The sequence below is a fragment of the Anaerofustis stercorihominis genome (assembly GCF_024623185.1).
In the GTDB taxonomy this organism is placed as follows: domain Bacteria; phylum Bacillota; class Clostridia; order Eubacteriales; family Anaerofustaceae; genus Anaerofustis.
Genome location: NZ_JANJZK010000006.1, coordinates 1 through 115,343, shown reverse-complemented (window position 1 = coordinate 115,343; position 115,343 = coordinate 1). Strand labels below are relative to the sequence as shown.

Sequence of the window (115,343 nt, the reverse complement as noted above, 5' to 3'; positions counted from 1 at the left end):
ATTATATTCATTATTGCCGGCGGCATTGTTGCAGAGAACAGTACTGTCTGTCTGGTGTCCGGTGCTGTTTTTAAAATCGTATCTATATCTTCTTTAAAGCCCATACTTAGCATTTCGTCGGCTTCGTCAAGTACGACCATTTTTATGTTTTGAAGTTTTAAAGTACGTCTTTTAAGATGATCTTTGATTCTGCCCGGAGTACCTATTACGATATGTGCTTTTTTTAGTTTGGAAATCTGTCTTTCCATTGATACTCCGCCGTAAATATCTACTACTTTTATATCGGGCATATATTTAATAAGTTTCTTTATTTCTGCATATCCCTGCTGAGCAAGTTCTCTTGTAGGACAAATTATCAACACCTGTGCCGTTGGTTTTTCCTGCTCTAGGTCTATTTTTTCGATTGCGGGAATTGCAAAAGCTATCGTTTTTCCCGTTCCTGTCTGTGATTTTCCTATAACATCAACGCCGCTTCTTATTGCGGGTATTGCTTTATTTTGGATATCTGTGGGATTTTCAAATCCCATTTCATCTAATACTCGATTTATATCTAAGTTTATTTCGAGATCAGAAAATTTAGTTTTGTTCATTTATTTCCTCCTGTACACTTACCTGCAAATAAAAAACGAGGTACACTCCTCGTTTAATTTTATATTATTATATAAATTGCAATACGCGTAAATGTTTATTCAGTATATCACAAAAGTAATAAAAAAGCAACTTACTTTTATTTTTATATTTTAATATTTAATTCAAATGTAACTTTTACATCTTTGTTGTTTCTCAATAAGTTTATCAGCTTATCTTTATCCTCTATATAACCAAGCCTCGTATATTTATAAAATGTCTCAAAATCTTCATAAAATATCACAATGCAGTCATTTCCATAAAGCATTATATCCCCGCTTTTTATATCGTTTATTTCTTCTTTATTTTGTGTAAGATGTGAAGACATATAATAATATTTTTCGTTGTCGTTCATATCCTTCATATTGATTGTTATAGGGAATTGTTTTATGAGTTCTAATGTTGTTTTATTTGTATACAGTTTTGCGGCAAAAGAGTCACTGCTTATAATGATATCAACAGGTATCAATTCTTCATTATAATCGGGAGTATTCTCTTTTGCTAAGTTTTTCGATAAAGAAGAAGATGTTTTTATTGTATTATCTTTGTTTAGATTGTAATCATAACTTCTGCAAGCTGTAAATGATAAAGATATTAATATTATAATCAATAAAGAGATTGATTTTTTAATTTTATCCATAATAATATGTACCATTAAACATTTTTACCCATATCATATGCGGCTTTTAGAATATCGGGTTGAGCCTTTATACTTGCGGCATCGTCTGACCCCGTACCTTTAATAACGCCTTTTAACTTAGCTTTATCAAAACAGTCTATCCAGCCTTTAAGTCCTTTTAATGCACCGTCCATTGAACTTTCATTTGTATCAGCCGAAGTAGCTAGAAGATATATATCTGTGAATGAATAATCTGACGGAAACATAGGATTGGTCCTGTCGAGCAGTACTTTCATTTGTCCTGCCATTTCATAAAAATATATCGGTGTTGCAAAAACAATTACATCTATATTTAGCATTTTATCTATTATTTCATTTACATCATCATTGAATATACATTTTTGAGTTTTCTGACATGATAAACAGCCTATACAAAAATTTATTTCTTTATCTTTTAAATTTATTATTTCAACTTCATTTCCTGCTTCAACAGCTCCTTTTTTAAATTTCTCTGCTAATATTTCTGAGTTACTGTTTTTTCTGAGGCTAGTTGAAATTATCAAAACTTTTTTATTCATATTTATTCTCCTTTTTACTTTCTATCTATACTTTTAATGACTTTTGCGGGAACTCCTCCCGCTATAACATTTGGAGGTACGTCTTTTGTGACTACCGCTCCTGCGGCTATTATCGAATTATCTCCTATTGTTACCCCCGGAACTACAGTAGCATTTGCTCCTATCCATACATTTTTCCCTATTACTACTTTAGACGGATGGGTGGTGCTTCTTTCTTTTGGGTCAAAATCGTGGTTCAGAGTTGCTATTACTACATTATGACCTATAAAAGCTCCGTCACCGATTGTGATACCTCCTTGATCCTGAAAACAGCACCCCGAGTTTATAAATACATTTTTACCTATAGTTATATTTTTACCGCAGTCGGTATAGAAGGGAGGGAACAAACCAAAACTATCGTGTATAGATTTTCCCGTCAGCTTTGAAAAAAGTTCGCATATTTCTTTAGGATTATTATAGGAATTGTTCAGCTTTGTTGTTATTTTCATGGCTTCGTTACTAAGCTTTACCATGTATTCATGTGTTTTAGAATTTTTGGGTATCGGCAGTCCGTCATTTACGTGTTTCAGAAATTGATTTATATTCATATTTTTATCTCCGATTAATTATCTAACGATATGATTTTCTGAAAATTTCTGCGCAGTCTTCATGAGTCATTTCGCATGGATTAGCAAGGAACAATCCTCCCATGGTTTCCCTCGCATTTTTAGCAAGCGTATCAGCTTCATCTATTGTAAATCCATATTTACTCATTTTAAGGTTTTCTACACCGCATTTCTTTTGCAGTTCATATAAAGCGGTAAGAAAATATTCGGGGTTATCGGCGTTTTTTATACCCATTGCTTTTGCCATTTTAATGAACTGATCATCGCAGGTATGCTTTTCAATAAAGAATTTATAAAATTCGTTTGAAATCATTATAAGTCCCGCACCATGAGGCAGATTACTGTGATAAGCACTCATTGCATGTTCCATTGAATGTTTTGCCGTAGTGCTTGTAAGCTGCATTGTGACTCCCGCCATTGTGCTTGCGTAAGCAACTCTTTCTCTCGCTTCGAGATTGCTTCCGTCTGTTACAGCCAAAGGAAGATACTTAGCTATATTTTCGATAGCGGATAATGCTATTGTTTCGCTTAGGATATTCACTCCTTTGCTTATCATTACTTCGGTATTGTGAAACAGTGCATCAAATCCCTGGTATGCGGTGTATTTTTTAGGCACTGTAAGCATCAATGTAGGGTCAACTATGGAAAGGACAGGATTTAATTCCGGTACTCCTCCGAAACCTATTTTCTCATTTGTTTCCTTATTGCTTATGACGCCCCAGCAGTTTATTTCAGAGCCTGTGCCGGATGTGGTTGCTATCGTTACGATTGGTAGAGGTTTATTTATAAGAGGTTTGGCTTTTCCCGTGCCTCCTACGACATAGTCCCATAGATCCCCGGGATTTGTAGCCATTGCCGCAACTGCTACGGAGGAGTCTAGTACCGCTCCTCCTCCGAGAGCTAATATAAAATCACAGTTATTTTCTTTTGCTGTTTTTGCCGCTTCCATAACTACTTCTTTGGATGGGTTTTCGTGGATATTCGCACATAATGTGTATTCCACACCTGCTTTATTCAGTTGTTTCTGAACCTTATCCAGCGTTCCGTTTTCTATTGTCGATTTTCCGTTTGATATAAGCAATAAAGCTTTTTTACCTGGTAAATTTTGTTTCCCGAGTTCGTTTAGCGTTCCCGCTCCGAATAATAAATTTGTTGATGTAAATAGATTAAAATTCATGTTCATAATAAAATCTCCTAAATGTTCTTTTTAATATTTTTGTTTCTTCATCTTATAAATCAAATAGTCTAGGCAATCGATCATATTGTAACTATCATGTATTTGATTTATCAGTGAAGTCCTGTGCAGAGAAAGAAGCTTAAGTTGTTCTTGTCGGTTATAACTTTTTTCAAGTCTTAAATACTTTGTTATGAAATCATCATCACAGCCTGCGTCTTTTAAATTTTGAATGATGTCAAGTTTTTTATTCATAATCATGCCTCCTTCTTAATTAAATTATATGCATGCGATTTAAAATAGCAAATACTTATATTGAATGGCTTATCATAGTTGACAAGCATGGTAATAGGCTATAAAATGTTAAAAAGGATAAGGAGATGATAATATGGAATTGAGAGTACTTCGTTATTTTTTGGCTGTTGCCAGAGAAGAGAATATCACTGCTGCGGCTGGGGTCTTACATATAACTCAGCCGACCCTTTCAAAGCAGCTTATGGATCTTGAAAATGAACTCGGTAAACAATTATTTATAAGAGGGAAGAGAAAAATCACTTTGACTGAAGAGGGAATGTTTCTTAGAAAACGGGCTCAGGAGATAGTTGAACTTGCGGATAAAACTCAGTCGGAGTTTTTGTCAAATGAAGAAATGATAAGCGGAGATATTTATATAGGCGGGGGAGAGACTGATGCTATGAGGATAGTAGCTAAGACCGCAAAAGAATTACAGAAAATTTATCCGGGTATCAAATATCATCTCTACAGCGGAAATGCACAGGACGTGACCGAGCGACTTGATAAAGGATTATTGGATTTCGGTATTTTAATAGGTTCTTCAAATTTAAACAAATATGATTATCTCAAGCTTCCCGTTACGGATACCTGGGGACTTTTGATGAAAAAAGATAGTCCGCTGGCAGAAAAAGATATAATAAGTTCAGAGGATTTAAAAGGTATTCCTTTGATAGTTTCCATACAAGCACTGAAAAACAATGAATTATCCGGCTGGAGCGGATATAATTTTGAGGATTTGAATATCGTTGCGACTTATAATTTAGTTTATAATGCTTCATTGATGGTGGATGAGGGACTTGGGTACGTTCTTACTTTGGATAAGCTTGTGAATACTGCAGGTAAAAGTAACTTTTGTTTTATTCCCCTAAAACCTAAGTTGGAAGCAAATCTTTATATCGTTTGGAAAAAGTATCAGGTCTTTTCAAAAGCTACCGAGAAATTTATTGACGTGTTGCAGAGTTTATTGTAATTAAACATTAATAAATTTAAAACCGATCTGTTTGATCGGTTTTTAGTTATTGTCTTTTATATCATGTTTCAAAAAAACTTCTGTTATATTTTCTAAATCAGTGCTTTTTATTTTTATCGGTTCATTGATGTTGATTTGTTTATTATTTTTGTCATGTAAATATACTATATTAAAATTATCCTCTGACATGGAAACAGAATAACAGCTTATCCATTTGTATTTTATGATTTGAGATTTTAAGATAATACCATTTTCATATAATCCTATGTTTAGATATCTATTTTGTAAGACTGAGCTTATATATATCCCGCTTACAATAGAACATAAAATAGAAAAAAGCCAGGAGGGGATAAGTGTATTATGATTATAGAAACTGATTATAAATACGCATGCGAGACCTCCGAAAAGAGCTAATAGAATAAGCCATAAATCTTTCTTTGTATTATTATTTAATTCCTTTATTTTAAACTCCAATTCTCCATAGGAATTTAAACTTTTATTTATAAGTTTTTGTCTTACATATATCGTTATAAAAGTCAATATAACGTATAGGATAATATCGGTTACCATTTTATTCTCCTAAATTTTATTTACAGCGAAGAGTATATTACATCTTCGCCGTAAGTTTATTTTTCGCATTCAAATATAATACCGCCGCGATTGTTAAACTCCTGTGAGTCGAATACTTTTGGATTATATAATCTGAGTTCCTTTGTTTCACCCTTTTTAAATTTATTAAAACTGTCCATTAAATACTCATATTGATGAGGAACTCTTTCCATTGAAATCCCTGCCATATGAGGAGTTAATAATAATTTATCCATAGGTATTTTATATGCTCTGCTGTCTTTATTCAAAGGTTCTGATGTAAATACATCCAAAGCCGCACCTTTAATTATATTGTTGTCCAAAGCATCAAAGATTGCTTCTTCATTCGCAAGTTTCGATCTTCCTGTGTTTATAAGATAAGCGGTAGGTTTCATCAATTCTATTTCTTTTTTACCTATCATACCTTCCGTCTCAGGCGTTACTCTCGCAAGTAATGTGACATAATCTCCCGCTTTCATTGCGTCTTTAAGAGACATCATCGTAACATTTAATTCATCTGCTTGTTTTTTTGTCACATATGGGTCATAAGCAACTACATTCATACCTATACCGTTAGCAAGTTTTGCAAGCTCTCTTCCGTTTCTTCCAAGTCCGATAATTGAAAGTGTTTTTCTGTATAGCTCTGTTTGTGAAAATAAGTCTTCTGTCATATTGGTAGAGGTCCAGCCTTCATTTCTCATTCGGTTGGTGAGTCTTACAAAATTGCATGCAAGATTAAACATTAAAGTCATGTTTAATTCCGCAACACTATGTACACATCTTCCTCCCGCAAACAAAACCGGTATTCCGTATTTTGTACATACATCTATATCAATATTTTCTTCCGGACCGTCTCTTACGCTTAAAATCATTTTTAGGTCGGGACAGTTCTTTATTATCTCTTCATCGACAGGATCGTATCCATTGATGAAAATGTCTTTATCCTTTAAAACTTCTATTAGATTTATACCTCTGAGTAATCCGTCGGGGTATACCGCACCTGTATTTAAACTGGCTCTTTCGAGTTTGAAATTTTGTGAGAATATTTCTTCCCATTTTTCATCATATTCACCTGTCCATAAGGCTTTTAACATTATTCTTTAACCTCCGTTGTTATTTTTACTGCTATAAGAAAATGTTATTTGAATTTCAGGTATTTACTTATTATATATTGATTTACTATAATATTTCCGATTATCATACCTGATATATAATAAATAATGCCTATTGTAGGATTTAAATATAATATTATAAATGGAGCTGTTACCGATAAGATTATGTTCATCACTCCGTAGACCATATTGATAAATGAAATATTTATTACCTTTATTTTATAAAGTTTATATTTGCTGTTTAATACATGAACCATGGCTTTATCGGATTTCTTATTATTACTGTAATAAGTTTTTCTATAAATAGCTATTATATTTAAAATAGTGATTATTGAAAATACTATCAAAATCAGAGTTTTATCACTTATTGAATTTAACATTTTCTTATACCTTCTTTTTATAATTTTTATGCTTTATTTGTACTGCCGAACAAATCTATATAATATTCAAGCATATCCGAATAACCTGCGTAATATGCAGGCAGAGGATACATGAGTTTTGTGAGCATATCATCAGAATCTTTTAGATATCCTTTACTTATATATTCACGCCCTTTTTTAAGTAAGTCACTGCATATATTTACTTTGCATATACCTTCTTTGCATGCACGAGCCAGATTATCATCTCCGGAACCGCTTCCTCCGTGTATTACTAGGGGGACGTTAACGGTTCTTCTAAGTTCCTTTAACAATTCAAAGTCAATGCCAGGTTCAAAACCTTTGGGGTATAGCCCATGTACTGTACCGATAGCTACAGCCAGACAGTCTACGTTTGTCCTTTCAACGTATTCTACCGCTTCGTCGACCTTTGTAAATGTAGCTTTTTTATCTTCTTCGGTGATGATTGTATTACTTCCGAGCATTCCTTCTGAATCCGAACCTATATTGGTTCCCACATGCCCTAGTTCGGCTTCTACAGAACATCCCAATGTATGAGCGATTTTAACTATTTCCGATACTTCTTTTATATTATCTTCGAACTTAAGCATTGAGCGGTCGACCATAACGGAAGTAAAATCCATCTTTAACGATTTTATTATTTGTTCATATTCTCCTCCGTGATCGAGATTTATCGCTACAGGGACTTCTGATTGTTTTGCTTTTTTGTTTGCGTAACCTACAAATGTTGTTAAATCATCATTAGTCTCAAAAGTAACGTTTAATATGATTGGCGAGTTTTTCTTTTCTGCGGTTCTGATTGCAATATCAATAGTCTTGTAATCCAGTACATTCGGTGCAGCGACTGCGTAATGCTCTTCTCTGGCTCTATCCAAAATTGGTTTCATTGTGTATAACATATCCTATATCCTTTCTGCTTTGGTAAATCCTTTTCTTTCTTTTTCTAAAGATTGTTTTAGTGTTTCCATTCGGCTTTCTTTTGTCTTCATTTTTTCTTTGTATTCTAGAATTTCTTTTGCCAAAGCACCTGACAGAAAAGTTTTTAGAGACTCTTCTATATTCTTTTGACTCTCGCTTTTGTTCTTTACCGAGTGAAGAAGGGTATATACTTTGCCGAAATAATATATTGTATAGTCAAGACCTTTTTTATCAAGTACATAATGTATCCCTGACTGAGCCCCGCTTTCTTCGGCGCATTCGAATTGTTCCTGTAATATCATAACAAGAGTATCTGCATATTCTTTATCCCATTTTCTTTTTAACTTTGTACTTATTAACATGCAAAGCGAAAAACCTGCTATTAAGCTTATAAGAGTAAGTATTATATATTTTCCCATTTTAAATCATCGACCTTTCTGTCATTTCTTTGTTTATTTTTTATCCGAATAATCCTAAAACACCGAGAATTATGCAAATAACTATAATTCCTATCATTATTTTTGCAATATGTATTTTCTTTTTCTTAAAAAGATAATATATTATAAATACGGGGGCTAAACCTGAAATGCCCGGAAGAAGTGAATCGACTAATTCGTGAAGGGATTGTTTTCCAATGGTGACTGCAGTTACAAAATTGACATTTCCTGCAGTCAATGCTCCCATTATGCACATTGCAACCACAGCCGATACGGTGAGTACTTTTTGTGCCAGCTTGGATGATGTGAGTTTTGATACCGCTTCTCTACCGGAATAATATCCCGAGAAACAAGTAAGCCAAGATAATAAATATCTGGAAAATCCTATCCCGAGCCAAGATATCGGTACGGCAAGGAAGTTTCCCGCCATTGCAAGAGGCTGTGCATATCCTATGGTTATTACCCAAAATACAGTTTGAACTATAGTATCTCCAAATCCAGCAAGCGGTCCCATCAAGCCTGTTTTGACTGCCCTAATCAGGTCTGGAGAAATAGTTGAGTCGCCGTTTTCATAAAGGTCATTTGCCCTTTGTTCTTCCATTGAAATTATAAGTCCGTTTATACATCCGCCCCATGCATAATCCGTCATGTAAAAATCCATATGTCTGGTCAAGGCTTCTGCCAAATCATCTTTATTTTTATAAAACTTATGTAGTATATATCCCATTGCGGAAGAGAATGATAATCCGCCTTTTCTTGTATTTCCCTGTGTGTGGGCGATACCGTCCATAAATATGAGCTGCTCCATAAATAAGTCAAATTTAGTTATTTTATCCGGAGCTTTTCTTTCAATATTATTATTTTCTGACATATTTAATTACCTCCTATCAAAGTTTCGGAATCGTTCATGCCTTCTCTGTTAAGCATGTATATAAATCCTAAAATAAGTCCTATGATACCTATGACAATAGTCGATAGCCCTGCGAATTTTACGAGATAAAATCCTACGAAGAAATATGGTAAGAATTTCATTTTACCTATTAATGCAAGGAACATAGCAAATCCTACCGCAGGCATCAATCCGGCTGCTGCACCGAATCCCAGCATGACGCTTTCGGGGATTTTGTTTATTATCAAACTTGTGGCAGCTGTTCCCGCGTAAACTCCCATGAATGCGACTACGAATTTAAAAGCTGTATTCAGTACTGCGGGCAGCACATGACTTACATATAACAGTTTCTTCCAATTCCCTTCTGCTGCTGCTTTGTCTCCCAAAGGTACATATACGAGATCAAATAAACCGATTATATTGATTTGTCCCAGGAAGTTTGCGATTACCGCTACCGGAGCTGCAATTGCTACCGCTGCAGTGATATCAAGTCCGTAGCTTATAACTAACGGGATTACCAGTGTAGCGGAATACCATAGATCTACTGTTGTAATACCTCCAATAATGACAGGAGTCATATTTATCGTTTGTATAGTTGCACCTATTATGAGTCCCTGTTTCCAATCACCCAGCACGGCTCCGATAAGCCATGAGAAAGTAAACGGAGTGACCATTGTTGTAATCATGCCAATAGGAGGAAGTCCGCCGTTACCATGAAACAATGCGTAAATCAGAGATATCAAAACTACTTGTATTAATGTGATTTCCATTTTATGTTTTCCTTTCTATTAAAATTTTCCTTTTATTCCATCTTCAAATGAAACGGGTTCAAATTGCGGTGAATACTGCATATTGACTTTTACGCTGTAATCTTTTTCCAGTTTTCTAACTAAATCCACATCTTCTTTGCTAAGGCAGAGAGACTGGTCTATCCTTTCTCTTCCTTTTTTGGGGTTTGTCCATCCAAGCTGAAGGGACGTATAATCAAGACCTTTTTCATAAGCTTTAAAAGCATCCTCAACGGATTTAAATATCAAGAGTATCCGTCCTTCCGCCAGACCTTTTTCTTTCCAAGATGATACCGCGTTATCTATAGTTAGTATATCTGCATTTAATCCCGATGCACCGGCTGCACTTGATTTCATAATGCTTTTTACAAAATCATCATTTGCGGTAATATCGTCGACTGCTATTATGGTATCCGCATTGACGTTTGGTGCCCATGTTACGCAGATAACTCCGTGTATCAATCTTTCATCGACCCTTACTAAAACTAGTTCTCCCATTTTAATTTCCTCCTTTTTGATTTTTGTTCATTGTTACAACGGTTTCTAAATTTTGAATACCTTTTACTGCCGATTCTATAGCATACTGTGCCGTACTGTTTAAATCCTGCCCCTGTGACCTTGCTTCTATTGCCGCAAATAACATCGGAAGGTTTAGTCCCGTGACTATTTTTACATTTTTTGAAGTCAGTAATTTTCCTGATTGATTACAGGGACTTCCTCCGAGTAAGTCTGCAAATATCAACACACCGTCTCCGTTATCCATTTCATCAACGGTTTTAGCTATTAAAGGAGCAAATGCATTTATATCATCGGTTACATTTAAAGACAGAGCTTTTACTTTATCCTGTTCTCCCATTATGCAGTTCATTGCATCTTTAACGCCTTTACTTAAGTTGCTGTGCGAAGCGAGTATAATTCCTATCATTATTACACCATCCTTTCTGTAAAATTTATGCTTCATATAATATATAAGCAAATGTCGTGCCAAGTTTATGTGTATAAAAATAAATAAAAAATAAGAGGCAAATCCTTTTATTTAGCCTCTTATTTTAAAGTTGTATGTTTTTTTATATGATTATACAGATGATGACTATTTTTTATACACATTAAGATTTTAATTGTTTTACCTGGTAATGTGTATAATTCTATATTTTTAAATTATAATGGACATCAAACATTTCTATTATCGCTTCATATTCACTCGGATACATAATAAATCCAAATTCCTGATAAACAGGTTTGAAATATTCTTCCAATTTATTTAGAGTTTCTTTTCTGTTATTATAATAATAGTTTAGATTTTTACCGGGCATTGGTTCCTTTTTTATCGCTCTTTCCACCATAAATGCACAGTGCATTATGAATTTATATTCAAACATTTTATCTTCACTAAGTCCTAAATCATTCCATATATTAAGTAGGACGGATTTTAAAGAATTATAAATTTTAGTTGGATTTATAAAAGTCAACATTTCATCAAGGACTTTAATGAATTTTTTTTCTTCACTGTTCATTAATGTATCATTATATTTATTGATATTTGTTTTGTTGTATATTACATCATCATCTATCAGTTCATTATAAAAATCAGCTAATTTTACATTGGAACTGTATGCTCTTCTCGTAATTTCCAATGCCATAAGAGTCGTTACGTTTGGGATTGCTATTGTAGGTATTCCGGTCTCTTCGGTGATCAATGTATCAAAGTCGCATAAAGAACCCATATCCGTAAGTAGTATCACTCCTTTTCCCTTATCTATTTCTCTTACTAAATCGATTGCTTTATTCAATATACTTTCCACCTTTTCATTAAGAGGAACATCCAAAGCATAAAGACCTTCTATATCTAAAAGGGTATTTACCACTTCTGCAATGGAACTTGCAACATTGCTTCCGTGAGCTACACACAAAACTCCTATTCTGTTTCCCATATCCATATCATTCATCGTATGAAGAAGCATCGTTACAAACATGATCTCATTTGAAGAAATTTCTATATCCAGTTCTTTTGAAAGTATTTCGATTATCTTTTGAGCTGCATAATAATCAATGGGGTAGAGCTGTTCTACAGACTTTATCAAATTATTGTTTACGGAGTATTTACCGCTTTTTATTCTTTCAATCAAATTATTTATATGTAAGGATAACGCACATACTATCCTTTTATTGTTTTCCTGGTTATTATATATGGTTTTAACGGAATCTATGGCGTCAATGACAGCTTCAATAATTCTTTCATCGACTATTCTTGCAAGCAGTTCTCCGTATTCGGGGAGCTGCTTGCTTCTGATTTTTTCCTGCATGGATAAAAAATAACTCTTTAAATCATCTTCGACTTTTTTTCTGACATGATCGTTTTCTTCATTTTTAAGTGATAATTCATAATAGTCTTCGATGATTTTGCTGTAGTATTTATTTTCATGTTCAAATTTATTCATTTGACTTAAAAGATACTTGCTTTCGTTGACTTCGCTGTAATCGAAAATAATCGTATCATCAAGGACAATTTCTGCATAGTTGTTGCTTTCGTGGTCTGTATTTATAAGCCCCAGCTTCATGTTGTTGGGGATATCGTTCCACTTTATTTTTATATCACTTTGTGAATTTGTGACGCAGGAGAAATAACCCTTTGCACAAATGAGCTGGATATCGCTTTTTAAACCACCTATATTTAACGGGCAGTCGTAATTTAAACAGCTTTTTAAAATCTTTTTACTGACTTTGATCTTTCTTTTTGTTTTTGCCGATTCGACATAAAAAAATTTAAATATCAATTCCAATCTTTCCTGCATATTGTATTTACTGATGTCCGGTAATTCTATGGTTATAGGAATACGCCTTATGAAAGTATTGAGAAGTTGAGAGTTTTTTCTTTCGGTAGTTGCTGCAATTATCATTAAATTTGCTTTTCTTGTAGTATCCGTTTCACCGACTCTTCTGTATATCCCTTTATCCATTAGGGTAAACAGCATTTCCTGTCCCTCTTTTGGAAGTCTGTGGACTTCGTCTAAGAACAATATCCCGCCGTTGGCTTTGTCAACTAATCCGGTACGTTCTGTATCTGCACCTGTATAGGCTCCTTTTATATTTCCGAACAGCTGAGAAACCAACAGCTGAGGATTGTCGGAGTAATCCGCACAGTTAAAAACAACGAATTTTGTGTCTTCGTAAAACATCCCTATCGCCATTCCATAGTTATACATAGCCTCCGCAAAAGTGCTTTTTCCGCAGCCTGTCGAACCTATGAGCATCGTATTAAGTCCCAGAGGAGGATAGGTAACAGCAGCTTTAGCCAATGAAACCTGATTTTTAAGCGTATCGTTAAATCCCACTATATTTTTAAAGACATCATACACTTTTTCATTTTTATTTTTTTCCTTTATTATATTAATATTATCATTTAAAGCACTTAATATTGACTCTTTATCATATACACATTCATTTAAACTCTTATTGAAAATTTCTTCCAGCTTTATTTTATGAAAAAATAATATAGGTTTACCTGTTACCTTAATTAATATTTCATCTTCGACCAAATCATTAAGGCACTTGCTGACATTGGTCCTTTGCATGTTCAAATCATTTGCGATGGAAATGGTAGTATGATAACTTTGATCAAAATCTTCACTGTTAAGAAAATCGTCCTTTGATAAACCGGATGTTCGTTTTTCTACTTCGTTTAATATGAGTTGGGCTTTATTATTTTTCATCTTTTTCTCCCTATTATCAGTTAATAAAAAGTGTATTATTTGTAATGTGTATAATCGCATTCTATGCTACCTTTATAGCATAAAAATAATTAATATTCAACTTTTGTTTGGATTGGGGAGAGTATAGATTTATGATGTTATGACGATGCAATAACTAGTACATATTAATTATACATAGTTTTGAATTCTAATATATTTTAATTTCTGCTGAGTTTTAATTAAATAAATTTATTTGAAATAAAATAATATTGATTAAATATTTGATATATAAATAATAAAGAGCCCATCATAATATTTAAAGATAGGCTCTTTTGTCGAACACGTTTTATTTAACTATTCTAATTATCATTTTTTATGTTATGTATTTGTTTTAAATCAAGCTGAGTACATTTTATTATGAATATAGTAAAATTTAATCCAATGTCCAAATATCGTCGTATATCCATTTTCCATTTTCATCTTTAGGGTCGGTATATACTCCGTTTACTTTAACCGGTGCTGTTCTAAAATAAATATTTTTAAAATATGTGCCATTATAGATATTGTTATGAAGCATATTTTCTTTATTTTCAGCTGTAATGTTGTTTGCTACCGGCTCCACTTTTAACTTGTCCGTACTTCCACTTTGATGATATGCATATCTAAAATGATATATTCTTGTACTTGCATTGTTTACATTAAAAGTGTTGTTGTATACATCCATTACATTTGCACTTCTACAGTATATTATTGTATTTTCAGGAGAGCAGTTAAATGTATTACCGGAAATGACAGTTTCTTTCCACCTCATTGGCTGTATAACTTTTGAATAAATATTTGTAAATGTATTTCCTGTTATTTCAACTTGTTTATGAGGATTATCATGAGTATATCCATGAGTACCAATTGCAATGTTCATATCGGAAAATTTATTATTTCTGATTTTTAAACGTATGTTACGTGTTCCGTCAGGTGCTAACCATTTACCTGAAAATCCTTTTTTAACATTATCAAATGTATCAATATTGATTGCTTCCGCATTTACTTTATTTCCGTTTTCATCTATAGCAGTTGTTCCTCCGATGAAAGTATTATTTTCGATAATACAATCTGCAGTTCCGTTGACTTCCATAAAGTGTCCGTAGGTCTTATTCATATTTTTAAATGTTATTCCGCTTACCTTACAATTTGTATTGTCTCCAAAAGCTATAGTTCCGCAATATGGTTGTCCTCCATTTTTATAAGATGTTGCACCACCTGCATCTATCGTTGCACTGCCTTCTCCTATAATGCTGGAATTTTCTGTAGCATTTCCGCTTCCTCTCTTAACAGCTCCTGAACTTCTTAAAGAAATTGGTACGAAAGAGAACATGTATGTAGAAGCACTTATTTTTTTGTTATCTTTACTTACTCCTGCATCGTACGTCTTTTTTACCGTTACTCCGTCCTTTATAACTATTTTTACATTAGAAGGAATACACATTTCATTTGAAAGAGTATAAACACCGTTACCAGAACCTTTGGTTAAATACAGTGTACCGCCTTTTTTATTGTCTTCGAAGGCTTTTAAATACGATTGTATTAAATATGAGTGTTTTCTTTGTTTGTTATAATTTTTGCTTGTAACTCCATAATCCTTATAGGGCTTACTTTCAGGTGTTATCGTTGCACCTTTTACACTGGTTAAATTAAAGTTAATCCCACTACTTCCAATATTGATTACCATAGCTAAACCAAATACCATAAAAAAACATCCCAAAAACGTCAACAACTTTTTCATAATTATATTTCTCCTTTCCTCAATTATGATATAGTTCTTTATAATTTTATCTTACTTTTAAAATAGCTAAATGTCAAATATATATTGATATAATTAGAGGTCAATGAATTCTAATGTTGAGCTTAATACAATTAAAATATTTCTCAAAATTGAGGATATTATTATAAAATAAAATTTATTAATGACTATTCTATTATTCTAAGACAAAAATAAAAAACCGACTATTTATATAGTCGGTTAAATATCTTATGGCGGGGGTAGCAGGATTCGAACCTGCGCGTCATAGAGCCAGAATCTATTGCCTTACCAGCTTGGCTATACCCCTCTGATTTAATTGTACTTTATTATTATAATACAAAAAAAATATATATCAAGAGTAAAAATAAGTTTTTATGTGATTTAATATATAAATAAAAAAGACGTTATTTAACGTCTTTTTTAAATTAAAGGAGAATTTCAAGCTATAAAAACATACAGACACTTTTTATGATTTTATAGTTTTATTTATTATTTTTCTTCCATTGAAGTCATACCTGTGCTGAGTCCTTTGGGTTTAACATCAAAGGCTTTATTTACGCTTCCGTATACTTCTATCATTTCCAACAGTACTTTTTTAGCCCCTTCTCTGGCAGCTCTGTATACATCATAAGCTCCGGAACCTTCAAGGTCTGCATTTTTTAATCCGTCTACGGCTCCCCTGCAAACGTCATTTGCAATATTTACTTTATTTATTCCCATACTGCAAACTTTCCTTAATGAGTCTAAATCCGTTCCCGATGAACCGTGAAGAACCAATGGCAAATCCGGTAAAGCCTTCTTTATTTCGGAAAGCCTTTTAAAATCAATTTCCGGTTTAAAACCTTTCGGATATGCACCGTGTGCCGTTCCTATTGCAACGGCAAGACAGTCAACATCGGTTCTTTCTACGAATTCTTTCGCTTCTTCCACACTTGTTAAAGCTGCATTTCTGTCATTTTCGTAATTATTTGCCTGACCTACATGCCCAAGTTCAGCTTCTACGCTTATTCCAATACTATGTGCAATATCCACTATTTCTTTTACTTCTCTTACATTATCTTCAAAAGGCAGGGAAGACCTATCTACCATAACGGAAGTAAATCCGGATTGGATTGCTTCCAATATATACTTTTTATCGGCTCCGTGATCAAAGTTTACTGCAATGGGAACACAGGACTGTTCAGCTAACATGGTACATATTTTCCCGAGAAAATGTATATCTGGATGCATACCGTAAGCAAAGTCTAGAATCAAAGGTGCGTTTAATTCTTCAGCTGCTTCTATAAATGCTCTTGTATCCAACTCTGTGACTACATTAGGCGCTGCAACGGCATAACTATTTTTGTTTGCATGTTCTAAAATTTCTTTCATTGATACTAACATCTGTAGGCTCCTATCTTACAACACATTTCATTTCCTCGTTTTTAAAGTAACGGTTTAAATCTTCTGATATTATCTCTACCGCATTTGCAATCGTATCGTTGGATACACCTGCGATGTGAGGTGTAAGCGTGATATTATCAAGTTTAGTATAAGGATTATCTTTAGGAAGCGGTTCTTCGTGGTACACATCAACGGCAGCTCCCAGTATTTTCTTGTTTTCAAGCGCTTCTATCATGGCTTCCTGATCCACAAGCCCTGCTCTTGCAGTGTTTATAAGAGTTGCTTTTTCGTTCATTTTGGCGAATTCTTTTTTTCCTATAAAGTTCTTTGTTTTTTCTGAATATCTTAGATGAAGAGAGATGATATCCGAGGTCGATAATAATTCATCCAGTGAAACAGGATTTCCTCCGAGTTGCTTAACCCTTTCGTCATCCATAAATGGGTCATGTACGATTACTTTGCTTCCAAATCCGCTTAAATTTTGCTGTACTCTTTGACCTATATATCCAAACCCGATCAATCCTATCGTACGATTTCTCATGTCTATGTAATTTATATCGTTAGGATATTCTTTTTCCCATTTTCCTTCCATTAATAGATGATGGCTTTTGGCAATGTTTTTTACTTCACTTATCATCATCCCCACAGTAAAGTCCGCAACCGCAAAAGCACTCCTCCATGGGGCATTTGTAACAATAATTCCTTTTTTATTCAAAAGGTTTACATTTACGCTGTCAACACCGCCTCTCATTACCGCAACGAGTTTAAGTTTTTTTGCACTGTCGATTACTTTTTTGTTTACCGGAGTTAAATGTACGGCAAGGATATCCGCATCTTCGGCAAGTCTTACAAATTCATCTCCCGCTTCAACAGCTTCCGCTCCTTCAAGTTCTGTTTTTAGCATATATTCCGCAAAAGCTTCTTTTGTTTCCAGCAATTTGTTATCATATACCACTACTTCGTTGCCGTATTTCTCCAAATCTTTGATTTTATCTATCATTTCCGGAGTCACATAACAGTCACACGCAACTAATATTTTCATTTTTTCACTTCCTTATTTTTATTTAGGTTCATTTAAGTTATTTTCAAATAGGTATTTTATTGCATTATAAGCGTCTTTTTCATCTTCTCCGCTTATATCGATTTCCACATTTGTTCCCTTTGTGGCTCCGAGAGCAAGCACTGACATGATGCTTTTACAGTTTACGCTTATATCATTTGCTTTTATTTTTATATCCGATACGAATTTGCTTGCTTCCTGAACCAATACTTTTGCGGGTCTTGCATGTATACCCGTTTCGTTTTTTACTGTTGTTGAATATATCATAGATGTCTCCTTGGATCATGTTTAATTTATTTCGGTATTCTCTTCAAGTTGTTCTTCTTTAGGCAAGTCTTTTTTGAATAACCATACCCATAGAACGACTACCGCTGCCTGACCTAATATGCAAAGTGCAATTTTAGGAAGGGAGCTTGCCATTAAAGCTGTGAACATTCCTCCGTGCCATGCCGGGGTCGTTACTCCAAGTAGTCCGACTAAAAATCCGCCTGTGGCACCTGCCAGGATATATGCCGGAGTAAATGTTTTAAGGTCAGCCATAAAGAATGGTATTTGAAATTCCGTTATCTGACATATCCACCCCGCAAATAATCCGGGAACATTAGCTTTTTCATTTTGTGTAAATTTCTTTTTAAATAACATAACTGCTATTGCTGTGCCAAGACATCCTGATGTTGCGGAAACCATAGTTGCCGCTGCCGTTACATTGTCGCCTGCATTTATGTATATCAAAGCTAACGGTAACATTCCATAGCAGAAAGGACCTCCCATACCAAAACAGAAGCAGGCACCGAATACCGCAAGAAGCAATGGTTTATATCCTATACCTTCAACCCAAACACCGAAGTTATAGATGAGTTTCATTAAGAATGAGCATGCGGGATCAACTGCGAACTGCATTGCAATGAACATAATAAATGAAGTTATTATAGGTATGAATAATATAGATTTAGCTGAACTCATTACAGGAGGTAACTTCAAGTGTTTGATAGTATATTTTGTTACGTATCCGGCAATGATACCACCTACTACCGCTCCTAAAAATCCGCTTTCACCATTTGCTGCAAACAGCCCTACTACAAGGCCGCTTGTAAGCGCTGGTCTTCCCGCTAACCCAAAGGCTACGAACATAGCAAGTATGTAATACATCATTTTGAATAATTGATTGCCCCATGTATACATATAATAAGCCAGTCCTGTTTTTGCATCTGCCGCAGCACCTCCCGTCCAAAAGTTCGGCAGTGCCATTATTATAGCGCCTGCGATAACAACAGGGATCATATATGATATACCCGTCATCATTGCACCATACATTTCTTTTCCTAAAGTTCTTAGTTTATCTTTCATTTTACTATCCCCTTAAATAAATTATTTTTTCTTTATATCTTTATCTAAAAATCCTGCTTCAATTAAATCATCTATCATCATTTGAGGATGTTTTAAAATATTTGCATAATCGACATTTACTATTTTATCTTTATAATCATCAAACCTTTCCGCACCCATTGGAAGAACTCCGCAGCAAAGTACTATTGCGTCTGCTTCAGCAATTTCTTTTTCGCTTAATTCGTCTTCGGGACCAAGCTGACCTTGTAATTCGATATGTACATCAATCCCATATTTTTTTCCTTCTCTTTTCATGGCTTCGGCAGCCATGTATGTATGAGCTATCCCGCATGGGCATGAACTTATTCCTACAACTTTCATTTTCTTTCCTCCTAAATATTTTTATATCTGTCTTTAAATTCATTTAAAATTATATTTTTATCTTTTTCTGTCTTTAGCTTTACTAAAAACTCTTCATCTAGAAATAACCTTGTTATATTGGCAAGCATGCCTATATATTCTTTTTGTTCTGTAGACGATGGGATTGCAAGCATCAATGCAATTTCGGCTTCTTCATTATCCTCTTTATCATATATAAAAGGTTTGAATCTTATAAATGCTATCGACGGTTTTACCACGGTATCCGATTTGCCGTGAGGCACCGCCAGTCCGTTCCCCATATATGTGGAACCGGATTTTTCTCTTTTATATAACGCTTCGATGAAAGCTATTTCATTTTTTATACAACCTGCATCGTAAAACATTCCAGCCATTGTTTTAAATAAGTTGTCTTTATTTTCTATTTGTAAATCTCTTACATCTATAGTTTCAAGGCTTAAAATATTGTTGATATCCTTATCCATTGCGACCTCCTTTTTTAGTTCTGTTATTCGCTTATTATGTATTCGGTCTCAAATGCAGTTAAGACTTCCATGAATTCTTCATAAGATTTACTGCTTTTGAGTTTATCCAATATGTCTTGTTGGTCTATTAGCTTTATTAACTCAGATAATGCTTTAAAGTGTTTGTTTGATTTTGTAGCGGCAAGGGAAATCACTATGCTTACCGGGTCATAGTCTTTATTCCCGAATTCAACGGGGTTCTTTAAAGTTATAAAAGTCATGCAAGTTTTATATACATTTCCCGTTGATTTTGCATGGGGAAGAGCAAGCCCTTCAGAAATAACGACGTTGGAACCTAAGATCTCTTTTGCTTCCAGCATTTTTGCTCCGTAGTTTTTATCGACACATCCGCTTTTGTTCATTAACTCTCCGCTTAAAAGTATTGCTTCTTTAAAGTCCTTTACATCTGCATTTAACATAACATGTTCTTTCGTGGCAAATTCGCTTAATAAATGCTTATTATTATTTATGATCTTTTCTTCTTTGATAAAATATTTTTGAATTTGTCTTTCAAGTTTTTGATAGTCGTTTATAATGCAGTTTTCGGATATTATATCCATTAAATCTTCGACCACGAAGCTGTAGTTGTCCCTGTTTTTTATACCCATTTTGCTGATATGTTTTTTTATGTTTAGAATATCTTTTTCGCTTAGAAGGGGAGAGACGTATATGATAGATTCTTTGCTTCCGAATGATAAAGCAGTGGTCGAGATGACCAAGTCTATTCCTTCTTTGTTTGTATCGTTGAATTCTTCAACGGAACAAGTCTTTTCGACCATGATGTTCGGAAACTCGTTTATCAGTCTCATCTTAAGCATATTGCTTGTACCGATACCGCTTGAACATACGATTATGATTTTAAATAAATTTAACTTATTGTTTGCTCTTTTTATTTTTTCTAAAGAAGCTGCAATATGCATAGTTAGGAAACTTACTTCATCTTCGCTCAGCTTTTTACCCAAACGTTCTTCAAGATAATTACTTCCAATCTGACATGATTTAAATATCTCCGGATACATTTTTTTGATTTCGTTCTTGAGCGGATTTTTTACTTTTATATTAAAAAGTGTTCTGTGAATGGTAGAAGTTATATGCATAAGCAGGTTATCAAATAAAGTTTTATCTCCGATTAAGTCGGTACATAGGAATTCCTGGACTGTTTTTATAAATTCATCAACTAATTTCTTTTCGTCATATAAATTTATATATTTGTCTTTTTTGAGATATCTTTTGTTTTGAGAAAGCATATAGCAAAGTATATATTTCATTTCTGTACTGTTTAGATTTACTTCTGCACTTTGGTATAATAGTTTTGAGTTTTTGTCTATCCATTCTTCAACATTAAATGTTTCTTTTAATGTGATATCCTTAGAATCAAAGTTATTTAATATATAACCGTTTTTAACTCTTTTTACCGATATCAGTATATAAAAAAATATTTTTATAAAAGCATCTTCACTGAACTTTATTTGCTGCTCTGTTTCATATTTCTTTATAAAATTATTTATTATCCCGACATTTATATTTTTTGTAAAATAAGTTATAAGATTATTGTCGGATAAGTTGAATACGAGGAACTCTTTATTTTTGAATGTGTTATAAATCTTTTGAAAATCAAATTCTTTTAAGTAGGATTCTATGTATTCCAAAACTACATTTCTGTAAACAGTTTCTTCGTATTCTATCTTGGTTCCTTTTCTCGGCTTTTTTACAATCTTAATATCTCTGGCACCAAGCCAATTTTCACATTTTCTTAAATCTTTTATTACCGTCGTTTTGCTTGTGTTGGTTTTAGTCATTAAATAATCGTAAGTGATTTCTTCTTTTGCAGTTAAGAGTTCGTTTAATATAATGTTTACTCTTTCTTCTTCCGTGTAAAAATCTTCATCATTACCGAGTTTTTTTATGACTTTATAAATGTCATTGTCATTAGCATTGTCTTTGTTTATCAGCACTCCTTTATTTCTGTCTTGAATAAATTTCAGTCCGCTTGAATTAAGCGATTGTTTGATTGTTTTTAAATCTTCCCTTATTGTCCTGGTTGAAACCAGAAATTTTTTGGATAGATAGTCAATGGAAATAAATCCATTGTTTTGCAGTAAATACTTAAGTATTCCGACTTCTCTTTTCATAGCATTTCTCCGATTGTTGAATTTTAGCTATTATTTGTGTGTTTTGAATAAATATATTTATCTTCAATAACATTAAAGCACAAATGTTTATTTAATTAAATTTCAAGATATTTCAATACAAATTGCAAAAAGTATATTAATATATAATTTTATAAACCTCTTTATATACAAGGATTTTATTAACGCCAAAATAAAATATTATTAAAAATTCATTTTAAATTGAAATTTTATTTATAAATAAAATACATTCAAATAATCCTATTTGGTAGTTTGAAATAAGAAATTATCATATTAATTCTAGCATATATAATTTGAAGAATTTAACAGGAAAATAATGGATGGGATACCTTATTAGTATCTTGATATTTTAACTTTTAAATATAAAATATTAAAAATTATATTTTACAAATGTAATAAAAAAACCAAAGAAAGAAATAATAATTATTATTACAATGTCGTATTATATGTACTTAATAAACAAATACTAAAATTATATTTATAGTCGGTAATAAGATTAAAATAAAAAATTAATATTACTGATTTGATAAATAATAAAGTTGATATTGTAGGATTATTTAGTTTGGTATTAATAATATTTTTCTAAGTTATTAATATCTGTTTACGCTTATGCGTAAGAAAGGAGTTTTTTATGCCAAGTTTTGCAAACCCGTTTCAGGGAAATGTGGAAAAAAAGATGTCAAATGCGGAGTTAATGCAGGCTTTAAGGTTAGATATTGCAGCGGAATTGGAAGCTATTTTTTTATACGATGCACACTATCTTGCAACCGATGATACTGCAGCTAAAAAAGTACTGGGTGATATAAGAGACGAAGAAAAAGCCCATGTGGGAGAACTCATTACATTAATGCGTTATCTGGATCCTAAGGAAGCAGACTCATTTTTTCATGGTGAAAATGAAGTAAAGGAAATGCTGGAGGAATTGGGGATGTCCGATTCAGAAAGCGAAAAAACTATTAAACATACAGTTGGTAGTTTAAAAGAAGATTAAGAAAGGAGTGATGATTTAATGAAATATTTAGCAAGAGAAGATGCACCTTTTAGCAGTGAAGTATGGGATAAGATCGACAAAACCGTAGTGGATACCTTTAAAAGACATTTGGTTTGCAGACGTTTTTTAAGTTTGTTTGGTCCTCTCGGTGCCGGAGTAAGTTTTATTCCAATCGATTCGGTTGATAAAACAGAAGTATTATCAGAAGGTTTCGGAGAAATTGCCGGTCGTAAAATAGTTCAAATGCCTCAGTTATATGAAGATTTTTCTTTATTATGGAGAGATATGGAGCAGAGTGAAAAGAACGGATGGCCGCTCGATCTATCTGCTGCTGCTTCAGCAGCTCAAAAGGCAGCAAAAAAAGAAGATGATTTAATTCTTTTTGGAAACAAAGATTTAGGTATGGAAGGTCTTTTAAATGCAAAAGGGACTTTTGGGATAAAAAGAGGTAACTGGAAAGAAAATGAAGATGCATTCAAAGATGTTGCTCATGGTATAGCTTATCTTTCAAGCAATTGTTTTTTAGGCAGATATGCTTTGGTTCTTTCTCCCGATGTATACTTGGATCTGCAGAGGGTACAGCCGGGGATAAATATGCTGGAACTCGAACGTATATCAAAGCTTGTAGACGGAAGAGTTTATACTACAGGTGCATTTGGAACCAATAAAGCGGTATTATTATGCGTAGAACCCGAGTATATAGATTTAGCGGTTGGTGCTGATTTTGGAGTAGGGTATTTGGAACTTAAAGATTTTAATCATTATTTCAGGATTTTGGAAACTGTGACTTTAAGGATAAAAGATCCTCGTGCAATCGTTAATTTTGAATAGATTTTGAATAGATTTAATATGTTAAATTATAAAAAAGGATAAACATTTTTTAATGACTATCCTTTTTTATTTTTTTTAAGATAAATAATTTATATAATTATTTAATAGCCGATATTAACACTACCTATTATATATTATATACTTATACTTTTTATAAATTAAAAATTGATAATAAATGCTATTGATTTATTTATATATTTTAATATTTATAGAAAATAAAATATAACATTTTTTATGAAATTATTATACAAATTATTATAATCGAAAAGTGGTTTCAGACAAAAAAATAACTGTCATTATGACAGTTTGCTTTTTAATATGGCAGGGGTAGCAGGACTCGAACCTACGATCACGGAGTCAAAGTCCGTTGCCTTACCGACTTGGCTATACCCCTGTGTTTTGGGGTGAAAGATGGGATTCGAACCCACGGCCTCTGGAGCCACAATCCAGCGCTCTAACCAGCTGAGCTACAATCACCATCAAACATTCAAAGTATTTTTATGGCGCGCCTGAAGGGATTCGAACCCCTGACACACGGCTTAGAAGGCCGTTGCTCTATCCAACTGAGCTACAGGCGCATAGTGTTTAAAAATATAATGGAGCGGGTGAAGGGAATCGAACCCTCGCGACTGGCTTGGAAGGCCAGGGCTCTACCACTGAGCTACACCCGCACTTACAAATGCTAGAATAGTATACCCCAAATTTTGTAAGTTGTCAATACTTTTTAAATCTTTTTTATTTAATATTTGACTTATTTATTCCTTTATTTTATAAACATTTATGCACCATATCTGTATTTGGATAAAATGTTTTTTTCACCTTGTACATATATATTATTATATATAAATTTTTCTTTTTTATCCCTTTAAAATAAGTAATTTATAAGTATTTTTTATCTATGAATAAGTAAATTCTATGATATAATGTAAAAAGAGTATAGGGATTTAAGGAGAAATGACGTGAAAATAAATACAAAGCATTTATTTGAGAATTTTAAAAGCTATGAAAATAAAGAAATAACTATAAACGGATGGATAAAAACCATACGTTCATCCAATCAATTCGGGTTTATTGAAATAAATGACGGTACAAATTTTAAAAATGTACAAGTCGTTGTAGAAAAAGACAGCATAGATAATTATGAAGAAGTAACGAAATTTCACGCTTCCAGCGGTATAGAAGTAAACGGGGTCTTGGTTTTAACTCCGGATATGAAACAGGATTTTGAAATCAAGGCTACAAAAGTAAGGCTTTTATCAGGCAGCGACGGTTCGTATCCGCTTCAAAAGAAAAGACATTCCTTTGAATATTTAAGAGAAATCGCACATTTAAGACCAAGGGGAAATAGTTTCAATGCTGTTTTCAGGCTTCGTTCTTTGATTTCTTTTGCAATCCATGAATTTTTTCAAACTAGAGATTTTGTTTATGTTAATACTCCTCTTATAACCGCAAGTGACTGCGAAGGTGCGGGAGAGATGTTTAGGGTTACAACTCTGGACATGAAAAATCCGCCTTTAAATGAAGAAGATAATATTGATTATACAAAAGACTTTTTCGGTGCGGAGACTTATCTTACCGTTTCAGGTCAGCTTCAGGCGGAAGCTTATGCGCTTGCCTTTAAAAATGTTTATACATTCGGACCTACTTTCAGAGCGGAAAATTCAAATACACCCCGTCATGCGGCGGAATTTTGGATGGTGGAGCCGGAAATTGCTTTTGCCGATTTGAGCGACGATATGGATCTTGCGGAAGATTTAATGAAATACGTGATAAATTATGCTCTTGAAAAAGCGGGAAATGAAATAGAATTCTTTAATAAATTTGTGGATAAAGGGCTTGTTGAAAGACTTAAGGGGATATTAAATTCCACATTTAAAAGGATCACTTATACCGAAGCCATAGAAATACTAAAAAAAGCCGATGCAGAGTTTGAATATCCCGTAGAGTGGGGACTTGACCTTCAAACGGAACATGAAAGATATTTGACGGAGAAACATTTTGGTGCGCCTGTTTTTGTAACGGATTATCCAAAGGAAATAAAAGCTTTTTATATGAGGATGAATGAGGATAATAAGACTGTTGCCGCAGTGGATTTACTTGTTCCCGGTGTGGGAGAAATAATAGGCGGAAGTCAAAGAGAAGAAAGATATGATGTTTTGGTTTCCAGAATGGAAGAGCTTGGTATGAACAGTGACAGCATGGACTGGTATTTAGATCTTAGAAAGTACGGAGGAGTAAAACACGCAGGGTTTGGGCTTGGTTTTGAAAGACTTATCATGTACTTATCGGGTATGAAGAATATAAGAGACGTCATACCTTTCCCAAGAACGGTAAATAATGCAAAATTTTAGTTTAAAATAAAATAGGGGTAACAGATCATGTATAAAATTTTGGCAACGGATATAGACGGTACTTTATTTACAGATGATAAAAAAATCACGGAAAAGACCAGGAGAGCCATAAAGAAATGTGCGGATATGGGAGTATATGTAATACTTTCCAGCGGAAGATATTATAAAGGCGTTCTTCCTATTGCAGAGTCCTTGGGACTTAGTGAAAGTTATCATGTTGCGGATAACGGGATATGTTATTTCAATACTAAGGGTGAAGCTGAATTTATCAAAGTATTCGATAAGGATGAATACAAAGTACTTATAGAACATTTAAGAAAGACTTGCAAGTCTTTTGTCGTCACAAATGAAACGGGAATGTGGTATGAAACGGATGACAGAAGATGTGTAGAAACTATGCTCCCAAATAACGGAGAAGCACATTATATAAAGATGAAGGATATTTTAGATGTACCAAATCCTTTTAAGATTTGTGCTTATTATGAAACAGATGAAGAGAGAGATAATATATTAAATAGAGAATATGAAAAGATAAGCGGATGTGTATCATTTAAAGTGCTTATTGATTTTTATCCAAAAGGGGTGGATAAATATGAGACTCTGCTGGAAGTGGCAAAGAAATTAAATGTAAAAGAAGAGGAAATACTTGCCGTTGGCGACAGCGATAACGACCTTCCTATGATTGAAAATGCCAGACTTGGAGTCAGCGTGAAAAATGCAAGTGAGAATTTAAAAAATGCTAGCGATATCGTTTTGACTCAAAGTAATAACGAAGATCCTCTTTGTTATGTAATAGAAAATATAATAGAAAGAACGTTATATACGGGAATGTTCTAATTTAAAATGGGGGAATTGTTAATGAAAAAAAGATTGATTTCGTTGTTTATCGTCATGGTGATGGTTTTAAGCTTCATGCCTGTGGGGGTATTTGCTTCAAATGATGTATCTGATACAGACGGTAGTAAAATAGCTGTAAGCAGTATGAGCTTTGAAAAGAAAAGTCTTACGTATAAAGCGGGGAGTAAAGATACTTTAAAGGTAAATATATTACCTGACGGGTCAAGTCTTAGTGATGTGGAATTTATCTCCAGTAATCCAAATGTAGTAAGCGTGGATAATAATGGAAATATTGCCGCAAAGTCAAAAGGCAGTGCGGTCATTACATGTAAGGCAAAAGATGCGGATATTAGTGATACCTGCAGTATCACCGTCAGCCAGCCGGTTACTTCCGTAAAACTGAACAGAACCGGCATAAGTCTATTCCCTAAAAAGAGTTTTGTTTTAAAGGCAAGTATTTATCCTTCCAATGCAAATGACAGAAAATATAAATATACTACAAGCAATTCAAAAGTTGCTACTGTAACAAGTTCAGGCAAAGTTACTGCGAAAAGTTACGGAAGCGCATATATTTATGCCACTGCTCTTGACGGTAGCGGAAAGAAAGCTTCATGTAAAGTGAAAGTTGTTAGAGCGGTCACTAAGATAAAACTAAATAAGACTTCAGTAAAGAAAAAAATAGGAAGTAAATATCAGTTAAAAGCTAAATTATATCCAAGTAATGCTTACAATAAAAAGGTCAAGTATTATACAAGTAATAAAAATGTGGTGAAAGTTAATTCCAAAACCGGTAAACTTCATTTTGTCGGTCCTGGCAAAGCAACCATTACCTGTAAGGCTCTTGACGGGAGCGGTAAAAAAGTTAAATGTAAGGTCGTATCATTGTGTAAGAAGCCGGGTTGGTATAAAAAAAGCGGCAAGAAATATTATGCAAAGAAAAACGGAACTCTGGTTTACGGCGTAGCAAGCATAAAGGGTACGAGATATTATTTCCATCCAAAGACGGGGGTAATGCAGAAAAAGGTTTGGAAATATGTTAAGATCGGCGGAAAAAGATATAAGCTTTACTTTAATTCAAAGGGTAAACAAGCTCAGAATGTCGATAAATTAATAGGAAAACAAAAGAAATATTTGGTAACTGTAAATACTAAGACAAATACAGTCATAGTATATGCTAAAGATAAGAAGTACGGATATATAATCCCCGTAAAGGCAATGGTTTGTTCTACGGGTGTTGCTTCTTCACCTACTATAAGGGGGACTTTTAAACTTAGAAGGATAGGTAAATGGCATGAACTTATGAACAGCGTTTACGGTCAGTACTGTACACAGATTTCCGGTAATTATTTGTTCCATTCTGCATGGTACTATCAAAGGGGAAATAAAAAATCTATAAGCGTTTCTGAATATAAGAAGCTTGGAAGAAATGCTTCTCACGGATGTGTCAGACTTACCGTTGCGGATGCAAAATGGATATATGACAGATGTGCGGGTTCTACCGTAAAGGTATTTTCCACTACGAGAAAAGCACCTCTTAAGAAACCGAAAAGACCTAATCCGAGAAGAGTTTCGGGAGATAGGGGATACTGTCCTACAGACCCTGCATTTAATAAAAAGAAATAGTTAATAGGTATCTAAATATAATTTAATAAGTAAAATAAAAAAGACCTTTTATGCTAAGGTCTTTTTTTGTATTAATGGATAAGTAAGGGGCGCGGAATCTGCGCAAGCAGGCGTAGTTCCCCGTGAAGAGACGATGATAAAATGATATGTGTTTTTAATAATTTACTTTTTTAAATTTACCTTCTTTGTCTTTTGACACTTTAGTCCACTTTTTAAATGATTTGATATATTTTCCTTTGTAGTAATATTTTGATTTAGAAGCCTTTCCCTTGCTGTAATAAATATTTTTATTAAATTTCAAATTATCGCTATATTTTTTATTAAAAGGGATATAAACAATAGGAGAGTTGGAATATTTATTTGAAAATATATTATTTTTTACATTTATACCCTTTGCTTTTGATATTGTGAGTATAGCTTCCTTTTTTCCGCTGTTGATGCATTTATTTTTATACAAAGTTACATTATAAACCGTCCCCAAACTTTTTTTATATCCTCCCACTGTAATTCCATTTTCACTGCAGTCGTATACCTTATTGTTATATACTTTTATATTTTTTGTGCTGTACTTCTTTATTGGTTTTCTTTCCGAGCCGATTTCGATCCCTCCGCCGGAGTTTGTTATTTTATTGCTTTGTAGTCTGATATCTTGTCCTCCGTCTACGTAAAGACCGTAGCTTGTCGCATATTTTGACTTCTCGTTTTTTATAATATTTTTATACACAAAACATTTTCTTGGGAAATCTGCTTTTTTTGTTTTGCAGTATCCGTAATTTCCTGTTAGGTCAATACCGATATTCCCTGTTTTATTAAAATTATTTTTTATGATATTTATATTTTCATTGTTTGCGGATACTGAAATACATTCTCCCCATCCGGTATCCATATCATATAATTTATTATTATTTATAAGTATATTATTTATCTTATGTTTTCCGCTTTCTCCAAGGAGCAAAATCCCGTTTGTATATTCTTCTTTCTTTGGATTTTTAACTCTTATATTCGTAATTCTATTATTTGTTAAAATGATATGGTTTGCTCCGCTTGATAGATTGATACCTGCTATATCATTTCCTTTTGCATTTTTAATAGTAAGTCCTATTATTTTTATGTATGAAGAATTATTTAAATCTATTATTGAGCTATGTTTTTTTATGTTGGAACCGTCTATGACTACTTTTTCTTTGTTGTAATTTCTTATTGTAATATATTTGTTTCTATTCCCTTTTTTCTTTATATCAATTTTTTCTTTGTAATTACCGCTTCTTAAAACAAGGGTGTATCCTGCCTTTGTTTTGGATAATCCTTTTTTTATGGTCTTATACGGTGATGATTTTGTACCTTTATTGTTATCATCTCCATTTTTAGAAGAAACGTATATTACATTTTTTTTAGATATATCAGCTTCGCTTTTTTTATTTTCTATTACATTTATACATTTAGTTTTAAAATACTTATCTCCTCTTATCAAATCGTATAGATTTGTTTTGGCACTTACCGGAGATAAAATACTTATGCAAATCATAAATGTAAAAATAAATAATATATTTTTATTTTTCATACCTTTCCCTCTTTTCATTGATATAATTATATACCTTTATATTTGTTTTGTTATGATTTTAATAAAAAAACACCCTAAAATGATATTAAAGGTGTTTTGGTAAATTTGATTTATATATTTTTATTTAAAGTGATTTTAAAATATAAGAATTAAAACTCACTTGCAAAACAAATAAAAATCCCAATAATATAAAATGTTATTGGGATTAAACTTCAGCTTTTAAAGCATATTTGATATCATAATAAAATAATATTGATTTATTATAATATACTTGTATTAAATTATTTTTTACATAATCATATGATTAATTATATTTTAATCTTCAATAATAGTGATTTCTTTTATTTTTCTTTCTTCTTTTGGTTTGTCCATATAATCTGTCGGAGTCTCCGCTATTTTATCTAAAACGTCATATCCTTCGATAAGTTTTCCGAATGCCGCATAGTCTCCGTCTAAATGGGGAGCATTTTCGTGCATGATAAAGAACTGGCTTCCCGCGGAATTTTTATCCATACTTCTTGCCATGGATAAAACGCCTCTTTCGTGTTTTAAGTCGTTTTTAATCCCGTTGGAAGAGAACTCTCCTTTTATTGTATGTCCGGGACCACCCATTCCGTTCCCGTCGGGACATCCGCCCTGTATCATAAATCCTTTTATTACTCTATGGAATATAAGTCCGTTATAAAATCCTTTTTTAGCAAGTTTAATGAAATTGTCACATGTTATTGGTGCTATATCCTCGTAAAGCTTAGCGAGCATAATATCGCCGTCTTCCATTTCTATCTTTACTTTTGTCATTTTTTTCATTCCTTTCTTTCTATATTACAAATATTTTACCATACATAAATAAATAAAAGGAATAAATTTAAATTTTTTATGTACTTTTTCTCACTTCTTTATTATAATGTTAGCTGGTAGGTGAAAATTATGGAGAAAAGAAACGAATACGTATCGGCGTTAATCCTTGCTGGAGGGCTTGGTACGAGAATGAAATCCGATAAACCCAAAGTACTTCATGAAATATGCGGAGAAACACTTCTAAAACATGTTATTTTAAATGTGGAAGAAGCGGGTATTGAAGATATCGGAGTTGTAGTCGGATATAAAGCCGAAATGGTCAAGGAAATGACGGGAGATAAGTATAGTTACTTCCTTCAAAGTGAGCAACTCGGGACCGGACATGCAGTTATGATGGCAAGGGAATTCCTTAAAGGAAAAAAAGGAAAGATACTTGTTTTATGCGGTGACGCTCCTTTGATAAATAAAGATATCATAAATGATTTCGTTAAATATTCTTATGATAACGAACTGGATTTAGGTGTTCTTACCGCTATTTTAGACGATGCGAAGAGTTACGGCAGAATAGTTAGAAAAAACGGAAGGCTGGAAAAAATAGTCGAACTCAAAGACGCTGATAAAAATGAAGCTGAAATAAAAGAAGTAAATTCGGGGACTTACATATTTGATATAGAAAAACTTTTAAAACATTTGGATGAGCTTTCCACAAATAATGCTCAAAACGAATACTACATTACTGATATGATTGAAATATTTAAAGATAATGATTATAATGTAGATGCATTTGCCGCAAGTGAAGGTAATATTATCGAAGCTGCAAACAACAGGTATGAATTATCCAAATGTGAAGAATTGTTCAGAGAAAAAATAAATAAAGAATTGATGTTAGACGGGGTGACGATTATCGACCCTAAATCTACATATATAGACAGAAACGTTAAAGTCGGAACAGACACTGTTATTTATCCCAATACGATAATCAAAAAAGGCAGTGTTATAGGAAAAGAGAATATTATTTATTCTTCGAGAATTGAAAATAGTATAATCGGAAATAACAACAAGATAGATAACTGCGTTATTGTTGACGCAAAAGTAAATGACAACAATCAAATAGGTCCTTATGTTCATTTAAGACCGAATGCGGATATAAAAGACAATACCAGACTGGGTAATTTCGTGGAAGTCAAAAACTCTTCTATCGGAAACGGCACTAAGGTAAGTCATCTTACATATATCGGAGACGGCGATATAGGAGAGAATACCAATGTTGGGTGCGGAGTAGTATTCGTAAACTATGACGGTAAAAAGAAATATCGTACAAAAGTTGGGGATAACTGTTTTGTAGGGTGTAATGTAAACCTTGTTGCACCTATAAATATAGATGATAATGTTTATATTGCAGCAGGCTCCACACTTACTGATGACGTTGAAAAAGACTCTCTTGCAATTGCAAGGAGCAGACAGACAGTAAAAAAAGGATACAAAAAAAAATAAAAAGTTATTACATTACAATTTAAAAACAAATCAAATTTTGCTATAATAAGTTTATAAATAGTTTAGTCACTATTTTAATAAAATATAAAATATAATGGGGAGTAGAAAATGATAGAATCTTTTTCAGACATTTGTTTACTTGCAGGTAATTCAAATAAGGCTTTGGCACAAGAAATAGCAGACAATTTAGCATTACCTCTATGTTCGGCAAAAATCGGTAAATTCTCTGACGGAGAAATCAATGTAACAATCAATGAATCAGTTAGAGGAAGAGACGTTTTTGTCATTCAATCTTTATGTTATCCGGTCAATGATAATTTAATGGAATTATTAATAATAATAGATGCGCTTAAGAGAGCTTCTGCCGGAAGGATTAACGTTGTTATGCCTTACTACGGCTATGCAAGACAAGATAGAAAGGAAAAGGGAAGAGTTCCTATCACAGCCAGATTGGTTGCTGATATGCTGACTACTGCCGGTGCTGACAGAGTTATTTCTATCGACCTGCATGCAGACCAAATTCAAGGGTTCTTTAACATACCATTTGACAGATTATACGGTAGACCAATTATCGCCGATTACATCCTTTCCGAAAATGAAAGTATGGATAATGTGGTCGTTGTGTCTCCTGACGCAGGAAGCGTTAAACGTTCAAGAAAGTTAGCGGAATATTTAAATGTTCCTTTAGCAATAATAGATAAGAGAAGACCAAAGGATAATGTTGCGGAAGTAATGAACGTTATCGGGGAAGTAAGAGGAAAGAAAGTCATTATGATCGACGATATGATAGATACCGGAGGTACTATCGTAGGTGCGGCCAATGCTTTGGAACAGCTCGGTGCAAGTAAGATAATTTGTGCTTGTACTCACCCTGTATTATCGGGTCCGGCGGTAGAAAGAATTGAAAACTCGGCTATTGACAGATTGATAGCTACAAATACTATCCCATTAACAGCTGATAAGAAAATTGACAAGATTACGGTGTTATCTGTTGCGCCTTTACTTGCTAAGGCAGTAAAGATAATCCATACCGGTAAATCTATTAGCTCAATTTTTTCATAAAAAATATTATATTTTGAAAGGAAATGAAGAATTATGGATTTAAAAACAATTGCTAATAATGTCAGAGTCGGCATTATTACAGAAGTAGCTGCTGCACAAAGCGGACATCCAGGCGGATCTTTATCAAGTGCCGATATCGTTACATATCTTTACTTTGAAGCTATGAATATCGATAAAGACAATCTTGACGATCCAAACAGAGATAAATTTATTTTAAGTAAAGGACATGCATCACCTGTTTTATATGCTGCTCTTGCTGAAAAAGGAATTATTGAAAGAGATGAACTTAAGACATTCAGAAAAATCAATACTAGACTTCAAGGTCACCCTGCAATCAATAAATGCCCGGGCGTTGATATGACAGCGGGTTCATTGGGACTTGGTTTCCCTGTAGCTGCCGGTCTTGCTTTAGGTAACAAATTAGACGGTAAAGATTCTACTGTTTATACCTTGGTTGGAGACGGTGAAATCCAAGAAGGTACTATCTGGGAAGCTGCAATGGCTGCAAGTCATTACAAACTTGATAACTTAATCGTATATGTAGATAACAATAATCTACAAATCGACGGACCTATAACAGACGTTATGTCTCCATACCCAATCGATGAAAAATTCGCTGCATTCGGTTTCAATGTAATCAATGTAGATGACGGACATGACTTTGACAAATTAAGAAAAGCTAACGAAGAAGCTAAAGCTTGTAAAGGAAAACCTAGTGTAATTATTTGTAAGACAGTAAAAGGTAAAGGTGTTTCATTCATGGAAAACCAAGTTGGTTGGCATGGAAAAGCTCCTAGTGAAGAACAAGCTAAAGAAGCTATTGAAGAATTAGGAGGTTGGAAATAATGAGTAATATTGCTACTAGAGAATCTTACGGAAACGCCGTAACAGAACTTGGTAAAGAAAATTCTAACATCGTTGTATTAGATGCCGATCTAGCCGGAGCTACAAAATCAGGCGTATTTAAAAAAGCATTCCCTGAAAGACATTTTAATGCTGGTATTGCTGAAATGGACATGGTATGTTTAGCTGCCGGTTTATCCCTTGCAGGTAAAATCCCATTCGTATCTACTTTTGCTGTATTTGGTACAGGAAGAGCTTACGATGCAGTAAGAAACGCTGTATGTTATCCAAAATTAAATGTTAAACTTGCTTTGACACATGCCGGACTTACAGTAGGTGAAGACGGTGCTACTCACCAAATGTTAGAAGATATCGCTCTTATGAACGCTCTTCCTAACATGACAGTTATCGTTCCTGCCGATGATACAGAAGCTAAACAAGTAGTTAAAGCTGCTGCGGAAATCGACGGTCCTGTATTTATGAGATTTGCAAGAGCTGCTACACCTGTAGTTTTCGGTGATGATTATAAATTTGAAGTTGGTAAAGCTGCAACAATCAAAGAAGGCGACGATGTAACATTGATTGCTTGCGGTATCATGGTTCAAAAAGCTATCGAAGCAGCTGAAGAACTTAAAAAAGACGGTATCAATGCGAGAGTTATCAACATGGCTACAATCAAGCCTCTTGACAAAGCTGCTGTTGTTAAAGCTGCAAAAGAAACAGGTGCTATCGTTACTTGTGAAGAACATTCTGTTTATGGTGGTCTCGGAAGCGTTGTATCTCAGGCACTTAGTGAAGAATGTCCTGTTCCGATGGAATATGTAGCTGTTCAGGATACATTCGGTGAAAGCGGTACTCCCGATGCATTATTAGCTAAATACCATATTGATACTCCGGATATCATTGAAGCTGCTAAAAAAGCTGTTGGAAGAAAATAATGAATAAAAAACGAATTGCGGGAATAACTCTCTTAGTAATAAGTATAGGATTATTGATTGCATTCGTTATTAACAAGGTGGGGTTTGATTTTTTTACAAACCCCACAAGATTAAAGGCGTTCATTTCCGGTTTTGGTGTATGGGCTCCTTTAGTTTTTTTTAGTTTGCAGTTTTTACAGGTTATTATTGCTCCGATACCGGGTAACGTTCTTGGTGTTGTCGGAGGAGGGCTGTTTGGTTTTGTAAACAGTCTTATACTCAACGGACTTGCGATATATCTCGGAAGTATGGTCATGTTTGCCCTTGGTAAACATTTCAGTGAGAAGGTCGCTCTTAAGTTTGTTGAAAAGGAAACTTATGACCATTATTTAAAAATAGTGTCCGGTAAAAAAGGTAAACTGAGTTTATTTTTAGCATTTTTACTTCCGTTTTTTCCCGATGATGCCTTATGTTTGATAGCGGGAAGCAGTAATCTTTCATATAAGGAATTTATTGTTTTTTTATTGCTTGCGAGAACACCCGGGATACTATACCCCGGTCTTTTAGGTGCGGGGCTTATCGGTAAGGATTTTAAAATGTTAGTTGCAATAAGTTTACTTTATGGTATCATATTATTTGTAGTATACCTATTTAGAAATAAATTAATAAAAGATGATGTAATCGATGAGTAAGGAGTTAATTATGCAACCATATTATATTTTCGTAACAGGCGGAGTAGTTTCATCACTTGGTAAAGGAATAACTGCGGCAAGTTTAGGAAGATTACTTAAAGCAAGAGGGGTTAATGTATTCATTCAAAAATTAGACCCATATTTAAATTTTGACCCGGGAACGATGTCTCCATTCCAGCATGGGGAAGTTTTTGTGACCGAAGATGGTGCAGAGACTGACTTGGACCTTGGTCATTATGAAAGATTTATAGATATAAATTGTTCGAATAAAAGTAATATAACGACAGGTAAGATTTACTGGTCTATCATATCTAAGGAAAGAAAAGGTGATTTCCTCGGAGGGACTGTTCAGGTAATACCTCATATCACCAATGAAATAAAAGATTTCATTAAAGCCGCAGGAGAAGAATCCGGGGCGGATGTTGTAATAAGTGAGATAGGCGGGACCGTTGGGGATATAGAAAGCCAGCCTTTCCTTGAAGCTATAAGACAGATGAAAGGTGACTGTCCGGGCAGAGTATTATACATACATGTTACACTGCTTCCTTACCTTGGAAAAGCAATGGAACTTAAAACAAAACCTACACAGCATTCGGTCAAAGAACTTAGAAGTATCGGTATCCAGCCTAATATCATAGTTCCGAGAAGTGAACTGCCTGTATCGGAATCTATCAAAGAAAAGATAGCGTTATTCTGTGACGTTCCTAAGGAAGCCGTAATCCCTAACTATGATGCTGAAACTTTATATGAAGTACCGATGTCTCTTGAAGATGAAGGTCTTGCCGATTATGTCATCAAATGTTTAAATATACCAGCAAAAGAACTTGATCTTTCCGAATGGGAGCAAGTCGTTGATAAGGTTAAATCTATAAACAAGAAAGTTAAGATTGCCCTTGTAGGTAAATATGTTTCTTTAAGAGACGCTTATTTATCCGTTGCGGAAGCATTGTATCACGGCGGTATAGAAAATGAAGCCGAAGTTGAGATAGACTGGATCGATTCCGAAGAAATAACTAAAGATAACGTTGAAGATAAATTAAAAGACGTAAACGGTATTATCGTTCCCGGCGGGTTCGGAACAAGAGGTGTCGAAGGAAAACTTCTTGCCGCTAAATATGCAAGAGAAAATAAAGTTCCTTACTTGGGACTTTGTCTTGGAATGCAGGTTGCCGTAATAGAATTTGCAAGAAATGTTCTTGGAATAAAAGACGCAACCAGTTCTGAATTTGATGAAAACACAAAAAATCCTGTTATAGACTTAATGCCGGAACAAAAAGATATAGATAATAAAGGCGGAACGATGAGACTTGGTGCTTATCCTTGTGATTTAAAAGAAGGGACAAAAGCATACGAAGCATACGGGGAAGAACATATTTCCGAAAGACATCGTCATAGATATGAAGTAAACAACGAATACAGAGATAAGCTTGAAGAAGCGGGAATGATCATCTCCGGTATATCACCAAGCAGAGTATTGGTTGAAATGGTTGAAATCAAAGATCATCCTTGGTATGTTGCTACTCAGGCACATCCTGAATTTAAAAGCAGACCTAACAGAGCACATCCTTTGTTCAGAGAATTTGTAAAACATGCTTTGGAAAACAATGAAAAATAAAAAGAGCATTTTAATGCTCTTTTTTTGTGTAATAAAATATTGTTATTATGGAATAAGAATACCTTCAGCCTCTTTTATATTATTTATTTCTATCATATATTTACGAACAGCTTTTAAAATCAATCGGAAACAATCTTCCATTTCGAATGCGAAGCTGTCATAATCTTTCTTTTTTAAATAATAACAAGCTTGTAAACTTTTTTTATTTAGCTTGCATATACTTTGAGTTTTATTATTGTATAAAGATAAGTAGTATCCCCATTCGATTACTTTATTTGTTTGTATAAGTATTTCTTTAAGTGGTTTCAAATCAGTTTTATTGATTATTTCATTCAATATGTTATCAAATGATATGTTATCTACGTCTTTTGCTTTATCTGTCAGTATATTGATTTCTTCATCGGTGAACATTTTTGCAGCTCTTTTTGAGGAAACGCCAATTATCAATATCATTAACTGAAGTGCATATAAATATAATAATGAGTTTCTTTTTTCTACCGGGTTTTTATTTGCTTCTTAGATGTATAATTCATTAGGTGTTAATACTAAAGTTCCTTTTCCGTTTATGGTTTTAGTAAATTTTATTTTGTTTAGTACTAATAGAGCTTTACGTATCGTAGAAACAGAAGCATTATACTCTTTTGCCAAAATTGCTTCGGAAGGTAAAAAGGTATTATGAGGATATATGCCCCTTCCGATTTTATCTATTAAATCTTGTGTTATTTGTCTATATCTGAAATCCTTACCTCTTCTTATATCCCATGAAAAACTTCCTGTTTGTTCAGGCATATCATTTGTTGTCTGTTCTAATTTTTTTAAACTATATTTTATTATTGAATATACCTCATTATAAATTTGTTTGAAATCTTCATTTCGTTTATATGAATCTCTTAAATTCAATGCGGTAGCTAAATGTTTTATATCAGGGATATTATCTCTAATACATATCCCCGTATAAGTTTTTTGTTCTTCTGCAAAAAAGCTTAGGTAGCTGTGAAGTTCAAAGTTATTATATAAATCTGAAAATAAAGGATTACCGCTGTGTTTTAAAATATCCAGATAAATATTTGATATTATTCTCCATTCTTCAGGTGGAAGTGCTCTTTTTTTGATTTTTTCAATTTGAATATAATTTGGTAATAGATTTATTGAGTCCAATCCTTTTGCCGAAAATGTAAGAATAGCCGGTAAAATCAAAGACATTGTTTCATATATTTGTAATAGGATATCACGATGAGATAATATTTTTTTCGTTAATGTATTGTTTTTATTAGTATTATAAATAACTTTTGGAGTTTTTCTCGGTTCTATAACAATGAGTCCTTCTTCTTTTAGCTTACTGAGAACATTATTTATCGTATAAATACTCACTTGAAATTCATCACATAGTTTTCTTGAAGATGATAGATGATTGCCTTTTGGGATTACACCGCTTATTATTTTTTCTTTTAAATTTCTATATACATAATCAAACTTTGTTTCCATATTATAAATCCTTTTTTATTATATTATATCACAAATTTAATAAACCTATATGGTTACCTTTGCAAATAGGTATTGTTTTTTATCTTTTAAATTTTATAAAATATTTTGTGAAATCAATAATATTGGTAAGAAGTTTTGGTGAGGAGCGGGGTGAAGCCCCGAAGAGGTGGTAGTGCATAGCCCTGCAAAAAAGTTTTATTTAAAAAGCCTTCGGGCTTCACTTGAAATAATCTTAGCAAAAGGGACAGAGCAAGTTATTTTGTTACTATAAGTTTACTTTTAGTAACAAAAATGATATTTAAAAAGTGCAGGATAAAAACATATAAAATGAAATAAAAAAATAAATATTGACACAAATTAATTAAATTATGTATCAATATCTGAAATTTAAAGGTATTAAGATTAATAAACTAAAAGTAAACATTTTGTTTTAAAACGTAAATTTTTTTTATCTTTATCGATATTAATTTAGTTCAGTAATATAAAGGAGTGAATATTTTTGGATAAGAAATATTTAATTCAAAAAACAAATTTACATTCTTTCCATTCGGAAGAAATACCCCCAAACGGCAGGATTTTTATGTTAAAAATAAAAGATTTAAATAACGGATATCCAAAGGGGATTATACATAATTTATTTTTTATTGAACCTTATACTTTTTTGGGTTTTGACGATGCGATTTTAAAGATAAATCAAATGATGGACATACTTAATAATCCTCAGTCATTTACTAAGCTTAGGACTTTTTTTGATAAAGAATATAAGCATACTAAAAAATTTTATGATAAATGGTTAAGTGAAGGTAAAGAAAAAAACAATTATACTCAATATTGGGATCCTAAATCGTTAAAACCAAATAAAAAAGATATTATTGTTTTTTATATAAATGTTATTTACAGACGTAATAGCAGCTGGCAGGGGGAAGTTATTTGGAAAGGACATAGAAAAGTAGCTTTTAGAAGTGTACTGGAGCTTCTTAATTTAATTCGTTCGGCAATTTTAAATGATAAATACTTAGTGAAACTTAAGGAGCAGTATTGATATGAAGGAGAAAAGCTATTTGGGTTTATTGGAAAATCTATCATTTAAAGTCGGATGTATGTATTTATCCGATTTAAGATATAATGAAAATTTATATAATATACAACACGAGTTGAGAAGTATTGATCCTAATATTTATAGTTTAAAGGAATGGAACGATGCGGTAAATTATATTACCGGGGAGAGATATGAATTTGATAATGTTAATGAAGCATTGGATTTTTTAATAAGTATTTAAAATAAGATATATATTTTAAATGAATATTTAGATAATTGGTAATTTAAAAATGAATATTTATAAAACCTGTATTATCAAAAATTAATTATCTTTTGAATATAAAAAGCACCTTTTTAGGTGCTTTTTATATTTATTCTTTTTATTTAGCCGGAGCAAATTTCACAGGTCTATTTAAATTGTCTACAGTGTCAAAAGTATATCCTTGTTTTTTTAGCGTTTTTATTACATGGTCAAGACCTTTTGGCAAAGCTGTATTTCTATCAAATACGTGCATAAGTACAACTACTTCGTCATTCCATTTTGCCTGCTTTATAATCCTGTTATATTGTTTCTTAGGCATTTTTGCGTCGACATCATCGGGAAATGCGTTCCAATCTACATAATCGTATCCATGGGCTTTTGTTAATTTAATAGCTTTTTTTATTACTTTTTTACCTCCGTATGAGAAGGAAATAGTATTGTTTGTTCCTCCGGGGAAACGGAAGATCCTGCAATCATATCCGGTGGCTTTTAAAAAGTTGATCCTGTTTTTTTCTAAATCTTTAAGGAAAGCTTTTGGACTCTTATATACTTTTTTATAATCGTGGGAATAAGTATGAAGTGCAAGTAAATGCCCTTCTTTCACGATTTCTTTTATAACTTTTTTACCATCATTATCTTTGGCACCGTTAAAGAAGAATGTGGCTTTTATATTATTTTTCTTTAGAACCTTTAATACTTTATAAGTCATCTGTGTTGGTCCGTCATCAAAAGTGAGATATATTTTTTTCAGTTTTCTTGATTTAATATCGTTTTTGTTTACTTCTCCTATGGTAAACAAGTCGTTATTTATATTTGTCATAGAGGATAATAATTCTGAAACACTGAATTTATTGGTATTCGCATATGAGATAATATCTTTATTTCCCTTAGTTTTTATGATTTTGATTTTTTTGTTATCATCTATATATCCAGCTAGTTTACCTCTTGAATCATATACCTTGCAGACAGTTTTTGTTAAAGCATTATCCTCTTTATTTTTTGAATATTTAATAGGTTCTTTTGTATCGTCAGATGATACTAAAGTATTTTCATTTTTGTTTTGTATATTTTCATTAGCTTTGCTATAATTATTAACAGGTGATATATTTAAAGTTACAAGTAACATTAATATATATATTAAAGAAAATAGGATTGTTAAATTTTTATTCATTGATGTATTTATATCTTCATTCATAACTTTATTATTATACCAAAAGAATGACAAATTAAATATAATTTCACTAAATTTTTTATTAAGATTAGGAGTAAAAAATGGAAAATATCAAAGCTGCGATTTTTGATTTGGACGGAACTATAATCAATACTTTAACTGACCTTGCAAATGCGGGAAACTCTGTTTTAAAAAAGAACGGATTTCCTATTCATGATGTTGAAAAATATAGATTTTTTGTTGGGAGCGGTATAAGGAATTTATGCATTAGAATTCTTCCCGAAGATAAAAAAAATGATGAAGAATGGATTTTAAAAATTTTTAATGAGTTTAATGATTATTACGCAAAGCACTATATGGATAATACATGTGCTTATGACGGTATTGAAGAAATGCTTGATAATTTGATTGAAAAAGGTATAAAGGTCGCAGTTCTTACGAATAAAGGACATGAATTTACTGTTCCTATGTTAAAAAAAGTCTTTGGTGATTATCCTTTTAGCGTGATTTTAGGAAAAACCGATAAGTATCCGGTCAAGCCAAGCAGAGAATGTATCATGCATGTTATCAATGAACTTGATGTAAAAAGCAGTGAATGCATATACATAGGTGACAGCAACGTGGATATGAAAACTGCCATAAACGGGGATATAGAAAATATAATAGGTGTAAGCTGGGGGTTCAGACCCGTAGAAGAATTAAAAGAAGCCGGAGCAAAATATATAGTAAACTCTCCGAAGGAAATAATCGATATAGTAAATAATTTAAATGAACAATAAAATATATAAAATCAAAGGAGAAATATTATGATAAAAGCAGCCGTTTTTGATTTTGACGGGACATTAATGGACACTTTGGTTGATACAGCTCTTTGTATCAATCATGTACTAAAAAATCATGGGTTCGATGAGGTTCCCATAGACGAGTACAAGAATATTTTCGGAGGAAGCTGTTACGACATGATAAATCTTGTAACTCCGAAAACCATGAACGACCCTGTGCTTTTGCATGAAATGGACGTGGAAGTTCAATATCATTACTCAAAACATTATAATGAAAACTGCAAACCGTATAAAAATATCAGACATGCCATAAGGGCTCTCAGAAAAAATAATATAGATATATGTGTTATAACCAACAAGCCTTCAAGGTTATTGATACCTTTATTAAATGAATTTTTTTCTGATATCGAATTTAAACACATAATAGCAGCAGATTCCGGATTTCCTTTAAAACCAAATCCCGCTTCATGCAATCAGTTAATGCAGACTCTTGATATTCACCATGATGAAGTAGTGTTTATAGGGGACAGTGAAGTGGATATACAAATCGCTAAAAATGCAAGAGCCTTTTCTATCGGCTGCGGCTGGGGCTTCAGAGGCGGTGAATCTCTTATAAAGGCAGGCGCCGATTATGTTATCCACGAGCCTATGAATGTCGTTGAAGTTGTGAATATCCTCAATAAACGTTCACTTAAGGATATTATGGAAGAAGCTAAGCTGATACTTAAAATGCTTAAATAGGATTTAAAATGTTATCCATAGGTACAAGGTCAATCGAAACTGAAAGGCTTATACTTAGAAAGTTTAAGACCGAAGACTGTGAGAAAGTTTTTGATAATTGGGCAGGAGACAGTGAAGTTCAAAATTTATACTGCGAACCTGTTTATAAAAATTTAGGTGAAGTAAATGAGCTTCTTAATAGATACATAAATGGTTATAAGGATTTAAATTATTATAGGTGGGCTGTTATTCTAAAAGAAAACAATGAATGTATAGGACAAATCTCTTATTTTCTTGTAGATACCGATAATCACTTTGCGGAAGTAGAGTACTGTATAGGTAAGAAATATCAAAATAAAGGGTATGCATCGGAAGCCTGCATGTCGGTAATAAAATATGGGTTTGATGAAATCAAGTTAAATAAGGTACAGATATGTCATAAACCGAAAAACGAGGCTTCTAAAAAAGTGATATTAAAATGCGGACTTCATTATGACGGTAATTTAAGGCAGTATTTTTATAATAATGGAGAATACGAAGATAGGTTATATTATTCACTTCTTAAAAATGAATTTTATAATTAAACGATAATTATAAATTTTAAGGTTATTTTAAGGTTAAGGTCTATAATAAAAATAGTTTAAAAATAATATTTATTTTTAAACAAATCACTTGCTTATTTATATTTGCAGGTGCGATATTTTACAATTAAAAAAACTATTTTAATTAGTTTACAAGGGCGTAAATTGTGGTTTGATTTACGTCTTTTTTTAGTGATTATTTCTCTTTATATTTGAAACTATATTTTTGTTTTTTTGCTCATAAAAAGTAGGTAAAAAACGAAATAAGTGATATAATTAACAATATATTGTTTAAGGGAATTATCTATGGAAACTAAAATATACGATCTTACGAAAGAGGACAATTTAACAGAGATTTTCAGCGATGCTGCAAGTGTTATAAATGTGGGTGGTACGGTAGTGTTCCCGACGGAAACGGTATACGGTCTTGGTGCAAATGCTTATGATGATGAAGCGGTAAAGAAAATATTCAAGGCTAAAAACAGACCAAGCGATAATCCTTTGATAGTACATATAAGCGATTTAAGTATGATAGATGAGTTGGTTACATATGTAAGTGATGACGCAAGGAAATTGATGTCGGAATTTTTTCCCGGACCATTGACACTTATAATGAAAAAATCTTCCAAAGTTCCAAACAGCGTATCTAACGGACTTGATACTGTTGGTATAAGGATGCCAAGTGATAAGGAAGCCAATGCTTTTATAAGAGCATGCGGTGTTCCCATTGCGGCGCCAAGTGCAAATATTTCAAAAAGACCAAGTATTACAAACAAAAAATATCTTGTAGAGGAATTATCGGGTAAAGTCGATATGATACTTTGTTCAAAGAATTCTACGATAGGACTTGAGTCTACGGTTTTAGATGTTTCCGGTGATAAAATAAAACTTTTGAGACCGGGAAAAATAAGCGGGGAAGATATTGAAAAAGTCATAGGCAAGAAAGTTTACGGATATAACAGCGAAGACGCACTCTTACCTAAGTCTCCGGGAATGAAATATGAGCATTATAAACCTAAGACAAAAGTTATCGTGCTTAATGGGAATGATGATGATATAATAAGTTATTTGGACGATATAAAGGTAGATGATATAGGATTTATAGGGCTTAATTATATCATTCATAAGATTGACAATAAAAAAATCAAGGTCAAATCTTTCGGCAAAGATATAAGTGATGCAAGCAGAAATCTTTATTATTTGCTTAGGGAGATGGATAGTGAAAATTTGGATATCATCTATGTTCAGGCTATGGATAATAAGGGTATAGGTCTTGCATATATGAACAGGCTTTTAAAGGCTGCTTCGGGGGATATTATATACCTATAGGGCTTCGCCCTAAACCCCAGTCCTTTTTTAGAGATAAAAAAGAACGAAAAAATCTTCGCTCAAGCCGCGAAGGCTAAATTTCGACTGGATTTTCAAAATAAATTTTGAAACAGTCTCAATTACCCCCTCCCTTAATAAAGGAATTTAAATCCTGGGGTGGGCTTTATATAATTTATAAAGATAAGGTATTAAGACATATAGTTATTATGTTAAAAACTGCTATGCAGTTTATATAAATACACTAAAAAAAGGAGTAAATAAAATGAAAATAGTAATTGCTAGTGACCACGGTGGTTATGAATTAAAACAATTTTTAATCGAAACATTTAAAAAAGAAGGATATGATTTCGTAGACTACGGTACGAATTCCGAAGAAAGTGTTGATTATCCGGATTATGCTATAAAAACATGTGAAGATGTTGCGGCAGGTAAATTTGACAGAGGTATTTTGATTTGCGGTACAGGTATCGGTATAAGTATCGCGGCAAACAAAGTTAAAGGTATCAGAGCTGCACACTGTACAGATTGTTTCTCTGCAAAGATGTGTAAACAGCACAATGATGCAAATGTAATTGTTCTTGGCGGAAGGATAACAGGTCCCGAACTTGCTGCCGAAATCCTTAGAACATACCTAAATGAAAAAGAATTTTTAGGCGGAAGACACGAAAACAGAGTAAATAAAGTAAAAGCATACGAAGAAAAAGTATATAAATAGTAAGGAATAGAAATAATGAATAATGTAGATAGTAGACCTTCATGGGATGAATATTTCATGGAAATGCTGGAAGTCGTTAAAACTCGCTCTACTTGTATAAGAAGACATGTAGGTGCGATAATCGTAAAAGACCATAAGATAATCTCTACAGGTTACAACGGCGCTCCGAAAGGTCTTGCTCACTGCACAAAAGATACTTGTGTAAGACTTAAGTATAATATAAAAAGCGGAGAAAGACATGAACTTTGCAGGGCTACCCATGCCGAGCAAAATGCTATTATTTCGGCGGCAACCATGGGAGTTAGTGTCGAAGGAGCGGATATTTATATAACCGATTCTCCATGTATCCTCTGTTCAAAAATGCTTATCAATGCGGGTATCAAAAGAATTATTTATAAAGGAAGCTATCCCGATGAATTTAGTTTAGAATTATTGAATGAAGCGGGAATAGAAGTTATCAAATATGACACAGAGGGATAAAAATAATGAAATATCCGATATTGCAAAGGCGGTATCGATAATATTACAGCTGGGACTTACTATGGTAGTGACGATTTTGTTATGTCTGTTCTTCGGTAAGTTTCTGGATAATAAGTTTCATAAAGACAATTTATGGACTTTGATATTTTTATTTCTTGGTGTATGTGCGGCTCTTAGAAATATGTATTATATAGTTAAGAGCTTCATAAATGATAAATAAGAACAATAAGTATATCCCGCCTTTTTAGGCGGGAAGAAAATAAAAGGCAATATAAAAAATACATAAATGAGGTTTAAAAATGGTAAATAAGACAGATGACAATTTAACGGTCGAAGAGCTTTATAAAGAGCAGCTCGACATATGTAAATATACGTTTTTTTTAAATTTAGTTTTTGTTGTTTTAGTATTGCTTTTTAAATTTGATAGGAGTATAATCCTAGGAATAATGGCGGGATGTATAACTGCGATAGCCTTTCATTTATGGCTGTTTCAGGACCTTAAAACCGCTATAAAGCTGGATAAGGAGCAGGCAGTAAACTACGCCAACATTCACTCTTTAATAAGGAAATTGCTTCTTATTATAGTAATAGTTTTTCTTGTTGCTAACAAATGGATTAAAGTAAATGCGGTAGGGCTTATTATAGGTCTTTTATCACTTAGAGTGGTACTGTATTTATATAATCTTAGAACTGTAAAAAACAAGTAATTTAAAAACGGAGAAGAAAAAAATGGGTATAACTATAAGCACAGTTAATGAAGTTTTTAGAATCGGAAATATTCCCATATCCAATACCATAATCTGGACTGTTTTTGTTCTTGCTCTAACCTTTGCTATTTTAATGTTTTTAAAAAAGGATTTAGAGATAAGACCGACTACAAAAAGGCAGGTTATTGCGGAAACTCTAGTGACTTCTACGAGAGATTTTGTGAGCGGTACCATGGGTAAGAAAAATGTTGGTTTTGCACCATATTTCTTTTCGCTTGCGGCATTCTTATTGATATCCAATCTAAGCGGGTTCGTCTTTTTAAATATAGTAAGACCTCCTACTGCGGATGCGGCAACGACACTTACTCTGGGTTTCCTTACATTTATATTGACTCAGTTTTTTGCAATTAAATCCAAAGGTATAAAGAAGTATATAAAGTCGTTCTTTGAACCGATATTTATCCTTCTTCCTATAAATATTATAGGAGAAATCGCAAATCCTGTTTCACTTGGATTTCGTTTGTTCGGTAATATAACCGGGGGTATGATAATCTTGACATTGGCTTATTCGATCTTTTTAGGTTCGGCTACTGCTGCGATGTTTACATTCTTTACGACTTTGATACTTTGTATATATATAAAATTTGGTAAACCAAATAAATTTACGCAGAATAAATTTGTAAAAACCATTGCGATTTTATTACTGATACCATCGTTCTTCTTAGCATTCTGTCATGGATACTTTGACTTATTTGCGGGGATTTTACAGACATTCATATTCTGTATGCTATCAATGGTATTCATATCATCCGCAATGGATGAATAATCAGTCTTTACCCGACTTTCAGCCGGATAAAAATAAATAAAAAACAAAACACACACTTTATTCAAGGAGGAAATAATAATGAATATTTCAGGAAGTGATTTAATTTTAGCATTCTCAGCACTAGGTGCAGGTCTTGCGATGATAGGTGCATTAGGTACCGGTGTAGGACAAGGTAATGCTACAGGTAAGGCTTGTGAATCAGTAGCCAGACAACCTGAAGCTGAAGGAACAATTTTAAGAACATTACTTGTTGGTTGTGCGGTTGCGGAAACATCAGCTATTTACTGTTTGGTTATCGCTTTAATCTTATTATTTGTTAAACCTTTTAGCTAAGATACAGTAATGAACAATAATATTAAGGTGGTGATTTTATGTTAGCCGGATCATTGATAAACTTTTCAACGGAAATGCTTTACCAAATGTTAATTCAGGGCGCTATCTTTTTACTATTCTTTATCTTGGTTAAAAAATTCTTTTATGAAAAAGTCATTGAAATCGTCGATAAAAGACAGGAAATGATTACAGAGGAATTTGACAAGGCTGAAGGTGAAAAAGCTAAAGCTGATTCTCTTAGAGAAGAGTATGAAGAAAAAGTTAAGAGTATAAATGAAGAGGCTTTAACTATTACTAATAATGCTACTAAGGAAGCTAAAGAAATAAAAGAAAATATTATTTTGGAAGCTAACGAAGAAGCAAGAAGGATAAAAGCTAAGTCTAAGAAAGATATCGAAAATGCAAAAGAGACTGCAATGAAAGAAATGAAAGACAGCATTATCGATATATCTTTCGATATAACAAGCAAGGTCTTGGATACTAAACTTGATAAAAATGCAGACGAAGCTTTAGTCAAAAAGGCTATTGAAAGTTTGGATGAGGTAAGCTATGAGTAGTGCTTCTTACAGATATGCATATTCTTTGTCAGAATTATGCACAGAAGAAAACACGATGGAATGTGTATATAAAGAGTTCACGGATTTTTACGAACTGCTTAATAAAAGTGAAGAGTTATATACACTGTTATCTGACGAGACTTTCAAAAAAGAAGATAAAAAAAGAGTAATAGACAATGTCTTTGATAAAGACGATAATATAATGCTTAAGAACTTCCTGTTCTTGTTGGTTGATAAAAACAGGATAGACGAGATCAAGCTTATATATTTGGATTTTAAAAATTTATACTTAGAACATAGCGGCATATTAAACGTTGAAGTTAAGAGTGCCAATGAATTGAGTGAAGAACTGCTTGACAGTTTGAAAAATAAACTTTCGGATAAATTTAATAAGAAGATTATATTGTCTAGAAGCGTCGATAAAAATATTATAGGCGGGATAATACTATATATAAACGGAAAAATGATAGATTTATCCGTAAAGAATGAACTGGACATAATTAAAAGACAGTTGAAAGAAACAAAGATAGTTTAAAGAAGGGAAATAAAAATGAATTTAAAACCCGAAGAAATCAGTAGAATAATTAAAGAGCAGATTAAAAACTATGATAAAAAAATAGAAACTACATCTGTGGGAACTATTTTAAGCGTTGGTGACGGTATTGCCAGGGTTCATGGTTTAGACGGTGCAATGATGGGTGAGCTTATTTTGTTCCCGGGTGATGTTTATGGAATGGTTTTGAACTTGGAAGAAGATAACGTAGGTTGTGTTCTTTTGGGTGATGATACTGATATAGTTGAAGGCGATACTGTAAAATGTACAGGTAAGATAATGAGTGTTCCCGTTGGTGACGGAGTAATCGGAAGAGTAGTAAATGCTCTCGGTGAACCTATAGACGGAAAAGGAAGTATCGTAGCCGAAGAATACAGAAAAGCCGATGTAAAAGCAAGCGGTGTTATAGACAGAAAAAGCGTTACGGTTCCATTACAAACCGGATATAAGGCTATTGACTCTCTTATTCCTATTGGAAGAGGTCAAAGAGAGCTTATCATTGGAGACAGACAAACAGGTAAAACAGCTTTAGCGGTTGATACTATTTTAAATCAAAAAGGCGAAGATGTACTTTGCGTATATGTTGCAATAGGGCAAAAAGCAAGTACCGTTGCTCAGATAGTAGGTACTTTGGAAGAATACGGAGCCATGGATTATACTACGGTAGTATGTGCTACTGCGAGTGAAATGGCACCTCTTCAATATCTTGCACCTTATTCGGGATGTGCTATAGCAGAGTATTTTATGGATAAAGGAAAAGATGTACTTATAGTTTATGATGATTTAAGTAAACATGCGGTGGCTTATCGTTCAATGACTTTACTTCTTCGTAGACCACCGGGAAGAGAAGCTTATCCGGGAGATGTATTCTATTTGCATTCAAGACTTCTTGAAAGAGCTGCAAGGCTTGAAAAAGGCGGTTCTATAACCGCACTTCCTATAATCGAAACACAAGCGGGAGATATCTCCGCATATATCCCAACCAATGTAATTTCCATTACAGACGGACAGATCTTCCTTGAAACGGAACTTTTCAATGCAGGTGTTCGTCCTGCCGTTAACCCTGGTATTTCGGTGTCAAGAGTCGGCGGTTCCGCTCAGATAAGTACCATGAAAAAAGTAGGAGGGCCTCTCAGAATAGAATATGCACAGTACAGAGAACTTGCATCCTTTGCACAGTTCGGTTCTGACTTGGATAAATCCACAAAAGCGAGCCTTGAAAAAGGTAAGAGAATCGTGGAAATGTTAAAACAAGAGCAGTATTCTCCTATGAAAGTAGAAGAACAGGTTCTTGTAATATATGCGGTTACAAACAACTTCCTAAAAGAAATCGAAGTTGATGAAATGAAAGAATTTGAAAAGGGACTTATTGAACATGCACATTCAAATTCACCTTCCACTCTTGATAAAATCAAGACTGCCAAGGGCTTTGATGACGAGCTTGTCGAAGAAATCTCTAAACTAATAAACGACTACAAAAGTATATTTTTAAGTGGTCGAGAATAAGGAGCTAAGTTATGGCTGAAAATATGGCAGACATTAAAAGAAGAATGAAAAGTGTCTCGAGTACAAAGCAGATAACTAAAGCTATGGAACTGGTAGCGAGCTCTAAACTCAGAAAAGCAAAAGAAAGAGCGATTTGCAGAAGTCACTATACCGATGCGACTTATCAGCTGATGCTAAGAGTCGCAAAATATACTTCATATATAAATAACATTTACTTTAAAGACAGAGAAAATGCAAATAAGACAATATATGTAGTTTTAAGCGGTGACAAGGGACTTGCCGGCGGATTCAATACCAATGTTATAAAACAGGCGGTAAGCGAAATCGGAGATGAAAAAGAGAATGCCGTAATTTTTGCACTGGGTGCAAAAGGTGCGGATTACTTTAAGAAAAATGATTATGACGTAGTCGGAGAATACATCGGTATAAGCGATGAACCTAATTACGGAGTTGCCAAGAAAATTATCGGTACTGTTATAAATTTATATACCAGTGACGAAGATATAAGGAAAGTAAAAATCATTTATTCCAAATTCAACTCCGTAGTATCTCAGGGAATACTTAGTGCAACTGTCCTTCCTATTTCGAGAAAAGCAGATAACAGTGACGGGACTCCCGTTACGAGCGAACTTGTTATAGAGCCGGGCGGGGAAGAACTCCTTGAAGAATTGGTACCGCAGTATATAACAAGTCTTCTTTACGGAGCTATGATAGAAAACCATGCAGGTGAAGAAGCTTCGAGAAGGATGGCTATGAGTGCGGCTACGGACAATGCAAACGAGCTTTTGGAAGAACTTGAAATAAGATATAATTCTGCCAGACAATCAAGCATCACAAACGAACTTATCGAGATAGTATCGGGTGCGGAAGCTTTAAAATAGGAGGAGATATGATATGAATGATCAAAATTTACATTTAGAAATAGCGACTCCGACAAGGACTTTCTATAACGATGAAGTAGAAAAGTTTACTTTTAAAGCGACGAGCGGAGAGATGACGATACTGAAAAATCACGTTCCGATTATGACGCTTGCCGACCTTGGAATAATGCATATAACGGATTTAAAGGGCAATAAAAGAGAAGCTACTTTATTCGGAGGAAGCGTCCTTGTTGAAAACAATAAGATATTGGTCGTTACCGATGATGCATTATGGCCGGAAGAAATCGATATAAGAAGAGCGGAAGAAGCTAAGAGAAGAGCAGAAGAAAAACTTCACGCTACCAAATATAACAGGCGAGAATTCGTTCAAGCCGAACATAAGTTGAGAAAAGCTTTAGTAAGAATAGATTTAGCAAATACGTATGAAGGTATTTCTAGACATAAGAAATATTAGTCAGAACAAATAAAGGAGACAAAATCCTATGGAAAATAGAAAAGGAAAAATTGTCCAGGTCGTAGGTCCTGTCGTAGATGTTAAATTTACTGAAAATGATTTACCTAAACTGAATGAAGCTATTAAAATAGATAATCATGGAGAAGAGTTGATCATTGAAGTAAGTGAACATATCGGGGACAATACGGTCAGATGTATTGCGATGGATACGACCGACGGACTTGTAAGAGGGATGGAAGCTGTTTCTACGGGAAGTCCGATAATGGTTCCCGTAGGGGATAAAACACTTGGCAGGATGGTCAATGTTTTAGGTCAGCCTATAGACGGCAAAGAAATGGACTTAAGCGATGTCAAACTTTCTCCGATACACAGAGAAGCCCCATCTTTCGAAGAAATGCAGACTGTACCTGAAATATTTGAAACAGGTATAAAAGTCGTAGACCTAATTTGTCCTTACACCAAAGGCGGTAAGATCGGTCTGTTCGGCGGTGCCGGAGTAGGTAAAACTGTTTTGATACAGGAACTTATAAGCAATATCGCTACCGAACACGGCGGATTATCTGTTTTTGCCGGCGTCGGAGAAAGAACAAGAGAAGGTAACGATTTATACTATGAAATGAAAGAGTCTGGAGTTTTGGATAAGACTTCATTATGCTTCGGTCAGATGAATGAACCGCCGGGAGCGAGAATGAGAGTTGCTCTTACGGGACTTACAATGGCAGAGCATTTCAGAGATGAAGAAAATCAAGACGTACTTCTATTTATAGATAACATATTCAGATTTACGCAGGCCGGAAGTGAAGTTTCCGCACTTCTCGGAAGGATGCCGTCGGCGGTAGGTTATCAGCCTACACTTGCGACTGAAATGGGTGCGCTTCAGGAAAGGATCACTTCCACAAAGAGCGGTTCTATCACATCTGTTCAAGCGGTTTATGTGCCTGCCGATGACTTGACCGACCCTGCTCCCGCAACTACTTTTGCCCATTTGGATGCTACTACCGTACTCGACAGGTCAATAAGTGAAAAAGGTATTTATCCTGCCGTAGATCCTCTCGGTTCTACCAGTAGAATATTAGACCCTAAAGTCGTAGGGGAAGAACATTACCAAATTGCCAGAGGAGTTCAGGAAATATTACAAAGATATAAAGAACTTCAGGATATTATCGCAATCTTAGGTATGGAAGAATTGAGTGAAGAAGATAAACTTATCGTTGGAAGAGCAAGAAGGATAGAAAGATTTTTATCTCAGCCATTCCACGTTGCGGAACAGTTTACGGGACTAAAGGGTGCTTATGTTCCTATTTCCGAAACGCTAAGAGGCTTTAAGGAAATACTTCAAGGTAAACATGATGATTTACCTGAAGCGGCATTCCTACTTGTAGGCACAATAGATGACGCTGTAGAAAAAGCAAAACAGTTACAATCAGAAGAAGAAGAGTAATATAAAAATACATTTATGAATTTTCATAAATGTATTTTTTTGTTTTAGTTAATTAAATCATGAATAATAAATGCAGTTTAATTCGGTAAAATTAATGATTTGTTTATATTTTTGATGATGTTTTTAAGATATTATTTGCAACAATCATTTTATATAAAGTTTTATTTGATAATTTAATTTATTTTTTATTAACGAATTAAGAATTTTATGAGAATAAATCTATAATATATATTATTTTTATTTATGATATAAAAGTTATTATAAAATTTATTTTGGCAACTTTTTTAATTTAACTCATTTAAATATATAAATTTTGCTTATTATTGTTTTTAATATTATATTTAAAATATCTAGTTTACAAACGGTCTATTCGTAAAAAATACATTGATATTTTTACTCATATTAAATTATTCATTTCACTCATTTTTTATGCTAACTGCATAAAAAAACGTCTTTCTATTGAAAGACGTATAATTTCAAACATGGTGATCCGTCAGGGGATCGAACCCTGGACACCCTGATTAAGAGTCAGGTGCTCTACCAGCTGAGCTAACGGACCATTTATCGTGCTTTATTATTATAATTAAACATGATAAAAATGTCAATAATTTACTTAAGATTTAGTAAATAAACATTAAATATATTTATTAATCAAATATCTCATCCGTTATTATTTTAGAATATTCTTCAATCTTTCCTTTTTCCACCGCATATTCAAATATACTGTATCTGTTTCGCACCTTATATGCACCCAGAATGCTTTTGAGGAATAAGTCTTTATCCACTTCTATTTCACTCGGAAGTGTTGGTGCACCTACGGTTTTTAATAAATTTATTACATCTTCTTTATCGTATTTATATTTAAATACTTCTTTTGGTATTTCTTCTTTCATAAGTTCAAAAAGCTCCAATACTATAGGAGTGGCTATCCCGACTTTTATTCCATGAAGATATGGATATTTGTTTCTTTTTATAAAGTCCATTTCCCAGTAATGTGATATCATATGCTCCGCACCGGAAGCCGGTCTTGATACTCCAACCAGCCCCATTGCCACACCTGTGAACGTAAGAGCTTCAAGAAGATATTGAACGGATTTTTCATCTCTGTCCATTAGTTTGTCCGCGCTGTCTATTACTCTTTGTATCGCTCTCTCAGTGAGTGTAACGCAGGTTTCGCAAATATATTCTCCAGTTATCATATTTGACAGTTTCCAATCCATCAAAGCCGTTATTTTTCCGACTATATCTCCAAATCCCGCTCGTATCAGTTCATCCGGTGCATTCTTCATTATATTCACATCTCCTATTATTGCGTAAGGAAGTGTTGCATCAAATGAAATTTTAAAACCGTCACATATTAGGGGCGAACCGTCGGAAGCATAACCGTCCATTGAGGGCGCTGTGCATATTATGATGTAGGGTATATTTGTTTTTACGGATAAATATTTGCCGAGATCGTTAATAGTCCCGCTTCCTACGGCAATTATAAGTCCGGTATCATTTTCAAGTTCCATGAAAAGGCGTCCGAGGACTTTTTCGTTTGGTATAAGTATTTCTTTGCTGTTTGGTATCACAAAGTTTTTAAATGTGTGATTATTATCTTTTAATATCCGAGAGGTCTTTTCTCCCGCGGCTTTATAGGTATTTTCATCGCTGAACATAAATATTTTTTTATCTTTGAAAGGGGATAATACTCTTCTGAGTTCATCAAGTGCATTATTTTTAATACATATCTCCTTAATGGGGAGTTTATGTTTTCTCCCGCATTCACATTCAAAGTCCAAATTTGACATCTCGTTGATATTCATTTCTAATATACTTTTCATATTTCCTCCAAAGTTTAATTATTATAAACGACCATTTCGTATTCGGTTTTGTATGCTTCGGATTTGACTTCGACGTATTCTATGAGTTCATTTTCTTTTGTAAAAGTGGTAGATTTAAGTACACATATAGGTGTTTTTTCTTCTATCTTCAAGTATAGTGCTTCGTATTTATCGCTTGGTTTTATAAATACTTTTTGACAGGCTTTGTATGGTATTATACCCTTGCTTGAAAGTATGTCATATAGAGACTTCTGTGTAAAATCTTCATGCAATAAATACTCTGTATACTTTATTGGTATATATGACGTAGACAGAGAAAACAGACTTCCGTCTATATATCTGAGTCTTTTTAAAATAAATATCTCATCGGATATATTTATATTTAATTTTTCCGCTATCCTTTCATCCGCTTTTTCTATGTTTTGTGAGAGGATTTTATTTGTTACTTTCTTACCCTGCATTTTGGCATCATTGAAAAACCCGACTATAGAAGTAAGCTGATGGTCGGTATAAGGACTGTTTCCGAGGTAAAAGGCACCCTTTCTTTCTTTTCTGATAATAAGTCCCTCTTCCTCCAAAAGGTTCAAAGCAGATATGATCGTTGGTCTGCTGACGTCGTATTTTATACAAAGTTCTCTCTCTCCCGGAAGATTACTGTAGTAAGGAAGTTCTTTAAAGTCTTCTTTGATTTTTTCTTCTATCAATTTATATAGAGGTTTATGTTTGATTTTATTCATATATGACTCCTTATATCCACTGGATATATTATTTAATACTATAATATGCATTATTTGATAGATTGTCAATAGTATTTAATAAAATGTATTTCCAGTGGGTATAAAATATTCATTAGATTAGAAAAATTATGAACTTAAATGATATTATTTATAAACAGACTACATGAATTTTTATAATTTAGAAGTAAAAATATTTTGTATTGAAAGAGTATCCGAGTTATACTATAATTAAATAAAAGATAATACCTTAGGAGAACTACTGCGAACCTCAAGCTCACATTTTTTAATAATTTTTAAATCCTTTTAAATAGCGGGATTCAGTAAAGTAATTTAAAATATTATATTTTATCAAGTGTCTGTAATAGGCTATTTGAAGGGCTTTGTAGAGTCGCATCCCATGCGGGATGCGTGGATTGAAACTTACCGCATTGTCTAAAGAGCCTCCGCTTTTAAGTCGCATCCCATGCGGGATGCGTGGATTGAAACTTTCAAGGTAAGTAAGAGAACCGTTAAATACGTCGTCGCATCCCATGCGGGATGCGTGGATTGAAACTCTATCAAGGGCTAAGGTGTACGCAGAAAATGGGGTCGCATCCCATGCGGGATGCGTGGATTGAAACTTAAATATACATTACTTGAGGTGTTAAATCCCGAGTCGCATCCCATGCGGGATGCGTGGATTGAAACTACGCTTTTAAAGCGGTCGAACATTTAGAGGTAAGTCGCATCCCATACGGGATGCGTGGATTGAAACTGCGTGTAGCTATCATATCTATAAGTTCATCCCGGGTCGCACCTCGCAAGGGGTGCGTGGATTGAAAGGTAATGCTGTTCTTTTTTAAAGATAAAAAAGAACGAAAAAATCTCCGCTCAAGCCGCGGAGGCTAAAGCGGTTGCTAAAAGGGATGCAAAAGCTACGTTTGCATATCATCGCGGCGGCATTTTATTAAGTCATTATATAGTTACATATTTAATTGATTTAGAGTTACACTAAAATTCGCTAATTTACTTTTATATATGATTTTATCTGTAAGGCTAATAATTACATATATTATTAAAATGAAACATTTCAAATAATGATTATGTATAATAAAAAAGGAGACTTATTTTAAGTCTCCTTCCACTTTTTCAAATAAATATTTATATTTTTCACTTAAATAGCTTTCCAAAAATTTGTTTTCAAATTCATTTACGTCTCTGCATTGTTCGCCGAGCTTATAAATTCTTTCAAATAGATTTGCAGCAATCTTCATAAGTTTGTAATTATTGCAGTTTTTAAATATGATATTTTTCCTTACATCTATCGTTGCTTTAATATATGTATCCATAATATCACTACTCCTTGGTAATTTTTGTATTATCATAAAAACACTTGATACTGTAAAAAAATTGTAGTATATCTGATAATTAATAATTTTTACTGTGATGTATTTTTCAGATTTGAAAAATAAATGTAGTTATTACGATAAATTTTGATATAATACTTTTATAAAGTATTAAAGGAGCGAAAAATGCATAATTTTGTTGATTACTTTGAAGAAGATGAAGTATGTGATTTAACGTCGGTTAGTTTTGTCAGTCCCGAGTTTCGGGGGAATTTGGATTTTGGTGTTGCCGATGAAATAGAGATACTGGAAGCAAACAATAAGGAGCTTATCATAGATTTTACGAGAACGCTTGTATATGAAAATGACGATGATGTAGAACCGTTCTTGCAGGTGAGTGCAACGGCTAATTTCAGCGTTAAAGAGGATTTTAACGATACGATAGTTCTTATGTCAAAGACCAGTGATTTGGAAAATAAGATACTCGAAAATGAAGAGTTTTTTCTAAGTTCTACCATATCGGGGGTGTCTTTATTGATATCCCAAGTGCTGTCTTCATTCGGAAGGGTCCCGGTTATAACACCTCCTGTTTTTATGAGTGAAGAAGATGAGGAATAGAATTTCAGTTTTGATTGATTTTTCGAAATTTACGGAAAACTCTTGACATCAAAATAAAAAAAGTGTATTATTCTATACAACATTAATATAGAAAACCGTAGAGAAAGAGTAGTAGGCAAGATCAGAATGATTTAAAGAGAGCTATAGGCGGTGTGATTATAGCATGATTTCCTTGTTGAATGGACTTTTGAGGGTGACTTTGAACTGTAGTAGGGGTCATCGGGTTCCCGACCCGTTATCAGACCGGGCGCATATGATGGTATGTGTATGAGAGTGGACTTTTATGTCAATTTGAGTGGTACCGCGGATATTTTCGCCTCAAGCAAAGCAATTTGCTTGGGGCTTTTTCTATATTAAAAATAAAAAATTTTTAATAAAGTGAGGAAAAAAGAAATGAAAAGAACAAAAAAATTATTGATGGTCGGACTTAGTTTAGTATGTGCAGCAGGGTTATTTGCAGGCTGCGGAAACAGTGACAGCGGCAGCGGCGGAGATAAAACATACGAACTCGGTATCTTGCAGTTTGCAAATCACGGTTCACTTGATAATTGCAGAGAAGGATTTTTACAAGGTTTAAAAGAAGAAGGTATCGAAGAAGGCAAAAATTTAAATGTTACATATAAGAATTCAGGTTCTGATGCAGCAACGGACAATCAGATCGCAACAAGCTTCGCTTCAAAAGATATGGATATGATTTGTGCAATAGCTACACCTAGTGCACAAAGTGCATATAATGCGTCTAAAGATAAAAATATCCCTGTAATTTACACGGCTGTAACATCTCCTAAACTTGCGGGTTTTGTTGACGATAATGATAAAAACGTGGGAGAAATCACAGGAACATCCGATTTGGTACTTGCAGATGACCAATTAAAATTGATTACTGATATGATGCCAAAAGTAAAAAATGTAGGTATCCTTTACAGTACAAGCGAAGTAAATTCAAAAGCCGGTATCGAAGCTTACGAAAAAGCAGCAAGCAAATATGGAGTAAAAATAGTAACTCAGGGAACAAGCAGTGCGGCTGACATCCCTATGGCTACAGACAGCTTACTGAAAAAAGTAGACTGTATCACAAACTTAACGGATAATACCGTAGTAAGTAATCTTCCTACGATTTTGGATAAAGCAAACAAAGCTAAAAAACCTGTTTTCGGTTCAGAAATAGAACAAGTTAAAATAGGATGTATCGGATGTGTAGGTATCGATTTTGTAAAGCTTGGAAATCAAACGGGTAAAATGGCGGCTAAAGTTTTAAAAGGTGAAGCTAAGGCGCAAGATATGCCTTTTGAAACATTTGACTCGGGAGAAATCGTTATAAATACTAAAGTTGCAAATGACCTTGGTATCGAAATCAGTAACGGTGTCAAAGAACAGGCAAGCCAGACTTTCGATAAAATAGAACAGTCAAAAGAAAATAAATAATATAGTTTACAGCCCTTTGGGGTTTAAATAAAGTATTCAAACGTCAAAAAAGTTGAGCTCCCAAAATCATAAATTTCAAAAAGAAATTTATCTAACCCTTATTAAATTTATTATAAAACTTATAGTATTCTCGTAAAACTTAGCGGAGCTTGACTTTTGACGTATGGATTAAATAATTAAGTAATTAAATATATAGTTAAATCAAAGTTTGACTATATACTTATTTATTTAAATAAGAAAAGGAGATAAAAAGTTGGATTTGATAATCGGCGTTTTTGAACAAGGCTTTATATACGCTATCATGGCAATAGGCGTATATATTACATATAAAATATTGGACTTCCCGGATTTGTCCGTTGACGGGACATTTCCTCTGGGAGCTGCGGTGACCGCAATGCTCATCATAGCTGGGGTAAACCCTTATTTGACACTCGTTGCGGCAACATGTTTGGGGGCTTTATCGGGAGTACTTACGGGTATCATACACGTTAAGTTCAAAGTCAGAGATTTACTTTCAGGTATCATCATGATGACCGCTTTATATACGATAAATCTTCGTATAGCGGGGGGAATTGCAAATGTACCCATATTCAATTATAAGACTATATTCGATAATGATTTTATAAATGGGATCTTTCCTTCATTCCTTGCACCTTATAAGACTATGATAGTGATATTCATAGTTCTTATAATATCTAAGCTGCTTTTGGATTTATATCTTAAGACGAAGTCCGGATATTTACTAAGAGCTGTAGGAGACAATGAAAAAATCGTTACTTCTCTCGCAAAAGACAGCGGGATAACGAAGATAATAGGCTTAGCTATTGCAAACGGACTTGTTGCACTTGCGGGAAGCGTGATGTGTCAGCAGCAGAGGTTCTTTGAAATAACAATGGGAACGGGGACTATCGTTATAGGTCTTGCCAGTGTTATAATCGGTATGAATGTATTTAAGACGGATAAAATAAAGGCGACTACGGCTGTAGTATTCGGTTCCGTTATATATAAGGCGTGTGTAGCTATCGCTATCGAGTGCGGACTGGAAGCTTCTGATTTAAAACTCATTACGGCTTTATTATTCTTTATAATATTGGTGTTCAGCATGGACCGTAAAAAGAAGGTGAAAGAATGATAAGATTAGAACATATAGATAAATATTATAATATAGGTACGATAAACGAAGTTTGCCTTTTCAAAGATTTTAATTTGGATATAAACGACGGGGATTTTATTTCCGTAATAGGAAGTAACGGTTCCGGAAAGACTTCAATGCTCAATCTCATCTGCGGCAGTTTATCCCCTGAGAAGGGTAAGATAATCCTTGGGGGAGAAGATATAACAAAGCAGAAAGAATTTGTCAGGAGCAGAAAGATAGGCAGAGTGTATCAGGACCCTTCCATGGGTACATGCCCAAGTATGACTATTTTGGAAAATATGTCTTTAGCCGATAATAAAGGCAGTTCTTACGGACTTGGGCTAGGAACGAATAAAAAGAGGATAGGTCATTATAAAGAATTATTGTCGAGGCTTAATTTAGGGCTTGAAGATATGCTTGAAAGTAAGGTCGGTTCGTTATCGGGCGGGCAAAGACAGGCTATGGCTCTACTTATGACTACAATGGCGGATATAGAGTTTTTGATTTTAGATGAACATACCGCAGCTCTGGACCCTAAGACGGCTGAAATAATAATGGAACTTACCGATGAAATCGTAAGGGAGAAGAACATAACCACCGTTATGGTAACTCATAATCTTCGTTTTGCGGTCGAATACGGGAACAGGATAATTATGATGCATAACGGAGAGGCGATAATAGATAAGTCGGGAAAAGATAAAGATAATGTTGTGATAGACGATTTACTTGAAAGATTTAATGAAATAAGCATTGAAAGCGGTAACTCGCTTTAGAATAAATAATAACATTCCAACTAAAAAAAGACTGCTGTGTGCGGTCTTTTTTATTGTATTGTAGAGATGTGTAGGATAAGGGGCGCGGAATCTGCGTAGCAGGCGTAGTGCCCCGCATCTATGATAAAGGATTTTATTATATTTGAATTTACTTATTACTTGTAAGAAGAGGCGGTTTGTTTTCATCTTTTCTGTCCATAAGCCATTGTCCCATCAATATTTTAAGGACTGCAAATATAGGTATTCCTATTACCATTCCCACAACACCGAACAGGCTTCCGCAGAATATTATGGAAACAATGACCCAGAAACCGTTTAGTCCCACTACATCACCGAGTATTTTCGGTGCAAGTACATTTTGGTCGATTTGCTGAATGAATATTATTATGAGTACCATGATAATCCCCTGGATAGGTCCGCCCGAAATCATTGCGAATATAGAGCATGGGATAACGCTGAATATAGGTCCGAAGAGGGGTATCATATTTGTTATGGTTATGATGAATGCTATGAGCGAAGCATATTTGATTTTAAATATATATGCAAGAGCCATTCCCATTGCACCTACAATAAGTGAGCATATAGCCTTTCCTGATAAGAATTTAAAGAACATATAATTCATTAAGTCCAATACATAGGATACTCTTCCGTAAATCCTCTCCGAGAATACTGCTTCTGCAACTCTTGAAACTTGACTTAATAGTGTATCTTTATCTATGAGCATATAAAGTGCAAGGAATATTGCTATGAATACATTGTAGACGGTTTTACCTACACTCATTGTTGCATTAACAAGGTTTGTACCTATTCCTTCGACCCAAGTTTTTGCAAAACTCAGCATATTCACCAAAGTTGCATTCACTCCGCTTGATGTGGTTATATCTATATTAAAAAAGTTTAGGATATTGACGACCATAGGATGTTTTGTCAAGTCCGTAACAAAATTTTCTATTGCTCCCATATTATCCTGAATTGATGTTATAAGGGATGTTATACTCGTTATAGTACTCGGAAGGACGATATATACTATTAGTGTTATTATTAAAATAGCTATTATCATCACCGCCACTGAAGAGAGGACGCGGTTTGTTCCGTCCTTAAATTTGGAGTGTTTACTTATTCTATTATAAAGGTTATCTACGGGCTGATATAGGAAGAACGCTATTATAAAGCCAATGAGTACTGGCTTTAAAGGAACATAAAATGCATTCCATATGCCTACAAGTTTATTGCTGAAAGAAGATAAATTTTGAATGCCAAAGTAAAAGGCTATTATAAAGCATACCGCAAACGTTATTAAAACGAGGTATTCAATATACTTCCGTTCAATATTTTTGAATTGTTTCATTGTATCCCTCTCTTTTTTCATTTATTTTCAAATTATATCATACTAATAAGTTAAAATACTATAAAGAAAGTATATTTATGATATAATTAATTAAAATTTAATAATTATGAGGTTAATATGATATATTATTTGATTGTTATTATTAGTGTGGTTTTAGACCAGATAAGTAAAAAAATAGTTATTGATAATTTAAAGCCTGTCGGTACTATCCCTATTATAAAAGATGTGTTTCATTTTACTTACTGCGAGAATACCGGGGCTGCATTTAGCATTTTTTCTAAAAATACTGCTCTTCTTACTCTTGTAAGTCTTGTTTTTATATTGGTTGTTTTTTACTTTTTATTTAAAAATATAAAAAAGAGTAATCATAATAAAATGCTGCTGCTTGGATTATCTTTTATATTGGGCGGAGCAATAGGTAATTTTATTGACAGATTTTTTCATGGTTTCGTAACCGACTTCTTTGATTTTAGACTTATAAATTTTGCTATATTCAATATTGCCGATGTTTTTATAACAATAGGCGGGATTTTGTTTTGTATATGCATCTTATTTTCCAAGGATGATGAGAGTATATTTTAATAGGCGAGATATTCAAAGTTTACTTAAAGTTTTATTAATGACTTTATTTTAATTATTATAATGTTCAGTGAAAACATTAAGGACCTTGTATTTAAGGTTCTTTTGTTTTGTAATGAAATAAAAAATAATGAGTTATTATATTGTATATCTTTAAGTGTATGTATCATATAATAGTGTTAAATGTAATGTGTAATTCGTTTTATACGATTGATAGTCATATTTATATAAATTTGTTAAAAGTATTCTTTCTTTGTATTTTAATGTTTTATTTAATCAGAATATATAGGAATAATCGGTTAAAAAGATAATAGAGAAAATATTATAATCATAGTTTTAAACTTAGTAAAAAAATAAAGGCTAAGTGATAAGCCTTTATTTTTTATATTCCCTAACTATCTCAATTAATTTGCTTTTTTCATTTTTATTTTTGTCTTCTATTACCTCTCTTAAAAGATATTCTAAAATTTTTCCTACGTCTTTTCCCTTATATCCCAAAGAGGTAATGTCATCTCCGTTTATTTTTAAGTCGCTTATCCTGTAAGGTTCTTTGTTTTTTATTACTCTTTTTGCAAATTCTTCGGTATCCCTAAATCTTTTTAGATTATCCTTTACGAGTTTATGATTTTTTGATTCGTCATCGGCGATCCTAACTTTTATTAAATCAAAGAATAGTTCCTCACCAAATTCGTTAAGTTTTTCTTTTACATATTTATTTTTCGGAGCCATATATTTATCATGATTTTTAATAAGAGTTAAAATTTTATATTTTGTTTCATTGTCGAATTTAAAATCATCAAGTATATTTTTAGCCATTTCCCTGGAAATATCGGAGTGATTGTAGAAATGGTCTATATTTTCTGTATCCGTTGTCTTGGTTTTGACCTTACCTACATCATGTAACAGCATAGTTATTTTTAAATGGAATACATTTTCTATATTATTAAATGTTTTGTAAGTATGTTCTCCGACGTTTTGCATATGATATTTATTGTTTTGATAAGTATGAAAACATTCTTTTATAATAGGGAAGAGCGTGGTTATAAAATCCATTTTATTTATATCCATGCCGCTTTCAAAGATTTCTTTTATCTCGGGAAGTATCCTTTCTTTTGCTACATTGTTAAGTAAGTGCATATTTTGTTTGATTGCCGTTAAAGTATCTTCTTCTATTTTAAAATCGTACCTCCCCGCAAATCTGTAAGCCCTTAAAATCCTTATGGTGTCTTCTTTAAACCTTTCTTTACCGTCTCTCACAACTCTTATGATACCTTTTTCTAGGTCCTGTCTTCCCTCGAATAAGTCGATAAGTCCAACTTTTTTATTATAAGCCATTGCATTGATAGTAAAGTCTCTTCTTTTTAAATCTTCTTCAATATTTGATAAAAACTTTACACTTTCGGGTCTTCTGTTTTCTATATACTTTCCTTCTTTTCTGAATGTCGTGACTTCAATGGGAGTATTATTTATTATTACGGTTACGGTCCCGTATTTTATACCTGTAGGTATGGTTTTATATTCTTTGAATAACTCCATGGTTTCTTTCGGCGATGCACTCGTTGTTATATCGTAGTCTTTGGGATTTCTTTCTAAAATTAAATCTCGTACACATCCTCCGACTATATATGCTTCAAAGCCGTTATTATTAAATTTATCTAAAATGATTTTTGCTTCATTTAATATATCTAGTTTCATAATATCACCTACTTGATTTTAACACTTATCATAGATTTTTGCCAACTGTTTTTTTAGTATTCAGATTTTGTATAAAGTAATATAACAATATAATATAAAAAGAAACTTTTCTCTTTCAAAAACATCTCTTTTTTGATAAACTTTATAAGTACAAATAAAGAAAAGAGAATTTTTATGAATAATTTAACTATAGTTGCTACATGCACATTCGGACTTGAAAAAGTACTAAAGAGAGAAATAACCGATCTTGGATATGAAATAGGTAAGGTGGAAGACGGAAAAGTTTATTTTAAAGGAAACAAAAAAGATGTGATGAATGTCAATCTTCATCTTAGGACGGCGGGAAGAGTCCTTATATTTATAACGTCATTCGACGCTCACTCTTTCGATGAACTATTCGATAACGTTGAAAATTATACTTGGGAGGATATATTTGAAAAGAATGCGGGTTTTAACGCGACTAAAATAAGCAGTGTAAAGTCAAAATTATTTTCAAAAAGAGATATTCAAAAAATCGTTAAAAAAGCTATAGTTGAAAGACTTAAGAGAAAATATAAATTAAATAAGCTGAGTGAAAGCGGTTCATACTATGAACTTATAGTAAACATAAAAAAAGATAAGGTCAGCATTTTTATAAATACATCCGGTAAGGGGCTTCATAAAAGAGGGTATAGAGAAAATGCATTAAAAGCACCTTTAAAAGAAACCTTGGCAAGCGGGATTATCTTACTTTCCGGGTACAGAGGCGACAGACCTTTCAGCGATGTCATGTGCGGCAGCGGAACTATCGTTATCGAAGCTGCAATGAAAGCAAAGAATATCGCACCGGGACTTAACAGAGAATTTGCCTTTGAAAAATGGAAAGAGTATAGCATTAAAGACTTTGAGCTTTTAAAAGAAGAAGCAAGAGAGAATATCAAACCTGCCGAAGTGAGGCTTCTGGGAAACGATATAGATTATAGAGCCATAAAGCTGGCAAACGAAAATGCAAGAAAAGCAGGTGTCGAAGATGCGGTAGCTTTCCAGAAGATGGACATGAAAGAATTTCGCTCCAGAAAGAAAAACGGTCTTATGATAGTAAATCCGCCTTATGCGGAAAGGATAGGGAATGAAGCGGAAGTAATACAGCTATACAAAGATTTCGGAAAGATGTATGAAAATTTGGAGGACTGGAAACTGTTTGTTTTATGTGCTCATCCGATGTTTCAAAAATACTTTGGTGAAAAAGCGGATAGGAACAGAAAGCTGTTTAACGGGAATATGCTTTGTTATTTATATCAGTATTATCCCAAAAGAAAATAATTTAAAGAGAGGTTTTAATGACTGTAAAAGAAGCTCTTGAAACTGCAAGTAGAAAATTAAAAGAAAATAATATAGAAAATCCTATCAATGAAGCAAGATATCTTTTAAAATATCTGATTGATAAAGATGATGTTTTTTTTATCACTAATCTAGATTATGAATTGACAGGTGAAGAGATAAACGAATATGAAAAACTTATAAATAAAAGGTGTTCACATGTCCCTTTTGGTTATATAACGGGAATAAAAGAATTCATGGGACTTGATTTTTATGTAGATGAAGAAACACTTATACCTCGTCCGGAGACAGAAATCATAGTAGAATATATGATTGAGCATTTTAAGGCTATTCCTATGGATATATTGGAAATCGGTGTAGGCAGCGGGTGCATAAGTATATCCATAGCAAAGTACCTTGAAAATGTAAATATTTTAGGTGTGGATATAAACGAAAAGGCACTTGTTACGGCAAATAAAAATATAAAAGAACATAATGTAGATGACAGAGTAAAATTTATAAAAAGCGATATATATGAAAATGTAGAGGGTAAGTTTGATGTTATCATCTCCAATCCGCCGTATATAAGAAAAGATATTATTGATACTTTGGAAGATGATGTCAAAAAGTATGAACCTATTTTAGCTTTGGACGGCGGAGAAGACGGACTTTACTTTTACAGAGAAATAATAAACAATGCTTCAAAGTATTTAAATGAAGGCGGTCATATTATTTTTGAAATCGGTTATGACCAAGGTGAGGAAGTAAAGGATTTGCTTATTCAAAATAACTTTGCGGATATCGAAATCATAAAGGATTTAGCGGGATTTGACAGGACTGTTGCGGGGAGGTTAAATGTATAAGATTAAAAAATTTTTATATTATGACATACCAAATTTTGCTGTTAATAAAATCAAATATTGTAATAGGAGCAATTTATACTTAAATCCTTATTTTTTAATTATTCTTTTTTTGGGATTACTTTTCTCTCCAAATATAATTAAATGTGAACCTAATTACTTTTATGATATCTTAATGATTATTTTACCTATCTATATAATGTTTTGTATTTTTTATCAAAATATAGAAAAAATAATGTCCTTAAATAATTTAATTAGTTTTTATTTGATTTTATTTATTATAGGACTTATTAATTTATTAATAGTTTTCGTTCCTAATATTATTATAAGAAAAATGAGTATACACGTATCTAATTTTATTAGTAAGTATTCATTGACTATTTTTAATAATTTAGAAATTGCAATTAGTAAATTATTTATTTTTCTTATTCTATTTATAATAATTTTATTTATATTATGTTTATTTTTGGATTATGAAAAGTTAAAAATAAAATCAGCTAGAATGACTATTATAACCTCAACATTATTTTTTACTATAAATTATATAATTTCATTATTTCCTAATAATTATAATTTTGTTAAATTGAGTGTTGAAAATTCACAGGAATTAAATTTAATGGGGTATTCCATTAATCAATTATTAACAATCTCGATTAATGGTATATTGTTATTTATTAATATAATTTACCTAATAATGTATCTTTTTCTTAGTTATAAAGAAGAATTCCTATTGGAAAATAATTTGCAAGATCCGATAAAAGATTATTTAAATTCAAATAAAAAAGAGGATATCTAAATATCCTCTTTTTTTAAACTATATTTATTTAATCATTTTACACGCTTTAATCAAGTTTACCATTAAGCATGAAGTCGTGACACTTCCCACTCCTCCCGGTACGGGAGTAATAAGCCCTGCGGTTTCATAAGCACTCTCAAAATCCACATCTCCGCACATTTTTCCCTCTACAAAGTTTATACCTACGTCTATTACTAAGGCTCCCGGTTTGATATATTCTTTATTTACCATATTTCCCCTGCCGACAGCTGCAATCAGAACGTCTGCTTTTTTGCATACTTCTTTAAGGTTTTTCGTTCTCGAGTGACAAATGGTTACAGTGGCATTCCTGTCGAGTAACATCATGCTGAGCGGTTTTCCTACTACCAGGCTCCTTCCTATCAATACGACTTCTTTTCCTTCCAGCTCAATATTATAATAATCCAGCATTTCCATTACCCCGAGAGGTGTGCATGGATAAAATCCGCTCTTGTCGGAAATGAATACTTTTGCCAAATTGATAGGTGAAAAACAGTCAATGTCTTTGTTTGGGTTTATGATATATTTTATTTTGTCTTCATCGAGCTGTTTGGGAAGAGGTCTGAAAACCAATATGCCATGTATCTTATCATTATCGTTCAAAACCTTTAAGTTGTTATCAAAATCTTCCTGTGATATATCTTCTTTCAGCACAACGGATTTTACGGATATATCAGCCTTAGCCATTAACTTTATTATGCTTGTCTCATAGGAGATATCACTTTTGTTTTCTCCGACTCTTAAAACCGCAAGCTGAGGCTTGATACCTTTTGATTTTAATTCTTCACATTCTTTTCTGCATTTCAATATTATTTCGTTGGTAACGGTACTACCGAGTAATCTCTTTGTCATTTAAATACCCTCAATGTTTAGTTTTTTTAATACTTCTTCATATATTTCATCACATAATTTTATGCCGTCATCTACTTTTTTCTTATATGCATTTAAATTTTTATCTATAAAAGTCTTATCGGTGATAGTACCCATATTTATCATCATATTAAGATATCCGCCTTTTAGGGCGCACCTTAAACATTCTATACCTACACCTACATCGCTTATCAGTAAAACAGAGCCTTTTTTTACGAGTTCTTTGTGAAGTAATATCGCTTCATATGAAGTGTCTATGATATCAATGGGAGCTTTGCATGCAATAATGGAACATCTTGATATTTCTTCCTGTTTTTGTTTTTTTTCTTCTTCAGTATCTGCTTTTATGCCATAGGCTTTAGACAAGGGAAGGAAGTTTTCTTCATCTTCGTCTATCAAATCGAGAAATCTGTTTTGCAGTTTTTCTGATTTGTTTATTATTTCTTTTATGTCTTCTTCAAATTCCGCATACTTCTTTTTGCCTGTGGTAAAATTTGAAACCATTCCCGCAAGAGCAGTTCCGAGAGCTCCGCACAAAGAAGAGACCCCGCCTCCTCCGGGAGCAGGGTCCTTGCTGTAAGTTTTATTAATAAATTCTTCAACTTTATTATTTTTATAAGCCATAACTATACCTATCTTACTTTAAGTCCGCTTTCGATATCTTCTTCGGGAGATATGAATGTAAGTTTCTCGTCATTATCTTCAGCAAGTAAAATCATTCCCTGTGAAATTTCGCCTCTTAGTTTTGCCGGTTTTAAATTTGCAACGACTACGACGTTTTTACCGACAAGCTCTTCAGGCGTAAAGTATTTTGCTATGCCCGAAACGATTTGTCTTTTTTCACTTCCCACCATTACTTCGAATACAAGTAATTTATCAGCGTCGGGATGTTTTTTTGCACTTATTATTTTACCTATCCTAAGGTCTACTTTTGCAAAATCATCTATGCTTATTTCACCGATTTCTTCTGCTTCTTTTTTAGCTTTCTTATTTTTTTTCTTTTGTGTCTTTTGTTCTTTTTTATCGTCTTTATCTATTTTAGCCAAGACTTCTTTTGGGTCAAGCCTATTGAACAGAACGAAGGCTTTGTTTAATGTTATACCTTCTTCAAGTCCTCCGAATTTCAGGATACTTTCATAAGATGAATTTTTAGTATTTAACATCTTTATTATATTTTCTCCGGTTTCAGGTAGGAAAGGAGTTATAAGGACACCGATGACTCTTATGGATTCAAGAAGGTTATAAAGTACTGTTTTTAGTCTGTCTTGTTTGTCTTCTTCTTTTGCCAGAGCCCAAGGCATCGTTTCGTCGATGTATTTATTACTTCTTCTTGCAAGAGAAATAATCAAGTTTATTGCATCGGCAACTTTTAATTCGTTCATCTTTTCCTCTACCAAAAGAGGAGTTTTTTCTATTAAATCAATAAGTTCTTTATCTATATCTTCTTCGGCTTTGGGATTTGAGACCATGCTATCGAAATACTTCTTGCTCATTGCGATGGTCCTGTTTACAAGGTTACCTAAAATATTTACGAGTTCTCCGTTTATCCTGTCGATAAGCTGTTCATAAGTAAGGGTACCGTCCTGTGCAAAAGGCATTTCTCTTAAAAGATAATATCTTACGCTGTCTACTCCGAATAGATCCACAAGGTCGTCTGCATAAATGACATTTCCCTTTGATTTGCTCATTTTTCCTTCTCCGAGAAGCAGCCAAGGGTGTCCGAATATTTGCTTTGGAAGAGGTAAATCAAGAGCCATGAGCATGATTGGCCAGTACAGGGTATGAAATCTTAAGATATCTTTACCTATCAAATGCACATCTGCGGGCCAGTATTTATTATAGTTTTCTTCGTGGTTCCCCTCAGGGTCGTATCCAAGGAAAGTGATATAGTTTGAGAGTGCGTCTATCCAAACATAAACGACATGTCCAGGGTCAAAATCGACGGGGATACCCCATTTGAAGCTTGTTCTCGATACGCATAAGTCCTTTAGTCCCGGTTTTAAGAAGTTGTTTACCATTTCGTTCTTTCTTGATTCCGGCTGGATAAACTCCGGATGAGTGTCTATATATTCCATTAATCTGTCGGCATATTTGCTTAATTTAAAGAAATATGCTTCTTCTTTTTCATAAGTCACTTCTCTTCCGCAGTCGGGACATTTTCCATCTATTAGCTGACTTTCCGTAAAGAATGATTCGCAAGGTTCGCAGTACATTCCTTCGTATTCGTCTTTATAGATATCTCCTTGTTCATAGAGTTTCTTAAATATATTTTGTACCTTTTTTTCATGATATGGGTCTGTTGTCCTTACGAATTTATCGTAGCTGGTGTTCATGATATCCCAAATCCTATGGATTTCGGTGGAAACGTCGTCTACAAATTCCTGCGGAGTTACCCCTGCTTCCTTTGCAACGGTTTCTATCTTTTGTCCGTGTTCGTCGGTCCCTGTCTGGAAGTATACGTCGTATCCTGTAAGTCTTTTATATCTTGCTATACTGTCGGCCAATACTATTTCGTAAGTATTTCCTATATGAGGTTTTCCCGAAGTATAAGCTATTGCGGTTGAAATATAATATGGTTTTTTACTCATTTACTCATCTCTCCTTAATAAAAGCAATAATAACTTAATATTACCAAATATCACCTTTAAAATCAATTATATTAATATTTTATCCTAAAAAATCATAACAAAACCTTTGATTATTTTACTTATATAATAAATAATCACTTTCTTCTGTTCACTTGAACAAATCTGATTTAATTGTTATTATATATTTAAGAAGGATTACTAAGATTTTTATATCATGTAAATATTTGTTTTTATAAAATAAGGAGCTGTAAATGAAGAAGTTATATGTGGATATGTCGGAGATAAAAGGCGGTTTCGGGATAGCTGAGGAAGACGATACCGAGATACTTATGTCAGGTGTTATAATAGAATCCATGCCCATAGAAGAAAGAGATGAGAATAAAAAGTTTTATAGAAAATATAAAGAAGAATATGATATCCGTTTTATTTTTGATGATGATATCCCAAATATAGATTTCTTTACAATTCCTGAATTTTATATTATTGCATCGGACAGTGACGGGGGATATATAGGAGGTATAGGACTTGACTTTGACCTTTTAAGCAAAAATCCTATATATTATATTTCAAGTGAACTTAAATGTTATTTGATAAATAAAAGCAGTAAAAAATTTATGAAATCGCCGAAGGGCTGGAGAGGTTCCCTAATGCCTTGTGATAAAATAACGATTTATAAATCCAAAGCGGAAGCGGAAAAATATGTGGATTTTCTGGATATAAATGACGAGTTGAAGGATTTGCCGACCGCCGAAGACCTTTTTGCCGAAGATGTAATATTTTAATTTACTATAGCTATGGATTTCATTAATATCACAATTGTTGTAATCAATAATATTTTATCAAAAAGTTGAACGATTTAATGGTTTATGTTATTATAAAAGATAACAATTAAGGACTTATTATGTAATGTTTTTTTACTGAAAGGAGGGTAATCATGGAAATGCTAAAAAGACTTGAGGAAAGAATAAAAGAATATTCGAAGGATGCAAATCTGGAGATAATAGAACGTGCTTATCTTCTTGCAAAAGACGCTCATAAAAACCAGACGCGTTACTCAGGAGAGCCTTATATATCACACCCTCTGGAAGTAGCATTTATTTTGACGGACCTGCACATGGATACAGATACCATATGCGCTGCGATTTTACACGACGTTATCGAAGATACATCCGCAAGCTATGATATGATAAAAAGTAATTTTAACGAAAATATAGCAAATCTCGTAGACGGTGTCACTAAAATAGGTAAACTACAGTTTGTAACAAAAGAGCAGAGAGAAGCGGAAAATTTGAGAAAAATGGTTATAGCCATGGCAAATGACGTCAGAGTTATAATCATAAAATTAGCCGACAGACTTCATAATATGAGGACCCTTTCCGCAATGAGACCCGATAAACAAAGGCAGAAAGCAAGGGAGACCTTGGATATATACGCTCCAATCGCTCATAGGCTGGGGATTTCAAAAATAAAATGGGAACTTGAAGATTTGGCTTTATTATATCTTGACCCTGAAGCATATCACGATATAGCAAGAAAAGTAGCTCTTAAGAGGGAAGAAAGAGAAGCCTTTATAGACAATGTAAAATATATGCTGGGTAAAGTTTTGAAAGAGTCGGGGATAGAAGCAAAGATAGAAGGGCGTCCGAAACACTTTTATTCCATTTACAGAAAGATGAAAAAAGGCAAAGCCTTTGAAGAAATATATGATTTATTTGCAATAAGGGTCCTTGTGGATACCGTAAAGGATTGTTACGGTGTCCTCGGTATGGCACATACTCTTTGGAACCCCATGCCGGGAAGGTTTAAAGATTATATAGCAATGCCTAAACCTAATATGTATCAGTCTTTGCATACGACAGTATTTACAAAGGGTTCCGAACCTTTTGAGATACAGATAAGGACTTATGAAATGCACAGGACAGCCGAGTACGGTATCGCGGCACATTGGAAATATAAAGAAGGTTCCATAAATAAAAAAGATGATAATTTTGAGAAAAGGCTTATTTGGATAAGAGAACTTATGGAAATGGAAAATGAGCTTGAAAATGCAGATGAGTTCATGGAAGGAGTCAAATTCGATTTATTTACAGACGAAGTTTTCGTATTCACTCCGAATTCAAAAGTAATACAGCTTCCGAGCGGAGCTTGTCCGATTGATTTTGCTTATCGAATTCATTCTGACATCGGTAATCAGTGCGTAGGTGCAAAAGTAAACGGAAAAATGGCTCCTCTTACTTATAAACTCCAAAACGGGGATATCGTAAATATAATAACTTCTCCCAACTCAAAGGGTCCAAGCAGGGACTGGCTTGGTATCGTAAAGAGTTCTCATGCAAAGACAAAGATAAAGGCGTTCTTTAAAAAGGCAGACAGAGAAGAAAATATCATAAGAGGAAAAGAAGCCTTGGAAAAAGAAGTAAAAAAAGAGGGCTATTCCTTAAGTACCATTGCCACAAACGGACATCTTGAATTTGTCAAAAAGAGATTTAATGTAAATACATGGGACGACTTATATTCCGCAATAGGTTACGGAGGGCTTAAAAGCGGACTTATTTTTCAAAGGATAAAGGATAACTTTAAGGACGAATTTGAAAACGAAGAAAAAGAAAAAGAAGTCAAACTTGTTAAAAATAAGAAGAGTAAAAACAGCAATGCAATAAACGTTCAGGGGTATACCGACCTAGCTGTGTTCTTTTCAAACTGCTGTAATCCCGTACCGGGAGACAATATAGTAGGATACATTACAAAAAACAGGGGGGTATCTATCCATAGGGCAGACTGCATAAACGTAAGCAATACGATAAATCAGGAGAGACTTATAAACGTATCATGGAACAGTGATGTTTTAAACGAAAATAAGACTTTTGAAGCCGATGTAAGGATTACCGCAGCGGATAGGATAGGGCTTGCGGCAGAGATAACCACCATAGTCAGCAATGAAGGTTTCAGTATGTCTAATTTTTCCGCATGCTCGGATAATAAGCACGGTTCGACAGTAAATATAAGTTTAAACGTTCATAATACAAAAGAACTTGAAGATTTATTTAGAAAAATAAAAAATGTTCAGGGCGTTAAAGATGTTTACAGAGTGTAGTATCTTACTGTGATTTATAAGATACTACGAATTTAATCAATATAAAGGGAGGATATCATGACAGTACCAACACCTCATATAAATGCAAAAGAAGGGGATTTTTATAAGACGGTTTTAATGCCGGGGGATCCTTTAAGAGCAAAATATATTGCCGAAAACTTTTTAAGTGAAGCGGTGGAAGTAACCAACGTAAGAGGTATGCTTGGATACAGCGGAAAGTATAAGGGTAAAAGTATTTCCGTAATGGGTTCGGGAATGGGGATACCTTCAATAAGTATTTATTCTCATGAATTATACAGTTTTTACGGAGTCGAGAATATAGTAAGGATTGGAAGCTGCGGAGGGTACAGCGAAGACGTAAATGTAAATGATGTTATTATAGCACAGGGTGCATGTACGAATTCCAATTTTATGTCCCAGTTTCATTTGGAAGGGACTTATGCTCCCATAGCGGACTTTGAGTTGTTATTAAATACTTTTAATAAAGCAAAAGAGCTTGGTATCGATACTAAAGTAGGGAATGTTCTATCCAGCGATAACTTTTATGCACAGGGAAGTGAAGGCTGGAAAAAGTGGAAAGATATGGGAGTGCTTGCGGTGGAAATGGAAACCGCGGGACTTTATGCGGAAGCGGCAAGCCTGAATAAAAAGGCTCTCAGTATATTTACTGTAAGCGACCATTTCATATATACAGATACGATACTTTCAAGCAAGGAAAGAGAAACTAAGCTAAATGATATGATAACTTTGGCTCTTGAGACTTTTGCGGAGTAAGGAAGGACGCTTAAATATCCATAGAAATAATAAGACATTGCATAAAATGCGGTGTCTTTTTATTTTTAGGTAAGAATTAAATGATAAATTAATATAGTATAAAATTTTATAGTAAATAAAGTAAAAAGTCGTATACATTATCAATTAAGTACAAAGATAAAATTTTTATTGTGCAAAAGATTATTTGAGAATTATTTAATAGAAAATAAATGGTGTCATTTAAGATTTGATTATACAATAATATCTAAATTTAATTATTATATAAAACATTATTTTTAGTTTTAAAAAAACTGAAAATTTACAAGTACTTCTTTGTGTGTTTCAGTCATTTAATTCATTTTGATTGATAATTATTTAATAATATGATTTTAATTTATGATTGAAGAAATTTGTATATATTTTATTTAAATAATGGTTTTATAAAAATGATATGGGTTTTAGTACTATATCTCAGGTAAATAAACATTGATAAACGTATACATAAATATTATAATATATTTATAAACATTAAAGAGGTGGTCGTATGAAAAAATATATTTTAGCTATTGACTCGGGAACGACGAGCTGCAGGACGATTTTATTTGATGACGAAGCTAATATCGTGAGCGTTGAGCAGAGAGAATTCAAACAAATCTATCCTAAGGCGGGGTATGTGGAGCATGACGCTATGGAAATATGGATGACACAGCTGTTTACTTTGAAGCAGTGCGTACAAAAATCGGGAGTTGATGTAAAAGATATAAAAGGAGTAGGTATAACAAATCAAAGGGAAACTACCGTGGTTTGGGATAGAGATACCGGATATCCTATATATAATGCTATCGTATGGCAGTGCAGAAGGACTGCGGACATATGCGAAGACTTAAAGGATAGGGGTTTCGGCGAATACATAATGAACGCTACGGGGCTTGAAATAGACGCTTATTTTTCGGGGACGAAAATCAAATGGATACTTGATAATGTAGATGGTGCGAAAGAAAAAGCAGAAGAGGGAAAGTTATTGTTCGGAACGATAGATACCTGGCTTATATATAACCTCACAAAGGGTAAGTATCATGTAAGCGACTATACCAATGCTTCGAGAACAATGTTATACAATATAAAAGAATTGAAATGGGACGAAAATATACTTGAAGCTTTAGACATACCTAAATCAATGCTGCCTGAAGTAGTGGACAGCAGCGGAGTTATAGGAAATATGGATAAGGAAATCATCGGAGAAGAGATACCTATAGCCGGGGTTGCGGGAGACCAGCAGTCTGCACTTTTCGGTCAGGGGTGCTATGAAGTGGGAGAAGCAAAGAATACTTACGGAACAGGATTATTCCTTCTTATGAATACAGGAGAAGAACCTATAAAATCAAAAAATGGACTTCTAACTACTATAGCGTATGGTATAGACGGCAAAGTAAATTATGCGTTGGAAGGAAGCGTGTTTATCGGAGGTGCGGTGGTTCAGTGGTTAAGAGATGAGCTGGGACTTATTCAAACAGCAAAAGAAACCTATGACATAGCCATGAGCGTTGAAGATACAAACGGAGTATATATCGTTCCCGCATTCACGGGAATGGGGGCTCCTTACTGGGATATGTATGCAAAAGGGATAATGACCGGACTTACCAGAGGCGCTAAAAAAGCGCATATAGTAAGGGCGGCGCTTGAAAGTATCGCATATCAGACAAAAGATTTGCTGGATGCGATAACGGAAGACAGCAATGCACCTTTAAAAGAATTGATGGTAGACGGGGGAGCCTGCGAAAATGATTTTATAATGCAGTTTCAGGCAAATATGCTGAACTGTCCTGTAAATAAACCGAACTGTATTGAATCCACTGCTTTAGGTGCGGCATTCCTTGCGGGACTTGCCACGGGAGTATGGAAAGATAAAGCTGAGCTTAAAAAAGTAAGAACGACAAAGAAGATTTTTATTAGTGAGATAACAGATGAAAAGAGAGAAGAGTTATATTCAGGGTGGAAAAAATCCGTCAATATGTGCTTGACCAAAAAAGAAGAAGCTTATGTATGATATGAGGACCGCTTTGGGCGGTCTTTTTTATGTATTTTAATTTTTCAGCTTGTTTTTTCGGGGCATTACGCCTGCTACGCAGATTCCGCGCCCCTTAATATATTCAGTATTTCGTTTTTGTCACTAAAGGATATTTTATATTAAATCAAATTCCCCCATAAAAACAAGAACAAATGTTCATATTTCTATGTACATTTAAAATATTTTGTAGTAAAATTAAATTAAATCTTATAATAATGTGTTTAATGTGAAGTATAAAGTGTATAGGAATTATATTGGTTAGAAAAAATAAAATATGATTATTAAGGAGGTATTTACATGCCTGAATTTAAAGTGCATTCTCCCTATGAACCCTCGGGAGGACAGCCTGAAGTAATAGATAAGTTATCGAAGAGTATCCTTGCCGGAAACAGAGATCAGACGCTCTTAGGTGTAACAGGCTGCGGTAAGACGTATATAATGGCTAAAATAATAGAAAAAGTTCAAAGACCCGCTCTCATCATGGCTCATAACAAAACTTTGGCGGCTCAGCTGGCGAATGAGTTTCGAAGTTTCTTTCCCGATAATGCGGTGGAATATTTTGTGTCTTACTATGATTATTATCAGCCGGAAGCATATGTTCCGGGAAGAGACTTATATATAGCCAAGGACTCCAGCATAAACGATGATATAGATAAGCTTCGTCACTCTGCGACCTCGGCATTATTCGAGCGTAAAGACGTCATAATAATAGCGTCGGTAAGCTGTATTTACGGACTGGGTAGTCCTTTTCACTATAAAGAACAAGTCTTATCTCTTCGTCCGGGAATGATAAAAGAAAGAGATGATGTGATAAGGAAACTTATAGATATACAGTATACGAGAAACGATATAGATTTCCACAGAGGGACTTTCAGAGTAAGAGGCGACAGCGTAGAGGTATTTCCTGCCAACAGCAGTGAAGAAGCTATAAGGATAGAGTTTTTTGATGATGAAATAGACAGGATACTGGAAATAAACTCTTTGACCGGAGAGATAATCAGGAGTATAAAGCATACTTTTATTTATCCTGCCAGTCATTATGTTACCGATGAAGTCAGTATACAGAGATCACTGAAATCAATAAGCGAAGAGTTAAAAGTCACGGCAGAAGAGTTTGAAAAGAACGGGAAGCTTTTGGAAGCCCAGAGAATAAGAGAAAGAACTAATTATGATATAGAAATGCTTAGAGAAATAGGCAGCTGTAAGGGTATAGAAAATTATTCCAGACATCTCAATGACCTTCCTCCGGGAGCTCCTCCTTATACGCTGCTGGATTATTTTCCAAAAGATTTTGTTACTTTCATAGATGAATCTCATGTAAGCGTACCGCAGATAAGAGGTATGTATGCAGGGGACAGAGCCAGAAAGATGAACCTTGTAGATTACGGTTTCAGGCTTCCTTCGGCTCTCGATAACAGACCTCTTAATTTCGAAGAGTTTGAAGAGAGGATGAATCAGCTCGTATATGTATCCGCTACACCTAACGACTATGAAAAAGAACGTTCTGCCGAGATCGCAGAGTGTATAGTAAGACCTACGGGACTTATAGACCCTAAGATAACTGTAAAGGAAACAAAGGGACAGATAGAAGATTTGATAGGCAGGATCAAGGAAAAAACCGAGAAAAATGAAAAAGTCCTCGTTACCACTCTTACGAAGCGTATGGCAGAGGATTTAACAAATTATCTCAGTGAAGTAGGTATAAGGGTAGAATATCTTCATTCTGATGTGGATACCATAGAGAGAATGAAGCTTATAAAAGATTTAAGAGATGATGTATTCGACGTGCTCGTTGGTATAAATCTTTTAAGAGAAGGTCTTGATATACCTGAAGTATCTCTCGTAGCCATACTCGACGCCGACAAGGAAGGGTTCCTAAGAAGTGAAACTTCACTTATCCAGACGATAGGCAGGGCGGCGAGACATTTAGGCGGTGAAGTAGTTATGTATGCCGATAAGATGACTCCGTCGATGGAACGTGCTATAGGTGAAACCGACAGAAGAAGAAAGATACAGTCAGAGTACAACCAGGAGCATCATATCACTCCAAAGGGTATTGTCAAATCTACGGAAAATGCAATGTCAGCGCTTTCTATAGAAGATGTGGATGCAGAAGATGTAGTTAAGAAGATAACTTCAAACAAAGAAGAATTCGAGCATGATGTGGATAAGGAAATCGAATTACTAACTACGCAAATGAAAATATATGCAAAGAATTTGGAATTCGAACTTGCGGCAAAACTCAGAGATGAGATAGATAAACTAAAAAAACTAAAAACAAAACAATAAAGTTTTACCTCCCAAAAAGGAGGTTTTTTATTTTTATTGTTCTTTTTTATCTCCATATAAAATATATATTATTAAATATATTGTTAGGAGAAAAATTATGGACAACAAAAGTGTAACGGATCAAAGACTCGAACTATATAACAGAGGAAACCTTAAAATAAATGATTGTTTAGATGTGCATAACTTTAATGATGAAACGGTAGTTTTGGAAACTTCTCTTGGTATGCTTACGATAAACGGGGAAGACTTAAAAATAGAAAAACTTAATCTTGAAGACGGAGAAATCGCTCTTAACGGAAATATCTATGCTATTAATTATGATGACGATATAGACTTTATGGAAAAATCATCGGGATTCTTTTCTAAAATATTTAAATAATGAACAATAATTTATATTCGCAGTATTTAGTTCTGCTGGAGACCTTTTACGGCGGATGTATACTCGGGATATTATATCACACGATAACGATCATCATTTATGCTCTTACAAAAAGGGTGACTCTCTCGGATTTATGTTTTTGTTTGGTAGCGGGAGTCTTTACGGTCAATCTCTTTTTTAAGACTACATATTTTGATTTAAGATATTACAGTGTACTGAGTTTTGTATTGGGTTTCGTGGCGTACTATTTTCTGATATCACCTTTTTATAAAAGTCTTCTTTTGTTTATAACGAGGAAACTCGGTCTTATAAAGACAAATACGAAGAAGGGTATAGTAAAGAGGAAAAGAAAATTTGTTAAAAAACATCAAAAGTCTATCGGCAAAATTAAAAGTTTATTAAAAAGATTTTTGTCTATTCCATTAAAAATAAAAATGAGTTATAATAAATTTAAAGTATATCTTAAAAAAGAAGGAATAGATAATGAGAAGAGAGGACTTAGAACTTTTAAATCCCCGGGACAGCATAGAAGCGAGAAAAAGAAAGAAAAAAAGATTAAAAAAGAGAGCAGGTAAGAAAAAAAGGGTTATTCTCTTGATACTTACTGCTGTCTTTGCTTTGTTTGCGGTCAAGATGCTGACTATGGAATATAAATATTATTCTTTAAACAAACAAAAAAACGAACTTACTCAGCAGATAAGCGAAGAAAAGCTTAAATCAAAGGAACTTAACGAAGAGCTTAATAATTCCGACAGTAAGTCTTATATAGAATATCTTGCAAAAAAATATCTCGGACTTATATATCCAAACGAAAAAGTATATGTAACAAACGAAAAGGACAAAAAATAATTATGCTATTTGATACTCATGCTCATTTAAATGACGAAGAATTCAGTGAAGATTTGTATGATATAATAAAAGAGCTTAAAGAAAAGCATTTTGACGGAGTCGTAAATATAGGATATGATTATGAGTCTTCTCTAAGAGCTGTTGAATTAAGTAAAAAAGAAGATTTTTTCTATGCCGCGGTAGGACTTCATCCTCACGACAGTAAAGATTATAATAATATCCTTGAAAATGAATTTATCAAGCTGGTGAAAGAGAACGAAAAGGTAGTGGCTTACGGAGAAATAGGTCTTGATTATTACTACGACAATTCTCCCAGAGATATTCAAAAGGAAGTATTTATAAGACAGATGGAAGTTGCCAGTGAACTTAATAAACCTGTTATAATCCATTCCAGAGACGCCGCGGGCGATACCTATGACATATTAAAGGCACATTTAAATGGTAACACGGGAATAATACATTCATGTTCCGCGTCAGCTGAAATGGTCAGAGAATATGTTAAGCTTGGGATGTATATCTCTTTCTCGGGAAGCGTTACTTTTAAAAATGCAAATAATGTTAGAGAAGCGGCAAAGGCGGCACCTCTCGATAGACTTTTGATAGAAACTGACTGTCCTTATCTTACTCCCGTACCTTTCAGAGGAAAGAGGAACAAGCCCTCTTATGTGGAATACACCGCAAGGATGCTTGCTGAGGTAAAAGGGGTGAGTTATGAAGAAATCATAGAGATAACAAATAAGAATGCAAAAGAAATATTTGATATAAAATAAACGCCGTATGGCGTTTTTTGTTTAGGGGCGCGGAATCTGCGTAGCAGGCGTAGTGCCCCGAGGTAATTAGAATAAATAATATATTTTTTATTTCAACATAATATATCCTATTAAATATATTATTATTTCATATTAAATTATAAAAAAGCACCCTTTAGGGGTGCTTTTATTCGTTATCGCAAATAAGACATTTATATCTTATTTGTGATTTTATTAACATATAAACAAATTATTTTATTTAAAGGATTTTATATTCTATAGTTTTGGTAAGCTGTCAAAACCTTTTTGTAACATTTCGTCAGTGATTTCGGTATCGCTCATTTCCCCTGCGTTATACTGCATATAAGCAGTCATATCGAAGTAACCTGTTCCTGTTAGTCCGAATACGATATTCTTTGCTTCTCCCGTCTCTTTGCATTTAAGGGCTTCATCCATGGCTACTTTGATAGCATGAGATGATTCCGGAGCGGGAAGTATACCTTCCACTCTTGCGAATTCTTCTGCGGCTTTAAATACTTCCGTTTGTGAAACTGTTCTTGCTTCGTCTAAGATACCGTCATGATATAATTTAGACACTATAGGGCTCATACCATGATATCTCAGTCCGCCTGCATGATTTGGTGAAGGGATAAATCCCGCACCTAGTGTATACATCTTTGCAAGAGGTGTCGTTTTTCCCGTATCGCAGAAATCATAAGCATACTTTCCTCTTGTCATTGAAGGACATGACTGAGGTTCGACTGCGATAAAGTGAATATCGTTTTTGCCTTGGATTTTTTCTCCTGCGAATATTCCTATAAGTCCACCCAGGTTAGAGCCTCCTCCCGCACATCCTATCATGATGTCAGGTTTGATGTCGTATTTTTCAAGGGCTGCCTTTGTCTCTAAACCTATAATGCTTTGATGCATTACTACATGGTCAAGAACAGAACCCAGTACATACTTATAATTGTTTTTAACCGCTTCTTCTACAGCTTCCGAAATAGCACATCCAAGGCTTCCGCCTGTTCCCGGATTTTCAGCTAATATCTTTCTTCCGATTTCCGTAGTTTCTGATGGTGAAGGGATAACTTCTCCTCCGTAAGTTTGAATAACTGCTTTTCTGTATGGTTTTTGTTCACTGGATACTTTTACCATATAAACTTTTAAAGGTAAGTCAAAGTATGCACACGCCATTGACATCGCGGTACCCCATTGACCTGCTCCCGTTTCTGTGGTAAGACCTTTTACACCTTGTTTCTTTGCATAATATGTTTGAGCTATAGCTGTATTTAACTTATGTGAGCCAGATGTATTTGTTCCTTCGTATTTATAGTAAATATGTGCAGGTGTATCCAAATATTTTTCTAAAAAGTAAGCTCTTACCAATGGGGACGGTCTGTACATCTTATAAAAATCCCTGATTTCCTGAGGGATATCGAAGTATCTCGTAGTGGTATCAAGTTCCTGATCTACAAGTTCATCGCAAAAGATAGGTCTAAGTTCATCTCTTGTTATTGGCTGACCTGTTCCCGGATTTAGGAACGGTTCATGCTGTTCCTTCATGTCTGCTTTTATGTTATACCATTTTTTAGGCATCTCGTCTTCGCTTAAATAAATTTTGTAAGGTATTTCTTTGTTTTTCATTTTTACTTCTCCTTTTCTTTTTATAAAAAAAACTCCTATCCCTGTAAGGGACAAGAGTTATATTTCCTGCGGTACCACCCAAATTGCTTAAAATAAGCCGCTTTGTCATATACTATCATATATGCTTCCTTTATAACGGGCGAAGATCCCGTCAGCAAATACTCTCAAATTTTGATTTGTTCGCTGCCCGAAGTAAGTCCATTCGATAAATTTATATCTGCCGATTTCCACCACACATCGACTCTCTATGAAATATAATTATTTATTTACTACTCTTACTTATATGGTTTGTTCATAATTGATTTTTTTCATCATAATCCATTTTTTTGTAATTGTCAAGAAAATTTAGATATTTTTTTGTTTTAAATGCTCTTAGACCGATGATATAAATTTATAAAATCATTTATAAATAGTCTTTTTTGTATTATTAAATATAGTATTGGAAGTATTAATTTATTATTAAATGCAATATTTACGGTCTTCCAAATATTTTCGTCAGATATTTTCGTGCCTACTAATCAGTGTCTAATACATTATATTTTCATATATAAAATAAATATAAATTAATGCTAATTTATATTTATATCGGTTACTAAAAATATTTTATTAGATATGTTAAATCAATAGTGTTTTTATTCTGCTGTGTTTTTTATTGTTTCAACAGTTTTGTTTAAAAGTTTTTTTATATGGTTTAAATGGTAATAATATATTATTTCTATTGTTCGGTAATATTTATTAGTAAGCTTTTATTATCTAAAAAAATTATTTTTATATAATAATTAAGTTTTGCTTTTTTATTTATCTCATGTTAGCGATTGAAAATCAAAAAATGTATTTTTCCTGTTATTTTTTTCTTTATAATTTTGATTTATTATTAATTATATATGTATTTTTCTCGTATCTTGTTAAATAAGTTATGCTTATTATAACTTTTTCAAGTTGTTTTATAGAATTAAAATCGAAATTTCTTATATAGAAAATATTTAAAATTAATTAGGTCGTAAAAATTCAAAATCATAATATGGTTTTGGTTCATTGAGATATTCTCTATAAAGAATAATTTATGTTCTATAAATAAACTTATTTAGTTGGTTTAAATATTTTTATTAAATAGATATTTTTTGATGAAATATAAATACATATTCGTTTTTGATTTTAAATATTTGTATAATCAGTTTGTTTAAGTATTGAATATAAAACTGTCACTTAAATCAAATATGAACGTTTTTAAGAATTTAGAAATTTTTTTAATAGCTTAAATATATAAAAAGAATATGTATATGTAAAATATAATAAATTATAAAATCATTAAGTGTTTTCAATTATTGGGTTTAATGTATTTAATAAGGAAGTAAATAGGATTTTAAATACTATTTATTTTTTTTATAAATCTTTAAATATTTTTGTTAAAAGTGTTGACAATATATAATAAATGAATATAATAACATATGAACAGATATTCATATATAAAATAAGGAGAGATGAATATGGCAGCAAAAATTGAAACATGTGAACTTAAACATGTTCACAAAGATATAGTAAAACAAGTACACGATAAAATGCCCGATGAAGAAGAGCTATATGATTTGGCAGAGCTTTTTAAAGTGTTCGGAGACAGTACAAGGATAAAGATTTTAAATGCCTTACTTGTAAGCGAAATGTGTGTATGCGATATTGCAAATATACTAAGTATGACGCAGTCCGCAGTATCTCATCAGCTTAAAAATCTTAAGAATGCAAGGCTTATAAAGAACAGAAAAGACGGAAAGACGGTTTTTTATTCACTTGCCGATGAACATGTGATGACTATACTAAATCAAGGTATAGACCATATAGAAGAATAATTTAATTTTAAAGGAGACATAAAAATGAAAAAGAAATTAAAAATGGACAATATCGACTGTGCACACTGTGCAATGGAAATGGAAGAAGAAATAAGAAAGATTGACGGAGTAAACAGTGCAAACATCAACTTCATGCTTCAAAAACTTACTTTGGATGCGGACGATGAAAGATTTGATGAAATTTTAGAAAAGGCAAAAAAGGCTGTCAAAGGAGTAGATGAAGACGCAGTAATCTTATAGACATAAGAGGAAAAGGTGAAAACATGGATAAGCAGAAAAAACAACTTTACAAAATCATAGTGGCTTTAATACTTTTCTTTCTCGGTTTTTTTCTAAAAAATGAAACCGCACAGAGCGTATTGTATCTAGCAGCTTATGTACTTGCCGGGTATGATGTATTATTAAAAGCAGTTAAGAATATATCAAAAGGGAAGGTATTTGACGAAAACTTTCTTATGGCTATCGCGTCAATCGGCTCTATAGTATTAAGCGACTATGCCGAGGGTGCTGCGGTTATGCTATTCTACCAAGTAGGGGAATATTTCCAAAGCTATGCGGTAAATAAATCCAGAAAGTCCATAGGAGATTTGATGGATATATGCCCTGATTATGCAAATATAGAAAAAGACGGACAAATAATCCAAGTAGACCCTGATGATATAGAAATCGGTAATGAAATTATAGTAAAACCGGGAGAGAAAGTTCCGTTGGATGGTATTATCATAAATGGTAATTCAACTCTCGATACTTCGGCTTTGACCGGAGAATCCGTTCCGAGAGAAGTCTGTGAAGGAGACGAAATCTTAAGCGGCTGTATAAATCTAAATGGTATTTTAAGGATAAAAGTAACCAAAGAATTCGATGAATCCACTGCGGCTAAAATACTTGAACTTATTGAAAATGCGAGCAGTGAAAAATCCAAGGCTGAAAACTTTATAACGGTATTTGCGAGATATTATACACCTATAGTGGTTACATGTGCATTGCTTCTTGCAGTACTTCCTCCTTTGATACTCGGTGAAGCTTTCAGCTCATGGATATACAGGGCTCTTATATTCCTTGTTATATCTTGTCCTTGTGCTCTTGTTATATCTATACCTCTCGGTTTCTTCGGCGGTATAGGTGCTGCAAGCAGCAGCGGGGTTTTAGTCAAAGGTTCAAACTACTTGGAAGCACTCTCTAAAAGTGAAATAATGGTATTCGATAAAACAGGTACGCTTACAAAAGGCGTATTCAAAGTAGAAGAAATAAATAATGAAGACGGTGTCGATGTTGATGAACTGATAGAAATCACGGCTTACGGGGAAGCTTTTTCAAATCACCCAATAGCTTTATCCGTAAAGGAAAGATATGGTAAGGATATCGATAATAACAGAGTAAACGACGTAAAAGAGCTGGCTGGTTTCGGAGTCAAGGCTGTTGTCGATGAAAAAGAAGTTTTGGTCGGTAAATATGCTTTAATGAAAGAAAATAATATTGACGCATCGGAAGCAGATAGTATCGGGACCGTGCTGTATGTAAGTAAAGGCGGTAAATTCCTCGGCAGTCTTGTTTTAAGGGATGAAATAAAAGAAGACTCTAAGGATGCTGTAAAACTTCTTAAGGACGCAGGTATAAAAAAGACGGTCATGCTGACCGGCGATAAAAAGGAAATCGGTGAATATGTCGGCAAAGAGCTTGGGCTTGATGAAGTGTATACAGAGCTTCTCCCAATAGATAAAGTAAATAAAGTAAAAGAACTCATTGATAAAAGATCGGAAAACGGAAAACTTGTATTCGTCGGTGACGGACTTAATGATGCGCCCGTTTTGACTATGGCGGACATAGGTATAGCAATGGGAGGACTTGGAAGTGATGCGGCTATAGAAGCAAGTGACATTGTTATAATGACAGATGAACCAAGCAAGATAATGACGGGATATAAGATTTCCAAGAAGACCCTGACCATCGTTAAAGAAAATATATTCATTGCATTATTTGTGAAAATCGGAGTCATGGCTCTCGGTGCATTGGGACTTGCAAATATGTGGGAAGCGATTTTCGCGGACGTCGGGGTGGCAGTTATAGCGATACTTAATTCTATCAGAGTTTTAAGGTACAGAGGATAAAGGTATCACTTTAAAATATCAAAAAAAGAGCAGTTTCATCTGCTCTTTTTTTATATAAATGTTCATTATCGTCATAATATCCTTAAATGTTTATATTTAAAAGTATATAATCGTGAATATATATTTTCTTTTGAATAAATAATGGACAAATGGTATTAATAGTAGATATGAATTAGTTATTTTAAGGGCGCGGAATCTCGCAAAGCGAGGCGTAGTGCCCGAAAGAGAGCTGTCGATATAAAAATTAAAATAAGATTAAAATTTATAAAAGTTGCAATTTTTTTCTTAAATGGTATTGACAATAAATCTAAGTGTGCTAAAATACTATTAGCACTCAGGAAAGATGAGTGCTAATGAATAGAAGAGTAAGAAAATAATATAAATTATTAGGAGGAGTGAGTAAAAAATGAAATTACAACCACTTGGCGACAAAGTCGTAATTAAAGTAAAGGAAGAAGAAAAAACTACAGCAACAGGTATCATCTTACCTGATACAGCGAAGGAAAAACCTGTAATGGGTGAAATCGTTGCGGTTGGTTCCGGTGAAATCGTAGACGGTAAAAAAGTTGCATTAGACGTAAAAGAAGGCGACACTGTTATTTATTCCAAATATGCAGGTTCTGAAGTTAAATTGGAAGGCGAAGAATATCTTATTTTAAGACAAAGCGATATTTTAGCTATAGTAAAATAATTAGAGAGTAAGGAAAGGTGATATAAAATGGCAAAAGAAATTAAACATGGTATAGAAGCAAGAGAAGGTTTAAGAGCAGGTGTAGATAAATTAGCGGATACAGTTAAAGTAACACTCGGACCAAGAGGAAGAAACGTTGTTTTGGGTAAAAGTTTCGGTTCTCCGATAATCACTAACGACGGTGTAACTATCGCAAGAGAAATCGAACTTGAAGACCAATTTGAAAATATGGGAGCACAGCTTGTAAAAGAAGTTGCTACAAAGACAAATGATGTTGCCGGGGACGGTACAACAACCGCTACTATCCTTACACAGTCAATAATCAACGAAGGTCTTAAAAACGTAACTGCCGGTGCTAACCCAATGATACTTAAAAAAGGTATCGAAAAAGCAGTTGACACTTTCGTGGAAGAACTAAAGAAAATTTCAAAACCTGTAGAAGGCAAAAAAGCTATAGCACAAGTTGCTGCTATTTCTTCAGCTGATGAAACTGTAGGCGAACTTATTTCAGAAGCTATGGAAAAAGTAGGTAACGACGGTGTTATCACGATAGAAGAAGGTAAATCAATGAAAGTTGAACTTGAATTTACCGAAGGTATGCAGTTCGACAGAGGTTATTTATCTGCTTATATGGCAACAGATGTTGAAAAAATGGAATGTGTATACGACAAACCATACATCCTTTTAACTGATAAGAAAATCGGTAACATGCAGGAAATCTTACCTGTATTAACTGAATTACAGCAAGCAGGCGGTAACTTATTGATTATTGCCGATGATATTGAAGGTGAAGCACTTTCTACATTGATAGTCAATAAACTTAGAGGCGTAATCAACTGTGTTGCTGTAAAAGCTCCGGGCTTCGGTGACAGAAGAAAAGCTATGTTGGATGATTTAGCTATTTTAACAGGCGGTACGGTGATCAGTGAAGAACTTGGTATGGATCTTAAATCAACAACACTTGATATGTTAGGTAGAGCAAGTCAAGTAAGAGTTGACAAAGAAAATACAATTATCGTTGAAGGTAAAGGTGACCAAGATAAAATCGAAGACAGAAGAAGTCAAATCAAAGCACAAATCCCTGAAACTACTTCAGAATATGATAAAGAAAAATTACAGGAAAGACTTGCTAAACTTTCAGGCGGCGTAGCAGTTATCCAAGTCGGTGCTGCGACAGAAACCGAAATGAAAGAAAAGAAATACAGGATCGAAGATGCTCTTAACGCTACAAGAGCTGCGGTTGAAGAAGGTATAGTACCGGGAGGCGGCAGCGCAATGATAGCTACTATCCCTGCAATCGACAAATTGATTGCTTCTCTTGAAGGAGACGAAAAGACAGGTGCTTCTATCATCAGAAGAGCTGTTGAAGCTCCAATCAGACAAATTGCTTACAACGCAGGAGTTGAAGGAAGTGTAGTAGTTGATAAATTATTGAATGAAGAAAAAGGCAAAGGTTTCGACGCTTACAACTTTAAATATGAAGATATGTTTGAAGCAGGTATCGTAGACCCAACCAAAGTTTCAAGATCAGCTATGCAAAATGCAGCAAGTGTAAGTGCGATGTTCTTGACAACAGAAGCAAGTGTTGCTGATATCAAATCAGAAGAAAATGCTCCTCAAATGACACCTCCTATGATGTAATAATCTGAACTTTTTAGAGATAAAAAGTTCCAAAAATCTCCGCTGGGCGCGGTGCCTTCGTTCGATTGGATTTTTAATCTTCGATTAAAACAATCTCACGGAGTGATATATAGTTTGTGGAACATGGGAATTATAAAATAATTTAAAACTAAAAGCTCTCCAAATTATTGGAGAGCTTTTTATTATGAAAGGGTAAATTATTAATATAGTTTTGATTTATATTGTTTATTAATAATTATATAATATACTGTTTATATAATGTATAGTGATTTTTAATATAAAAAGATTATTATACTAAATATTTGTACTATTATAATTTAAAACAGCATTGTCAAAGTAGACTTTAAATTTACTTATAAAAAAGAAATTCTTTAGTTTTTGATATAATAAGTCTTTTTTTGTATCATTATATTTATTGTAAATAATATATAAAAAGATGTATTTGTAGAATATAAATCCCATATTTGAGATATTTATTTTTGTATCATCTTTATTTAATATATCAAGCACTTCTTCATATTCATTTAATATCATCAGCATTCTGCATTTTTCAAATAAACCTATATATGACTTTGGGTCATAATTTCTTATTATATTTAAATAATCTTCTTTTTCTTCGCTATTTAGTTTTATACTGTGATTATGATTATTTATGATGTTGAATTTCGTTTTTGCAAAAGATATTTCTTCCGATGTTTCATCAAGTTTATTGATATCCTTTATAGCTTTATTTAGGCTTATTTCTTTGAGTTCGTATTTTATGATGATTTCATTTAGATAATAGTTTTCGTTTTTATCAGTGTCTTTGATTTTATTTAAGCTATCCAGTTTCTTTTTCATCACCTTTTTATATAAGTCATCGGATATACCTAAATTTATCAAAAATAAAATTATATCCAAAGCGGCAGGTATAAGTATCAAAGGTAAGAAAATATAACTCTTAAAAAAGATACTGATAAGGATAAGTATTATAAATATAAATGTGTTTTTAATTAGCTTTAAATTAAGATTTTTAAAATTTAAATTCATTAAATAAAAATCTTTATCAAAATAATACATTTTTATTACTCCTATTGAAAAAAGTTTTTCATTTTGTTATAATTCATATATAACATAAATATTATATGATTGTCAATAAAAATTTTAGTTACGGAGAAACAATGATGAATAAAGTTGAAGAAAGACAAATAAAAATAATGGAGATAATAAAAAAACATAAGCATATTACCATAAACGAACTTGGAGAGATGCTTGGGGTATCACATCTTACTATCAGAAGAGATTTAAAAGTTTTGGAGGAGAGAGAAAATATTTCCATTGCTTACGGAGGGATAGTTTTTAGTAAAGAAGAGTTTGCTCATTTTTCCAAAAGAGAACTGGAAAATTTAAGCTTCAAGTCTGAAATATCCGTAAAGGCGGTGGATTATGTAGAGGATAATGATATCATTTATATAGGAGGAGGGAGCACGTGTATAGAATTTGCAAAAGTACTTCTTTCTAACAAATACGATTACAATCTGAATATAGTCACCAGCTGTGTAAATGTGGCAAGGACAGTATCTAAAATGCCTTCGGTAAATGTTACCCTGCTGGGGGGAAGCCTTATCAATGAGAATGAAAGCATGGTATCTTTGTTCTCTTTGGATATAATAAAAAATTTGAATTTTAATAAATCATTTATAGGCTGTTTGGGACTTACCAATGAAAAAGGGGCAATGTTTATAGATTTGACATTGGCACAAATAAAAAAGATAGTGGCTAAAAATTCTCAGGAAGTAATACTTATGTGTGACTATAATAAAATCGGGAAGCAGTCCATGGCAACGGGGCTTGAGATAGATGATATAGATGTAATAATCACAAATAAAGAGGCTTCTGATATAGATGAGCTTCAAAAAATTAAAAATCATAATGTAAAAATAGATTTGGTTTAAAAGAATGTACAATAACATATGTTTAGCATATGTTATTTTTTTATCATAATATCGGAATTATGATAAAATATTATCAAAAATAATGAAAAACTATTGACATAATAATACATGTATAATATAATTTTTACAAAACAGGGAGGAAAAACCATGTTAATCGATTTTATACCTGAAAACTTTATCAAAGTTATAGATAGTGTAGAAAATTTTGAAGAAGCAGTTAGGTCTGCGGGGGAAATATTACTGGATAACGGGATTATCAAAGAAAGCTACATAGAAAAAATGATAGAAGTAGCTAAGACGCAAAAGTATATTGTCATTGCTCCTCATATCGCAATGCCTCATGCAAGACCGGAAGACGGGGTCATAAAAAATGGGATGTCTATGCTTTATATAAAAGACGGCGTGGATTTTGGTCACAGTGAGCACGATCCCGTAAAAGTCGTATTTGCACTTGCCGGGAAAAGTCATGACAGCCATTTGGAGCTTTTGTCAAAATTATGTGAGGTTTTGGATGAAGAAGCTTTTGTCGAAGAGTTATTAAATGCAGAGAGTAAGGAGCAGATTATAGAACTTTTATCAAAATAAATCAAAGGAGGTGTTAAAAATGAAGTTACCTATCAGGATTTTATGCGTTTGCCAAATGGGGCTTGGGAGTTCTGTTATGCTGAAGCTTAATATTCAAAAGGCAGTTAAAGAACTTGGCGTTGATGCTACTGTGGACAGCTGTAATGCTTCTCTTGCCAAAGGGCTTATGGACGGTGTGGATCTAATAATAACAAATTCCGATGTGGCGCCTGTAGTAAGGGAATACGGGAAGCCTATCATCGAACTTGTCAATATGGTAAGCAAAAAAGAATTGGCAGAAAAGTTAGGAGAATATGTAAAAAATAATAGTTAAATAAAATTAAGGGGTACAATATGGATTTATTAATCAAAGTCGTTACACAGTTTTTCGGAAACGGAACGATAGTCCTCGGGCTTGTTGCTCTTATAGGATCTATCCTTCTTAAGAAAAAGGGAAGCGAAATACTGTTATCGACTATAAAATGTATGTTAGGATTCGCAATAATGGACGGAGGAAGTACTTTACTTCTAAATGCTATGGGTCCTTTGAAGGAATGTATATTCCAAGGACTTAACACTAAAGGTGTACTTCAGCAGATGTGGCCGGCTTATGTAGCCTGCTCCGAAAATTTTGCGGGAGAAATAGCAATAGTTTTCCTTCTTGCAATGTTAATAAACGGTATTCTGGTTAGATTTACCAAACATAAAGGTTTTGCTTTAACGGTTCATCTTCAGTTATTCGTTGCTGCAATGTTCGTTGCATTCCTTCATGTAACTACTCTTCCTACGATATGGATAATCATAATATCTACTATCGGAAGTGGTATTTACAACTGGATAGCAGTAGGTGTTTCTCATTATTATATGAAGAAGACGGATATGACCGATGAATTTGGTTTATTTGTTTTCTGTAACTGGGGTATGGCATTATCCGAACTTATTTCTAAAATCATCGGTAAAGGCAAAGATGCGGAAGATATCAATTTCCCTGAATCTTTGATGTGGTTAAAAGATACTTTCACTGCCATTACCATAACGATGTTTATAAATTACTTTATATTTGGTATGATTGCAGGCGTTGATTTTGTTTCAAAATTGGCAGGAGATCAATTCTGGTGGTTATTCCTATTCTTACAATCATTGTCATTCTCTGCGGGACTTGCAGTAATACTTTACGGAGTTAAGATGTTTATCGCAGAAATAATACCTGCATTTGTCGGTATAGCGGATGCGATACTTCCTGATGCGGTAGTAGGTCTAGATTATCCTACGGCATTCCAGTTCTCTCCAACGGCTGTAATGTTCGGGTTTATCGCAAACTTGCTCGGTTCATTATGTGCAACTATACTTATGGTAGTTGTGGGAATGCCTGTATTGGTAGTTCCGGGTATACAAGGACAGTTTTTCGAAGGTGCGATAGTCGGTGTGTTCGGAAATCGTATAGGAGGACTTAGAGTAGCCTTGGCTGCATCTTTCTTATATGGGTTCATAACGCTGTTCCTAATTTCATTCATTGCTCCTTCAAGCGGAGTTCTTATAGAAGCGGGCGCGTTCTTTGAAAGTGCTGAATTCGCGATACTTCCACTGATTGTTCAAAAAATCGTTATGTTGTTTTAACTAAGGAGAATAATCGTTATGAAATATATTATGACAGCAAGAGGTAAAATTAAAGACAGTGAACTGGGATTTACCTATGAACATGAGCATTTATATACATACTTGCCTCAAAAGGACGGGAGTATGGATTATGAGGTCACACAAATAGACAATATGGAAAAGGATCTCAATGAAATCAAAGAGCTGGGGTGTAGGAGTATAGTAGATGCCAGTGCGATAGGTATGGGAAGAAATGCAGAATTTTTAAAGGCGTTGTCAATAAGGACAGGAATGAATGTTATTTGTACAACAGGATTTTACAGAGATGAGTATGTTCCCGATGTAATAAAAGACATGAGTGACAGTAAAGTTTTTGATTTAATTATGAACGAAATAAATAACGGGATAGGTTACACAGGGATAAGACCCGGAATGATAAAAATTGGTATAAGCAAAAATGTTATTACAGATGAAGAATACAGACTCGGTAAAATAATGTGTGCGGTACAAAGAGAAACCGATTTGCCTTTTTATGTCCATTTTACAGACGGTACCTGTGCTATAGAAACCGCAGAGTATTTGATAGACAGCGGTGCGGTGAAAGAAAAACTCATTCTCGGTCATGTAGATGTCCCCGAAGATAAAATTTATTTGGAGAAATTATTGAGTTTAGGTGTCAATGTTTCCATGGATAAATTCGGAAGAGATCATTCTAATCATGATGAAAATAAAGTAGATATAGTAAAATATCTGCTTGGCAAAGGATATTTAAATCAAATACTAATAGGCGGAGATATGGGCAATACGAAGTATCTGCATAGTTACTCGGGAGAGCCGGGGCTTAGTTATATAATAAAAGAGCTTATTCCCTATATGCATGATATAGGAATAAATAAAGAGGATACGGACAAAATATTCATTGATAATCCATCAAGGATATTTTCGGTGTAAATTTCTCCTCCTCCAAAAAATTAAAATTGTTAAAAGTGCACTTGAAAAAGTGTACTTTTAATATATTTAAATCCTTTTAAATATTGACAATCCATTATTTTAAACTTATAATAATACTACTTGATTTAAAAGTAAGTAAGAGGAGTAGGTTTTACATCATACAAGGGAGAAAATGCCGTGACTGGAAGCATTTTTTATGCTCTGTAACTCTGAATAACAACTTACGTAAATTACTTTTGAATTTAAATAAAGCGGGTATTATACCAATTAGGGTGGCACCGCGGGAAAATGAATTCTCGTCCCTGACATTTTTATTAATGTCGGGGACTTATTTTTATATAGAAAGGATAAAAAATGGGAAATAAAATATTTGCGCCAAAGGGAACAAGAGATATCCTTCCGAGTGAAGTAAAAGCCTGGGAAATGGTGGAAGGAAAAATAAAGGAAATATGTTCTGTCTTTAATTATAAACAAATAAGGGTGCCTGATTTTGAACATTATGCACTGTTTGACAGGGGGGTAGGAGAGTCTACGGATATAGTAAGCAAGGAAATGTACACTCTAAACCACAGGGGAAGCGATGTTTTCGCTCTAAAACCCGAAGGGACAAGCTCTGTTATAAGGGCATTTATAGAACATGGTATGAATAGCGGTATCACTCCGACGAAGCTATATTACATCACTTCATGTTTCAGAAGCGAAAGACCTCAAAAGGGCAGACAGCGTCAGTTTCACCAATTCGGTATCGAAGCCATAGGCTCATACTCCGCAAGCATGGACGCGGAAGTTATAATGCTAGTTGATACTTTGTTCAGCGAACTTAAAATAAAAGGACTGGAACTTAGGATAAACAGCGTTGGATGTCCGAAGTGCAGGAGCGACTATTACGAAAGACTTAAAAATTTTGTAGAGCCTTTTAAAAATGAACTCTGTGAAGATTGTCAGGACAGACTTAATAAAAATCCTATGAGGATCTTAGACTGCAAAAACGAGCACTGCAAGACTTTACTGAAAGATGCACCGTTGATGGTGGATTATCTGTGCGAGGACTGCAGCGAACATTTTGAAAGTGTCAAAGAATATTTGAAATCTGCAGGTATAGATTTCGTCGTGGATCCCAAAATAGTAAGAGGACTTGATTATTATACGCAGACCGCTTTTGAATTCGTTTCTACGGATTTGGGTTCACAGGGGACCGTATGCGGAGGCGGAAGGTATAACGGTCTTGTTAAGATGATAGGCGGAAGCGATACTCCGGGTGTTGGTTTCGGACTGGGACTTGAAAGACTTATGCTGATCATGGAAGAGCAGGGACTTTTAGACGATTTAGAAGAAGACATTATGGATATATACTTGGCGCCTGTGGGAAAAGACGCATTAAAGATAGCCTTCAATTCTTTCAGAGAGCTTACAAAGAGCGGTATAAAGTCCGGCATAGATGTAATGGACAGAAGTCTCAAGGCTCAGATGAAATACGCAAATAAAGTAAATACGAAATATACTGCCATTTTGGGTGAAGATGAACTAACTAAAGGGGTTTATACTCTAAGAAACATGTCAACAAAAGAGCAGGAAGAAATCAAAATAGAAGATTTAACGGATTATATAAAAGGGAGTTTAGGAGAGTAAATATGGATAAGAGTAAAACAAGCTTCAGAACATGTATGTGTGCTGAAATCACAAAAGAAGATTTAGGAAAGAAAGTTACGCTGTCCGGCTGGGTACAAAGAAGAAGAGACCTTGGCGGAGTTATTTTCATTCATTTGAGAGACAGAAGCGGTATCATGCAGCTTGTAGCCAACAGTGAGCTTAATAAGGAAGTTTTTGAGACTGCTGAAAATGTAAGGAATGAATATGTTTTAAAAGTAAGCGGAGAAGTCGTACTAAGAGACGAAGAAAATTTCAATCCAAACATCAAAACGGGAGAACTTGAACTAAAGCTTGACACCATGGAAGTACTTGACAGTGCAAACACTCCTCCGATTTATATAGACGAAAGTGACAATGCAAACGAAGCGACAAGACTTGAATATAGATTTCTTGATTTAAGAAAAGATAAGATAAAGAATAACCTAATCACAAGAGCAAAGACTTGTTCTGTAGTAAGAAACTTTTTGGACAGTGAAGGTTTCCTTGAGATAGAAACACCTTTCCTCGGTAAACCTACACCCGAAGGAGCGAGAGACTTCCTTGTACCAAGCAGGATAAGAAAAGGCAAATTCTTCGGGCTTCCTCAATCACCTCAGTTATTTAAACAAATATTGATGGTTTCGGGAATGGACAGATATTATCAGATAGTAAAGTGTTTCAGAGACGAAGACTTGAGACAGGACAGACAGCCTGAATTTACTCAAATAGACCTTGAAATGAGTTTTGTGGATGTTGATGATGTAATCGACGTGAATGAAAGACTCGTTAAGAAAGTATTCAAAGAAATCATCGATTACGATATCGAAACTCCTATTATGAGGATGGAATTCTCCGAAGCAATGGACAGGTTCGGTTCAGATAAGCCCGATACCAGATTTGGAATGGAACTTTTTGATTTGAGCGATATTCTTAAAGACTGTAAATTCAATGTATTTGCGGGACCTATCAAAAACGGCGGAAGCGTAAGAGCCATAAATGCAAAAGGTCTTGCAAACTTCTTCTCAAGAAGAGATATAGATGCTTTGGTTGATTATGTGAAAACTTACGGAGCTAAGGGGCTTGCATGGATAGCGGTGAACGAAGACGGTTCCATAAAATCACAGATAACAAAATTCCTAAGCGAAGAAGAAACAAAGGGTATATTAGACAGAGCTAAAGCGGAAAACGGTGATATAGTATTCATCGTTGCGGATAAGAATAAAGTAGTTTACGATTCACTGGGTAATTTAAGACTTCACATAGCTAAAAAAGCCGAAATAAAAATGGATGAAGGATTTAATTTCTTATGGGTAACAAACTTCCCTATGTTCGAATACGACGAAAATGAAAAGAGATATAAAGCAATGCATCATCCTTTCACCGCTCCTATGGATGAAGACTTGGATAAATTGGAAACCGAGCCCGGAGAAGTCAGAGCTAAAGCCTATGACCTGGTTGTAAACGGAGTTGAAATGGGAGGCGGAAGTATAAGGATACACTCGGGAGAAGTTCAGCAGAAAGTATTCAACGTACTTGGCTTCAGCGATGAAGAAGCGGAAAATAAATTCGGTTTCTTGCTTAAAGCACTTAAGTACGGAACTCCGCCTCACGGAGGATTGGCATTTGGTCTTGACAGGATGATAATGCTTCTTGTAGATACGGAAAATATCAGAGACGTTATCGCATTCCCTAAGACACAAAATCATACATGCCTTATGTCGGATGCTCCGAGCATTGTAAGCGAAGAACAGCTGGAAGAGCTTGGGATAGAAGTGACCGACGAGGAAGAATAAAAATGGATAAGAAGCATATTGACAGGATAAACTTCCTTGCAAAAAAGAAAAAGGCAGAAGGTCTTACAGAGGAAGAATTAAAAGAACAGCAGGAACTGTATAAAATCTATCTGGGTAACATTAGGAAAAATTTTAAAAGCACCGTAGACAGTATAGTCGTAGAAAAAGAAGACGGGAGCAAAGTTCCCATTAAAGAATTCAATAAAAAGAATAAAAACTAAATTACCGCGCTTTTGAGCGCGGTTTTTTTAGAGTATGGAAAAATAAAAATTAAATATATTAATTTTTAGGAGACGATAAAAATATTTTATTTACGAAGATTGGCTCCGAAAATACCTCCTATGAGAGATACCAAAAGAAGCACAGGCATTTTTAAGAAAAATGTCATTATGCTGAATGTACCTTCGCTTATCAAAAGATTTATTAAAAGCAGGAGAACTATAAATATAAGTCCGCTGAACAAGCCGTAGAGATATCCCTTTGCACTCGTTCTTCTTCCCGCATGGACGCTTGCTATAAACAGACTTAAATTAAGCAGGATATAAAGACCTCCCGACTGTACGCTTACGGGGAAGTCAAAAAAGTACATTAAAAGAGAGAAAATAAACACGCTTATGACTGCGAAAATACTTCCAAGTATGACCGCATGAAGTAAGCTATTCATATTGTTACTATTCGTCATGATAAAATTCCTTTCGTTATTTCTTATAATTTCTTATATTAAATATTTATTACTTTCTCACTCAATTCATTACAATTTTTATTATTATGTGTTAAAATCTATATATATTTTTTTAAGGAATGTAAATAGTGGAATATAAAATATTTAAACAAAAGACATCAGACAATATAAACTATGATTTTATAGATAATTTAACCAAGCAATTCGATATATCTTATTTGAGTGCACTCCTTTTGAGCATAAAAGGATTTAGTGCTTTCGGGGAAGTTGAGACTTACTTAAATCCGAACATATCCGACCTTTACGACCCTTTTCTGTTTAAGGATATGAAAAAGGTAATGGAAAGATTAAAGGAAGTTATGGAATATAAACAGAAAGTCGTTATATTTTCCGATTACGACTGCGACGGTGTGACTTCAAGCATTATCCTTTATAAAGTTTTAAGCTTCATGAAGATAGATACAAAAATCATAATACCAAACAGGTTCACGAACGGTTACGGACTGAGTGACGAAAGCATGGAGATGATAATAGATGAAGAGCCTTCCCTCGTCATAACTACGGATAACGGGATAACTTCCGTGGAAGAAGTGGAGATATTAAAAGATAGCGGTATAGATATAATAATCACCGACCACCATACTCCCCCCGAAGTGCTGCCTGAGGCTTATGCAATCATAAATCCTAAGGTAGAGGGCGATAATTACCCTTTCAGCGAGTTATGCGGTGCGGGGGTTGCTTTTAAGATTGCCTGTGCGGCAGTAAAATTCTTCGAGCTTGATTTTGATATATCGGAAATACTCGTTTTTGCCATGATAGGTACCATAGCAGACATAGTATCATTAAAAAGCGAAAACAGGACAATAGCGTCTCTTGGGCTTGAGCTGATTAAAAAAACAAATAACAAGGGCTTGAATGCTCTGATTAAAAAATCCGATTTGGATAAGAATAAGTTAAGCTGCGGTAACATCGGTTTTCAGATAGGTCCGAGGATAAATGCCGCGGGGAGGCTTGATGATGCGAAAAAAGCGGTCAGGTTATTCCTAAGCGAGGACGAAAAGGAAATAGATATTTTATCCCATGAGCTATGTGAGTACAATAATCAAAGAAAAGATATAGAGGAAAGTATATTTAAAAAAAGCGAAGAGTACATAAAGGAAAATGACTTACTTGAAACCTCGTTGATACTATATGTTTACGGAGAAGATTTCAATGAGGGGGTAATGGGAGTTGCGGCAAGTAAAATATGCGATAAATATAATCGTCCCGTTGTCATAATGAGTGACACGGAGGACGGACTTATAAAAGCTTCATGCAGGAGTATAACGGGATTTGACATATTTAAATGTCTTAATAACAGCAGAGAATTGTTTTCTAAATTCGGTGGTCACAGTGCCGCCGCGGGGTTTAGTATCGAAAGAGAAAATTTGGGCAGGTTGATCGAAGAAACAAACGAATATGCAAAAAAAAGGAAAATAGAAAACTTATTTTATAAAAGAGTTTACTATGATACACCGGCAATCCCTTCAAACTTAAATGTAAAGACTTCTTTGGAACTTGAGAGGTTTGCTCCTTTCGGGATAGGCAATTCCAGAAGTATATTATGTTTAAGAGATGTGAAGCTTACCAATGTAAGAGCCATAGGTAAGGACGGAACTCATCTTAAATTCAGCGTCCTTTATAACGGAAATTATTATGATGCAATAGGTTTTTCCATGGGGCATTACGTTAGAGATTATGATTTTACTAAGTCATTTGATATAGTCTTCACGATGTCAGTGAACTCCTATAAGGGAAACGAAAAACTCCAGTTTGAAATAAAGGATATGGATTATCACGATGTGGATCTAAAAGAGTATGACAAGGCTTATTACAATAATTTTATAAAGAATTTAGATAATGAGGATTACTTTTATCCCGAAGAAGAAAAGCTTCCTTATTCGTTTGAAACGATAATCGAAGAATATAAAGACAAAGTCTTAATAATATATAATAGAGACACTTTTTTAAGACTCATAAAATATCTGAGATTTAAAAATTATGATTATAAGATATCTTATAATGAACTTGAAAAAGAGGAAAACAAAATAAATGTACTGGTGCTTCCCGTAAGTGAGATAGGGGAAGATGAAGTCGTTATACTTGACAGACCCGAGTTTAACGATTATGAAAGCGAAGTTTATAAGAGTGCAAAGATAAAATATTTAAAGACATCAAAGCCAATGAGAAGCGTTAAAATAACGAGAACTTTCTTTTTATATCTTTACAGGAAATTTAAACTTTTAAAAATAACGGGTAATAATATATATGAGTTTATCAATAATATAAGGAATGAAAGCGACGTCGAGATAAATTATTTTACGGTAAGGCTTGCACTCGACATAATGAAAGAAATGAATATATTGAATTATTCTTTGGAAAATGATAAACTAAGCTTGTCGTTTAAAAAAGTAAATTCAAAAAGCGATATAGAAAAAACTAAAATAATGAAAAAGTTAAATAACAGGTAGGGGATTAAATATGGATTTAAAAGAAAAGATAAGAGTAATAGAGGATTTTCCGAAAGAGGGTATAAGCTTTAAAGATATAACGACTCTTGTAAAAGATAAAGAAGCTCTAAATTATACAATAAATGCGTTATGCGATTTGATAGACGGTGAAGTGGATTTGATAGTCGGACCGGAGTCTAGAGGATTTATCTTCGGTACCGCTGTAGCTTATAAAATAGGAGCGGGTTTCGTTCCCGTAAGAAAGCCCGGAAAACTTCCGGCTGAAACCATAAGCTATACTTATGACCTTGAGTACGGGACTGACACTATTGAGATACATAAGGATGCGATAAAAAAGGGTGACAAAGTCGTAATAATAGATGACCTTATTGCAACCGGAGGGACTTTACAGGCAAGTGCTAAAGCCATAGAAATGCTTGGCGGAGAGATAGTTTCCATTGTATCTTTAATGGAACTTACGGGTCTGAACGGAAGAGATAAATTAAAGGGCTACGATGTAAAAACATTGGTTCAATACGAATTTTAAGGTAGGAAGTGATTTATATGATTACACCAAAATTACTGAAATTAATATATACATTTTCAGTGTATCTTGCTTTGGCGGGAATACTTATTTTCGCTCTTCTAAAGATAAAGAAATTAATGGATAATAAGGGAAAACCGAACTTGGATGAGAATATAGTTCAGAACAATACTCCTAAGATACTGACTTTAAGCCAAAGTCAGCTCAGTAAATCTCTTACTGTAAGATATTTTTCGATATTCACATTTTCGGGATTTCTTCTGGTATTCGGGTTTATGGGTATACAGACCCTTGCAAATCATATCACGATGAAACCCAGCGTAGTGATAAGTTTTCTTTTGGGACTTACGGGGCTTGTTATATTTGCTCTTGTTGAGTATGCCATAGACCTTATGGTCAAACACGACGCTATATTTTCCGCAAATACAGTAGGGCTGGAAGCCTTAGTTTATAAGGATATAAAAGCTAAAAGAGGAGCTATGGGAAAAGTAAGGGTTTCTATCAATGATGAAGTCATCGAGTTTGAAGCCGTAACCAATGCTGAAGTGACTCTTCGTAAAGGTTCTAAAGTAAAGATAACGAATTCTCTCAGCGATACATGCGTAGTCGTGGAATAAAATAAAACGCCTAAGGGCGTTTTTTAATGTTATTTATATGTAAACAGTTTATTTGGTTAAATCATAACTTATCTCTATCAAGTCATAAATATTTTCCAAAGGGTAAGTCCCGTCCAATAATACGGTTATCCAGTGTTCTTTATTCATATGATAAGCGGGAAGGATACCCTTTTCATTCCTAAGAGAACCTATGATTTCGGGAGGACATTTTAAGTTTATTGTGTCGATACTGCCTTCCCCTTTGATATTTAGTCTCTTTTTTTCGATGTTCATTACCAGAGCAAACCATTTGTTGTTATGATTAGGCCTGAAAACTTCGTAGTCGGGAGTCTTCTCCCACGGATGATCCGCTTCGATATGATAATTTTCTTTTATAAATTTATGTATATCATCTTTATATGACACAGTTTTCTCCTTGTGTATCCTTTTAAATAAATTAAAGCTTGTTTTAAATATTTAAGTATTCATTGTATTCTTCAGTTTTTCTCTTTATTATTTCATCTATATCTCTTATATAAATATTGGTATCCTTAGTCGTGTCTACTCGGTATGTCTTATCGTTCGTTTTATCGAATACTTTGCCCGCACCTCCGGCACCGAGGGCAAGTATGGTGCTTTTGTTTTTCATTGTTTTGATGTTATAAATACATTCTCTGCCTTTTTTTGAAAATCCGACGTTTTCTCCCATACATAGGCTTTGTTTTTGCTTATAAAGATAATAAGGATAATATCCGTTTTTATCAAGTATATCAAAACATCCTTTTTGAACTTGGTAAAAGTCTTTATCTTCGTATTTTATATTATCCATATCACTCGACCTTTTAAGAGATAAGGTATGGATAGTAATATTATCCGCTTCTAAATCTATCAGTGTCTTTACTTCATTTATAAAATCCGAAATACTGTCTGAATTAAGCCCCATTATTAGGTCGGAGTTTAGTGTGAAGTTATATTGTTTTATAAGGTCTGCTGCTTTATAGAATACATCGGGAGATATATCTCTGTTAAAGTTATAAAGGACGTCTTTACTCATTGACTGAGGGTTTAAGCAGACCCTGTTTACCTTATTGTTATTTAATATACTGAGCTTTTCTTTTGTAAACATATCCGCACGCCCGAGTTCGTAAGTAAATTCGATATTTTTATCTTTGATTATATTTTTTAAAATGGAGCTTATAAGCTTATGTGTAAGTTCTTCATTTAATATCCCGGGAGTTCCTCCGCCTATATAGATACTGTCTAAAATGACATCATTTTTATTTATCACTTCCGATATCATCTCTATTTCTCTTATAAGGCAGTTTACATAATTATCTAAAACGGTATCGTTACTTTTGCATATCTTTGAGGGAAAAGAGCAGTAAGAACATTTTGCGGGGCAGAAGGGGATATGTATATAAAGACTTGATTTGTTATCGTCAATAAGCTCTTTTTGAATTTCCTTTGTTTTAAGCAGGAGTTCTATTTTATTTATGTCCATAATATAATCGTTTCTAAGTATATCTATCAGTTCTTCTCTGCTTTTATCCTTATATAAATCCAGGATATTTATAGGCTTTACCCCTGTAAGTATACCGTAGGGAAAAATTTTATGGGTTTCTTCTTTTAAGGCGTTGTAGACCGCTTTTTTTGTTGCGTTTTTTAAGGATATATTTATCTCTTCTTTATATATTTTATCTTTATACTCTAAATATACAAAATTACCCTGAGAGTATAATTTCATTTTTATGTCTTTATACTTATCAGGGTAAAATAGCTGAAGTATTTCACGAACGTGAATTTCTTTTATTGTTTTGTCAATTTGAATGTTCATCATTCTCTGAAAAATCCGTTGTATTTCTTTTCCCCTTCTATATCCGTAGGGTCGCCGTGACCGGAAAGAAGAGTATAATTTTTATCAAGAGTATAAATTTTATTTCTTATGGAACTTTCGAGAACTTCTATACTGCCTCCGTAAAGGTCTGTCCTTCCTATGGAGCGTAAGAACAGAGTATCTCCGCAGAATATTACTCCCGCGTCGTCTATTTTATAGCACACTCCGCCTTTAGAATGCCCGGGGGTAAATATCACTTCGATATCACTTCCTTCGAAGTCTATCTTTTCTCCTTCGTATACGAATTCATCCGCTTCTCTTATTTTTATCCCCATTCCCATCATGAGTGCCGAGCCGTTTTTATTTGGGTTTTGAAGCATTTCATTATCCAGCTCATGAATATATACTTTTGCTCCCGTAGCGTCTCTTACCATATCGACACCCGCAATATGGTCGAAGTGTCCGTGAGTTAAGAGTATCTTGTCTATGTTTAGATTTTCTTTTTTTATATAATCAAGCAGTCTTTCGTCATTATGACCCGGGTCGATAATTATTGATTTATCGTTTTGTGTTATTATATAACAGTTTGTTCCGACCGGACCTAATTGAAATGATTTTATATCCATATTATTTATTCCTTTCTTCTTCTCTGCATACCGAGCAGCTTCCCTTTGATATGAATGTTTCTTTTTTGTAGAAGTTTACCATATCGGGGTCTAATTCTTTAAGTATCGCAGTATGTTTTTTGCATAATATCTTCCCGAAGTTTTTAAGGTACTCCTTCGGTATGTCCGTCTCGTATAACAGAGGTTCTCTTTGTATATCTTCTTTGCATATGACCACCATATAGGCTTCGTCTTCGTCACTGTAATCCGTGACGAATTTAAAGTGCAGATCATGCTTTGTAAAGAAGTCTACCAAATATGTTTGTATATCATCATCGGTCATTTCGCTTACTATTATCTTTTTTATTGGGAGTACTTTATTTATCTTATCTATAAAATATGTCACCGATTTGTTGTTGGCTATTTCCTCTTTGAAATAACAGTAAATTTCATCTTCAAAAACCCCCAGTATCCTTCTGGTTTTGCAGATGTCTTCGACCATTAAATCATTTTTTAAAAACTCATGAACGTCTAATCTTTTTTCACTCATGATGATTACTCCTTAGTTTTGGTATCGAACAGAATGGTAACGGGACCGTCATTTACAATATCCACTAACATATCTTCTCCGAATATGCCTCGCTTAACCGAAATACCTTCTTCTTCTATTTTTTTCATAAAGTAATCATAAAGCTCGTTTGCTTCTTTCGGTTCCATTGCATTTACAAAACTTGGTCTGTTGCCTTTTTTTGTATCCGCAATAAGGGTGAACTGCGATATTATAAGCATTTGTCCGTCTATGTCTTTTATGGATAAATTCATTTTGCCGTTTTCATCTTCAAAAACTCTGAGGTTTGATATTTTTCTTGCCAGATAATCGGCGTCCTTTTTTGTGTCATTTCCCTCCGCACCGAATAGGACGTTAAAACCTTTGTCGATATTTCCGACTATTTTTCCGTTTATAGTGACCTTTGAACTCTTTACTCTCTGAACAACAGCTTTCATGAAAATTTATTTCCTTATCTTGTAAATTTTTCTCTTTTCTAACAAAAATTTATTATATCATACTATAAATATGAAAGTCCATATTTATAATATTAAATTGTGTCATTTATGTGACAATATACACTTATTTTATTTGATTTTCATATAAACCGATACTCCGTGAAGTCCTTAAATGCAGGGCTTTTTAAAAGCTATAAAACTTGAAAGTATAACCTTTTTTTGGTATAGTAACTATAAGTGAGGTTTTTATGAAGAAAATTATATTGGCATCGGCTTCTCCAAGGAGAAAAGAGCTGTTAAAATTACTGGATATAGATTTTGATATTATCGTTTCTAATTGTGAAGAAGTCTTTGATGATGAGTTATCCGTTTATGAGAATTTAAAAAATATAGCTTATTTAAAGGCTTATGATGTTTTTAAGGATAATAATGATAAACTTGTTATAGGTGCCGATACCGTAGTTTACTCAGACGGCAGAGTTCTTTTGAAGCCAAAAGATAAGGACGATGCGAGAGAAATGATAAAATTTCTGTCGGGAAAAACTCACAGTGTTATAAGCGGTATATCTGTAATAACGAAAGAAAAAAATATCAGTACGGCAGTCGAGACCAAAGTAACATTTAAAGAACTTGATGATAAAGAGATAGAAGAATACATAAATACAAATGAGCCTTATGATAAAGCCGGCGGATATGCCGTTCAGGGTATCGCAGGTAAGTTCATAAGTAAAATCGAAGGCGATTATTTTAACGTTGTAGGGCTTAGTATAAGCACATTATACGATATGTTAAAAGAATTTAGGTAGGATAAGATGAAATCGGACAAGGAAATACTATCGAGCATTGAACAAAGATTATTTGACGAAGGTGTCGGGGAGCTAAGTGACAGTGAGCTTATCGCCCTTATAATAAGAAAAGGGGACAGTACGAAAAGCGTACTGGAGCTTAGTAATAATATCATAAGAAGGTACGGGAGTTCTCTTAGGGATCTTATAGGGATTACAAGAGAAGAACTTAAAAATGATAATCCGGGAATGACGGATTTAAAATGTGATATGATTTTGGCTTCTTTGGAAATAGGCAGGAGAGCTTATTTGAAAAGAGAGAAGCAAAAGATAATAACATGCGTCATGGATATAGTGGATCTGCTTTCCTATGATATGAGCTTTTTGGATGAAGAGCATTTTAAAGTCATACTCTTAAACACCAAAAATATGGTCATAGAAACAGAGCTTATCTCAATAGGGACTATAAATACGTCTCTTGTTCATGTGAGGGAAGTATTCAGGAATGCGATAAAGAAAAATGCCAACAGTATAATCTTGGCTCATAATCATCCAAGCGGAGATTCCACTCCTTCCATAGAAGATAAACATCTTACAAAGAGACTTAAAGACGCCGGAGAGCTTATAGGAATAAAGGTAATCGACCATGTTATCATAGGCAAGGATAATTACTTTTCATTTATGGAAGAAAATATGTTATAATAATATATTATTTATTCTTTTTAATAGGAGTAAAAATATGAATGATGATTTTGTAAGTGTAATAATCCCTGCTGCAGGCAGAGGAACGAGGATGGGTAAGAGTATCAATAAGCAGTACATATCTTTAGACAAAAAAGCGATACTTACCCATACTATCATAGCTTTCGATAAATGTCCTTATATAGATGAAATACTTATTGTCGTTGCGGATAATGAAGAAAAGTTATTCAAAGATAAGGTACTTAAAGAATATAAGATAAAAAAGCCTTATAAGCTGGTAGTCGGCGGAAGCACAAGACAGGAATCGGTTTATAATGCGGTAAAGAAAGTTGATGAAAGGTGTACTATAATATCCGTACATGACGGTGCGAGACCTCTTATTTCCAATAAGGAGATAATAAACACCGTTCTCGGAGCAAAGAAGTTCGGAGGATGCGTGCTTGGGGTACCCGTAAAGGAAACGGTCAAGAAAGCGGACAATGAGGGATTTGTATCCGCTACGGTGGAAAGAAGTACGCTTTACAATATAAGAACACCTCAGGTTTTTAAGGCGGATATCTTAAAAGAAGCTTATAAAAACGCAGAGGAGAAAGGTATCATCGGAACAGACGATTCATACCTCGTGGAAGAAAATAATGTAAAAGTAAAGATAATAAAAGGTTCTTATAACAATATAAAAATAACAACACCTGAAGATTTAATCTACGCTCAAGAGATTTTATCAAGCAGAAACTAGGGGGTTACAATGAACATAAACAACCAAAAAATCGTTGAGTTATTTTATAAGATGCTCAAAGTTAGGGTTTTTGAAGAAAAACTGGCATCTTTATACGAAGAAGGAAAGATACATACAAACTTATATTTATCCATAGGACAGGAAGCGGTAAGTGCGGGAGCAATGGCTGCAATAAACGGCAAGGACAAAGTTTTTACATCACATAGGAACTTTGCGGCTTCCATATGTCTGGAAATGGATATAGAAAAGATGTTTCGTGAGATAATGGGGTTAGACGGAGGTTATACCGACGGTATGGCGGGACCTGGATATTTTGCTGATACAAAGGCTGATATCTACGGTGCTTCGGCGGTCCCTGCGGGAAATGTTTCCGTAGCGACGGGGGTTGCTATGGGAGAGAAGATACATCATACGAACAATATAGTAGTTTCCTTTATAGGAGAGGGCGCTGTAAACGAAGGTGTGTTTTCAGAAAGCGTAAATATGGCTTCAATGTTTAAGCTTCCAATAATATACTTGGTTGAAAACAACGGATATGCAAAAGGACAGAGCTTTTCCAAAACATCTACGGTCAAGGATATAGCTTCCCGTGCAAGCAGTTATTCCATACCGGGCATCATAGTTGACGGGAACAATGTACTCGATATGTACGAAGCGATGCTTACGGCTTCAAGCTATGTAAGAGGGGGAAAAGGTCCTATAATCCTTGAGGCAAAGACTTATCGCTTCAGCGGACATCATCTTGCGGATAAAGCACTTTACAGAAGTTCAAAGGAACTTAGGGCTTGGTTCGATAAATGTCCTATAAAGCTGCTTAGTAACTATATGCTTCAAAATATGGTCGGGATAGATGATGACCTTCAAATGATGAAAGACACCATTTCGGCTGAAATGGACAGGATAATAAATAAAATACTAAACGAAAAAGAGATTCCTAAAGAAGAACTTGAAGAAAAAGAAGAAGAAAAGATTTCAAAGAAGACTCAGATAGAAGAAGAATTAAAAGCTTTACTTGAACAGAAAGAATTTTTGAAACAGGCTGACACTTCGGTTATGATAGAAGAGCCTAAGTTAAAATCCGCTTTTACCGAAAAAGATGCGGTAGGGGGCAGTGAAGAAGAAATAAGAGCCAATGACCAAGTTTTCGATGAAATAAAGAGGCTTAAAAATATATTCCCGGAAAGAGACGATACTCCTAAAGAAGAGCTGAGTGTAGAGGATATACTAAGAAACGGTCATACTCATACCTTGATATCAAACACCGACGGTTTTGCGGATGTTGATTTCAGGGATACCATGAGAAAGAGACCGGAAAAGGAAGAAAAAGAAGAAGTAGTTACCGAAGAAGAAAAAAGATATATTTCAAATGCGGAGAATGTGCTTGAAAATATATTTAAAGAAATAGATGAAGAAGAAAAGAAGTATACCACTACTGTGGTAAACAGTGATATTTATGACGATATAAGCATGAAAGCGAACATCGTAGACGGTTATGAAAAAGAAGATGAAGATAAGATAACTTTTGTAAATGCGTCGGTTGAAGAAAGTTCAGACTACAATGATTTGAGAAAGCAGAATATAGAACATTTCGAGCCTATAGAAGAAGTAAATCCTTATTATGACAATACAAAAGATGATTTGTTCAGTAATTATAACGAAGACGACGATATCATAAAGGAATATATGAAGAGTCTGAATATGAACAGCGAACAGCCTTTTACAGTCTCATCAAGGGGCAGTTCACCTGTTATAGATGTAAGTGACGGCAATGACGTATCTGATTTACATAATATGCTTGAAATGGAAGATGAAGCGGAACTTGACCTTGATATCTTCGGGGAGGGCAGATAATGATAGAATTAACTTTTAAACAGGCAATCAAGAATACTCTTTTATACGAACTGAGAAAGAACAGGAACAGTGTATTCGTTTCTCAGGATATAGGGGTATTCGGCGGAGAATACAAAGTAAGCAAGGGATTTGACGTACAAATACCTGAAGAGAGGATAATAGAAGTACCGGTAAGCGAAAATGCTTATATAGGTTCAAGCGTAGGACTTAGTCTAAACGGGTTCAACGTAATAACTGAAATACCTGGAACTAAGTTTTTGATAAGGTCTATGGATCCGATAATAAACTATGCTTCAAAGCTTAAAGCCTTTGGTACTAAGGTACCGGGGAGTCTTCTTATAAGATGTCCAATAGGATATACTCCTTACTCCAGTGTGCAGGATAACGAGTCTGTTGAGGCTGTAATGGCACATTTCCCGGGTATAAAAGTGGTTTATCCTTCGACACCGAAAGACGCTATAGGTCTTATGCGAAGCTCATTTTTAGAGCATGACCCCGTAATATTCTTTGAAAACAAGAATTTATATAATGTTAAAGGCGAAATAAGTGAAAAGTCGGAGGAAAGGATACCTCTGGGAAAAGCCAATATAATAAGAGAAGGAAGCGACATTACAGTCATAACCTACGGAAGCATGGTAAAAGAAGCAATGAAAGCCAGCGACGTAGCATATATGAGTGATGTAAAAGTAGAAGTAATAGATTTAAGGACCATAAAACCAATCGACAGCGAGACTATAATCAAATCCGTTAAGAAGACGGGAAGAGCCATTGTAGTGTATGAAGGTTATAAAACATGCTCCGTCGGAAGCGAAATAGCAAGTATAATCGTTGAAAGCGAAGCTTTTGATTATCTTGAAGCTCCGGTAGCTAGGATGTGCAGTGATGATAATTTCACACCTTTCAATCCTATAAAGGCTAAGGAAGTACTGCCGAGTTCAGGTAAACTTTTAGAAAAAATAATGCAGTTGGTTGAATATTAAGACGAAAGGAGAATTTCATGACAAACTTAGGGAATTCAAAACAAAAAGCAAGCCCCGCCACAAGAAAGCTGGCTAAGGCGTTAGGCATAGATTTATCACAAATAGAAGGAAGCGGCGAAAACGGACGTATCGAAGCCGCTGATTTAGAGCGTTATCTAAACGATAGAAAAAGACTTGAAGAAAATAATATAGAGAATATTTCCATTAAATCAAGCAAAGAAGACGAAGAATTGAAGATATTGGAACAAAGGATAAATATGATAAACGATGAAGTCGAAGATAAGACAGCTGATAATACGAAGATATATTCAAGCAGTGAGACCGATGAGGAAATGGAGGAGTTAAATAATGCAGACTCCGATATAATTCAGTTTATGATAAAACATCAAAATGATATTTATGATGAAGATAATTCTTCAAAGGATATCATCGTAAATTATGACCAGACTTCAAGTATCATTACAAGCGAAGTAAAAGAAGAAGCTAATGATAAAGAAGAAAACGAAGAAATCCACGATACAAAAGATACTATAGAAAAGATGAACAAGGCAGAGAATGCGAAAGAAGTGTATACTCCCGTTATCGAAGAAGTGATATCCAAAGAATACGATGATGAAGGCAACGAGATACCTGTCGTTCCCGTTGAAAACAGTGTCACTCATCAGGTAATAGTCCCTGTGGAACATTCCGAGGTAGCCGAAGAATATCCGGACACGGATAGAGAAGTAAATGAAAGCTACGGAAAAAGAGTCGTTATAACTTTGAATGATGATACCAGCAGAAGCGTAGTTATCAATAAAGACGGTAAAAGCAGTGAAGAAAAAACCGTAAGCGACCAAAGTCAATTAGTTATTGAGACTCATACTCATAACGTAGTTACCATGGGTATAAAAGCAAGTCTTGAGCTTGTAAAGGAAATGCTTGTTTCATACAGTGATTTAAGCGAGAGAAAGATTTTCAATACCGTTGTTAAATCCATAGTTTTTGCTTTGGAAAAAAATAAAATAGCTTCCTTCAAGGGAGATGTTGCGATATATAAATATGACAGTGAAGAAGGCTTTACGGGAAGAAAGCTAAGCGGTATAAACGAGCTTACTGTAAGCCAGATGGATAAGAGGATGAAATACATAATCGAAGGGGAGGATATCGATTTTAGGATAACCGATATAAGTCCATTAAAGATAGATTATTATTATCCTAAGGCATGTGAAGATAAAGTAGATATAACAGTCCTTATTCAGGACGAGCATGTAAAAGTATACTTGAGTGCATGCGAAGATTTGATGAATTTCAATGAATGTGCGAAAGTCCTTTCAAATATCAAATCTGTGATAAACAATCCGAGCTTGATGCTTGTATAATAAAAAGACACCTATTTGGTGTCTTTTTTAAATCGTGATATTACTGAATTCTTCGTCCATTTCGTCGTCGCTGAAGTTAAGTTCATCATCTTCTTTATCCTTGACCGACGCGATTTCTTTTAGTGCTTCGGCTTCGTGATGTTTATTATCCTTTATTGTATCTATGTTTTCTTCGACTTTTAGGACTTCTTCTTTTAATTTGTTTAGTTCTTCGTCGATATCTTTATCTCTTGCTCTTCTTTCTATATTCGATAGTTCCTTTTGAACCTCTGCTTCAAGCTGTTCTATCTTGCTCGTCGTTTTTGCAAGTTCTCTCATTATTCTGTCCAGTTCGCTTTCAGGTTTCTTTTCTTTAAATACTTCTTCTTTTTTAAAGGGTTCCGATTTCGCCACTTCTTCTATATCAAAATTTTCAAGTTCTTTTATTAGTGTCTCTTCATTCTCTGAATTTTCTTCGATTACTGTTTCATTAATTATTTCTTTTTGGTTCTCAGCCTTTTCTTCTGTTTCTACTGCTATTTCTTCCGCTTTGATATCTTTTATTTCTTCTATGATTTGAGTTATTTCTTCCTCATTTTCCTCTTCTAAGATAAATCCTATTTCATTGAGTTCGGTATGTGAGGTTTTGTTTTCTTCTTTTATATCATCTGCCCGAGCAGTATCATTGATTTTAGTTTTTTCAGGATACTCCGTAAGTTCCTTTTCATATCTTTTATCCTCTATCAATTCAAATTCATTTATATACCCGTAGATTTCTTTTTCTTTGTAATAAGCTTCTCTTTTATTTTTAAAGTTAAACCTTGATAATAATATGTTTAAGTTATAAAGCTGTCTGAACCCAAGGTTATAAATAATCGTAAATCCTATAAATTCCAAACTTTGTGATATATTTATGTTTTCTCTCAGTGATATTTTGTCGGTAATATGAAGGAGGATATTCTTCACCGTATCAAAACTTATATATAAAAGTATAAAACAAAGTAAAGTAAGTGGTGAAATCACTTTTATTATCGTGAGTAATATGGATAAAATGATTATAGGGAATTCCAGTATTGGATTTATAATCCCCGTGAATAAATCATATAATCCTCTTATGGTGTTAAATGGATTTGCATTATTTATGTTTTTCTTTATTATATATCTGTCTATAATGTCGTAGGTGACGTATTCATGTATATCATCTATTTCTTCAAAAGCCAAAGCATCATAATTTAATCTGAAGTCATCTTTATATATTTTAGTAAGTCTTTGTTTCAAATCGTTGTTTGGATTTGATGTTTCAGAGTTGAAACCTCCGACCTCACGTATTTTTTCCAAGTTATATAAAGTAAAGTCGTTTCCTATTTCCTCACCGTTTAAGAATTCAAAATTATAACTCTTTTCAAATAATTTATTTTTGATGTTTCTTAGAATGGAAAAACATGCGAAAAAATTATGCGTCTTTATGCCTTTATACTCAAGATCATCTCTTTGTATATAGCTGTCATCTTTGATTATCCCCGAAGTAAAAAGAGTGTCGTCGTCAATGAGGAATTCACTTGTAAGCTTTTTAAGTGCGTTTTTTTCAATAAAGATATTTTTCTCGAGATCGAGTATCAAATCGGCATTTGTGTTATCCGCCGCTGCATTGATACCGTTCCACTTATTTGTTTTTTCCGTATTTAAAAGGTTTATTTTGCCGTTTTTATATATTGAGATTATTTCGCTCTTATTGATTTTATATTTGATACTGCCTGAGTCTTTCTTTAAATTGAAGAAATTTATTATCTTTCTAGCGAATTTCAAATCCCCTGAAGTATTTATTATATATATGTCGAAGTTATCATAATCCAAATATAAAAGATTTTTTACCTTTGCCATAAACTTATTTATGTTAGGCTCGGCACTTAATATTATGGATATTTTCTTTGATTTTTTATCCTCGATCAAGTCTTTATATCTTTTGTTGTTTTTATGTATTTGTCTGAATACCAGAACGGAGGGGATAACTCCCGCAAAAAGAGATATTATCCCGTACATCAGGATATATATGGTCATTATTATAAAAATTATGTATAAAGTGTTCATATATCCTCCTAATTTTCCAGATAATCTCTTAAAGTGAGTTTTAGTTTTATATTGTCGGTTTCGTCTTTAAGTCTTTTAAGTACCGGAAGAAGTATTTTTTTTTCTTTGAATTTACTCAGTGCGGTCTTAATTTCTTCAAAAGAATAGTCTGCAAGTTTATCGCACGAAATCACTATTGCTTTAGCGAAAGTGTTTATATCTCCTCTTAAGGATATTACTGAAAAAGCATGAGCCCTTATTCTTTTGGAGTTATTTTTTAAACAGTTAAGCAGGAACTCGTTTGCCTTTTCATCTTTTATGTCGTACGAAGCGGTAAGTGTTATCAAATCATTAAGCTTATCGGAATAATCATCTTCATATAGGAAGTCAATATTTTGATTTGTTTTAGTATTTATTTCTTCCATAAATTTTCTTGTAATGGTTTCATGGTCGGTATCCGTAAGTACTTCTTCAGCCTTTTTATAAAATAAACTCTTCATAGCTTCATCTTTATTCATGTTTAAGCATATGAATTCTATGTTTTCGCTTTGAGGGAATTTCCCGTGAGAGAGATTATCGAAGCTTTCCGTGACAGCTATGATAAATTTTTTTATCTTGATATTAAAAATTGCATTTCTGATTTTGCTCCATAATGATGATAATGAAAAATACAATATCACAGCAATCAGAATCATTAACAGTGCAGTGAGTACGATCAATGTAAATTTGTTCATATTTCCTCCTAAAAATCTATTTTAGTATATCATAATTCGTTTTCTTTTTCAAAGAAACAAATATCAGGGGCTCTGCCCCTAAAACCCTCTGCGGGGTTTCGCCCCGCACCCCACCAAAAATTTGCTCGTCCAAATTTTTGGATTAAAGGACGCCGCTCAAGCCGCGGTGGCTTATAACGC

General features: G+C 33.8%; 116 protein-coding genes, 5 tRNA genes, 1 CRISPR repeat array and 2 other annotated features (1 of these 124 running past the window's edge). Of the genes, 69 read left to right on the top strand and 52 right to left on the bottom strand.

Translation table 11 applies throughout. The annotated features are described in order from the left end of the window. The 6 genes from NSA01_RS05260 to NSA01_RS05235 all read right to left on the bottom strand — a co-directional run. Positions 1 to 590, bottom strand: the 5' end (the start) of a protein-coding gene (locus tag NSA01_RS05260; RefSeq protein ID WP_257480458.1) for a DEAD/DEAH box helicase. The gene continues 943 nt to the left of window position 1, outside the view; 590 of the gene's 1,533 nt are visible here — the first part of the coding sequence; its start codon is at positions 588 to 590; its stop codon lies beyond the left edge, outside the window. 143 nt (positions 591 to 733) lie between these two features. Beyond that, entirely contained in the window at positions 734 to 1,267 is a 534-nt protein-coding gene (locus NSA01_RS05255) for a cyclophilin-like fold protein (RefSeq protein ID WP_257480457.1), read from the bottom strand. Between the two features lie 14 nt (positions 1,268 to 1,281). Next, positions 1,282 to 1,824 (bottom strand): flavodoxin family protein, encoded by a 543-nt coding sequence (locus NSA01_RS05250; RefSeq protein WP_257480455.1) that lies wholly within the window; start codon positions 1,822 to 1,824, stop codon positions 1,282 to 1,284. Positions 1,825 to 1,838: 14 nt separating this feature from the next. Then, positions 1,839 to 2,411: a sugar O-acetyltransferase gene (locus NSA01_RS05245; RefSeq protein WP_257480454.1), complete on the bottom strand. Its 573-nt coding sequence runs from the start codon at positions 2,409 to 2,411 to the stop codon at positions 1,839 to 1,841. 22 nt (positions 2,412 to 2,433) lie between these two features. Beyond that, entirely contained in the window at positions 2,434 to 3,606 is a 1,173-nt protein-coding gene (locus NSA01_RS05240; protein WP_373887182.1) for an iron-containing alcohol dehydrogenase, read from the bottom strand. 30 nt (positions 3,607 to 3,636) lie between these two features. Continuing rightward, on the bottom strand, positions 3,637 to 3,858 hold the full coding sequence (locus NSA01_RS05235; protein WP_257480452.1) for a hypothetical protein: 222 nt from the start codon (positions 3,856 to 3,858) through the stop codon (positions 3,637 to 3,639). A gap of 133 nt (positions 3,859 to 3,991) precedes the next feature. On the opposite strand from NSA01_RS05235, the gene NSA01_RS05230 reads away from it, so the two are divergent. Further along, positions 3,992 to 4,867: a LysR family transcriptional regulator gene (locus NSA01_RS05230; protein WP_257480451.1), complete on the top strand. Its 876-nt coding sequence runs from the start codon at positions 3,992 to 3,994 to the stop codon at positions 4,865 to 4,867. Positions 4,868 to 4,909: 42 nt separating this feature from the next. On the opposite strand, the gene NSA01_RS05225 is transcribed toward NSA01_RS05230, so the two are convergent. The 18 genes from NSA01_RS05225 to NSA01_RS05140 form a co-directional block, all read right to left on the bottom strand. Next, positions 4,910 to 5,437, bottom strand: a complete 528-nt coding sequence (locus tag NSA01_RS05225; protein ID WP_257480450.1) for a hypothetical protein — start codon at positions 5,435 to 5,437, stop codon at positions 4,910 to 4,912. A 56-nt stretch (positions 5,438 to 5,493) separates the two neighbouring features. Then, positions 5,494 to 6,549, bottom strand: coding sequence for an NAD(P)-dependent oxidoreductase (locus NSA01_RS05220; RefSeq protein WP_257480449.1), 1,056 nt, complete (start codon positions 6,547 to 6,549; stop codon positions 5,494 to 5,496). 44 nt (positions 6,550 to 6,593) lie between these two features. Beyond that, positions 6,594 to 6,947: a hypothetical protein gene (locus NSA01_RS05215; RefSeq protein WP_257480448.1), complete on the bottom strand. Its 354-nt coding sequence runs from the start codon at positions 6,945 to 6,947 to the stop codon at positions 6,594 to 6,596. A 26-nt stretch (positions 6,948 to 6,973) separates the two neighbouring features. Beyond that, on the bottom strand, positions 6,974 to 7,864 hold the full coding sequence (locus NSA01_RS05210) for a class II fructose-bisphosphate aldolase (protein WP_257480447.1): 891 nt from the start codon (positions 7,862 to 7,864) through the stop codon (positions 6,974 to 6,976). A gap of 3 nt (positions 7,865 to 7,867) precedes the next feature. Next, positions 7,868 to 8,302, bottom strand: a complete 435-nt coding sequence (locus NSA01_RS05205; protein WP_257480446.1) for a hypothetical protein — start codon at positions 8,300 to 8,302, stop codon at positions 7,868 to 7,870. A 40-nt stretch (positions 8,303 to 8,342) separates the two neighbouring features. Beyond that, positions 8,343 to 9,191 (bottom strand): PTS system mannose/fructose/sorbose family transporter subunit IID, encoded by an 849-nt coding sequence (locus tag NSA01_RS05200; protein WP_257480445.1) that lies wholly within the window; start codon positions 9,189 to 9,191, stop codon positions 8,343 to 8,345. 2 nt (positions 9,192 to 9,193) lie between these two features. Next, positions 9,194 to 9,979: a PTS sugar transporter subunit IIC gene (locus NSA01_RS05195; protein ID WP_257480444.1), complete on the bottom strand. Its 786-nt coding sequence runs from the start codon at positions 9,977 to 9,979 to the stop codon at positions 9,194 to 9,196. 18 nt (positions 9,980 to 9,997) lie between these two features. After that, positions 9,998 to 10,495 (bottom strand): PTS system mannose/fructose/N-acetylgalactosamine-transporter subunit IIB, encoded by a 498-nt coding sequence (locus NSA01_RS05190; RefSeq protein WP_257480443.1) that lies wholly within the window; start codon positions 10,493 to 10,495, stop codon positions 9,998 to 10,000. A gap of 1 nt (position 10,496) precedes the next feature. Continuing rightward, positions 10,497 to 10,922, bottom strand: coding sequence for a PTS sugar transporter subunit IIA (locus NSA01_RS05185; RefSeq protein WP_257480442.1), 426 nt, complete (start codon positions 10,920 to 10,922; stop codon positions 10,497 to 10,499). A gap of 220 nt (positions 10,923 to 11,142) precedes the next feature. Further along, the gene (locus tag NSA01_RS05180) at positions 11,143 to 13,707 is read right to left on the bottom strand and encodes a sigma-54-dependent transcriptional regulator (RefSeq protein WP_257480441.1); all 2,565 of its coding nucleotides are present in this window, start codon (positions 13,705 to 13,707) and stop codon (positions 11,143 to 11,145) included. A gap of 412 nt (positions 13,708 to 14,119) precedes the next feature. Continuing rightward, the gene (locus NSA01_RS05175; protein WP_257480440.1) at positions 14,120 to 15,466 is read right to left on the bottom strand and encodes a hypothetical protein; all 1,347 of its coding nucleotides are present in this window, start codon (positions 15,464 to 15,466) and stop codon (positions 14,120 to 14,122) included. Between the two features lie 507 nt (positions 15,467 to 15,973). Next, positions 15,974 to 16,867 (bottom strand): class II fructose-bisphosphate aldolase, encoded by an 894-nt coding sequence (locus NSA01_RS05170; protein WP_257480439.1) that lies wholly within the window; start codon positions 16,865 to 16,867, stop codon positions 15,974 to 15,976. A 10-nt stretch (positions 16,868 to 16,877) separates the two neighbouring features. Next, positions 16,878 to 17,909, bottom strand: a complete 1,032-nt coding sequence (locus tag NSA01_RS05165; protein ID WP_257480438.1) for a 2-hydroxyacid dehydrogenase — start codon at positions 17,907 to 17,909, stop codon at positions 16,878 to 16,880. Positions 17,910 to 17,927: 18 nt separating this feature from the next. Further along, complete coding sequence (locus NSA01_RS05160; RefSeq protein ID WP_257480437.1) at positions 17,928 to 18,194, bottom strand: HPr family phosphocarrier protein; 267 nt, start codon at positions 18,192 to 18,194, stop codon at positions 17,928 to 17,930. A gap of 21 nt (positions 18,195 to 18,215) precedes the next feature. Next, the gene (locus NSA01_RS05155) at positions 18,216 to 19,274 is read right to left on the bottom strand and encodes a PTS fructose transporter subunit IIC (protein WP_257480436.1); all 1,059 of its coding nucleotides are present in this window, start codon (positions 19,272 to 19,274) and stop codon (positions 18,216 to 18,218) included. A gap of 21 nt (positions 19,275 to 19,295) precedes the next feature. After that, complete coding sequence (locus NSA01_RS05150) at positions 19,296 to 19,634, bottom strand: PTS fructose transporter subunit IIB (protein ID WP_257480435.1); 339 nt, start codon at positions 19,632 to 19,634, stop codon at positions 19,296 to 19,298. A gap of 11 nt (positions 19,635 to 19,645) precedes the next feature. After that, a complete protein-coding gene (locus NSA01_RS05145; protein ID WP_257480434.1) occupies positions 19,646 to 20,116 on the bottom strand; it encodes a PTS sugar transporter subunit IIA in 471 nt (156 codons plus the stop codon). 23 nt (positions 20,117 to 20,139) lie between these two features. Beyond that, the gene (locus NSA01_RS05140; protein WP_257480433.1) at positions 20,140 to 22,287 is read right to left on the bottom strand and encodes a BglG family transcription antiterminator; all 2,148 of its coding nucleotides are present in this window, start codon (positions 22,285 to 22,287) and stop codon (positions 20,140 to 20,142) included. A 649-nt stretch (positions 22,288 to 22,936) separates the two neighbouring features. Between NSA01_RS05140 and NSA01_RS05135 the strand changes: the two genes are divergently transcribed. Both NSA01_RS05135 and NSA01_RS05130 read left to right on the top strand, forming a co-directional pair. Then, the gene (locus NSA01_RS05135; RefSeq protein WP_257480432.1) at positions 22,937 to 23,296 is read left to right on the top strand and encodes a ubiquinone biosynthesis protein COQ7; all 360 of its coding nucleotides are present in this window, start codon (positions 22,937 to 22,939) and stop codon (positions 23,294 to 23,296) included. A gap of 18 nt (positions 23,297 to 23,314) precedes the next feature. Then, positions 23,315 to 24,127 carry a family 1 encapsulin nanocompartment shell protein gene (locus NSA01_RS05130; RefSeq protein ID WP_257480431.1) on the top strand — a complete coding sequence of 271 codons (813 nt, stop codon included), beginning with the start codon at positions 23,315 to 23,317 and terminating at the stop codon, positions 24,125 to 24,127. Between the two features lie 319 nt (positions 24,128 to 24,446). Here NSA01_RS05130 and NSA01_RS05125 read toward each other — a convergent pair. The 4 genes from NSA01_RS05125 to NSA01_RS05110 all read right to left on the bottom strand — a co-directional run bounded on the left by NSA01_RS05125 (position 24,447) and on the right by NSA01_RS05110 (position 24,798). Continuing rightward, positions 24,447 to 24,521 (bottom strand) — tRNA-Gln (locus NSA01_RS05125). A 6-nt stretch (positions 24,522 to 24,527) separates the two neighbouring features. Next, a tRNA-His gene (locus NSA01_RS05120) sits at positions 24,528 to 24,604 on the bottom strand. Between the two features lie 24 nt (positions 24,605 to 24,628). Continuing rightward, positions 24,629 to 24,705, bottom strand: a tRNA-Arg gene (locus tag NSA01_RS05115). Between the two features lie 19 nt (positions 24,706 to 24,724). Next, positions 24,725 to 24,798 (bottom strand) — tRNA-Gly (locus NSA01_RS05110). Between the two features lie 288 nt (positions 24,799 to 25,086). Here NSA01_RS05110 and asnS point away from each other — a divergent pair. The 3 genes from asnS to NSA01_RS05095 are packed head-to-tail and all read left to right on the top strand — an operon-like array spanning position 25,087 to position 28,938. Then, positions 25,087 to 26,478, top strand: a complete 1,392-nt coding sequence (asnS, locus tag NSA01_RS05105; RefSeq protein WP_257480430.1) for an asparagine--tRNA ligase — start codon at positions 25,087 to 25,089, stop codon at positions 26,476 to 26,478. 27 nt (positions 26,479 to 26,505) lie between these two features. Continuing rightward, entirely contained in the window at positions 26,506 to 27,315 is an 810-nt protein-coding gene (locus tag NSA01_RS05100; RefSeq protein ID WP_257480429.1) for a Cof-type HAD-IIB family hydrolase, read from the top strand. Between the two features lie 21 nt (positions 27,316 to 27,336). Beyond that, positions 27,337 to 28,938, top strand: coding sequence for an Ig-like domain-containing protein (locus NSA01_RS05095; protein ID WP_257480428.1), 1,602 nt, complete (start codon positions 27,337 to 27,339; stop codon positions 28,936 to 28,938). 154 nt (positions 28,939 to 29,092) lie between these two features. Here NSA01_RS05095 and NSA01_RS05090 read toward each other — a convergent pair whose 3' ends face one another. Beyond that, positions 29,093 to 30,499 (bottom strand): DUF1565 domain-containing protein, encoded by a 1,407-nt coding sequence (locus NSA01_RS05090; protein ID WP_257480427.1) that lies wholly within the window; start codon positions 30,497 to 30,499, stop codon positions 29,093 to 29,095. A gap of 315 nt (positions 30,500 to 30,814) precedes the next feature. Then, a complete protein-coding gene (locus NSA01_RS05085) occupies positions 30,815 to 31,306 on the bottom strand; it encodes a peptidylprolyl isomerase (RefSeq protein ID WP_257480426.1) in 492 nt (163 codons plus the stop codon). Positions 31,307 to 31,426: 120 nt separating this feature from the next. Here NSA01_RS05085 and glmU point away from each other — a divergent pair, with 120 nt between their 5' ends. From glmU to NSA01_RS05055, 6 genes are all read left to right on the top strand, one after another. Next, positions 31,427 to 32,791 (top strand): bifunctional UDP-N-acetylglucosamine diphosphorylase/glucosamine-1-phosphate N-acetyltransferase GlmU, encoded by a 1,365-nt coding sequence (gene glmU / locus NSA01_RS05080; RefSeq protein ID WP_257480425.1) that lies wholly within the window; start codon positions 31,427 to 31,429, stop codon positions 32,789 to 32,791. Positions 32,792 to 32,899: 108 nt separating this feature from the next. After that, entirely contained in the window at positions 32,900 to 33,853 is a 954-nt protein-coding gene (locus tag NSA01_RS05075) for a ribose-phosphate diphosphokinase (RefSeq protein WP_257480424.1), read from the top strand. 33 nt (positions 33,854 to 33,886) lie between these two features. Continuing rightward, the gene (locus NSA01_RS05070) at positions 33,887 to 34,699 is read left to right on the top strand and encodes a transketolase (RefSeq protein ID WP_257480423.1); all 813 of its coding nucleotides are present in this window, start codon (positions 33,887 to 33,889) and stop codon (positions 34,697 to 34,699) included. Beyond that, positions 34,699 to 35,634 carry a transketolase family protein gene (locus NSA01_RS05065; RefSeq protein ID WP_007050946.1) on the top strand — a complete coding sequence of 312 codons (936 nt, stop codon included), beginning with the start codon at positions 34,699 to 34,701 and terminating at the stop codon, positions 35,632 to 35,634. The genes NSA01_RS05070 and NSA01_RS05065 overlap by 1 nt, the downstream gene beginning before the upstream one ends. Next, positions 35,634 to 36,305, top strand: coding sequence for a TVP38/TMEM64 family protein (locus tag NSA01_RS05060; protein ID WP_257480422.1), 672 nt, complete (start codon positions 35,634 to 35,636; stop codon positions 36,303 to 36,305). Before NSA01_RS05065 ends, NSA01_RS05060 begins: the two co-directional genes overlap by 1 nt. A gap of 10 nt (positions 36,306 to 36,315) precedes the next feature. After that, a complete protein-coding gene (locus NSA01_RS05055; RefSeq protein WP_257480421.1) occupies positions 36,316 to 37,920 on the top strand; it encodes a CTP synthase in 1,605 nt (534 codons plus the stop codon). A 45-nt stretch (positions 37,921 to 37,965) separates the two neighbouring features. On the opposite strand, the gene NSA01_RS05050 is transcribed toward NSA01_RS05055, so the two are convergent. Together NSA01_RS05050 and NSA01_RS05045 are read right to left on the bottom strand one after the other, a co-directional pair. Continuing rightward, positions 37,966 to 38,331 carry a hypothetical protein gene (locus NSA01_RS05050; protein WP_257480420.1) on the bottom strand — a complete coding sequence of 122 codons (366 nt, stop codon included), beginning with the start codon at positions 38,329 to 38,331 and terminating at the stop codon, positions 37,966 to 37,968. A 105-nt stretch (positions 38,332 to 38,436) separates the two neighbouring features. Next, positions 38,437 to 39,405: a GntR family transcriptional regulator gene (locus tag NSA01_RS05045; protein ID WP_257480419.1), complete on the bottom strand. Its 969-nt coding sequence runs from the start codon at positions 39,403 to 39,405 to the stop codon at positions 38,437 to 38,439. Positions 39,406 to 39,904: 499 nt separating this feature from the next. Here NSA01_RS05045 and NSA01_RS05040 point away from each other — a divergent pair, with 499 nt between their 5' ends. Together NSA01_RS05040 and NSA01_RS05035 are read left to right on the top strand one after the other, a co-directional pair. Then, positions 39,905 to 40,447 carry a hypothetical protein gene (locus NSA01_RS05040; protein ID WP_257480418.1) on the top strand — a complete coding sequence of 181 codons (543 nt, stop codon included), beginning with the start codon at positions 39,905 to 39,907 and terminating at the stop codon, positions 40,445 to 40,447. 1 nt (position 40,448) lies between these two features. Beyond that, a complete protein-coding gene (locus NSA01_RS05035) occupies positions 40,449 to 40,685 on the top strand; it encodes a hypothetical protein (RefSeq protein ID WP_257480417.1) in 237 nt (78 codons plus the stop codon). Between the two features lie 139 nt (positions 40,686 to 40,824). Here the strand turns inward: NSA01_RS05035 and NSA01_RS05030 are convergent, their stop codons facing one another. Beyond that, the gene (locus NSA01_RS05030) at positions 40,825 to 41,877 is read right to left on the bottom strand and encodes a polysaccharide deacetylase family protein (protein WP_257480416.1); all 1,053 of its coding nucleotides are present in this window, start codon (positions 41,875 to 41,877) and stop codon (positions 40,825 to 40,827) included. 101 nt (positions 41,878 to 41,978) lie between these two features. Between NSA01_RS05030 and NSA01_RS05025 the strand changes: the two genes are divergently transcribed. From NSA01_RS05025 to atpD, 16 genes are all read left to right on the top strand, one after another. Beyond that, positions 41,979 to 42,656: an HAD family hydrolase gene (locus tag NSA01_RS05025; RefSeq protein WP_257480415.1), complete on the top strand. Its 678-nt coding sequence runs from the start codon at positions 41,979 to 41,981 to the stop codon at positions 42,654 to 42,656. Positions 42,657 to 42,683: 27 nt separating this feature from the next. Beyond that, complete coding sequence (locus NSA01_RS05020; protein ID WP_257480414.1) at positions 42,684 to 43,400, top strand: HAD family hydrolase; 717 nt, start codon at positions 42,684 to 42,686, stop codon at positions 43,398 to 43,400. Between the two features lie 8 nt (positions 43,401 to 43,408). Continuing rightward, complete coding sequence (locus tag NSA01_RS05015; protein WP_257480413.1) at positions 43,409 to 43,963, top strand: GNAT family N-acetyltransferase; 555 nt, start codon at positions 43,409 to 43,411, stop codon at positions 43,961 to 43,963. A 303-nt stretch (positions 43,964 to 44,266) separates the two neighbouring features. Further along, on the top strand, positions 44,267 to 45,289 hold the full coding sequence (locus tag NSA01_RS05010; RefSeq protein WP_257480412.1) for an L-threonylcarbamoyladenylate synthase: 1,023 nt from the start codon (positions 44,267 to 44,269) through the stop codon (positions 45,287 to 45,289). Between the two features lie 262 nt (positions 45,290 to 45,551). Continuing rightward, on the top strand, positions 45,552 to 46,004 hold the full coding sequence (gene rpiB / locus NSA01_RS05005; RefSeq protein WP_257480411.1) for a ribose 5-phosphate isomerase B: 453 nt from the start codon (positions 45,552 to 45,554) through the stop codon (positions 46,002 to 46,004). Positions 46,005 to 46,019: 15 nt separating this feature from the next. Continuing rightward, positions 46,020 to 46,484: a deoxycytidylate deaminase gene (locus NSA01_RS05000; RefSeq protein WP_007050958.1), complete on the top strand. Its 465-nt coding sequence runs from the start codon at positions 46,020 to 46,022 to the stop codon at positions 46,482 to 46,484. Next, on the top strand, positions 46,468 to 46,704 hold the full coding sequence (locus NSA01_RS04995) for an AtpZ/AtpI family protein (RefSeq protein WP_257480410.1): 237 nt from the start codon (positions 46,468 to 46,470) through the stop codon (positions 46,702 to 46,704). Before NSA01_RS05000 ends, NSA01_RS04995 begins: the two co-directional genes overlap by 17 nt. Before the next feature lie 79 nt (positions 46,705 to 46,783). Next, positions 46,784 to 47,191: an ATP synthase subunit I gene (locus tag NSA01_RS04990; RefSeq protein WP_257480409.1), complete on the top strand. Its 408-nt coding sequence runs from the start codon at positions 46,784 to 46,786 to the stop codon at positions 47,189 to 47,191. Positions 47,192 to 47,213: 22 nt separating this feature from the next. Continuing rightward, the gene (locus NSA01_RS04985) at positions 47,214 to 48,017 is read left to right on the top strand and encodes a F0F1 ATP synthase subunit A (protein ID WP_257480408.1); all 804 of its coding nucleotides are present in this window, start codon (positions 47,214 to 47,216) and stop codon (positions 48,015 to 48,017) included. 78 nt (positions 48,018 to 48,095) lie between these two features. After that, positions 48,096 to 48,350, top strand: coding sequence for an ATP synthase F0 subunit C (atpE, locus tag NSA01_RS04980; RefSeq protein WP_007050962.1), 255 nt, complete (start codon positions 48,096 to 48,098; stop codon positions 48,348 to 48,350). A gap of 38 nt (positions 48,351 to 48,388) precedes the next feature. Then, a complete protein-coding gene (atpF, locus tag NSA01_RS04975) occupies positions 48,389 to 48,907 on the top strand; it encodes a F0F1 ATP synthase subunit B (RefSeq protein WP_257480407.1) in 519 nt (172 codons plus the stop codon). After that, positions 48,900 to 49,442 (top strand): ATP synthase F1 subunit delta, encoded by a 543-nt coding sequence (gene atpH, locus NSA01_RS04970; protein WP_257480406.1) that lies wholly within the window; start codon positions 48,900 to 48,902, stop codon positions 49,440 to 49,442. Before atpF ends, atpH begins: the two co-directional genes overlap by 8 nt. Before the next feature lie 15 nt (positions 49,443 to 49,457). Further along, positions 49,458 to 50,966, top strand: coding sequence for a F0F1 ATP synthase subunit alpha (gene atpA / locus NSA01_RS04965; RefSeq protein WP_117532561.1), 1,509 nt, complete (start codon positions 49,458 to 49,460; stop codon positions 50,964 to 50,966). A gap of 11 nt (positions 50,967 to 50,977) precedes the next feature. Beyond that, positions 50,978 to 51,847 carry an ATP synthase F1 subunit gamma gene (atpG, locus tag NSA01_RS04960; RefSeq protein WP_257480405.1) on the top strand — a complete coding sequence of 290 codons (870 nt, stop codon included), beginning with the start codon at positions 50,978 to 50,980 and terminating at the stop codon, positions 51,845 to 51,847. A gap of 13 nt (positions 51,848 to 51,860) precedes the next feature. Beyond that, on the top strand, positions 51,861 to 52,301 hold the full coding sequence (gene atpC / locus NSA01_RS04955) for an ATP synthase F1 subunit epsilon (RefSeq protein WP_257480404.1): 441 nt from the start codon (positions 51,861 to 51,863) through the stop codon (positions 52,299 to 52,301). A gap of 28 nt (positions 52,302 to 52,329) precedes the next feature. Beyond that, complete coding sequence (gene atpD, locus NSA01_RS04950; RefSeq protein WP_257480403.1) at positions 52,330 to 53,742, top strand: F0F1 ATP synthase subunit beta; 1,413 nt, start codon at positions 52,330 to 52,332, stop codon at positions 53,740 to 53,742. Between the two features lie 483 nt (positions 53,743 to 54,225). Here atpD and NSA01_RS04945 read toward each other — a convergent pair. From NSA01_RS04945 to NSA01_RS04930, 4 genes are all read right to left on the bottom strand, one after another. Beyond that, positions 54,226 to 54,301 (bottom strand) — tRNA-Lys (locus tag NSA01_RS04945). 88 nt (positions 54,302 to 54,389) lie between these two features. Further along, on the bottom strand, positions 54,390 to 55,568 hold the full coding sequence (locus NSA01_RS04940) for a sn-glycerol-1-phosphate dehydrogenase (protein WP_257480402.1): 1,179 nt from the start codon (positions 55,566 to 55,568) through the stop codon (positions 54,390 to 54,392). Positions 55,569 to 55,582: 14 nt separating this feature from the next. After that, positions 55,583 to 56,305: a GntR family transcriptional regulator gene (locus NSA01_RS04935; RefSeq protein ID WP_257480401.1), complete on the bottom strand. Its 723-nt coding sequence runs from the start codon at positions 56,303 to 56,305 to the stop codon at positions 55,583 to 55,585. A 387-nt stretch (positions 56,306 to 56,692) separates the two neighbouring features. Continuing rightward, positions 56,693 to 57,060: direct repeats of the CRISPR family, unit length 34 nt; unit sequence GTCGCATCCCATGCGGGATGCGTGGATTGAAACT. A gap of 348 nt (positions 57,061 to 57,408) precedes the next feature. After that, positions 57,409 to 57,633: a hypothetical protein gene (locus tag NSA01_RS04930; protein WP_257480400.1), complete on the bottom strand. Its 225-nt coding sequence runs from the start codon at positions 57,631 to 57,633 to the stop codon at positions 57,409 to 57,411. Positions 57,634 to 57,816: 183 nt separating this feature from the next. Here NSA01_RS04930 and NSA01_RS04925 point away from each other — a divergent pair, with 183 nt between their 5' ends. From NSA01_RS04925 to NSA01_RS04910, 4 genes are all read left to right on the top strand, one after another. Beyond that, a complete protein-coding gene (locus tag NSA01_RS04925; RefSeq protein WP_257480399.1) occupies positions 57,817 to 58,248 on the top strand; it encodes a hypothetical protein in 432 nt (143 codons plus the stop codon). Positions 58,249 to 58,337: 89 nt separating this feature from the next. Then, positions 58,338 to 58,572: a binding site (T-box leader), on the top strand. Between the two features lie 69 nt (positions 58,573 to 58,641). Continuing rightward, on the top strand, positions 58,642 to 59,673 hold the full coding sequence (locus tag NSA01_RS04920) for an ABC transporter substrate-binding protein (RefSeq protein WP_257480398.1): 1,032 nt from the start codon (positions 58,642 to 58,644) through the stop codon (positions 59,671 to 59,673). Positions 59,674 to 59,926: 253 nt separating this feature from the next. Then, positions 59,927 to 60,805 carry an ABC transporter permease gene (locus tag NSA01_RS04915; protein WP_257480397.1) on the top strand — a complete coding sequence of 293 codons (879 nt, stop codon included), beginning with the start codon at positions 59,927 to 59,929 and terminating at the stop codon, positions 60,803 to 60,805. Then, on the top strand, positions 60,802 to 61,581 hold the full coding sequence (locus NSA01_RS04910; protein WP_257480396.1) for an ABC transporter ATP-binding protein: 780 nt from the start codon (positions 60,802 to 60,804) through the stop codon (positions 61,579 to 61,581). Before NSA01_RS04915 ends, NSA01_RS04910 begins: the two co-directional genes overlap by 4 nt. Before the next feature lie 148 nt (positions 61,582 to 61,729). On the opposite strand, the gene NSA01_RS04905 is transcribed toward NSA01_RS04910, so the two are convergent. Next, positions 61,730 to 62,929 (bottom strand): AI-2E family transporter, encoded by a 1,200-nt coding sequence (locus NSA01_RS04905; protein ID WP_257480395.1) that lies wholly within the window; start codon positions 62,927 to 62,929, stop codon positions 61,730 to 61,732. Between the two features lie 117 nt (positions 62,930 to 63,046). Between NSA01_RS04905 and lspA the strand changes: the two genes are divergently transcribed. After that, positions 63,047 to 63,511 carry a signal peptidase II gene (gene lspA, locus NSA01_RS04900; RefSeq protein ID WP_257480394.1) on the top strand — a complete coding sequence of 155 codons (465 nt, stop codon included), beginning with the start codon at positions 63,047 to 63,049 and terminating at the stop codon, positions 63,509 to 63,511. Positions 63,512 to 63,883: 372 nt separating this feature from the next. Here the strand turns inward: lspA and NSA01_RS04895 are convergent, their stop codons facing one another. Then, positions 63,884 to 65,203, bottom strand: a complete 1,320-nt coding sequence (locus NSA01_RS04895; protein WP_257480393.1) for a CCA tRNA nucleotidyltransferase — start codon at positions 65,201 to 65,203, stop codon at positions 63,884 to 63,886. 174 nt (positions 65,204 to 65,377) lie between these two features. Between NSA01_RS04895 and NSA01_RS04890 the strand changes: the two genes are divergently transcribed. Genes NSA01_RS04890 through NSA01_RS04880 form a run of 3 tightly spaced genes read left to right on the top strand, consistent with a single transcriptional unit; the run spans position 65,378 to position 68,158 of the window. Continuing rightward, positions 65,378 to 66,505, top strand: coding sequence for a THUMP domain-containing class I SAM-dependent RNA methyltransferase (locus NSA01_RS04890; protein ID WP_257480392.1), 1,128 nt, complete (start codon positions 65,378 to 65,380; stop codon positions 66,503 to 66,505). 17 nt (positions 66,506 to 66,522) lie between these two features. Beyond that, entirely contained in the window at positions 66,523 to 67,365 is an 843-nt protein-coding gene (prmC, locus tag NSA01_RS04885; RefSeq protein WP_257480391.1) for a peptide chain release factor N(5)-glutamine methyltransferase, read from the top strand. After that, the gene (locus tag NSA01_RS04880; protein WP_257480390.1) at positions 67,358 to 68,158 is read left to right on the top strand and encodes a hypothetical protein; all 801 of its coding nucleotides are present in this window, start codon (positions 67,358 to 67,360) and stop codon (positions 68,156 to 68,158) included. The genes prmC and NSA01_RS04880 overlap by 8 nt, the downstream gene beginning before the upstream one ends. A gap of 24 nt (positions 68,159 to 68,182) precedes the next feature. Here NSA01_RS04880 and NSA01_RS04875 read toward each other — a convergent pair whose 3' ends face one another. Genes NSA01_RS04875 through metG form a run of 3 tightly spaced genes read right to left on the bottom strand, consistent with a single transcriptional unit; the run spans position 68,183 to position 71,634 of the window. After that, the gene (locus NSA01_RS04875; RefSeq protein WP_257480389.1) at positions 68,183 to 69,028 is read right to left on the bottom strand and encodes a bifunctional 5,10-methylenetetrahydrofolate dehydrogenase/5,10-methenyltetrahydrofolate cyclohydrolase; all 846 of its coding nucleotides are present in this window, start codon (positions 69,026 to 69,028) and stop codon (positions 68,183 to 68,185) included. Further along, positions 69,029 to 69,670 carry a cyclodeaminase/cyclohydrolase family protein gene (locus tag NSA01_RS04870; RefSeq protein WP_257480388.1) on the bottom strand — a complete coding sequence of 214 codons (642 nt, stop codon included), beginning with the start codon at positions 69,668 to 69,670 and terminating at the stop codon, positions 69,029 to 69,031. 8 nt (positions 69,671 to 69,678) lie between these two features. Then, entirely contained in the window at positions 69,679 to 71,634 is a 1,956-nt protein-coding gene (gene metG / locus NSA01_RS04865; protein WP_257480387.1) for a methionine--tRNA ligase, read from the bottom strand. Positions 71,635 to 71,885: 251 nt separating this feature from the next. Between metG and NSA01_RS04860 the strand changes: the two genes are divergently transcribed. The 9 genes from NSA01_RS04860 (at position 71,886) to NSA01_RS04820 (ending at position 81,836) form a co-directional block, all read left to right on the top strand. Further along, positions 71,886 to 72,416, top strand: a complete 531-nt coding sequence (locus tag NSA01_RS04860) for a hypothetical protein (protein ID WP_257480386.1) — start codon at positions 71,886 to 71,888, stop codon at positions 72,414 to 72,416. A 158-nt stretch (positions 72,417 to 72,574) separates the two neighbouring features. Beyond that, positions 72,575 to 74,728: a RelA/SpoT family protein gene (locus NSA01_RS04855; RefSeq protein ID WP_257480468.1), complete on the top strand. Its 2,154-nt coding sequence runs from the start codon at positions 72,575 to 72,577 to the stop codon at positions 74,726 to 74,728. Positions 74,729 to 74,785: 57 nt separating this feature from the next. Further along, positions 74,786 to 75,502, top strand: a complete 717-nt coding sequence (deoD, locus tag NSA01_RS04850) for a purine-nucleoside phosphorylase (RefSeq protein WP_257480385.1) — start codon at positions 74,786 to 74,788, stop codon at positions 75,500 to 75,502. Positions 75,503 to 76,025: 523 nt separating this feature from the next. Further along, positions 76,026 to 77,528, top strand: coding sequence for a glycerol kinase GlpK (glpK, locus tag NSA01_RS04845; RefSeq protein WP_257480384.1), 1,503 nt, complete (start codon positions 76,026 to 76,028; stop codon positions 77,526 to 77,528). Between the two features lie 318 nt (positions 77,529 to 77,846). Then, positions 77,847 to 79,838 carry an excinuclease ABC subunit UvrB gene (gene uvrB / locus NSA01_RS04840; protein ID WP_257480383.1) on the top strand — a complete coding sequence of 664 codons (1,992 nt, stop codon included), beginning with the start codon at positions 77,847 to 77,849 and terminating at the stop codon, positions 79,836 to 79,838. 97 nt (positions 79,839 to 79,935) lie between these two features. After that, the gene (yabP, locus tag NSA01_RS04835; RefSeq protein ID WP_257480382.1) at positions 79,936 to 80,217 is read left to right on the top strand and encodes a sporulation protein YabP; all 282 of its coding nucleotides are present in this window, start codon (positions 79,936 to 79,938) and stop codon (positions 80,215 to 80,217) included. Further along, positions 80,217 to 80,792, top strand: a complete 576-nt coding sequence (gene yabQ, locus NSA01_RS04830) for a spore cortex biosynthesis protein YabQ (protein ID WP_257480381.1) — start codon at positions 80,217 to 80,219, stop codon at positions 80,790 to 80,792. The genes yabP and yabQ overlap by 1 nt, the downstream gene beginning before the upstream one ends. Continuing rightward, positions 80,701 to 81,066, top strand: a complete 366-nt coding sequence (locus NSA01_RS04825) for an FtsB family cell division protein (protein ID WP_257480380.1) — start codon at positions 80,701 to 80,703, stop codon at positions 81,064 to 81,066. The genes yabQ and NSA01_RS04825 overlap by 92 nt, the downstream gene beginning before the upstream one ends. Before the next feature lie 2 nt (positions 81,067 to 81,068). Continuing rightward, the gene (locus NSA01_RS04820; RefSeq protein WP_257480379.1) at positions 81,069 to 81,836 is read left to right on the top strand and encodes a TatD family hydrolase; all 768 of its coding nucleotides are present in this window, start codon (positions 81,069 to 81,071) and stop codon (positions 81,834 to 81,836) included. Positions 81,837 to 82,091: 255 nt separating this feature from the next. Here the strand turns inward: NSA01_RS04820 and NSA01_RS04815 are convergent, their stop codons facing one another. After that, positions 82,092 to 83,462 (bottom strand): TrpB-like pyridoxal phosphate-dependent enzyme, encoded by a 1,371-nt coding sequence (locus NSA01_RS04815; protein WP_257480378.1) that lies wholly within the window; start codon positions 83,460 to 83,462, stop codon positions 82,092 to 82,094. A gap of 43 nt (positions 83,463 to 83,505) precedes the next feature. Beyond that, positions 83,506 to 83,754, bottom strand: a binding site (T-box leader). Between the two features lie 1,189 nt (positions 83,755 to 84,943). Here NSA01_RS04815 and NSA01_RS04810 point away from each other — a divergent pair. The 5 genes from NSA01_RS04810 (at position 84,944) to groL (ending at position 89,746) form a co-directional block, all read left to right on the top strand. Further along, on the top strand, positions 84,944 to 85,306 hold the full coding sequence (locus NSA01_RS04810; RefSeq protein ID WP_373887181.1) for an ArsR/SmtB family transcription factor: 363 nt from the start codon (positions 84,944 to 84,946) through the stop codon (positions 85,304 to 85,306). A gap of 24 nt (positions 85,307 to 85,330) precedes the next feature. Then, positions 85,331 to 85,546, top strand: coding sequence for a heavy-metal-associated domain-containing protein (locus NSA01_RS04805; protein ID WP_257480376.1), 216 nt, complete (start codon positions 85,331 to 85,333; stop codon positions 85,544 to 85,546). A 23-nt stretch (positions 85,547 to 85,569) separates the two neighbouring features. Next, a complete protein-coding gene (locus tag NSA01_RS04800; protein WP_257480375.1) occupies positions 85,570 to 87,414 on the top strand; it encodes a heavy metal translocating P-type ATPase in 1,845 nt (614 codons plus the stop codon). A 406-nt stretch (positions 87,415 to 87,820) separates the two neighbouring features. Beyond that, entirely contained in the window at positions 87,821 to 88,105 is a 285-nt protein-coding gene (groES, locus tag NSA01_RS04795; RefSeq protein ID WP_007051001.1) for a co-chaperone GroES, read from the top strand. Between the two features lie 27 nt (positions 88,106 to 88,132). Further along, positions 88,133 to 89,746, top strand: coding sequence for a chaperonin GroEL (gene groL, locus NSA01_RS04790; protein ID WP_257480374.1), 1,614 nt, complete (start codon positions 88,133 to 88,135; stop codon positions 89,744 to 89,746). Between the two features lie 294 nt (positions 89,747 to 90,040). Here the strand turns inward: groL and NSA01_RS04785 are convergent, their stop codons facing one another. Beyond that, complete coding sequence (locus tag NSA01_RS04785) at positions 90,041 to 90,805, bottom strand: hypothetical protein (RefSeq protein ID WP_257480373.1); 765 nt, start codon at positions 90,803 to 90,805, stop codon at positions 90,041 to 90,043. 101 nt (positions 90,806 to 90,906) lie between these two features. Between NSA01_RS04785 and NSA01_RS04780 the strand changes: the two genes are divergently transcribed. From NSA01_RS04780 to NSA01_RS04745, 8 genes are all read left to right on the top strand, one after another. After that, entirely contained in the window at positions 90,907 to 91,680 is a 774-nt protein-coding gene (locus NSA01_RS04780) for a DeoR/GlpR family DNA-binding transcription regulator (RefSeq protein WP_257480372.1), read from the top strand. 147 nt (positions 91,681 to 91,827) lie between these two features. After that, entirely contained in the window at positions 91,828 to 92,265 is a 438-nt protein-coding gene (locus tag NSA01_RS04775) for a PTS sugar transporter subunit IIA (protein ID WP_257480371.1), read from the top strand. A 19-nt stretch (positions 92,266 to 92,284) separates the two neighbouring features. Further along, positions 92,285 to 92,578 (top strand): PTS sugar transporter subunit IIB, encoded by a 294-nt coding sequence (locus NSA01_RS04770; RefSeq protein WP_257480370.1) that lies wholly within the window; start codon positions 92,285 to 92,287, stop codon positions 92,576 to 92,578. Between the two features lie 20 nt (positions 92,579 to 92,598). Continuing rightward, positions 92,599 to 93,861 carry a PTS transporter subunit IIC gene (locus NSA01_RS04765; RefSeq protein ID WP_257480369.1) on the top strand — a complete coding sequence of 421 codons (1,263 nt, stop codon included), beginning with the start codon at positions 92,599 to 92,601 and terminating at the stop codon, positions 93,859 to 93,861. An 18-nt stretch (positions 93,862 to 93,879) separates the two neighbouring features. Continuing rightward, positions 93,880 to 94,791, top strand: coding sequence for a phosphotriesterase family protein (locus NSA01_RS04760; protein WP_257480368.1), 912 nt, complete (start codon positions 93,880 to 93,882; stop codon positions 94,789 to 94,791). Between the two features lie 354 nt (positions 94,792 to 95,145). Beyond that, positions 95,146 to 96,420, top strand: coding sequence for a histidine--tRNA ligase (gene hisS, locus NSA01_RS04755; protein WP_257480367.1), 1,275 nt, complete (start codon positions 95,146 to 95,148; stop codon positions 96,418 to 96,420). 2 nt (positions 96,421 to 96,422) lie between these two features. Then, entirely contained in the window at positions 96,423 to 98,213 is a 1,791-nt protein-coding gene (gene aspS, locus NSA01_RS04750; protein ID WP_257480366.1) for an aspartate--tRNA ligase, read from the top strand. Positions 98,214 to 98,215: 2 nt separating this feature from the next. Beyond that, on the top strand, positions 98,216 to 98,434 hold the full coding sequence (locus tag NSA01_RS04745; protein WP_257480365.1) for a DUF896 domain-containing protein: 219 nt from the start codon (positions 98,216 to 98,218) through the stop codon (positions 98,432 to 98,434). 86 nt (positions 98,435 to 98,520) lie between these two features. On the opposite strand, the gene NSA01_RS04740 is transcribed toward NSA01_RS04745, so the two are convergent. Beyond that, positions 98,521 to 98,895 (bottom strand): TIGR04086 family membrane protein, encoded by a 375-nt coding sequence (locus NSA01_RS04740; RefSeq protein WP_257480364.1) that lies wholly within the window; start codon positions 98,893 to 98,895, stop codon positions 98,521 to 98,523. A gap of 128 nt (positions 98,896 to 99,023) precedes the next feature. Between NSA01_RS04740 and recJ the strand changes: the two genes are divergently transcribed. From recJ to NSA01_RS04725, 3 genes are read left to right on the top strand one after another with little or no spacing between them, the layout of a single operon-like run. Continuing rightward, on the top strand, positions 99,024 to 101,405 hold the full coding sequence (recJ, locus tag NSA01_RS04735; protein ID WP_257480363.1) for a single-stranded-DNA-specific exonuclease RecJ: 2,382 nt from the start codon (positions 99,024 to 99,026) through the stop codon (positions 101,403 to 101,405). Between the two features lie 10 nt (positions 101,406 to 101,415). After that, on the top strand, positions 101,416 to 101,931 hold the full coding sequence (locus tag NSA01_RS04730; protein ID WP_257480362.1) for an adenine phosphoribosyltransferase: 516 nt from the start codon (positions 101,416 to 101,418) through the stop codon (positions 101,929 to 101,931). 17 nt (positions 101,932 to 101,948) lie between these two features. Then, positions 101,949 to 102,545, top strand: coding sequence for a hypothetical protein (locus NSA01_RS04725; protein ID WP_257480361.1), 597 nt, complete (start codon positions 101,949 to 101,951; stop codon positions 102,543 to 102,545). A gap of 48 nt (positions 102,546 to 102,593) precedes the next feature. Here the strand turns inward: NSA01_RS04725 and NSA01_RS04720 are convergent, their stop codons facing one another. The 5 genes from NSA01_RS04720 to dtd are packed head-to-tail and all read right to left on the bottom strand — an operon-like array spanning position 102,594 to position 105,968. Continuing rightward, complete coding sequence (locus tag NSA01_RS04720) at positions 102,594 to 102,950, bottom strand: MmcQ/YjbR family DNA-binding protein (RefSeq protein WP_257480360.1); 357 nt, start codon at positions 102,948 to 102,950, stop codon at positions 102,594 to 102,596. Between the two features lie 43 nt (positions 102,951 to 102,993). Beyond that, positions 102,994 to 104,361 (bottom strand): coproporphyrinogen dehydrogenase HemZ, encoded by a 1,368-nt coding sequence (gene hemZ, locus NSA01_RS04715; protein WP_257480359.1) that lies wholly within the window; start codon positions 104,359 to 104,361, stop codon positions 102,994 to 102,996. After that, entirely contained in the window at positions 104,358 to 104,984 is a 627-nt protein-coding gene (locus NSA01_RS04710; protein ID WP_257480358.1) for an MBL fold metallo-hydrolase, read from the bottom strand. Before NSA01_RS04710 ends, hemZ begins: the two co-directional genes overlap by 4 nt. A gap of 1 nt (position 104,985) precedes the next feature. Further along, entirely contained in the window at positions 104,986 to 105,513 is a 528-nt protein-coding gene (locus tag NSA01_RS04705) for a hypothetical protein (RefSeq protein ID WP_257480357.1), read from the bottom strand. Positions 105,514 to 105,518: 5 nt separating this feature from the next. After that, on the bottom strand, positions 105,519 to 105,968 hold the full coding sequence (dtd, locus tag NSA01_RS04700; protein ID WP_257480356.1) for a D-aminoacyl-tRNA deacylase: 450 nt from the start codon (positions 105,966 to 105,968) through the stop codon (positions 105,519 to 105,521). Positions 105,969 to 106,216: 248 nt separating this feature from the next. Between dtd and NSA01_RS04695 the strand changes: the two genes are divergently transcribed. From NSA01_RS04695 to NSA01_RS04670, 6 genes are read left to right on the top strand one after another with little or no spacing between them, the layout of a single operon-like run. Next, complete coding sequence (locus tag NSA01_RS04695; RefSeq protein ID WP_257480355.1) at positions 106,217 to 106,774, top strand: Maf family protein; 558 nt, start codon at positions 106,217 to 106,219, stop codon at positions 106,772 to 106,774. A gap of 6 nt (positions 106,775 to 106,780) precedes the next feature. Then, a complete protein-coding gene (gene radC, locus NSA01_RS04690; RefSeq protein ID WP_257480354.1) occupies positions 106,781 to 107,455 on the top strand; it encodes a RadC family protein in 675 nt (224 codons plus the stop codon). A 37-nt stretch (positions 107,456 to 107,492) separates the two neighbouring features. Then, positions 107,493 to 108,191 (top strand): 2-C-methyl-D-erythritol 4-phosphate cytidylyltransferase, encoded by a 699-nt coding sequence (gene ispD, locus NSA01_RS04685; RefSeq protein WP_257480353.1) that lies wholly within the window; start codon positions 107,493 to 107,495, stop codon positions 108,189 to 108,191. 9 nt (positions 108,192 to 108,200) lie between these two features. Then, a complete protein-coding gene (locus NSA01_RS04680; protein ID WP_257480352.1) occupies positions 108,201 to 110,042 on the top strand; it encodes a thiamine pyrophosphate-dependent dehydrogenase E1 component subunit alpha in 1,842 nt (613 codons plus the stop codon). Continuing rightward, positions 110,042 to 111,022, top strand: a complete 981-nt coding sequence (locus NSA01_RS04675) for an alpha-ketoacid dehydrogenase subunit beta (RefSeq protein WP_257480351.1) — start codon at positions 110,042 to 110,044, stop codon at positions 111,020 to 111,022. Before NSA01_RS04680 ends, NSA01_RS04675 begins: the two co-directional genes overlap by 1 nt. 17 nt (positions 111,023 to 111,039) lie before the next feature. After that, positions 111,040 to 112,383, top strand: a complete 1,344-nt coding sequence (locus tag NSA01_RS04670) for an E3 binding domain-containing protein (RefSeq protein WP_257480350.1) — start codon at positions 111,040 to 111,042, stop codon at positions 112,381 to 112,383. 27 nt (positions 112,384 to 112,410) lie between these two features. Here the strand turns inward: NSA01_RS04670 and NSA01_RS04665 are convergent, their stop codons facing one another. Both NSA01_RS04665 and NSA01_RS04660 read right to left on the bottom strand, forming a co-directional pair. Further along, positions 112,411 to 114,450, bottom strand: a complete 2,040-nt coding sequence (locus NSA01_RS04665) for a hypothetical protein (RefSeq protein ID WP_257480349.1) — start codon at positions 114,448 to 114,450, stop codon at positions 112,411 to 112,413. Positions 114,451 to 114,458: 8 nt separating this feature from the next. Then, a complete protein-coding gene (locus NSA01_RS04660) occupies positions 114,459 to 115,163 on the bottom strand; it encodes a hypothetical protein (protein ID WP_257480348.1) in 705 nt (234 codons plus the stop codon). Between the last annotated feature and the right edge of the window lie 180 nt (positions 115,164 to 115,343).

What these genes read in the sequence shown, in the direction of transcription:
- NSA01_RS05255 (WP_257480457.1), bottom strand. Translation starts at nt 1,267, where the DNA reads ATGGATAAAATTAAAAAATCAATCTCTTTATTGATTATAATATTAATA.
- NSA01_RS05250 (WP_257480455.1), bottom strand. Translation starts at nt 1,824, where the DNA reads ATGAATAAAAAAGTTTTGATAATTTCAACTAGCCTCAGAAAAAACAGT.
- NSA01_RS05245 (WP_257480454.1), bottom strand. Translation starts at nt 2,411, where the DNA reads ATGAATATAAATCAATTTCTGAAACACGTAAATGACGGACTGCCGATA.
- NSA01_RS05240 (WP_373887182.1), bottom strand. Translation starts at nt 3,606, where the DNA reads ATGAATTTTAATCTATTTACATCAACAAATTTATTATTCGGAGCGGGA.
- NSA01_RS05235 (WP_257480452.1), bottom strand. Translation starts at nt 3,858, where the DNA reads ATGAATAAAAAACTTGACATCATTCAAAATTTAAAAGACGCAGGCTGT.
- NSA01_RS05230 (WP_257480451.1), top strand. Translation starts at nt 3,992, where the DNA reads ATGGAATTGAGAGTACTTCGTTATTTTTTGGCTGTTGCCAGAGAAGAG.
- NSA01_RS05225 (WP_257480450.1), bottom strand. Translation starts at nt 5,437, where the DNA reads ATGGTAACCGATATTATCCTATACGTTATATTGACTTTTATAACGATA.
- NSA01_RS05220 (WP_257480449.1), bottom strand. Translation starts at nt 6,549, where the DNA reads ATGTTAAAAGCCTTATGGACAGGTGAATATGATGAAAAATGGGAAGAA.
- NSA01_RS05215 (WP_257480448.1), bottom strand. Translation starts at nt 6,947, where the DNA reads ATGTTAAATTCAATAAGTGATAAAACTCTGATTTTGATAGTATTTTCA.
- NSA01_RS05210 (WP_257480447.1), bottom strand. Translation starts at nt 7,864, where the DNA reads ATGTTATACACAATGAAACCAATTTTGGATAGAGCCAGAGAAGAGCAT.
- NSA01_RS05205 (WP_257480446.1), bottom strand. Translation starts at nt 8,302, where the DNA reads ATGGGAAAATATATAATACTTACTCTTATAAGCTTAATAGCAGGTTTT.
- NSA01_RS05200 (WP_257480445.1), bottom strand. Translation starts at nt 9,191, where the DNA reads ATGTCAGAAAATAATAATATTGAAAGAAAAGCTCCGGATAAAATAACT.
- NSA01_RS05195 (WP_257480444.1), bottom strand. Translation starts at nt 9,979, where the DNA reads ATGGAAATCACATTAATACAAGTAGTTTTGATATCTCTGATTTACGCA.
- NSA01_RS05190 (WP_257480443.1), bottom strand. Translation starts at nt 10,495, where the DNA reads ATGGGAGAACTAGTTTTAGTAAGGGTCGATGAAAGATTGATACACGGA.
- NSA01_RS05185 (WP_257480442.1), bottom strand. Translation starts at nt 10,922, where the DNA reads ATGATAGGAATTATACTCGCTTCGCACAGCAACTTAAGTAAAGGCGTT.
- NSA01_RS05180 (WP_257480441.1), bottom strand. Translation starts at nt 13,707, where the DNA reads ATGAAAAATAATAAAGCCCAACTCATATTAAACGAAGTAGAAAAACGA.
- NSA01_RS05175 (WP_257480440.1), bottom strand. Translation starts at nt 15,466, where the DNA reads ATGAAAAAGTTGTTGACGTTTTTGGGATGTTTTTTTATGGTATTTGGT.
- NSA01_RS05170 (WP_257480439.1), bottom strand. Translation starts at nt 16,867, where the DNA reads ATGTTAGTATCAATGAAAGAAATTTTAGAACATGCAAACAAAAATAGT.
- NSA01_RS05165 (WP_257480438.1), bottom strand. Translation starts at nt 17,909, where the DNA reads ATGAAAATATTAGTTGCGTGTGACTGTTATGTGACTCCGGAAATGATA.
- NSA01_RS05160 (WP_257480437.1), bottom strand. Translation starts at nt 18,194, where the DNA reads ATGATATATTCAACAACAGTAAAAAACGAAACGGGTATACATGCAAGA.
- NSA01_RS05155 (WP_257480436.1), bottom strand. Translation starts at nt 19,274, where the DNA reads ATGAAAGATAAACTAAGAACTTTAGGAAAAGAAATGTATGGTGCAATG.
- NSA01_RS05150 (WP_257480435.1), bottom strand. Translation starts at nt 19,634, where the DNA reads ATGAAAGTTGTAGGAATAAGTTCATGCCCATGCGGGATAGCTCATACA.
- NSA01_RS05145 (WP_257480434.1), bottom strand. Translation starts at nt 20,116, where the DNA reads ATGGATAAGGATATCAACAATATTTTAAGCCTTGAAACTATAGATGTA.
- NSA01_RS05140 (WP_257480433.1), bottom strand. Translation starts at nt 22,287, where the DNA reads ATGAAAAGAGAAGTCGGAATACTTAAGTATTTACTGCAAAACAATGGA.
- NSA01_RS05135 (WP_257480432.1), top strand. Translation starts at nt 22,937, where the DNA reads ATGCCAAGTTTTGCAAACCCGTTTCAGGGAAATGTGGAAAAAAAGATG.
- NSA01_RS05130 (WP_257480431.1), top strand. Translation starts at nt 23,315, where the DNA reads ATGAAATATTTAGCAAGAGAAGATGCACCTTTTAGCAGTGAAGTATGG.
- NSA01_RS05100 (WP_257480429.1), top strand. Translation starts at nt 26,506, where the DNA reads ATGTATAAAATTTTGGCAACGGATATAGACGGTACTTTATTTACAGAT.
- NSA01_RS05095 (WP_257480428.1), top strand. Translation starts at nt 27,337, where the DNA reads ATGAAAAAAAGATTGATTTCGTTGTTTATCGTCATGGTGATGGTTTTA.
- NSA01_RS05090 (WP_257480427.1), bottom strand. Translation starts at nt 30,499, where the DNA reads ATGAAAAATAAAAATATATTATTTATTTTTACATTTATGATTTGCATA.
- NSA01_RS05085 (WP_257480426.1), bottom strand. Translation starts at nt 31,306, where the DNA reads ATGAAAAAAATGACAAAAGTAAAGATAGAAATGGAAGACGGCGATATT.
- glmU (WP_257480425.1), top strand. Translation starts at nt 31,427, where the DNA reads ATGGAGAAAAGAAACGAATACGTATCGGCGTTAATCCTTGCTGGAGGG.
- NSA01_RS05075 (WP_257480424.1), top strand. Translation starts at nt 32,900, where the DNA reads ATGATAGAATCTTTTTCAGACATTTGTTTACTTGCAGGTAATTCAAAT.
- NSA01_RS05070 (WP_257480423.1), top strand. Translation starts at nt 33,887, where the DNA reads ATGGATTTAAAAACAATTGCTAATAATGTCAGAGTCGGCATTATTACA.
- NSA01_RS05065 (WP_007050946.1), top strand. Translation starts at nt 34,699, where the DNA reads ATGAGTAATATTGCTACTAGAGAATCTTACGGAAACGCCGTAACAGAA.
- NSA01_RS05060 (WP_257480422.1), top strand. Translation starts at nt 35,634, where the DNA reads ATGAATAAAAAACGAATTGCGGGAATAACTCTCTTAGTAATAAGTATA.
- NSA01_RS05055 (WP_257480421.1), top strand. Translation starts at nt 36,316, where the DNA reads ATGCAACCATATTATATTTTCGTAACAGGCGGAGTAGTTTCATCACTT.
- NSA01_RS05050 (WP_257480420.1), bottom strand. Translation starts at nt 38,331, where the DNA reads ATGTTCACCGATGAAGAAATCAATATACTGACAGATAAAGCAAAAGAC.
- NSA01_RS05045 (WP_257480419.1), bottom strand. Translation starts at nt 39,405, where the DNA reads ATGGAAACAAAGTTTGATTATGTATATAGAAATTTAAAAGAAAAAATA.
- NSA01_RS05035 (WP_257480417.1), top strand. Translation starts at nt 40,449, where the DNA reads ATGAAGGAGAAAAGCTATTTGGGTTTATTGGAAAATCTATCATTTAAA.
- NSA01_RS05030 (WP_257480416.1), bottom strand. Translation starts at nt 41,877, where the DNA reads ATGAATAAAAATTTAACAATCCTATTTTCTTTAATATATATATTAATG.
- NSA01_RS05025 (WP_257480415.1), top strand. Translation starts at nt 41,979, where the DNA reads ATGGAAAATATCAAAGCTGCGATTTTTGATTTGGACGGAACTATAATC.
- NSA01_RS05020 (WP_257480414.1), top strand. Translation starts at nt 42,684, where the DNA reads ATGATAAAAGCAGCCGTTTTTGATTTTGACGGGACATTAATGGACACT.
- NSA01_RS05015 (WP_257480413.1), top strand. Translation starts at nt 43,409, where the DNA reads ATGTTATCCATAGGTACAAGGTCAATCGAAACTGAAAGGCTTATACTT.
- NSA01_RS05010 (WP_257480412.1), top strand. Translation starts at nt 44,267, where the DNA reads ATGGAAACTAAAATATACGATCTTACGAAAGAGGACAATTTAACAGAG.
- rpiB (WP_257480411.1), top strand. Translation starts at nt 45,552, where the DNA reads ATGAAAATAGTAATTGCTAGTGACCACGGTGGTTATGAATTAAAACAA.
- NSA01_RS05000 (WP_007050958.1), top strand. Translation starts at nt 46,020, where the DNA reads ATGAATAATGTAGATAGTAGACCTTCATGGGATGAATATTTCATGGAA.
- NSA01_RS04995 (WP_257480410.1), top strand. Translation starts at nt 46,468, where the DNA reads ATGACACAGAGGGATAAAAATAATGAAATATCCGATATTGCAAAGGCG.
- NSA01_RS04990 (WP_257480409.1), top strand. Translation starts at nt 46,784, where the DNA reads ATGGTAAATAAGACAGATGACAATTTAACGGTCGAAGAGCTTTATAAA.
- NSA01_RS04985 (WP_257480408.1), top strand. Translation starts at nt 47,214, where the DNA reads ATGGGTATAACTATAAGCACAGTTAATGAAGTTTTTAGAATCGGAAAT.
- atpE (WP_007050962.1), top strand. Translation starts at nt 48,096, where the DNA reads ATGAATATTTCAGGAAGTGATTTAATTTTAGCATTCTCAGCACTAGGT.
- atpF (WP_257480407.1), top strand. Translation starts at nt 48,389, where the DNA reads ATGTTAGCCGGATCATTGATAAACTTTTCAACGGAAATGCTTTACCAA.
- atpH (WP_257480406.1), top strand. Translation starts at nt 48,900, where the DNA reads ATGAGTAGTGCTTCTTACAGATATGCATATTCTTTGTCAGAATTATGC.
- atpA (WP_117532561.1), top strand. Translation starts at nt 49,458, where the DNA reads ATGAATTTAAAACCCGAAGAAATCAGTAGAATAATTAAAGAGCAGATT.
- atpG (WP_257480405.1), top strand. Translation starts at nt 50,978, where the DNA reads ATGGCTGAAAATATGGCAGACATTAAAAGAAGAATGAAAAGTGTCTCG.
- atpC (WP_257480404.1), top strand. Translation starts at nt 51,861, where the DNA reads ATGAATGATCAAAATTTACATTTAGAAATAGCGACTCCGACAAGGACT.
- atpD (WP_257480403.1), top strand. Translation starts at nt 52,330, where the DNA reads ATGGAAAATAGAAAAGGAAAAATTGTCCAGGTCGTAGGTCCTGTCGTA.
- NSA01_RS04940 (WP_257480402.1), bottom strand. Translation starts at nt 55,568, where the DNA reads ATGAAAAGTATATTAGAAATGAATATCAACGAGATGTCAAATTTGGAC.
- NSA01_RS04935 (WP_257480401.1), bottom strand. Translation starts at nt 56,305, where the DNA reads ATGAATAAAATCAAACATAAACCTCTATATAAATTGATAGAAGAAAAA.
- NSA01_RS04930 (WP_257480400.1), bottom strand. Translation starts at nt 57,633, where the DNA reads ATGGATACATATATTAAAGCAACGATAGATGTAAGGAAAAATATCATA.
- NSA01_RS04925 (WP_257480399.1), top strand. Translation starts at nt 57,817, where the DNA reads ATGCATAATTTTGTTGATTACTTTGAAGAAGATGAAGTATGTGATTTA.
- NSA01_RS04920 (WP_257480398.1), top strand. Translation starts at nt 58,642, where the DNA reads ATGAAAAGAACAAAAAAATTATTGATGGTCGGACTTAGTTTAGTATGT.
- NSA01_RS04910 (WP_257480396.1), top strand. Translation starts at nt 60,802, where the DNA reads ATGATAAGATTAGAACATATAGATAAATATTATAATATAGGTACGATA.
- NSA01_RS04905 (WP_257480395.1), bottom strand. Translation starts at nt 62,929, where the DNA reads ATGAAACAATTCAAAAATATTGAACGGAAGTATATTGAATACCTCGTT.
- lspA (WP_257480394.1), top strand. Translation starts at nt 63,047, where the DNA reads ATGATATATTATTTGATTGTTATTATTAGTGTGGTTTTAGACCAGATA.
- NSA01_RS04895 (WP_257480393.1), bottom strand. Translation starts at nt 65,203, where the DNA reads ATGAAACTAGATATATTAAATGAAGCAAAAATCATTTTAGATAAATTT.
- NSA01_RS04890 (WP_257480392.1), top strand. Translation starts at nt 65,378, where the DNA reads ATGAATAATTTAACTATAGTTGCTACATGCACATTCGGACTTGAAAAA.
- prmC (WP_257480391.1), top strand. Translation starts at nt 66,523, where the DNA reads ATGACTGTAAAAGAAGCTCTTGAAACTGCAAGTAGAAAATTAAAAGAA.
- NSA01_RS04880 (WP_257480390.1), top strand. Translation starts at nt 67,358, where the DNA reads ATGTATAAGATTAAAAAATTTTTATATTATGACATACCAAATTTTGCT.
- NSA01_RS04875 (WP_257480389.1), bottom strand. Translation starts at nt 69,028, where the DNA reads ATGACAAAGAGATTACTCGGTAGTACCGTTACCAACGAAATAATATTG.
- NSA01_RS04870 (WP_257480388.1), bottom strand. Translation starts at nt 69,670, where the DNA reads ATGGCTTATAAAAATAATAAAGTTGAAGAATTTATTAATAAAACTTAC.
- metG (WP_257480387.1), bottom strand. Translation starts at nt 71,634, where the DNA reads ATGAGTAAAAAACCATATTATATTTCAACCGCAATAGCTTATACTTCG.
- NSA01_RS04860 (WP_257480386.1), top strand. Translation starts at nt 71,886, where the DNA reads ATGAAGAAGTTATATGTGGATATGTCGGAGATAAAAGGCGGTTTCGGG.
- NSA01_RS04855 (WP_257480468.1), top strand. Translation starts at nt 72,575, where the DNA reads ATGCTAAAAAGACTTGAGGAAAGAATAAAAGAATATTCGAAGGATGCA.
- deoD (WP_257480385.1), top strand. Translation starts at nt 74,786, where the DNA reads ATGACAGTACCAACACCTCATATAAATGCAAAAGAAGGGGATTTTTAT.
- glpK (WP_257480384.1), top strand. Translation starts at nt 76,026, where the DNA reads ATGAAAAAATATATTTTAGCTATTGACTCGGGAACGACGAGCTGCAGG.
- uvrB (WP_257480383.1), top strand. Translation starts at nt 77,847, where the DNA reads ATGCCTGAATTTAAAGTGCATTCTCCCTATGAACCCTCGGGAGGACAG.
- yabP (WP_257480382.1), top strand. Translation starts at nt 79,936, where the DNA reads ATGGACAACAAAAGTGTAACGGATCAAAGACTCGAACTATATAACAGA.
- yabQ (WP_257480381.1), top strand. Translation starts at nt 80,217, where the DNA reads ATGAACAATAATTTATATTCGCAGTATTTAGTTCTGCTGGAGACCTTT.
- NSA01_RS04825 (WP_257480380.1), top strand. Translation starts at nt 80,701, where the DNA reads ATGAGAAGAGAGGACTTAGAACTTTTAAATCCCCGGGACAGCATAGAA.
- NSA01_RS04820 (WP_257480379.1), top strand. Translation starts at nt 81,069, where the DNA reads ATGCTATTTGATACTCATGCTCATTTAAATGACGAAGAATTCAGTGAA.
- NSA01_RS04815 (WP_257480378.1), bottom strand. Translation starts at nt 83,462, where the DNA reads ATGAAAAACAAAGAAATACCTTACAAAATTTATTTAAGCGAAGACGAG.
- NSA01_RS04810 (WP_373887181.1), top strand. Translation starts at nt 84,944, where the DNA reads ATGAATATGGCAGCAAAAATTGAAACATGTGAACTTAAACATGTTCAC.
- NSA01_RS04805 (WP_257480376.1), top strand. Translation starts at nt 85,331, where the DNA reads ATGAAAAAGAAATTAAAAATGGACAATATCGACTGTGCACACTGTGCA.
- NSA01_RS04800 (WP_257480375.1), top strand. Translation starts at nt 85,570, where the DNA reads ATGGATAAGCAGAAAAAACAACTTTACAAAATCATAGTGGCTTTAATA.
- groES (WP_007051001.1), top strand. Translation starts at nt 87,821, where the DNA reads ATGAAATTACAACCACTTGGCGACAAAGTCGTAATTAAAGTAAAGGAA.
- groL (WP_257480374.1), top strand. Translation starts at nt 88,133, where the DNA reads ATGGCAAAAGAAATTAAACATGGTATAGAAGCAAGAGAAGGTTTAAGA.
- NSA01_RS04785 (WP_257480373.1), bottom strand. Translation starts at nt 90,805, where the DNA reads ATGTATTATTTTGATAAAGATTTTTATTTAATGAATTTAAATTTTAAA.
- NSA01_RS04780 (WP_257480372.1), top strand. Translation starts at nt 90,907, where the DNA reads ATGATGAATAAAGTTGAAGAAAGACAAATAAAAATAATGGAGATAATA.
- NSA01_RS04775 (WP_257480371.1), top strand. Translation starts at nt 91,828, where the DNA reads ATGTTAATCGATTTTATACCTGAAAACTTTATCAAAGTTATAGATAGT.
- NSA01_RS04770 (WP_257480370.1), top strand. Translation starts at nt 92,285, where the DNA reads ATGAAGTTACCTATCAGGATTTTATGCGTTTGCCAAATGGGGCTTGGG.
- NSA01_RS04765 (WP_257480369.1), top strand. Translation starts at nt 92,599, where the DNA reads ATGGATTTATTAATCAAAGTCGTTACACAGTTTTTCGGAAACGGAACG.
- NSA01_RS04760 (WP_257480368.1), top strand. Translation starts at nt 93,880, where the DNA reads ATGAAATATATTATGACAGCAAGAGGTAAAATTAAAGACAGTGAACTG.
- hisS (WP_257480367.1), top strand. Translation starts at nt 95,146, where the DNA reads ATGGGAAATAAAATATTTGCGCCAAAGGGAACAAGAGATATCCTTCCG.
- aspS (WP_257480366.1), top strand. Translation starts at nt 96,423, where the DNA reads ATGGATAAGAGTAAAACAAGCTTCAGAACATGTATGTGTGCTGAAATC.
- NSA01_RS04745 (WP_257480365.1), top strand. Translation starts at nt 98,216, where the DNA reads ATGGATAAGAAGCATATTGACAGGATAAACTTCCTTGCAAAAAAGAAA.
- NSA01_RS04740 (WP_257480364.1), bottom strand. Translation starts at nt 98,895, where the DNA reads ATGACGAATAGTAACAATATGAATAGCTTACTTCATGCGGTCATACTT.
- NSA01_RS04730 (WP_257480362.1), top strand. Translation starts at nt 101,416, where the DNA reads ATGGATTTAAAAGAAAAGATAAGAGTAATAGAGGATTTTCCGAAAGAG.
- NSA01_RS04725 (WP_257480361.1), top strand. Translation starts at nt 101,949, where the DNA reads ATGATTACACCAAAATTACTGAAATTAATATATACATTTTCAGTGTAT.
- hemZ (WP_257480359.1), bottom strand. Translation starts at nt 104,361, where the DNA reads ATGATGAACATTCAAATTGACAAAACAATAAAAGAAATTCACGTTCGT.
- NSA01_RS04710 (WP_257480358.1), bottom strand. Translation starts at nt 104,984, where the DNA reads ATGGATATAAAATCATTTCAATTAGGTCCGGTCGGAACAAACTGTTAT.
- NSA01_RS04705 (WP_257480357.1), bottom strand. Translation starts at nt 105,513, where the DNA reads ATGAGTGAAAAAAGATTAGACGTTCATGAGTTTTTAAAAAATGATTTA.
- dtd (WP_257480356.1), bottom strand. Translation starts at nt 105,968, where the DNA reads ATGAAAGCTGTTGTTCAGAGAGTAAAGAGTTCAAAGGTCACTATAAAC.
- NSA01_RS04695 (WP_257480355.1), top strand. Translation starts at nt 106,217, where the DNA reads ATGAAGAAAATTATATTGGCATCGGCTTCTCCAAGGAGAAAAGAGCTG.
- radC (WP_257480354.1), top strand. Translation starts at nt 106,781, where the DNA reads ATGAAATCGGACAAGGAAATACTATCGAGCATTGAACAAAGATTATTT.
- ispD (WP_257480353.1), top strand. Translation starts at nt 107,493, where the DNA reads ATGAATGATGATTTTGTAAGTGTAATAATCCCTGCTGCAGGCAGAGGA.
- NSA01_RS04680 (WP_257480352.1), top strand. Translation starts at nt 108,201, where the DNA reads ATGAACATAAACAACCAAAAAATCGTTGAGTTATTTTATAAGATGCTC.
- NSA01_RS04675 (WP_257480351.1), top strand. Translation starts at nt 110,042, where the DNA reads ATGATAGAATTAACTTTTAAACAGGCAATCAAGAATACTCTTTTATAC.
- NSA01_RS04670 (WP_257480350.1), top strand. Translation starts at nt 111,040, where the DNA reads ATGACAAACTTAGGGAATTCAAAACAAAAAGCAAGCCCCGCCACAAGA.
- NSA01_RS04665 (WP_257480349.1), bottom strand. Translation starts at nt 114,450, where the DNA reads ATGAACACTTTATACATAATTTTTATAATAATGACCATATATATCCTG.
- NSA01_RS04660 (WP_257480348.1), bottom strand. Translation starts at nt 115,163, where the DNA reads ATGAACAAATTTACATTGATCGTACTCACTGCACTGTTAATGATTCTG.